The sequence below is a fragment of the Mesorhizobium sp. P170090 genome, assembly GCF_057786115.1.
The window spans coordinates 1,232,092-1,345,518 of the sequence record NZ_JBYNWH010000001.1 but is presented as its reverse complement, the minus strand read 5'-3'; the positions used below and the strand labels follow the sequence as shown (position 1 = coordinate 1,345,518).

Here is a 113,427-nt window from a genome sequence, read left to right as displayed (position 1 = left end):
CTTCCGTATCGCGCGGGCTGGGCGATCCCGGCTGCTGGAGCCGGTAATGGAGATCGACGGTGGACAATTTCCGACCTTGGCTGCGAACCATGTGCTGCTCGCCCAGAAAGCGCACCCACCAGACGGAGCGGGACTTGCCGGCGACCTCGTAGCCGATCGAGCGCAGCGCATCGCGAGCCCTAAAGAAGCCGGCCGGCGACACCAATATGTCAACATCTCCGGACGGCTTCATGAAATGGTCGCCATAGAGCAGTTGCTGCTGGAGGGGCCCCTTCAGGAACACGAAATCGATGCCGCTGCCGCGCAGCGCCTTGTCGATGGCCATCGAATCCATGATGCCGGACGAGTTCATCGCAATCGTGCGCCGGCGATAAGTGTCGAGCCACTCGAGCAATCCCGGCGGCGTCTCGCCCGCCGGTGGGCGCGACAGCGCCTTCAGCATGAAGGTGGCGACCTTGTTCAGCCTGGCGATGTCGCAAACATCGGCAACGGAGATGGCCGGTGCAGGCGCGGCGCTGGGGCTCGCCCCGGAGGCGAAGAACAGCCGCAGGCACGCCTGCACATAGGCCACTTCGTCGGCGCAGCCAGCGGCGCGCAACCTTTGGAAGGTCCCTTCCTGCAAGGCCATCTGCTGCAGCATCTCCGCAAAAAATTCGCCAGGCGCGTTATATTGCAAGTGCGAAGCAAAGCATCGCCAAATTCATGCGCCGCGTCCAGTTTTTCCTTTGGCGCCAATTTCCTGCAACCTGAACGTTTCGCAACACAGTCCTAGATGCAAGGCGCCGCCTGATCGGGGCTTGTGACGGGTACGTCAGCAACAATTTTGTGGGAATGCGCCAGCGCCCAAGTGAAGAGCATTCGAAGGAAAATTTAACGTAATTAAATCAGATACTTAGTTGATGGCCTCGGACACTCTGCTGAATTCTCCTGGGATGTGAAAATGCAAAGCGCTTTGATCACCATTGAAGGGAGTCGCAACCGAGAATTGATTAACGGCTGGTAAATCAGGCTTGACTCATAAATGCTGCCATGCAGCTATTGCGGTGCAGCAATAGCTCGCTGCCGGCAATCGACAGGCCGCTTCCAGTCCACAAGTGGAGAGTAAATTGGAACAGAATGTTGAAAAGCATGAGTACGAAACCCCTAGCCTGACGGTCCACGGCTCGATCGAGACCATCACGCAAGGCGGTAGCGGTACTACGGCACTCGACGCCTCGTTTCCGGCACATACGCCGGTCGGCGAACTCACCTTCTCCTGAGTATTCTCTCGTTGGGGTGACAAAGTCCGGACTCTGCAAACAGAGCGCACTAAGGAGAGTCGGGGGTCAAACCCCGGCTCTCGCGTCTTTGTCCGGAATTGCCGAAGCGTTGGTTGTGAGCGAGGTTTAGGAATGGACTGGAACCCCACGGACCATGATCGGATGAGCGCGAGCAAGGATGCCGTGGCCTGCGAATTCGGCAACGGCCTGGCGCTGCTCGATATGAGGTCCAACATCTATTACAGCCTGAACAGCGTCGGCGCCTATATCTGGGAGCTGATCCAGGAGCCGCGGCCGATTTCCGAAATCCGCAGCGCCGTGCTGGATCGCTACAATGTCGATCCGGAACGCTGCAAGGCCGATGTCGATGGATTGTTGAAGGGCTTGGCGGACGCCGGGCTTGCGAGGCTCCATGATGAGGAACTTGTCTAGAGCTTTCTCACTTAGCGGGCCGGAGATGCTCTTTCTCGCCCACTGCCTTGCGGTGGTCGTGGCGGTGCGGCTGGGGCTGACGCTGCTTTCCTACAACAAAGTGCGCCGCATGGTGACCCGGCTCGACGCGCGCGAACCAGCCGACATCGGCGATCTCAGGCGTGTCGCCTGGGGCGTGGCTGCGGCTGCCCGCCTGGTGCCTGGCGCAAGCTGTCTGACCCAAGCGCTTTCCGGCCAATATTTGCTTGCCCGCCAGGGCAACGCCTCAAAAATCCGCATCGGCATCGAGCGCGATACCGGCACCGAGTTGAAGGCGCATGCCTGGCTGGTCAGCGGCGACCATATCGTGCTCGGCGGCTCGCTTGGCGGGTTTAACCATCTCGTCGACCACGGCCAGTGAGCGATGAGCGGCGTCGCCGGAATTCTGCTGAGGCAGGAAGGCAGGCAGGCCGCCGCGGCCGACATCCAGCGCATGCTTGCCCGCATGCAGCATCGCGCGCCTGACGGCAGTTCGTGGTGGATCGACGAGGGCGTCGTTCTTGGCCACGCCTGGCTCAACACCACCGATGAAGCCGGCCCCGGCCCGCTGACCATGGCCGGCGGCAAGCTCGCAATCACCGCGGATTGCCGGCTGGACAACCGCGACGAACTCTTGGCCAGGCTCGGCATCCGGGACAATTCGGTTGCCGACGCCGTGCTTGTGATGCGCGCCTATCTGCGCTGGGGCGAAGCCTGTCCCGAATATCTGCAGGGCGACTTCGCCTTTGCCATCTGGGACGCCGAGCGCCAGAAGCTGTTTTGCGTGCGCGATCATTTCGGCGTCAAACCCTTCTACTACCATTCGAGCGACCGGCGTTTCGTCTTTGCTTCCGAGATCGGGCCGATCCTCGATGTCGGCGGCGTCGACATGCGCATCAGCGAACACCAGATTTCCGGCTTCCTCGCCGGGCTGCCCGACGATCCGCAATCGACTGCCTATGCCGATATCTTCCGCCTGCCGGCGCGCCATAGCCTGACGGTGACCGGGAACCAGGTGGTGTTGCGCCGCTACTGGCAGATCGAACCGTCGCCAAGACCGATGCGGGCGGACACGGCCGAGGAATTCCGCCATCTGTTCTCGCAATCGGTCCGCAACCGCATGCGCGGCACGCCTGCGGTCGGGGCGATGCTGAGCGGAGGCCTCGATTCCTCCTCGATCGCCTGCGTGGCGGGCCTGCAGAATGCCGCCCAGCAAAGACCGAGGCTGCCGACCTTCTCGCTGGTGTTCGAAAAGGGCTCGCCGATGGATGAGCGTCCGTTCATCGAGGCGGTGCTGGGCCAGCAGAAGGTCGACGGCACTTTGATTTCCGTCGGCGACTACGCGCCCTTCGCGGAATTCGAACGCATTCTGGAGGAGCAGGAAGAAACGTTCCTGGCCCCCGGCCTGTCGCTGACCCGCGACATCTACAGGACGGCCGGCGCCAAGGGCATGAAGGTGCTGCTGGACGGCCATGGTGGCGACGAGGTGGTTTCGCAAGGCCACGGCCATCTGCACGAACTCGCCGATGCCGGCAAATGGATGGAGCTGTGGCGTGAGCTGCGCAGCGCTTCCAACACTTATGGCGACGGCATGCTCGGCCTTTACTACAAGTTCCTGACCCTCTACGGGCCTGCCTGGCGCGTCGCGAGAATCAAGCGGTTCGCGAACCGCGTGCTTGGCAAATTGCGGCGCCATCCCACTGGGCGGCCGGCGACGAGCTGGCGCGGCCTGATCAATCCGGACCTGGCGATGCGCACCGACCTCGTCGAACGGTTCCGCAGGGCCGGCTATATGCCGCCCGCGGTCAGCGCCAGCGAGACCTTGACCCATCGCTGGCTGCTGTCGAACGGCATGGTGCCGCACGCCTTCGAGGTACTCGACAAGGCGGCGGCGAATTTCGGCGTCGAGCCGCGCTACCCCTTCTGGGACAAGCCTCTGGTCGAGTTCTGCCTGACACTGCCCGGCGCGGAAAAGCTGAACCAGGGCTTTGGCCGCTCGGTGCTGCGCCGCGCCATGGAAGGAATTTTGCCGCCGGCAGTGCAGTGGCGGCGCGACAAGATCGATTTCACCTCGAACCTGGTCAAAGGCATGCTCGGCAATCACCGCGATCTCCTGGACAAGGTGCTGGTGAAAGATGCGGCGCGGATCGCCCCTTACGTCAACCTGCCTGAGGTGACCGCCGCCTATGGCCGCATTTCCAGCCAACCCGAGGCCGCCACCTTGCCCGATGTCCAGTATGTATGGCGTTCGATTTCGCTATCGTTGTGGCTGCGGCAGGTGCAACAGCGCGGGAGCCCCTGATGATGCCGGCCAACATGCCCCTTGCCGCTGATGAGCGCCATGCAATTGCTGCTCGCGCACAGCACTTCTACAAAGCCTATGGGCTGACGATCGCTTCGCAGATCGAACTGCCTGAGCTAGAGCCGAGCGCGCCGGCGGCGGTCGATGTGCTGATCACGGTCGGCCTGATCGACCTGCCAAAACCCTCGCCCGAGACCGGAACTGCTTTCCGTTTCGAGCCGCGGCAGCAATATCTGGCTTGGCGGACGGTCGGCGCCTTCCTGATCACCGATGCCTGCCGCATCGAGGTGGAGCCGGCGCCTAATGTCGACGACGCGCTGCTGGCGTTTCCGCTGCTCGGTCCGGTCATGGCACTGCTCCTGCACCAGCGCGGCCTGCTCATCCTGCACGCCAGCGCCATTGCCGTCGGCGGCAAGAGCGCTGTTTTCATGGGCGACAAGGGCGCCGGGAAATCGACGACCGCGAGCGCGATGATCCGCGCCGGCCATCGCTTGCTGACCGACGATGTCGTGGCGCTCGATCTCACGGACCGGCCGATGATCGTTCCGGGTTTTCCGCAGCTGAAACTCGCCGCCGATGCGGTCGCCGCGTTTCCCATCCGCCAGGCAGAAATACGCCCGCAGGTGCATGCGGCGATCGACAAGATGCAGCATCGCCTGCACGCCGGATTTGCGGCAGACGCGGTGCCGGCGACCCGGATCTATATCCTCGAGCGCAGCGACAAAGCAGCGATCACGCCGCTGCCAGGCATCGGCGCCCTGCCGGCCATCATCAAATTTTCCTATGTGACGCGTTTCGGCCGTCCAGCCCTGGTCGGCGATTTTGCCACGACACATCTTCGCCAATGCGCGGCCCTGGCCAGCCAGATCGGCGTCTGTCGCCTCGAAGTGCCCACCGGGCTCGACCGTATCGGCGAAGCCGTCGCCCTGATCGAAAACGATCTGGCGGCCGACAAAGGGCCGCGGTGACTGACATGTCCGCATCGCAGATCCTGCGCTTTTCGTTTTACCGCGATGTCGCCGGTTTCGGCGCCGCCATGGCCCGGATCGGCGGGCGCAGGACCTTCACGGCATTGCTGTTCCTGATCCTGGGAAGCCTGACCGAAGGCATCTCGATCCTGCTTCTGGTGCCGCTGCTGCATCTGGTCGGGCGACCCGAGCAGAATTTCGCGGTCAGGTTGCCTGACCGCGACTGGGTGCGCTGGCTGGCTCCGGACGGAACGCTGCAATTGACCACGGTGCTTTGCCTGCTGGTCGGGCTTGTCGCGCTGCAGGCAGCGTTCAACCGCTATAAATCCGTCTACATGGCGCGACTGCTGCTCGACTTCATCAATCGCCTGCGCATGAACCTGTTCGAGAGCATCGGCAAGGCGCGGTGGGGGATATTCGCGCGCATGCGCAGCTCCGATCTCGACCATGCGCTGACCGGCGATATCGACCGCGTGCAGTCGGCGGCGTTCTCGCTACTGATGCTGGTGCAGATCGCCGTGCTTCTGGCGGGTTATCTCGTTGTCTCGCTGTTCATTTCGCCAGTGATGACGGCGTTTGCCATTGTCGTCGGCATCGTCACCTTCCTGGCACTGCAGCCGTTTCGGGCACGAGCCAGCGCCTTCGGCCGGGTCTTGACCAGCAATCGCCAGGAGCAGTACCGAACGGTCTCGGAGTTCCTCGGCGGCATCAAGGTGGCCAAGAGCCTGAATGTCGAGGCGACCTATTACGCGCAGCTTCGCGCGACGCTGGAGAAGATGAAGGCCGACAACATCAACTATGTGCGCAACAGCACCATCGGCACCGCGCTGTTCCAGGTCGCCAGCGTCATTGGTCTGAGCCTGTTCATCTATGTCGCCCTGGTCCGCTTCAACCTCTCACTGGCCGAGATCGTAGTCTTGCTTCTGGTGTTCATGCGCATCGCGCCGCGTTTCATGGACATGCAGATGCAGGCGCAGCAGGTGCTGATCAATCTGCCGGCCTATGCCTCGATGCGCGACATGCAGGCGCGTTTCGATGCCGAGCGCGAGCCGGCAAACCTCGAATCGGATGCCAAGCTGTCGCTCGATGTCGGGCTCAACATCCGCAATGTCTCCTTTGCCTATGAGGCCGGCGGCAAGCCGGTGGTGAGCGATGTGACCTTTGGCCTTCCCGCCGGCAAGGTAACGGCGCTGATCGGTCCGTCAGGATCGGGCAAGAGCACGCTTGCCGACATGCTGCTTGGCCTGCTCGAACCGAGCGAGGGCAAGATCCTGGCCGATGGCGTCGAGATCGGCGCCGCCAACCGCCGGCGCTGGCGCGACCAGGTGGCGTATGTGCCGCAAGACGTGTTCCTGCTGCACGATACGATCGCCGCCAATCTGCGCCTTGCCGCGCCGCAAGCCACTGACGCGGAGCTGTGGACTGCACTGCGCGCTGCGCATGGCGCCGACTTCGTCGAGCGGCTGGAGTTGCGGCTCGACACGGTGGTCGGCGACCGCGGCGTCCGGCTCTCGGGCGGCGAACGCCAGCGCATCGCGCTGGCGCGCGCGCTGCTGCGCAAACCTTCGCTGCTCATTCTCGACGAGGCGACCAGCGCGCTCGACTGGCAGAACCAATCCCTGATCGCCAAGTCGATCGACGGCTTGCGCGGATCGATGACGATCCTGACCATTGCGCACAGGCCATCGATGATCGCCTTCGCCGACTGGGTGGTTGCAGTCGAAAACGGACGAATCGTCGAAGTCGGGCAATATCAGAGGTTGAAAGCGAAGGCCGGCAGCCGCCTGTCGAAAATGCTTTCAGGCGAGCAATCGGAACCCGAGCCGGCCGAAGCAGACTGAGTCCGGCTGCAAGATGATCCGAGGCCGACCTTGCGGCTTCAGACTGCTCAATGCACGCTGCGCCTCGCCGAGAGCTTCTCGCCTTCAACCGCCTTGTCGGCGCCGAGGCTTCTTTCGGCGTCGCGAGCCCTGTCGGCCGATGTCGGCGCGCTCCTGGCGATCATAACATACACCAGCAGGAAATAACCGACTTGGATGAGGACAGCGCAGCCGATGACGCGAAGCACCGTTGTGGTGACCGTCGCGCCGTCGACATAGGACCACACGACCACGATCGCGAGGGCGAAAACCATTCCAATGACGAATTTTGGTAATGACATGTTCGGCGGCCCGTCAACCGGCCCGAGCATGCAAAAGCGATGACTTACCCACCCGAGTATCTCCCCATTCGCCATGCGAGCTTATTTAGCTGCTCTTTTTCGGCCGGTTGCTTCCGGCCTTCCCAACCCATCCAGACTCTATCAGGAATAATTTGCGACTCTATTAAGGCGCGAAACTGACGGCAAGGGCAACCTGCAATAATTTTCGGCTTGGCGGCGGCTTGGACTCCGCCATGCTGCGATGCACACGCAGGGGTGGTGACCTAACTCGTCATGCGCTTTATACTACAGTAGAATCTACAACGTTGAATTAGTATTTTACTTGATTAATTTAGCAAAGCCAGTGATTCGAAAATCAGTTAAAGCCGTTCCCTCTGCGGCAAAGGACGATTTGCCCAAAACCCGCCGAAAAAATGCATTACTTTCCCTACGGTTGCTAATTATTCGTCACAAACCCGCCATAAAGGGCAAAATTTGGGCAAGGAGGGTTTATTATTTAGTCAATTCCTGACGTGACTATTTCAGCCATATGGGAAATTGTGTGTTGCGCTGCAGCATTTTTTTGGTATCGTGGCATAAACCATCCGTTCAACGTATGGAGCTTTTGCATGAGGGACGTTGCCAAGTCGGCCAATGCGGCATTTTCGCATGTCGGCGTAGATTTTCCGCCACCCATCGGCGGGCTGCTGAAGCGCAGTTTCGATATTTTCGGTTCACTTGTCGGCCTGGTGGCGCTTAGCCCGCTGTTCCTGATGGTGGCCCTTCTGGTCAAGCTTTCCGACGGCGGCTCGATCTTCTACGGCCACAAGCGCATCGGACGCGGTGGGCGGATTTTCCCCTGCCTCAAGTTCCGCACCATGGTCGAAGACGGCGAACGTGTGCTGGCCGCCTATCTCGCGGCCAATCCGGAAGCCAACGCCGAATGGATCGCGACCCGCAAGCTGAAGAACGATCCGCGCGTCACCCGCGTCGGCGCCGTTCTGCGCAAGCTCAGCCTCGACGAGCTGCCGCAGATCATCAACATCCTGCAGGGCGACATGAGCCTTGTCGGGCCTCGCCCGGTGGTGCGCGACGAGCTTGAGATCTACGGCAGCGCCGCGGTCTATTATTTGAAGTCGCGGCCGGGCCTGACCGGGCTCTGGCAGGTCAGCGGACGCAACGATGTCTCCTATGACAGTCGCGTCGCGTTCGACCGTCACTATGTCGAGAACTGGTCGCTGTTCGAAGACGTTCGCATCATCCTCAAGACCGTGCCTGCGGTGTGGATGTCGCGCGGTTCCTACTGACCGACCGCAACTGGTCAGCAATCGGGCCGGTACGGCCCGAAGCCAATCCGGTCCAAAGCTATTCGGCGATGGGCCGGTCTCGCATTGCAGCCATAGTATTCTGCCAGGTTCCGAAGGAGGCACTCGGCAGCAGGCCTATCGGGCGGATGGGGCCAAAACGGATCGGAAACGTTCAGTTGAAAACAGACATATCAGCGTATTTTCGCCTTGCCGGCCCGATGCGGCCGGCACGGCTCGTCGCCACGTGCCTCGCTCTGTCGCTCGCGGTTCCGGCCATGGCCGACGAGTACCGGCTCGGCTCGCAGGACAAGCTCAACATCCGCGTCGCCGAGTGGCAGACGGTGGAAGGCACGTTCCGTGACTGGTCGGCGGTAAACGGCGAATATTCGGTCGGTCCAGCCGGCAATTTGTCGGTGCCGTTCGTCGGCGAACTGCCGGCCGCCGGCAAGACCACGTCGGAGGTTGCGACCGCGATCAGCGTCGCCCTGCAGCGCAAGCTTGCCTTGTCGGACAAGCCGGAAGCCTCGGTGGATATGGTGCAGTTCCGGCCGTTCTACATCTCGGGCGAGATCCAGACGCCTGGCCAGTTTCCCTATGTGCCGGAGCTGACCGTGCTCAAGGCGATCAGCATCGCCGGCGGCATCCGGCGCAACGCCGATTTCGGCACCCAGCTCGGCAAGGATCTGATCACCGCCAAGGGCAATTTCGACATTTATGACGACCAGCGCGTGCGGTTGATCGTCAAGCGTGCCCGCATCGATGCCGATCTCGCCGGCAAGGAGAGTTTCGAGGCGCCTAAGGAAGTCGAGGGCGACCCGCGCCTGGCGACAATCGTCGCCGACGAAATGCAGATCCTGATCTCCGACCAGAAAGCGTTGAAGCTGAAGCTGCAGGCGCTTGACGATCTGAAAGGGGTCCTGCAGTCCGAAATCGAGGCGCTGCAGAAAAAGATCGTCAACCAGCAAAAGCAGGTCGACCTGGCGCAGCAGCAGGCGGACAGTATCGGTCCGCTGGCGCAAAAGGGCTTGGTCGCCAACGCACGCCTGCTTTCCTCGCAACAGTCGGTCACCGATCTGCAGGGCAAGATCCTGGACTATGAGACGGCGATCCTCACCGCCAAGCAGTCGGTCAGCAAGGCGACGCAGGATGCCATCGATGCCCAGAACACGTTGAACTCGAGACTTGCCGCCGACCGGCAGCAGGTCGAAGCAGACCTCAACGAAGCCGCACTCAGGGTCAACATGCAACAGGGCCTGATGGCCCAGGCATCGGACCCGGCCACGACCGCCGCCATCACAAACCACAATGAAGAGCCGGCGCTCATCTATTCGCTGGTGCGCGTGACGGACGGCAAGACCAGCGAGATCGACGCCAAGGAAGATACGCCGGTGCTGCCGGGCGACGTCATCAAGGTGAAGCTGGCGCCGACGGCCAGCCAGTAGGCTGTGGGACTACGTCGCGATCCAGCGCTTTCTATCCATCCAGAGCAAAGAATTCCAATCTCCGTCAGGCCCGCCTGGCGGAGATTTTGCTATGTGCGATTTTAGGCCGCGAACCGATACGGCGCGCTGCTTTGAAGGAATTCACGCGGATGTCGCTGCTCCAAAGCCGCTATGCAGTTTTGGGTGACACGCATGGGCTTGCTTGATCGGCGGCCGGACGGCCGGCATGCCCGGGCCAGGCTGGTTCGCCCCTTGCCGCCTCCGCCGGCTCGAAGGCCGGCGACCAGCGCGTGCGGGTGACCGGCAGCCGCGCCAGCTTGAAGTAGCTGAAATACATCAGGAACGAGCCCATGATGTAAGGGTTGAGGATCTCGACCTCGACGAAGGAGCGGATGAGCAGCAGCACCATCACGCCGAAGAGCACCACCGATTCGGCCTGCCATGCCTTGAAGATCACCGTCGAAACGTGACCATAAAGCGTGCGCAGCAAGATCAGCGACACCATTATCGCGCCGGTGAAGCCGAGCTCGACAAGCGCCTCGACATAGGTGTTGTGGAAATGGAAGCCGGTGCGAGTGGTGATGTAGAATTCGTTCCACAGCCGCTCGGCTTCGGCAAAGCCCTGCACCCAATAGGCGGCATAACCGACGCCGAGGATCGGCGAGCGCTGCGCAGCGTTCCAGCCCTGCTCCCAAAGATATGTCCGCCCGGTGAGTGTCGAATCCTTACCAAAGAGGCCAAGCACGAAGTCCATGAGCCCGAGATTGAGCGCAACAACGGCCACCACGACGACCAGACCAGCGCCGACCACGAAGATCACCCGGCGATAGCGCCGCGACAAAAGCTTGGTCATAGCAAGAAGCGCAATCAGCGCCAGGACCGCCGGTATCGAGGCCATCGAGGTGGCGGAATGCGAGACCACCAGCACAAAGGCCGACAACAGCACCACAGGCACCGTTAGTATGAAGCTCAGCCGCCCACGCCGCAGGAAAGTAAGAAAAACGACGGAGAAATAGATGCCAAGCGAGCCGACGAAGCCGACCTGGTTCTTGGAGGCGAAGGCGCCGACGAAGTTGTAGGTGCCGTCAAGCACGTCCTCGGAATAAGCCCCGACCTTGAGCGAATAGAGCAGGACGAAGAATATCCCGATCAGGGCGCCGAGCGTCAGGGTGCGTACGCTGACGGTGCGCGCCGCGACATAGGCGCAGGCAATGTGGGAAAAGTACTGGACCGCGGTTCTGGCGGTGATGCCGGGCGCCTGCGACCAGAAGACGGAGAAGCAGACATAGGCCGCGAACAGCAACGGCAGCCAGGCGCTAGACAACTGCCGCAGGAAGCGCCGGTAGTCGACGAGGATAAGCGGAAGCCAGACGGCGTAGTAGGCCAGGATCAGCACCTGGCCGAAAATGACGGAATAGGAGAACGCCCAGACCGATACGGCCACTGCAAAGGCGCCATAGACCGAGTTCTTCTCGGGGTCGACCAGCAGGGCCTTTGGAATTTTCATCTCAGAGTCCCGGCGACGCGGCCCAAGGTCGGCAAGCCAGACCGGCCGCAAGCCAGCCGGCATGTCCGCAAACAGGGGCGTGCAATAAACGGCATCTCCATTGTGCAGTGCAATATAACCTATCGCACGCCATGCTCAATGGCAAATCCGGTCACCTTGTCTTACATCGGAGCCGTTCACCGTTTTGCGGGAACGACGAACTGCTCTAACCCTTTGTTTTGATGCAATTCCTGTTGGAACCCGTTCACACTTTTCGTGGAATTGCTCCAGCGAACAGGGAGAGGTCAGCCGGTAGCCCACCCAGCACGGCAGCTCTGATCAGGCGAGGAGAACACACTACCACAGCGCCCCGCCGGTGATCTGGATGTTTTCCATGGTGATGCCCTTGGCCAGATCCGAACACAGGAACACGGCTAGAGCCGCGATTTCCTGCGGCTGCAGCATGCGCTGCTGGGGATTGCCCTTGGCGATCTCGGCCATCGCTTCCTCGGCGGTTCTGCCCTTGCCCTCACGCTCGACGACCTGCGCCACGTTGCGGCGCATCAGTTCGGTCTCGACCCAGGTCGGGCTGATCATGACGCAGGTGACACCGTGCGCGGCGCCTTCCAGCGCCACGCAGCGGGTAAGGCCGAGCAGCCCGGCCTTCGAGGCGCAGTAGGCCGGGTTGTCCTTCCAGCCGACGGAAGCCGCCGTCGAGCCGATGTTGACGATACGGCCCCAGCCGCGCTCGATCATGCCGGGCAGCACAGCTCGGGTGACGCGGAACGCTCCGCTGAGATTGGTGTCGACGATCTTGTCCCACAGCGCGTCGGAATGGCCGCAGACCGGCTGTTCTGCGGTGGTGCCCGCGGCATTGACCAGTATGTCGGCCGGGCCGATGGCGGCCTGCGCGTCGGCTGCAAACCGGTTGGTCACCTCGCTGTCGCGGACATCGAGATGGGCGGCACAAACCCTGGTGCCGTGTGCCGACAGGGCCAACCGCACGCGCTCGAGTTCATCGGCGCCGGGATAGTAGGCGGCGTCGGATCTGTCGGCGCCGGCGGGCGCGATGTAGGAGCCGACGGCGACATTGGCGCCGGCTTGCGCCAGGGCCGTAGCAATGGCGAAACCCATGCCGGAAAACCCGCCGGTGACGATGGCGCTGCGGCCGGAAAGGTCTGTCATGGTGGGCAGTCTCCGATGCGACGTACGATGCGTTTATTCATAGTCCGTCGCCGGCTAGGAGCGCTACCTTGCCGGCAACGCGGCCGTAACATCGAGTTTCGCTAAAGCGGTTTGCCCAGCCACTCGCGGTAGAAGCCTTCGAGATCGGGTTCGAAATCATGCACGATCGGATAGCCGGGTGCTGCCGCCTCGACCTCGTGCATGGTGCCGCATTGCGGGCAGATGAATTCGCGGATTTCCATCCATTGCGGATCGGGGATATCGCTGTTGGGATAGATCTCGCGCAGCGCTGCCTCGGTGTTGCGCACGTTGATCGCGGCCTTGAGCTTCCAGTTCTTGCGGTAGTCGCCGAAGGAGTGGCCGCATTCGCAACGGGTGATGCGCTCGTCGCCGCTCTGGCAGATGAACAGGTGATCCGAGACCGGCAGCAGGATCGGGTCCTTCCAGGTGACACGGTCCTGATAGACGGCGAGCATCTTGAAGAAGCGGTCGTCGTCCTTGTAGGCGCTCATGATGCGCTTTGTCTGAGGCCAGGGGAGCTTGCCGGCTGAGAGATCGCCGAGGACTTCCTTGCTGTACGAGGTCATGGCTTTGCTCCCGGCATGAAGATCGATCTGGCGTCGACGGTCCAGAAATCGCTGAAATCCCTGGTGAAGCGCGACGACAGCTTGATCGCGCTGGCATACATTTTCTTCACCTCGGGCGCGAAGTCGGCCTTCTCGACACGGCCGTGTTCGGCAGCGATCCAGTCGGAAACCGGGATCGCCTTGGCCAGACGCTCTCTGCGCATGGCGGCACGACGTTCGACGGTGGCGTCGATATCGGCAACCGGATAACCCTCGGCGTCGTCCTTCAGCACGATGCCGAAAATCTGGATCGCCGCCTGGCGGGTGAGAAAACCGTTCTCGACATCCCAGGCGGTCTTGACCGGATCGCGCTCCAGCACGTCGCCGTAACCGCCGCCACCATTGTAGGAATGGCTGAAGATGTCCCCCGACTTGTGCGGCGAGGTGATGTAGGGGCCTTCGACCACGGCATGGTCGCCGCCGATGTTCTTCTCGTAGTCGGAGACATGCGGATCGATACCTGGGGCATGCGCGAGCGGTTCGCCTTTTGCCGCCAGTTCATGGATGTTGGAATTGCGTACCGCGCGATGCTTCTGGCAGGTCGGCGCGGGATAGCCGCCACACATGCCGCCATTGTCGAATACCCGCGAGGAGTGTTCCGAGGTGTGCAGTCGCAGGTGCGAGGTCTTGTTGATCAGCCAGGTCGAGACGAAGGAACAGCCGCCGCGATATTTGCCGGCGCCCCCTGAATTGGGGACGATCGAGCGGCCGATATAGACCATCGGCATCGATTGTTCCCAGACCTCGATGTTGCCCATGTCGGATTCCGGATTCCAGCCGACATAGGCGGTGTCGAGGCCATCGGCGATGGCCAGCGCGCCGGAGCCGGCGGCGGCGCATTCGAAATGCGCCATGCCGAACGGCGTACCGTACTGGCTTTCGCCGCCCATCTCGATCATCGGGCTGTTGACCTGGCCAACGAAGGCTTCCTCGACGAAGCCGCGCGCGACGAAGCCGCGCGACAAAAGGCGCTGGAACACGCCATAGGCCGGCAGCAGCAGCGCCCAGGATGTGGCGGTCGCCACCATCTCATTGTCGGGGTTGGTCCAGGTGCCGGGCGGCAGCTTCAGCTCGGTCGCCATCCAGGCGCCGTCATTGACCAGGCCCTCGAAATTCATGTGCTGGGTCAAGGTGACGAACATGCCTCCATCCATGCCGGCCGGCGTGCAGTTCATCGAATGGTAGCCCCAGGGCTGCGTGCCCTCGAAGTCCATGGTGATCTTGCCGTCGGTGGTGATCTCCATCTCGATCGGGATGTTGTAGAGCCAGTCGGGATCGCCAAGCAGCTGGAAGCCGGGCTTGCCCGTCGTGACATGGCCGTAGAAGGTGTGGCCACGATAAATGCCGGGCACGGTGAGCTGGCGGGTGCGGGCGAGCTGGGCGCGACGGCCCTCCTCGATGAACTCCTTCGACACCTTCATCCAGTAGTCGAGGCCGATCTCGGAGATCAGCTGCTTGACGCTTTCGCGCATGTCGATGCAGGAGGCGACCTTGGCCTTCTCGTCGAGCACCCAGTAGATCGGCATGCGTAGATTGCGCTCGCAGCGGATGACGTAGTCGCGGCGGATCTCGTCATTCTCGCCGATCTTCTCGGCGCAGACGAACAGGCCTTCGGTGAAGCGCTCCTGCGCCAGGCAGACGTCGCCGCCGGGCGTGATGCCGCCGGCTTCGAGCTCGTGGCAGACCGCACCGGCCCAGCCGACCAGCGTGCCTTCATGGAAGATCGGCACCACGTCCATGACGTCGGGCACCTGCACGGTGCCGATGAAGGCATCGTTGTTGGCAAAGATGTCGCCTTCGCGGATCTTCGGGTTTTCCTCGTAATTGTTCTTGATCATCCATTTGATGAAGCGGCTCATCGTGTGGACGTGGACCATGATGCCGTTGGACAGCGCGATCGCATCGCCCTCGGGCGTATAGATCGCCACCACCATTTCGCCGACTTCGCGCACGCCGGGCGAGGCCGAGATGCGGCGGGCCATTTCGCGGGCCGAGACGCAATAGGCGCGCAGCTTGGTGTGCAGCGTCTCGAATTTCAGCGGGTCCTGGTTGCGTAGCGTGAGCTCGGTGATGCCGTCATAGCAGCCGGTCTCTTCCATCAGCCGTTCTGAATCGAGCAGCCGTTCGCGAAGGCGCAGGGCCGAGGCAGGTCTGTCCAACATGGCGGTGCCCTTTCAAGAATGGGTGTAATGCAGCAGCGTCCACTCATCGACGTGGACACGGTCCTGCGGATGAACAACGAGCGTGGTGGCGGGATGTTCGATGATGGCCGGACCAATCACCTCATGGCCGGGCTGCAGTAGGTCCATCTCGTAGAGATTGGCCTTGTGCCAGCGTCCCCCGATATAGGCCTCGCGCACGCCCTTGTGCGCTGCTGCCGGGGCCGACTTGCCGAGCGGGCGCTTCAAGAGCACCGGCTTGACCTTGTCGGCGGTGGCGATCAATCCGAGCTCGGTGATGGTGAAGCCGGCTTCGCCATAGCGCGAAACGCGATGGTTGACCTTGGCGTAGACCGCCTCGAACTCGTCGATGACCCTGCGCATGTCGTCAGCCGAATTGACCTCGGCAAGCGGTGCCATGACCTCGACATCCTCGAGCTGGCCGGTGTAGCGCATCATCAGGAACGGCACGGTCTTGATCTTGTCTCTGATATGGCCGTCGCTGATCATCTCGTCGACCGCCGCCTTGGTGAGATCATTCCAGACGTCGGTGACCTTCTTGCCGAAAGCGAGCAGCTCGTCATCGCTTGCGCGGGCGCCGATGTCGTGCTGCGTCGAGACCGAATGCCGACGCATGAAATCGGCGGTGGTGCAGCCGAAGGCCGAGAAGGCGGCGGCAAACTGGAAGGTGATGATGTCCTTGAAGCCGATGCCCCTGGAGCAGCCGGCCAGATGCAGCGGACCCGAGCCGCCATAGGACAGCAGCGTGAATTCCGAGGGATGGATGCCCTGGCCGGAAATGACCCGGCGCAGCGCGTTGTTGGCATCGGCTTCCAGCATGTCGATCATGCCTTCGGCAGCCTCCTCGACCCCGACGCCAAGGATGCTGGAGCATTTTTCCTCAAACGCTTTGCGCGCCTTCTCGACGTGCAAGACGACCTTGCCGCCGAGGAAATAATAGGGGTTGAGGCGCCCGAGGATGGCGTCGCAATCGGCGATGGTGGGTTCGGTGCCGCCCTTGGCAAAGCAGATGGGGCCGGGATCGGATCCGGCACTTTCCGGCCCGAGCGAGACCTTCTTGGTCAGCGGGTCGACCTTGAGGATCATGCCGGCGCCGGCGCCGATCGTGTCGAGATGCAGCGTCGGCACGTTGAGCTTGAAACGGTCCATCAGCGGCTCGTTCTCGATCCGCGTCTGGCCGCGCGAGATGACGCCCATGTCGAAGGAGGTGCCGCCCATGTCCGAGCAGATCAGGGAGTCGTTGCCGATGAGCTTGCCGACATAGGCCGCGCCGAGAATACCGCCGATCGGGCCCGAAATCATGGTTTCGTGCAGGCGCGGATGGTTGATTGAGGTCAGGCCGCCAAAGGACAGCAGCGTCTGCACGCCGTATTTGAAGCCGTATTTTTTCGAAACGTCCTCGATACCCCTAAGCTGCTTGCGGCCGCGCGACGTCGCGTAGGCTTCGATCAGCACCGAGTTCAGCCGCGACTGTTCGCGGATGACCGGGCGGACCTCGTGGCTGGTGTAGATGAGGATGTCGGCGCCGGCTTTCAGCACCTCCTCGCGGCATATCTCGGCGATGCGCTTTTCGTGCACGGGATTGACGTGCGAGAAGATGGTCATGATGCAGACCGCCTCGACCTTGTCGGCAATCAGCTTCCTGGCCGCAATCGCGACTTCATGCTCGTAGAGCGGCAGCACGATGTCGCCGAACTGGTCGATGCGCTCGGTGACGCCATGGGTGCGACGGCGCGGCACCAGCGGATCGGGATGATGGTGGGTCACCGCATGCAGCCGGTCGGCATAGGAATAGTCGGCCCAGGCCTGCAGGCCGCGACCCATCAGGATCATGTCTTCCAGACCCTTGGTGGTGATCAGGCCAAGCCGGCGCCCGGTGCGCGACAACAGTGTGTTGAGCATGCCGGTGCCGGAATAGAGCACGACGTTGACGCCGGAGAACAGCTGCTCCAGCGAGATGCCCCAGGCGTCGGCCGCGTCTTCGGCCGATGCGAGGAAGCCTTCGGCCTCGTTCTTCGGCGTGGTTGCCGACTTGCCGATCTTGAAGTGGCCGTCCTGGTCGACAAGGATCGTGTCGGTCATGGTGCCGCCGGCGTCGATGCCGATGACGATTGGATTGCCGACGATGGGGCTGGTGAGGTTGGGTTGGGTCACGGTCGCCTCAGGATTGCTGTAGGATGGCTCAAGCTAGATTCCTTGGGCGGCCTTGCGCCATATGCCAAAAGACACAATGTCCGCCGGACCGGGATAGCCGAGAAAAGGGCATGCGCATGGGCAATATCTGGGGGCCGCTCGCCAGGGCGATTGCCGCCACCGGTACGGACAGGCATGTCGACTGCCTGATCGACCTGATCGGCGCCGATATCGAGCACGATCTCGTCACCGTGACCCGATATTCGGCGACGCAGACGCCGGAATTCATCAAGCACCGGCGCTTCTCCGACGAGATGGTCCGGCGCTATCTCGACAATTACTACGTCTTCGACCCGTTCTATGCCTCGTGGCGGCGTGAACGCCGGCTGGGCATCCTGCCGCTGAAGCGGCTTGCCGACGACGAAGCCAAACGCGGCCAGTACATAGCCGGCTTCCTGGCGCAGTCGGAGATCTGCGACGAGGTCGGCATCATGCTGGCCGATGGCGGCGACTGGTGCCTCGGCATCTTCCTCGACCGCTCGACCTCCACCTTCAAGGAGAGCGAAATCGCCGTGCTGGACGAGCGGCTGCCGGTGTTCGAGGCCTTGCATGCGCTCGACATCAAGGCGCGCGGCACCGAGTTCTCCCGCACATCGGCGCCGACCGGCCCCGGCGCCTCGCCCCGGCAAGAGCCGACCATTCCTGCGAGCCTGTGGCCGGAACTGTCGCTGCGCGAGCGGGAATTGGTTCAGTTGATCCTGGCGGGACATCCGACCGCCAACATCGCGGAACGGCTCGGCATCGCCGTCGGCACGGTGAAGAACCACCGCCGCCGCATCTACGAGAAGCTCGACATAACCACCGAACGGGAGCTGTTTTTGCAGTTCTTCCAGCATCGGGCAGACGGTTAGTCCGCCATCGATATGGCCGTCAGTCGTGCAATTGCCTGGAAATCGGCGGGCCGACAGTAAAGCCGGAGAATGTTACCTCAAACCCTTCGCGCTGCGGCGAGCAGCACATCATGCCGACATCGACGGATTTGGAGATCGGGAAATAAGCCAGCCGCACCGGCTTCCACTTGCCATCGGTGGTATCAAGATATTGGATGCGGATCGCCTCGGCATGGCGGGTCAGCCGGATGCGCACGCCGTCGGGGCCGGTGGGAATGCTGAGCAGCGACCAGTCCGAGGTGTCGTTGGTGACCACCACCGAAAAGTAAGCCAGCCCGTCGGTGTATTCGATGCCGGCCTTGATCCAGTGCGTTTCACTCAGCCGCAGCATCAGCCCGGCCTGGTCGTAGAGCACCTTGTAGTCGCCCTTGACCGTGACTTCGGCGCTGAAGTCACCCTCGACCGGCCGATACAGGAAATGGCCATTGTCACGCCAGAAACCGTAGAAGGTTTCGCGCCAGAAGTCGGTTTCCCCGGCGGTGCGCACATGCACGATGCCATCGCCGAAGGCATGGTGCGGCGGCGGGTTGAGCCAGGTCAGGTCCTCTTTCGCCGCTGCCATCGGGTCACCCGTCGATCAGCCGGCGAATGTATAGGCTGTCTTCACCGTGGTGTAGAACTCCGCGGCATAGCGGCCCTGCTCGCGCGGGCCGTAGCTCGATCCCTTTCGGCCACCGAACGGGACGTGGAAATCGACGCCGGCGGTCGGCAGATTGACCATCACCATGCCGGCCTCGGAATTGCGCCGGAAATGCGTGGCATGCTTGAGGCTAGAGGTGCATATCCCGGAGGTCAGGCCGAAGGGCGTGTCGTTGGCAACCGCAAGCGCCTCGTCATAGTCCTTGACGCGAATGACGTTGGCTACCGGGCCGAAGATTTCTTCCCGCGAAATGCGCATGGCGTTGGTGCTCTCGGTAAACAGCGCCGGCCGGAGATAGAAGCCGGGCGTTTCGCGATCGAGTCGCTCGCCGCCGAAAGCGAGGTTGGCGCCTTCCTGGCTGCCGATGGCGATATAGTCCTCGTCCTGCTTCAGCTGGCTCGCATCGACGACCGGCCCGATCTGCGTCTTTGCATCGAGCGCATCGCCGATGACGAGCTTTTCCAGTCGCTCCTTGAGCGCGGCGACGAAGCGGTCGTGAATGCCTTCGGTCACCACCAGCCGGGAAGAGGCCGTGCAACGCTGGCCGGTCGAGAAATAGGCGCCGTTGATGGCGCACTCGACAGCCGTGGCGAGGTCGGCGTCGTCGAGCACGACCATCGGGTTCTTGCCGCCCATTTCGAGCTGGAACTTGCGCATGTGCTCGACGCTTGCCGCAGCCACACGTTTGCCGGTGCCGACCGAGCCGGTGAAGGTGATGGCGTTGAGGTCGGGGCTGTCAAGCATGGCTTGGCCGACCACCGAGCCCTTGCCCATGACCAGGTTAAGCACGCCTTTCGGCAAGCCGGCGCGGTGCAGGATGTCGACGATGGTCCAGGCGCTTTCAGGGACGAGTTCGGCCGGCTTGAAGACGATGGTGTTGCCGTGCGCGAGCGCCGGCGCGATCTTCCAGGTGGGAATGGCGATCGGGAAATTCCATGGCGTGATGATGCCGACGACACCGACAGCTTCACGGGTGATCTCGACGCCGACGCCGGGCCGAACGCTGGGTACCAGTTCGCCCGACAGGCGCAGCGTCTCGCCGGCGAAGAAATCGAAGATCTGGGCGGCGCGGATGGTCTCGCCAATGCCTTCGGCCAGCGTCTTGCCCTCTTCGCGCGACAGCGCGCGGCCGATCTCTTCCTTGCGCGCCATGATCTCGTCCGACGCCTTTTTCAGCACGGCATGGCGAACCAGCGGCGCCGAACGCGACCAGGCCGGGAAAGCAGCCTTGGCCGCCGCGATGGCCTGCTTGGCCTGTTCGGCACCGGCCGAGGCATATTCGCCAACGACATCGCCGGTATCGGACGGGTTGATGTTGCGCGAGCCGGCTTCGCCCACCCACTCGCCATCGATCAGATTTTTACGAAACAGGGTCATGTCGCGGTTTCCTTGTATTGGTTCGCTGGGGGTGCCGTATGCCTGAATCATTTATCAGACAAATGACGACACTGTGAGGCCTGACGTCTAGCTGCGGACTGGATAGCCGATGGCGCGCTGCTGTGAAAGCCGCGACCTCAAAACGGACGATATGAAGCAGGCCGCTGTCAGCTCGGAAAAGTCCAGAACAGGCAAGCCAGCGTTGCCGCGGCGAAGATGACGAAGAACAGGCTTCTGAGCAGGATGTTACGGCGCAGCTCGTTCATGGTGAAATGACAGCCGACGATTGCCGCGGCAAACAGAAAGCGCCAGTTGAGCAGCGCCCATAACACACTGCTCTGGCCGAAGGCCCAGCGGGCGACGAGGCAGCCGACAATGGTCGCGAACAAGGCGATCACCGCCCAGAACAGCGCGTCCGCCGCATGGGTGAGCACGATGCCGGCGGCGCGGATCGGCAGGATCATCATCAGCATGGCGCTGAAGAAATAGACGGCGGCGAGCGGCAGGAACGAGCCAGCATCGGCGATGCCGTCCAGCCGCCGGACCCCGATCGCGCCATAGGGATAGCCGTGCCGGGCAACCGCCAGGCTGAGCGCCATGAGCAATGCGGTGAACACCGCGACCAGTGCGAATGTGGAGAGAGCCTTGCTCATGCCGTTCCTTGTTCTGATGCCCGATCCGGGCCGAATCACAAGGAGCGATTTTAGCGCACGGTCCTGAATTGCGCGTCAGCTTTGGTGAGCGCCGATCTTCACCGGTCGCTGTTTTCGAAGGCGCCCATGCCTTGCGCGATCAGATTAGTGGCCATGACCAGCGAGACGATGGCCGCCGAGTTGAAGATCACCACCCACCATTTGCCGCCGGTCAGGAAGCCGTAGCCGTCGGCCACGGCCAGCCCCCAATCGGCTGAAGGCGGCTGGATGCCGAGGCCGAGAAAGCTCAGCGTGGCGATTGAAAAGAAGGCGTAGCCGAGCCGTGTGACCAGTTCGATGAGGATGGTCTCCCTGACATTGGGCAGGATCTCGAGGAACATGATGGCAAGAGCGCTCTCGCCGCCGAGACGGGCGGCGCTGACATAGTCGCGCTCGCGCTGTTCGCGCACGGCGGCGCGCACCGTTCGCGCCACCAGCGGCGCATAGGCGATGCCGATCACCAGGATGACGGTGAGGTTGGACGGCCCGAGCGCGACCAGCGTCATGGTGACGAGCACGATGAAGGGAAAAGCCATCAGCGTGTCGAGCAGCCTGGCGCCGATGGCGTCAATCAGCCCGTCGAAATAGCCGAGCACGAGGCCAAGCACACTGCCGGCGGCTACGCCGAGCAGGGTTGCTGCCGGCGCGACCAGCAGGATGTCACGCGAGCCGACGACGATGCGCGACAGCACGTCACGACCGAGCTGGTCGGTGCCGAACCAGTGCGCGGCATCAGGCGGCGCCAGCATGACGAGGAAATCCTCGGCATAGGGATCGTAGGGCACAAACAGGCTGCCGAACACGGCACAGCCGACCCAGAACAGCAGGATCAGCGAGCCGATGATGACCGAGGGCGGCAGCTGCGAAACAGTCTCGCGGATGCGACTTGCTGCCCGCCACCGCAGCGTACGGCGCTCCGGCAATTCCATCAGTTCCATCATGGCGAGACACGGCGGCGCTGCCGCGGATCGAGCAAGGCATTCACGAGATCGCCTGCCGCGGCCGACAGCACGAAGATGGTCGCCATGACCAGCACGCCGGCTTCGAGCATCGGGAAGTCACGCGACTTGGCGGCGTTGAGCACCAGATTGCCGAGACCCTGTATGCCGAACAGCGCTTCGATCACCACCAGCCCGCCAAGCATGTAACCGGTCTGCGTCGCCAGCACGGCGATGGTCGGCGTCAGCGCATTACGCAGCACGTGCCGGATGAGGATTTCGCGACGCTCAAGGCCTTTCAGGACGGCGGTGCGCGTATAGTCGGCGGCCAGCGCCTCGATCACACCGGCCCGCGTCATGCGGGTGATGTAGCCGGCAAGGTTCAGCACCAGCGGCAGCGCCGGCAGGATCAGATAATAGCCACTGACCCACAGCCCGGCGCCATCGGGAGCAGCGCCGGTGATCGGGAACCAGTTCAGCCACAGGCCGAAGACGATGAGCAACAGCAGGCCGGAGACGAAGTCCGGGACGATGCCGAAGGACACGCCGGCGAGTACGATCAGGCGGTCGATAAAGCGGCCCTGGTTGAGACCGGCGACGATGCCGGCGCCGATGCCCAGCGGCAACAGAAAGACGAGGATAATTCCGGCAAGGGCCGCCGAGCGCTTGAGGCTTTCCAGAACGAAGGGCGCCACCGGCAAACGCAGCGACAGGGAGGTGCCGAAGTCGCCTGACAGCACGCTGCTGAACCAGTGCCAGTATTGCACGAGCACCGGCTGGTCGGCGCCGAGCTGCCTGTTCAGCGCCGCGACGGCCTCGGCATCGGCGAACGGCCCGAGCATGAGGCGGCCGACATCGCCGGGCAGGACCTGCCCGGCGAAGAACACCAGCATGCTGACCAGCCACAGCGTGAGCAGAAGCGAGGCTGCCCGCACCGACACAGTGCGGCCGGTCAGCATCGGATTGTGGTGCCCGGAGTGGCTGGACGTCTCGCAATCATGCCTGGGCGAACGTCACGCGGTCGAGCAGCAGATGCGAGATTGCCGTGAAGCGGACGCCCTCGACCTTCGATGAGACGATCCGGCTGTATTGCGAGAAGTAGCTGATGATCAGCGGCGTCTCGTCGAGCAGCAAGGTCTGGATCTTGCCCGCCGCAAGGCGTTGCGCCTGAAGGTCGCGGGCCTTGCCGTATTCGAGCAGCAACCCGTCATAGGCCGGGTTGTTGAAATGCGCCGCGTTCCAGGCGCCCGAGCTCTTCAGCGTGGCATTGAGGAAGATGTCGGGCGTGCCGCGATGGCCGAAATCGGTGATGCCGAGATTGGAATCGAGCCATGGCGACGAGCCGAACTTCGCCGAGCCATAATAGGCGTCCTGCGGCAGCACGTTGAGTTTGATGTCGATGCCGGCCTTCTTGGCAAAATTCTGGATCAGCACGGCATAATCGGGAATGTCATAGGCGCGCTCGGTGGTCAGCGTCACCGGGAAGCCGTTCGGCACGCCGGCTTCGCCAAGCAGGCGCTTGGCCTCGGCGATGTCCTGCTTGCGCTGCGGCACCGACGGATCGGCCGAGGGGAAGATCGGCGCGAACGGGGTGTCGTTGCCGACAATGGCGCGGCCCTTGAGCAAGCCCTTGACCACCGCCTCGCGGTCGATGGTGAGCGCCAAGGCGCGGCGAATGCGCTTGTCGGTGAACGGCGCCTGGTCGGTCCGCAGATGCACCTCGTCATGCGAACTTGCCTGCACGCTGAGCAGCTTGAAGTTGGGATTGCCCTCGATCGCCAATTCCAGCCGGGTCGTGCTCGGGATGACGTCGAGCTGGCCGGCCTGCAGCGCCAGCACCTGCGCCTGCTCGTCGTCGAAGAACTTGATCTCGACGCGGTCGGGCAGCGCCTTGTCGCCCCAATAGTCTGGGTTGCGCACGAAGCTGGCGCCCTGCTTGGGGCGGAAGGATTCGAGCTTGAACGGGCCGGTGCCGTTGAAATTCTTCTCGAAATCGCCGGCATAGTCGGCCGGCAGTATTACGGCGTTGTAGACGTCGGAGGAGACATAGAAGGGGAAGTTGCTGTTGGGCCCGTCGAGATCGAAGGCGACTGTCTGGTCGTCGACGACCTTGGCGCCGCCCTTGGACAGGATGCCCTTATAGGCAGACAAAGCGGACGAACCGCTGGCCGGATCGACCAGCCGCTCGAAGCTCGCCACCACATCCTTGGCGGTGACGGTGCGGCCGTCGTGGAATTTCACGCCCGGCCGCAATTTGAAGGTCCAGCGGCTGGCGGTCTCGTCGGCCTCCCACGACAGAGCGAGCTTGGGCTGCAGACCGTCCTTGGGATCGTCGAGGATGAGATATTCGCCGACCTGGCTGATGACGCCGATGCTGGCCGGATCGGTGATGGAGACGGGATCGATCGCCTTGGTCGGCTGTCCGAGCCCAACGCGGACCGTGCCGCCGGCGCCGGCAGCGCGCGCCGTGCCGAAACCAGCAGGTCCCTGCGAGGCGGCAAAGCCGGTGAGGCCGATCAAGGCTGCGTATTTCAGCAGATCGCGGCGCTTGAGGAAGCCGGCCTGGTGCTCATCGACGGCGACGTTCCAGATGTCGCCGGACAGATTGCGAAGCGTATCGATGTGGTTGCGTTTGGTCATTCTGAAACCCCTGTCTGAAATGACTGTTGAATGGCTTAAGCGACTGGTTCGCCGTCGAGATGGATGCGGTCGACGGCTTGCGGGTAAAAGGCGATGAGGCCCCTGATCTTGGGCATTTCGGCAATGGGATCGCGGTAGCTCCAGGCGACATCGGGGCTCACCGAGCCGTCGGCGCGCCGGCCCGACCAGTAGGAGGCGATGCCCTTGTAGGGACAGCGCGTCGTGCTGTCCGAGTCGACCAGACGGTCGAGCCTGACATCGTCCGGATGCAAATAGAAACGCGTCGGCAGATGCGTTTCGAACAGCAGCACCGGGCGATGGCTGTCGGCGATCAGTTCGCCGTCGAACCAGATCTGGACATGGCTTGAACTCTGCAGAGCGTCGATGCGGGCGTATGGGTCGCGGGCGTGGACGAAGACTTCTTCCTCCTCCTCGAACCATTGGTCGACCGCTTTCCAGGTGAAGGCGATGCGGCCGGCCAGTGGCGACAGGCTTTCATCCTGCGGCGCGACAAACGACCAGGCCGCATTGGGAGAAGCTTTCGATCCCGTCTCCAGGTCCCAATAGGTGGTTTCGCCGCCGACTGGATGCGGCTGGCGACGCTCGGACGGCTTCAAGAGCGAGCGGTCCACCGAGGAGGCCGGGAAGAAATAGATCGGCAGAAAATGGTTGGAGCGCAGCACCAGGACGTTGCGGCTGTCGGCGATGGTGCGGCCGGCGAATTTGACCCGAATGCGCTTGGGGCTGTGCAGAACATTGATGAGCTGCGGAGCCGTGGCTTCGCGGGGCTGAAGTTTTGGCGCTGCGGTCATATCAGTTGCCCCAAGTCAGGATACGGCGCGCACATTGTCGCGCTGTTCGGCGAAGCGGTTGGCCGGCCGAGCCAGGCCGAAACGATCACGCAGCGTCCCCGGCGCATATTCGGTGGGGAATACGCCGCGGCGCTGCAGTTCCGGCACGACCTGCTCGGCAAAATTCACCCAATCCTCCGGGAGCAGCGGGAACATCAGGTTGAAGCCGTCGGCGGCACCTGCCTCGAACCAGTCCTGCAGCTGATCGGCGATCTGGTTCGGTGTGCCGACGACGGTCGGCACCGAACCGCTGTTGGCGAGCTTGCGAGCGATCTCGCGCAGAGTGAGGTTCTGCTTCGACCATTCCTTGACGCGATTGAGCGAGGTGCGGCCGCCATTGAAGGTGCTCTCGTCCGGCAGCGGCGGCAGCGGGCCGTCCGGCGGATATACGGAGAGATCGACGCCGCTCCAGCTCGAGAGAAGGTCGATGCCGACCCGATCGGGAAGCAAGCTCTGCAGATACTCCTGCCGCTCGCGTCCCTCCGCTTCGGAAGCTGCGACGATCGGCAGGATGCCCGGCAGGATCTTGAAGCTCTCGGGCTTGCGGCCGTAACGGGCGAGGCGCTCGTTGATGTCCTGCCTATATTTGATGCCGTCTTCCTTGGTGCTGTAGATGGCAAAGTGCGCATCGGCATGCGCGGTAGCGAAATTCTTGCCGTCTTCGGACGAGCCGGCCTGGACGATCAGCGGATGGCCCTGCGGCGGGCGCGAGACATTGAGCGGTCCGCGCACCTTGAAGTGCGGGCCCTTGTGGTTGATCGCATGGACCTTGTCGGGATCGGCGAAATAGCCCGATGCCTTGTCGATAAGCAGGGCTTCGTCTTCCCAGCTGTCCCACAGTGCCTTGACGATATCGAGGAATTCGGTGGCGCGCTCATAGCGAAAGGCGTGCTCGATATTGCCGTCGCGGCCGAAATTGCGGGCCTCCTCGTCCATGGCCGACGTCACCACATTCCAAGACGCCCTGCCCTTGCTGATATGGTCGAGCGAGGCAAACATGCGGGCGACATTGTAGGGCTCGCTGTAGGAGCTCGAGGCGGTGGTGATGAGGCCGATATGCCTGGTCACGCCGGCAAGCGCCGACAACAGCGTCAGCGGTTCCAGGCGGGCATTGGCGTAATGGGCTACGCCGCTCTGTACGGAATCCCAGATCGCGACATGGTCGGCGACGAAGATCGTATCGATCCTGGCGCGCTCGGCAGACTGGACGAGATCGCGGTAGAAGTCGAAGTCGAGCACTTCGCGGCCCGGCGCGCGCGGATGGCGCCACGACATGCGATGATCGCCCTGCGGATTGAAGAAAAACGCGCTGAGGATCATGTGGTCGCGTGCCATGCCGGTCTCCTTGCAGAACTGCTTCAGGCGACCGTCGCGATGCCTCGACCGGCTGCGACAATCTCTCCTGAGCGGTGAAAGGTAGATTGCGCTCCAGCTTAATTCGAGTAATTTTATAGAGATTGTGCGGCGCGAAAGCGGAAGCGATTGCCCTCGAAGACCGCGCCGAAAGAAAGTGGTTTCAGCAAGACATGTCGTCATCGGTTCTGAACGTCGAGCAGCTCACCGTCGCCTATGATGAACGCCGGGGATCGCATCCGGCCGTCAACGGCGTGTCGCTCACCATCGGCGAAGGCGAAGCGCTCGGCCTTGTCGGCGAGTCCGGCTCGGGCAAAAGCTCGGTGGCACTCGCTATTCTGCGCTATCTGCCGAGTAACGCCCGGATCGCCGCGTCGGCGCTCGAGTTCCAGGGCCGCGAGATCCGCAATCTCTCCGGCGAGCAGCTTCGCCGGCTAAGGGGCGATCGCATCGCGGCCGTCTACCAGCATCCGGGTGCGGCGCTCAATCCGGCCATGACGATTGGCCGGCAGATCACCGAGACGATCATGCGGCATCGCCCGGTTCGGCAGGACGAAGCACGCACCCGCGCCGCCGAGCTGCTCGGCCGCGTCAGGGTGAGCAATCCGGAGCGGGTGCTCGATCTCTATCCGCACGAATTGTCGGGCGGCATGCAGCAGCGCGCCAACATCGCGATTGCCATTGCGCTCGACCCGTCGCTGCTGGTGCTGGACGAGCCGACGACGGCGCTTGACGCCAGCGTCCAGTCCGAGATCGTCGCCATCCTGCAGGACTTGCGCCGCGATCACCAAACCAGCGTTCTGCTGATCAGCCATGACATCAACATGGTCCGCCGGGCCTGCGATCGGGTGGCCGTGATGCAGTCGGGGACGGTGGTCGAAAGCGGCATCGCCAACGATGTCTTCGAGAACCCTGTTCACGCCTACACCAAGGCGCTGATCGCCTCGATCCCGGCGCTCAACTTCACCAAGCGCGACGGCAGGCTGGCCGAGATGCACACAACCGGCCCGTCGAATCCTGTCCGCAGCGATCAACCGGAAGCCGCACGTCCGATCGCCGTCGCCTGCAAAGGCATCAGCCACGCCTTCGGCTCCCAGGCCGTCCTGCACGATATCGATCTGGAGATAGCCCAGGGCGAGACGTTCGGGCTGATCGGCGAATCCGGCTCCGGCAAGTCGACATTGGCAAGGATCGTGACTGGCCTCCAGACGCCGGACGCTGGGTCGGTCGAGCTGTTCGGCAGCACTGTCGCGCCGCGCGTCGAGAAAAGAAGCCTGAGCGAACGGCGCGACGTGCAGATGGTGTTCCAGTCACCCGACCGCACGCTCAATCCGCGCCAGCGGATCGGCAGGATCCTCGGCCGTCCGCTGCGGCGGCTCGCCGGCTCTGGCCGCAGCGAGGTGAAGCAGCGTGTCGCCGATCTCCTGGCCTCGGTTCGTCTTGCCGCTACGACGGTCGACCAGAAGCCGAGATCGCTGTCTGGTGGCCAGCGCCAACGTGCGGCGATTGCGCGCGCCTTTGCCGGCGTGCCGAAGCTCGTGGTGCTGGACGAGCCAACCTCTGCGCTCGACGTTTCCGTGCAGGCGACCGTGCTCAATTTGCTCAACGACCTGCAGCGCGACAAGGACACCACCTATCTGTTCATCAGCCACGACCTCAGGGTGGTGCGCTATATGGCCGACCGGATCGGCGTGCTTTATCGCGGCCGGCTGGTCGAGACCGGCTCATCCGAGCAGATTTTCCGTGGCCCCAACCACCCCTACACGAAGCTGCTTCTGGCCGCCTCCTCGGATGATACGGCGCCGAAGGCTCCGGCTCAGCTCGACGTCGCGGCACACGATGCCGAGACCTCCGGATGCTCCTTTGCCGCCCGCTGTCCTGTCGCGCTGCCCGATTGCCGAAAGGCGCAACCACCCGTCAGGCAGGCCGGCGACGGTCATCTGATCGCCTGCTGGAGGGACACAGGCAGTCTCTGATTGCGAAGCGGGCCGGCCCAACTGCAAGCCTGCCTTCGAAGAGATGTCCCCCGGCCGATGCGCCGGAGGACAGGCTTGGGAGGTGCCGGACGTCGGCTGAAAATTTCCGGCGCTGGTTTTGGCCAGCGTCGATTTGCCGGCGCCATTGTCGCCCATCAGGCCGAGAACCTGGCCCTCGTTATGTCGAGCGAGACGTTGTACAGCGCGCGGACGGCACCGAAATCCTTCACGATATGTTCGAGACGCGCTAGAACCGGCATCCCATCCTCCCATGCCAATTTGTAAGTTTCTGATACAAATCATCGTTGAAACTTGGGTCAATGGGCATGGGGATGTTGAATGTTTTGTTGCAACGCACCCAACCTTGGGTCTTTCAAACCGCCTAGAAATTCTATTAGTATGACAATCAAACAAATTGTGGAGAACGACGTGCTGGTGTCGACCGATCTTCGGCCGAACGAAACGCGGGCACTTGCGGCGCTGTTTCGTGCCGGCGCGTTGAGCCGAGCGGCGCTCGCACGCGATCTCGGCCTGACCCGGTCGACCACCGGCGCCCTGGTGCTGGGGCTGACGGAAGCCGGTCTGGCGCGCGAGCGGTCGGATGGAGCGGATGACGAGCAGGATAGCGAGGGTCGGGTCGGCCGTCCCGGTATCCTGGTCGAGATCGACGGCAATGGCGGCTTCTTCCTTGGCGCTTATATCGGCGTCAACTGGATCGCAGCCGTGGCTGTCGACCTTGCCGTCGCGCGGCGTGCGAGCGCCTCTAGGGCATTTGCCGGCCCCGGTAGCACGCCCGAAGCCGCGGTCGACATCATCGGGGAACTCGTCGCCGAGATCCGCTCGCAATTGCCTGCGGGCACGCGCCCCTACGGGCTCAATGTCGCCGTGCCCGGCTTCCCCGCCGCCGACGGGATTTCATACCATGCCACCATCCTTGGCTGGCACGGGGTCAATCTGGCGGAGATTTTGCGCACTGCCTTTGGCGCGGACTTTCCAATCCTCTTGGAAAACGATGCCAATGCCGTGGCGGTGGCCGAGACATACCGGTCGCGGCCAGGAAAGGACGACGAGGATGCTCTGGTCATCCTGATCGAGAACGGCGTTGGCGGCGGCATCATCAATGCCGGCAGGCTGCATCGCGGCCGGCTCGGCGGCGCCGGCGAAATCGGTCATCTTCGCATTGGCGACGAAGGTTTTGTCTTCGACGCGAAGCGCCCGGGGCGGCTGGAATCCTATGTCGGCAAGGATGCGTTGCTGGCTCGCTATTTGCACATAAGCGGACTGCGCGCCGGCCTGCATGAGTTTGTGGCGGCATTGGCCGACGGCGATCCGCCAGCCGTTGCCACGGCGCGCGACTGGGCGCTCTGGTTCGGTCGCGGGCTGGCGACACTTGCCTGCACCCTGCAGCCGGAGCGCATCATCCTCTCCGGCTCGGTCAATGCGGTCTATCCCTTTGTCGCCAGACAGGTGGAAGCTTTCCTCTCGGACTTCCTGGCTGAAGGTTATCCGGTTCCCACAGTCGGACTGTCGCGCGTCGGCGCCGACGGTCCGGCATTGGGCGCTGCCTGCCTGCTGCATCAGGCAGCTTTGTCGGGCGATCCGCAATTTCAACTTCGCGGCCTCGCCGCGCGCTAATCAGGAGAAAGATTCCATGCCTCGCAAAGATGAAAAGCGGCTGCGTGTCGGCGTGCTCGGCTGCGGTCCGATTGCGCAGGCGGCGCATTTCGAATCCTGCACCAAGGCGCGCAATGCCGATCTCTATGCCATCTGCGATGTCGCCGACGATTTGCGCGACAGGATGGCGGCGACCTACGCGCCCGAAAAATCCTATGCCGACTATGGCCAGATGCTGGCCGATCCCGACCTCGATGCCGTCATCATCGCGACATCGGACACGTTCCACGTCAAGGCCACGGAACTGGCGCTGGATGCCGGCAAGCACGTGCTGTGCGAGAAGCCGCTGGGCGTTTCGGTCGAGGAAGTCGAAGGCTTGCGGGCGGCGGTCGACAGGAGCGGCAAGGTGCTCCAGGTCGGTCATATGAAGCGCTTCGATCCCGGCATCCAGGCGGCAAAGGCTTTCGTCGACGACGAAATGGGCGAGCGGCTGGCGTTCAAAGGCTGGTACTGCGACAGCACCCACCGCTACCCGATGACCGATGCGGTGCAACCGCTGATCATCACCAGCGCCAAGGCGCGCAAGCCTGCCGTCAATCCCAAGGCGGATCTGCGCCAATACTACATGCTGGCGCATGGCAGCCATCTCCTTGATACGGCGCGCCATCTGCACAGGCCGATCGAGGCGGTGGAGGCCCGGCTCACCGAGCGCTATGGCGCCTATTGCTGGTTCATCACCACCATCTTTGCCGACGGCACGATCGGCCATCTCGACCTGACGGTCGCCGTGCGCATGGACTGGCACGAAGGGTTCCAGATCTACGGCGAGAACGGCAGCGTTCTCGCGAAGACCTATAACCCCTGGTACTACAAGAGCAGCGAGGTCGACATTTTCCGCGAGGCCGATGGCAGTTGGCACCGGACGCTTGGCGCGGATGGCCACTTCTATCGCCGGCAGCTCGAAGGCTTTGCCGATGTCGTGCTAAATGGCGCGCCGATGATCGGCGCCGGCATCGAGGACGGCATCGCCTCGGTCAGGGGCATGGCGGCCATCGCCCGCTCGGCCGCTGCCGGCGGCCGCGCCGTCCGTCTGGCCGATGTCGACGGGGTCGTGTGATGCAGCTTGGGATTTTCGCCAAGACCTTCGCCACCACCGGCGCCTTGCCTGTGCTACGCGCGGTCGCGGACGGCGGCTACACGGCGGCGCAGTTCAACATGGCGTGCCTTGGACTGCCGTCGATGCCGGACAGCATTGAGCTCGGCGCGGCCCGGTCCGTCGCTGAGGCGAGCGGCGAGGCCGGCGTTTCGATCGCGGCGGTTTCGGGAACCTACAACATGATCCACCCGGATCGCACGGTTCGCATCCAGGGACTCGCCCGGCTTGAGGTACTGGCCGCGTCATGCGCTGACATGGGCACGCGCCTGATCACGCTGTGCACCGGCACAAGGGATGCACAGGATCCGTGGCGCTGGCATCCCGACAATGCAAGCGAGGCGGCATGGAGCGATCTGCGGACGGAGATGGAAGCGGCGATCGCGATTGCCGAGCGCTTCGACATCGAGCTCGGCATCGAACCGGAACTGGCCAATGTCGTCTCCAGCGCGCGGGCCGCTCGCCGGCTGCTCGACGAGATGAACAGCGCGCGGCTGCGCATTGTGCTCGACCCGGCCAATCTATTCGAAGTGGCGGACAGCGCGGAGCGTCACCGCCTGATCGACGAGGCCGTCGATCTGCTGGCTGCGGAGATCGGCATGGCCCATGCCAAGGACCGCAATGCCGATGGCAGTTTTGCCGCCGCCGGACAGGGCGTCGTCGATTTCCCGCATTTCATCGGCTGCCTAAGAGCCGCCGGGTTCGACGGCCCCCTGATCACGCATGGCCTGACAGAGGCCGAGGCGCCCGGCGTCGGCGCGTTCCTGCGCAATGTCCTGGAAGCGAGCGACGACACGTGAAAAAGACCTTCAGCCGAGATGGCGTCGACCTTGCCTACCGGGAGGTCGGCACGGGCCTTCCCGTCATCTTCCAGCATGGGCTGGGCGGCGATGAGGCGCAGGTGGCCGACGTGTTTCCCGATCTGCCGGTGACCCGGCGCGTGACGCTCGAATGCCGGGGCCAGGGCGGATCCAGCTACGGGCCGGTCGAGCGGCTTTCGATTGCGACTTTTGCTGAAGACGTCGAAGCGCTGGCCGACGATCTCGGCCTCGGCCCGGCCGTCGTCGGCGGCATCTCGATGGGCGCGGCGCTGGCGCTCCGCCTGGCGGTGCACAGGCCGGCGCGGGTGCGGGCGCTGGTGCTCGCCCGGCCTGCGTGGGTATCCCAGGCTGCACCGGCCAATATGAGGCCCTATGCCGTGGTCGGCGATCTCCTGATGCGCCATTCGCCTGACGCCAGGCGTCTGTTCGATGACAGCGCAGTTGCCGCAGAGCTAGCGAGGCTGGCGCCGGACAATCTCGCCAGCCTGCAAGGCTTCTTCAATCGCCCGGACCCGGTTCTGTTCGGTAGGTTGCTGGTGGCGATCGCGGGCGATGGTCCGGGCGTGAGCGAGGCGGACATCCGCGCTATCGCGGTGCCGACCCTTGTCATCGGCCATGACCATGACCTCGTCCATCGACTGGACGACGCACAGACGCTGGCCGGGCTCATCCCGTCGGCCCGGCTTTGCACCATCACAGCCAAATCGCAGGATCGCGCCGCCTACCGGCGGGAATTCCGCGCCTGTCTTTCGGAATTCCTGGAAGCGCTGGCATGACGCATCAAACGATGGAAGACACGATCGCCGTGGTCGAGATCGGCGGCACGTCGGTCAAGGTTGGCTTTGCCGACCACGGCATCCCGGTGGATTTTGCCCGCACCTACCCGACCGCGCAACTGCGCCAGGGCGCGCCTGTGGCGGGGTTGGCCGATGCGGTCACCGCAGCCTGCCGCGATGCCGGGCTCAAACCTGCACGGGTCGTTGCGACGGTGCCTGGGTTCATCGACCGCGACTTCGACACGGTGCTGCACACGGCCAACATTCCCGAACTGAACGGTATCCGGCTGGGTACGGAACTGGCATCGCGGCTCCGCGTTCCCGTGCGGCTCGAACGCGACGTCGTACTGCAATTGCTGGGCGAAAGCGTTGCCGGCGCGGTGAAGCGGCAGAAGGAGGTGCTGGCGGTCTATCTCGGCACCGGCATCGGTGCGGCCTATCTCGGCAAGGACGGCATTTTCAGGGGTGGCGGCTGGGCGCTCGAGATCGGCCATATGCCGATCTACCGGCCCGACGAAAGCGGTCCGCCAAACCGGGTCGAGACCTATGCCTCAGGGGCAACGCTCGTCGACCTCGCGACAGACTACGATATCCCGGTGGCCGATCTGTTTTCGGCGGCCGGGCAGCCGCCATCGCTGCGCGAATGGCTCGACGAAATCGTCTGGCAGCAGGCGGTGGCCGTCGCAACGGCAGCCGCCCTGTTTTCCCCGCAGACGATCCTGATCGGCGGCGGTATCGTCGACATGAAGTCCTATCCCCGCCAGACGCTCAAGCAGCGCATCGCGGACAGCCTACCGCATTCGCTTGTTGTAGAGCCTCTGGACATACGCTGGGCGGCCCTGGGCTGGCAGGCGGCGATCCATGGCGCGGTGCTGCTCGGCGCGGTGTGATCGCCGTGGTTGCTGTCGGCGAAGGATTACTTGATCGTCTTGCCGTCCGCCCCAAACCGGTATGTCTTACCCGGCTCGGGCGTTGCATACAGCGTCGCACCGGGCTCGGCGTCGTAGACACCGAAAATGCGCACCGTGATCAGCCCGGCCTTTTCGCAGTCGAGATAGAGGTTGGTGTCGGCGCCGAGATGTTCGGCGTGCACCACCGTTCCCTTCCAGGCACCGGACCTTGGATCCACGGTCAGATGCTCCGGCCGCACGCCGATCGTCTTGGCCGTCTCGCCCAATCTGGCGCCGTCGATGAAATTCATCTTCGGCGAGCCGATAAAGCCGGCGACGAACTCGTTTGCCGGCGAATTGTAAAGCTCCATCGGGCCGCCGATCTGCTCGATCTGGCCAGCGTTGAGCACGACGATCTTGTCGGCCAGCGTCATCGCCTCGACCTGATCATGGGTGACGTAGATCATCGTTGCCTTCAGCCGGCGATGCAGCTGAGCGATCTCCAGTCGCGTGTTGACGCGAAGCGCTGCATCGAGGTTCGACAAGGGCTCGTCGAAGAGAAACAGTTTTGGCTCACGCACCACGGCGCGGCCGATGGCGACGCGCTGGCGCTGGCCGCCCGACAGTTCCGCCGGCCGCCGCTCGAGATACGGTTCCAGCGACAGCATCGACGAGGCGACGCCGATGCGGCGTTCGATCTCCGGGGCGGGCGTGCCGGCCTGCTTGAGGCCGAGGCCCATATTGTTCTTCACCGTCAGATGCGGGTAGAGCGCGTACGTCTGGAACACCATGGCAATGCCGCGTTTTGCCGGGGGCGTGGCCGAGACATCGACGCCGTCGATCACCACCCTGCCGGAGGTCGAATCCTCCAGCCCGGCGATGACCCTGAGCAAGGTTGACTTGCCGCAGCCAGATGGGCCGACGAAGACGACGAATTCGCCGTCGGTCACTTCGAGGTTGATGCCTTTCAGCACCTCGACCGGCCCGAAGGCCTTCTTCACATTCTCGATTACCAGCGAGCCCACGGCTTCGTCCTTGTTCTAGAGTTTGCCCTACTAGAGCTTAACTGGGGCGCCGCTGCGCACGCTCTCATCGGCGGCAAGGCAGACGGCGAGCGATTTCACCGCGTCGTCCATGTGGCGGGTCAGGTCAATGTCTTCCCGGATCGCCTTCAGCACGAAAGCCTGTTCGAGGTCGCAGAGATCCTGGTGGCCGGGTTCGCCGTCCATCGACAGCATCTCGTCCGGCCTGGCGAACTTGCCGTCCGCACCCGTCGCAGCGCTGTGCAGGCGGATGGTCGAGGTCTTGGTGTGGGTGTCGATGTCGTCCGACCTCACACCTTCCTTCATGACGATCGACACGCAGCCATTGGGCGACATCACGTCCTTCACGAAGAACGCCGTTTCCGAAATCATCGGTCCCCAGGCCGCTTCGTACCAGCCGACCGAGCCGTCGTCGAACAGCACCTGCAGATGGCCGTAATTGTACATGGTCGGCGCGATTTCCTCGGTCAGCCGCAGCCCCATGCCGCGCACCTCGACCGGCCTGGCGTCGGTGATCTGCAGCATGACGTCAAGATAGTGCACGCCGCAATCGACGATCGGCGAGGTCGTCTGCATCAACTGCTTATGCGTCTGCCAGGTCGGGCCTGACGATTGCTGGTTGAGGTTCATGCGAAACACGTAAGGGCCGCCGAGCTTGCGCGCCTCGGCGATCAGCCTGACCCAGGAGGGGTGGTGGCGCAGGATGTAGCCGATCACCAATTTTCGGCCGTTGGCCTTGGCCGCCGCGACGACGCGCTTGGCGTCGGCGACCGTCGTTGCCAGCGGCTTTTCGACAAAGACATGGCAGCCCGCCTCGAATGCCTTCACCGCATAGTCGGCATGGCTGTCGGAATAGGTGGCGATGCAGGCGACATCCGGCTTTTCATCGCGCAACGCGTCGTCGAAGGAGCGCCTGATGCCATAGCCCGACAGCCCGTCCGGTAACGGCACGTCGGAGCGGTTGATCAGGGCCGCGATCTCGAAGCCCGGATTAGTGTGGTAGGCCAGCGCATGGCTACGGCCCATATTGCCGAGCCCGGCGACGACGACACGAAGGGGCGATTTAGAGGTCACCTAACTACTCCAGATGTTCCAGTTGTTCCTGCTGAGAGGGTGTCACCCCACCCGGCGCTTCGCGCCGACCTCCCCATCGAGGGGAGGTAGGACGCTGGCGCGAACACCCTCGCTGCCAAAGAAGCTTCTCCGAAAGTCGCCCCCTGGCGGTCGTGAATGAAGCCACGACCTTTTACCTCCCCTTGATGGGGAGGTCGGCGCGCAGCGCCGGGTGGGGTGAAGGCTCCAGCAGAGATTTGTAGGGCTCCGCTCACTTGACGGCTCCGGATGTGATGCCGCGGATCAGCTGCCGCGAGAAGATGACGTAGAGGGTCAGCACAGGCATGATCGCCAGCGAGAGTGCCGCCAGGATGGCGTTCCAGTTGGTGACGAACTGGCCGAGGAAAAGCTGCGCGCCGAGCGTCACCGTCTTGGTCTCTTCCGACGGCGCCAGGATCAGCGGGAACCACAGATCGTTCCAGATCGGGATCATGGTGAAGACGGCGACCGTCGCCATCGAGGGCCGCACCAGCGGCAGCACCAGCCGGAAGAAGATGGTGTATTCCGACAGGCCGTCGATGCGGCCGGCATTCTTCAGATCGTCGGACACCTGCTTCATGAATTCCGACAGGATGAAGACGGCCAGCGGCAGCCCCTGCGCGGTGTAGACCAGGATCAGCGCCGTCAGCGTGTTGACCAGCCCGCTCGCCACCATCAATTGCAGGATGGCGACGGTGCCGAGCCGGATCGGGATCATGATGCCGAGCGCGAGGTAAAGCCCCATCAGCGTGTTGCCGCGAAAGCGGTATTCCGATAGCGCGAACGCCGCCATCGCGCCGAACAGAAGCACGAAGAACAGCGAGGCGACGGTGACGACGAGGCTGTTCTGAAAATAGTGGATGAAGTCGCCCTGCCCGATCACGGTGGTATAGCCGATCAGGTCGAAGGTTTTTGGCGTCGGCGGCGTCAGCGGTTCGCTGAAGATGCCGGCGCGGGACTTGAACGAATTCATGATCACCAGGATCACCGGAAACAGTGCGATCGCCGTATAGGTCAGCAGGATCGTGTGGGCGCCGATGGTGCGGGGCAGCGAACGGGTGGCGGTGCTCATTGGAAGGTCTCCTGACGAGCGATGACTGTTGAGGTCGGCACCAAGGCACCCCCCTCTGTCCTGCCGGACATCTCCCCCGCAAGGGGGGAGATCAGATGCCGCGACTGCTTTCGCCAATCGCCAACGTTGCAAGACGAGCGGCAAGGCCAGAGCTGCCAATCTCCCCCCTTGCGGGGGAGATGGCCGGCAGGCCAGAGGGGGGTGTTCAAGCTCGACATCTCGCCCCTCAGAACTGGTAGCGACGCAGGCGCGTCTGGACGAGGAACAGGTAGACGCAGACGCCGCCGAGGATGATCAGGAACATCATCGTGGCGATCGCCGCGCCCATATTGGGATCGCCGGTCTGCAGCTGAAAGCCGAAGAAGGCGCGGTAGAGGAAAGTGCCCAGAATATCGGTCGAATAGTTCGGGCCGGCGAGCGCCCCTTGCGCGGTGTAGATCAGGTCGAAGGCGTTGAAATTGCCGACGAAGGTCAGGATCGAGATGATGCCGATCGACGGCAGGATCAGCGGCAGCTTGATCTTCCAGAACTGCGACATGCCGGTGATGCCGTCACATTCGGCCGCCTCGATCACCTCTTCGGGGATCGACAAAAGGGCTGCATAGATCAGCATCATCGGGATGCCGACGAACTGCCACACCGAGATCAGGCTGAGCGCGGTCAGCGCATATCGTTCCTTGCCCAGCCACGGCGTGAACAGGCTTTTCAAGCCGACCAGGTCCATCAGATGCGGCGCCACTCCCCATAACGGCGACAGGATCAGTTTCCAGGCGAAGCCGACGATGACGAAGGACAGGATGGTCGGCACGAAGATCGCGGTGCGGTAGAAGGCGGCGAACCTCAGCCTCGGGCTGGAAAGAAGTGCGGCCAGAAGCACGCCGATCGGGTTCTGCACCACCATGTGGATGATGAAGAACCAGGTGTTGTTCCTCAGCGCGTTCCAGAAACCCACCGACCAGTTGGGGTCGCCGAACAACGTACGGAAGTTGGTGAAGCCAACGAACACCTGATGCTGCTCGACGTTGCGGAACAGCGACAGCTGCAAGGTGCCGGCCAGCGGCAGGATCATGATCGCCGTATAGACCAGCAGCGCCGGCGCCAGGAAGACGCCGATATGCCAGCGGAACGGTCGTTTCGGTCGTGTTTGTGCGGCCATGAGTGCGGTCCCCGCCGATCAGGTTTAGCAATGCCTTCGACGGCAGCGCTGCCCCTCACCCTCACGCTCTCCCCGTGAAGGACGGGGAGAGGGGGCGCCTGCGTTTCGGCTGATCCTTCTCCCCGTCACTATACGGGGAGAAGGTGCCGGCAGGCGGATGAGGGGCGGCGCCGTCGTTCGCAGTCGATGATGCTTTCGAAAAACGCAGGGCCGTCCACTTGGGGCCCTGTCTGTCTCTGAGCTTACTTGCCCGGCTTGTACCAGCTGTCGAGGCCGTCCTGCAGCTTCTTGGCGGCAGCTTCCGGCGTGTCGGTGCCGTTGATGACGTTGGCCGATTCAACCCAGGTTTCGTTCTCGAGGTTCGGCGTGCCGCGCGACAGGATCTGGTAGGTCGAGCGGATCGTCGACTTGCACTTGTCGCGCCAGGAGACGAATTCCTGCGCCAGCGGGTCTTCCATCTTCACCGGGGTGGAATTTAGGCTGAAGAAGCCCGGCAGTGCGTTGGCGTAGATGGTGGCGAAGTCCGGCGAGGCGACCCAGGACAGAAAGGTCTTGGCCGCGTCGGCATTCTTCGACGCCGCATTCAGGCCCATGCCGATATCGGTATGGTCGGAGATGTAGCAGGTGTCGCCGGCCTTCTCGACCGGCGGCGGGAAGGCGCCCATCTTGAACTGCGCCTGGGTGTTGAACAGGCCGATCTCCCACGATCCCGCCGGGTAGATGGCGGCGCGGCCAAGCGTGAACAGGTTCTGGCTGTCCGGATAGGTCTGGGCCTCGAAGCCGTCGCCGAGATAAGGCTTCCACTTGGCCAGTTCCTCATAGGGAGCAACCCAGTCCTTGTCGGTCAGCTTCTGGTCGCCCTTGATCAGCGCTGCGCGGCCCTCTTCGCCCTTCCAGTAGTTCGGACCGATGTTCTGATAGCCCATGGTCGCGGCTTCCCAGAGGTCCTTGGTGCCCATGGCCATCGGGATGTAGGTGCCGTCGGCCTTGATCTTGTCGAGCGCGGCGAAGAACTCGTCACGCGTCGTCGGCACCTTGAGGCCGAGCTTGTCGAAGGCGTCCTTGTTGTAGATGAAGCCGTGAATGACCGAGGCCATCGGCACGCAGAAGCTCGCCTTGCCGTCGTCGGTCTGCCAGGCGGCCTTGGCAACGGGCGAAAAGTTTTCCATGCCGGGCAGCGCCGACAGGTCGGCAAGGTTGCCCTTCTTGAACAGTTCGAGCGACTTGTCGAACGGGCGGCAGGTGATCAGGTCGCCAGCCGAGCCGGCGGCGAGCTTGGCGCCGAGTGCGGCGTCATACTCGGTCGGCGCCGACGGTGCGAACACCACTTTGATGCCCGGGTTCTTGGCCTCAAAAGCCGGGATCAGCTTGTCCTTCCAGATGGCAAGGTCGTCGCCGCGCCAGCTTTCGATATTGAGCGTTACGTCATCGGCGTGAGCCAACCCGGCGGTGCCGAGAATGCTGGTGCCGAGAAGCAGTGCCGTCAGTAATTTCGTTGTCATGCTAGTCTCCCTGTTGACCTTTTTCAGGTTCGGTTTTGAGAACAGGGGCCTTCGCGCCCTTGTTCCCCTCGATCGCGGAAAGGGCCGGCCGCAGCTTCTGGCCGGTCCCTTCCAGTATCTTCTCGGCCGCAACGGCGTTGGCAGCGCCGGCGGCGAGCAGAATGGCTGTCTTGACGACGCCGCCGCTCGCTTCGAGCAGCCGCACGGCGTCTTGCCGGTCGCGACCGCTGATAGCGGCGACGATGCGAGCCGCGCGGTCGCGCAGCTTGATGTTGTCGGCGGTGAGATTGACCATGTAGCCGTCATGGACATGGCCGAGATGAATGGCGGTAAGCGTCGACAGCATGTTGAGCGCGATCTTCTGGGCAGTGCCGGCGCCCATGCGCGTCGAGCCGGCAATCACCTCCGGTGGCGTCTCGAGCAGGATGGCGACGTCGGCCAGCCTGAGCAGGGGCGTGTCCTTGTTGTTGGCAATGGCGATGGTTGCCGCGCCCCGGCTGCGCGCATCCTTCAGCGCCTGCACCGCATAGGGCGTCGAGCCGCTGGCCGAAATCGCGATCAGGCAGTCGCCCTTGCCGATGCCGGCGCCGGCAATTGCCGTCGAGGCTTCGTCGGTGTCGTCTTCCGGTCCGCCGGCCAGGGTCTTGAAAGCGTCGTCGCCACCGGCGATGAGGATGGCGATGCGTTCGCGCTTGATGCCGAAGGTGCCGGGCAACTCCAGCGCGTCGGCCAGCGCCATCAGGCCGGAGCTGCCGGCCGCAGCATAGGCGAGCTTGCCGCCGCCGTTCAGCCGCCCGGCGATGATTTCGGCTGCGGCGGCGATGGCGGGAATGGCGTCGCGCACAGCCTTGGCGGCCTCGATCTGCGCATTGACCAAAGAAGAAAGGATGGCGTCCGGGGCCTGGATGTCCAGTCCCTCGGCATTGCTGTGAAGCGCTTCGGTGCGCGGTTCGGCCATCCCTGTCCCTCCGATGGAAGAACAATACCAAAAAAATACCACTTGTCCACACGCATTAACGAAATTGCGAACTGGAAATCGTTGAGCCGGCGAATTCCCGGGTTTTTCAACCTGATACGCCTTAATCTTTTTGAAACGAAATTAATCCCTTGGCTATTGGTATTTTATTGGTATTATCCGCCCGGAGGAGACATCGCGTGAAATTCGTGCTCGGTATCGACGGCGGCGGCACCAGCTGCAGGGCAGCCCTTGCGACAGGCGATGGCGTTGTCATTGGCCGTGCCAAAAGCGGCGCCGCCAACATCCGCACCGATCTCACCGGCGCTCGCACCCACATCGTCGAGGCTGCTCGTCAGGCCTTCATCGCCGCCGGGCAAGATCCGGACCTGATCCCGCAGACACCAGCCATTCTCGGCCTTGCCGGCGCCAATGTCGGCACCTACCGCCAGCAGCTTGAAGCAATCCTGCCGTTCAGCATCAGCCGCGTCGAGACGGACGCCGAGATCGCGCTCGAAGGGGCAGTCGGCTCTGGTGACGGCGCCATGGCCATCCTCGGCACCGGCACCGCCTATATGGCGCGCAAGGGCGGCACGTCGCGCGCCATCGGCGGCTGGGGCTTTCAGGTCGGTGATCAAGGCAGCGGCGCCCGGATCGGCCGCGACCTGCTGGAGCAGACGCTGCTCGCCCATGACGGCGTCCGGCCGCGCTCAGCCCTGACCGACAGCATGATGGCCATTTTCCGCAACAATCCCGAAGACGTGGTCGAGTTCACCACCAATGCCAAGCCCGGCGATTTCGGCGGCTTCGCGCCCAAGGTTTTCGAGCATGCCGAGAAGGGCGACAGCGTCGCCAACTGGATCGTGGACAAGTCGGTTGCCGATGTCGAGGCGTCGCTCCACGCGCTCGACCTCTCTGATGACGCCCCGCTCTGCCTGCTCGGCGGGCTGGCGCCGCTCTATGGGCCGCGCCTTTCCCAGCGCTACCAGGCGCTGCTGAAAGCGCCGCTCGACGATGCGCTGGGCGGCGCCGTGCAGATGGCGGCCCGCATCTTCGTCAAAGCGGAGGCGACGCGATGAGCGATGCCGCCGACCAGATCTTCGCCACGCTGAGGCAGTCGTCGCAGAGCGGCGCCCCGCTCTACCTGCAGCTCAGGAAAAGCATCGAGGACGCCGTCAATCGCGGCCTGATCGGGCCGGGCGATGCGCTGCCTTCCGAGCGCGACATCGCCACCAAGGCCGACATTTCGCGCGTCACCGTCCGCAAGGCGGTGCAGGACCTAGTCAAGGGCGGCATCCTCGTGCAGCGCCACGGCTCCGGCACCTTCGTGGCGCCGCGCATGGAGCGCGTCGAGCAGTCGCTGTCCAGGCTCACTTCATTCACCGAGGACATGGCAAGGCGCGGCATGGCGGTGCGTTCAGCCTGGCTCGACCGCGACCTCTACCCGCCCTCGCCCGACGAGATGATGGTGCTCGGCCTGTCCTCGAACGAGCTGGTGGCGCGCGTGGCGCGCCTGCGCATCGCAAACGACACGCCGCTGGCCATCGAGCGCGCCTCGTTGTCGGCCAGCGTGCTGCCGGATCCGGCCGGGATAGGCTCGTCACTCTATGCGGCGCTGCAACTGACCGGCAACCGGCCGGTGCGGGCGGTGCAGCGCATTTCCGCCGCCAATCTCGGCGACGCCGATGCGCGTCTGCTCGAAGTGCCATCCGGCATTGCCGGCCTGCACATCGAACGCATTTCCTATCTCGCGAGCGGCAAGGTGATCGAGTTCACCCGCTCCATCTACCGCGGCGACGCCTATGATTTCGTCGCCGAACTGCGCCTGACAGGGCCGAGCGAAGAGGGCCGACCATGATCCCCAAGACCACCCATATGCGGCGCGAGATCGACGAAATTCCGCAAGCCGTCGCGCGTCTGCTCGATGGCTCGGCGGCGGTGCTGACCGAGGCCGGACGCGGCATTCGCGAGCGCGATCCGAGCTTCGTCGTTACCGTCGCGCGCGGTTCGTCCGACCATGCCGCCACCTTCATGAAATATGCCGTCGAACTGACCGCCGGCCTGGCCGTCGCTTCGGTCGGTCCATCGGTCGCCTCGATCTACGGCGCCAAGCTCAAGCTCGCCGGTTCGGCTTGCCTCGCCATCTCGCAATCCGGCAAAAGCCCTGATATCGTCGCCATGGCCGAGACGGCACGAGCCGGCGGTGCGCTCACCGTCGCCATCACCAACACCGCCGATTCGCCGCTGGCGCGGGCTTCGGATTTTGCCATCGACATTCTGGCCGGCCCCGAGCGCAGCGTCGCGGCGACCAAGACATTCGTCAATTCGGCGGTCGCCGGCCTGGCGCTGATGGCGCATTGCACCGGCGACGACAGACTGCTGGCCGCCCTTGCCCGCCTGCCCGAGCATTTCAGCAAGGCGATCGCCTGCGACTGGATGGCGCTGGCCGGCGCATTGGAGACGCCGCAATCGCTGTTCATCCTGGGACGTGGCCCGTCGGCGGCGATGGCCAACGAGGCGGCGCTGAAATTCAAGGAGACCTGCGGCATGCATGCAGAGGCCTATAGCGCCGCCGAAGTCATGCACGGCCCGCTGGCCCTGGTCGGGCCAGGCTTCCCGGTGCTGGCGCTCGCCGCCCGCGATGCCTCCGAGCCGTCCGTGGCAGAGGCTGCCGACAACCTTGCCGGCAAGGGTGCAGCAGTTTTTGTAACCTCGGACAAAGCCAAGAGCGCGGCGCGGCTGCCGCATGTCGCCACCGGTCATCCCTTGACTGACCCGCTGACGCTGATCGTCTCCTTCTACGGCTTCGTCGAAGCCTTCGCCCGCCATCGCGGCCTCGATCCGGATGTACCGCGCAATCTGCGCAAGGTGACGGAAACCGTATGAGCGACCGTTTTGCCCTGACTGGCGCCCGAATTTTCGATGGCGACGACTGGCATGACAACGCCGCCCTTGTCGTGCACGGCGATGTGGTCGAAGGCATTCATCCCGTCGGCGCCATTCCGTCGGGCGTTGCCCGCATCGACGCCGGGGGCGGCATGCTGGTGCCGGGTTTTGTCGACCTGCAGGTCAATGGCGGCGGCGGCGTCATGCTCAACGACCATCCCGATGTCGCCTCGCTGGCAACAATCTGCCGGGCGCATGCGCCGTTCGGCACGACCGCACTGCTGCCGACGCTGATCACAGATACGCCTGACATCACCGCCGCGGCCATTGCCGCCGGCACCGGGGCGGCACGGCAAAAACTGCCGGGATTTCTCGGCCTGCATCTCGAAGGGCCGCATCTCTCCGTCGCTCGCAAGGGCGCGCATGAACCGGCGCTGATCCGGCCGATGACGGATGCGGATGAAGCGGCGCTGGTCGCGGCACGCAAAAACCTGCCGGTGCTGCTGACGACGATAGCGCCTGAATCCGTCGAGCCTGCCCGCGTTGCGGCCTTGGCCAAGGCCGGTGTGATTGTCAGCCTCGGCCATTCCGACACCGGCTACGCCACGGCCAGAGCCTTTGCCGATGCCGGCGCCAGCGTGGTCACACATCTGTTCAACGCCATGAGCCAGATCGGCAACCGTGAGCCGGGGCTGGCGGGTGCGGCCATCGACATAGGCAGTCTGTCGGCCGGGATCATCGCCGACGGCATCCATGTCGATCCCGCCACCATGGCAATCGCGCTGCGCGCCAAGCAGGGGCCGGGCAGGATCGTGCTGGTCACCGACGCCATGGCGACGATCGGCACCGACATGACGTCGTTCACCCTTAACGGCCGCATCATCTATCGCAAGGATGGCAGCCTGAGGCTGGCCGACGGCACGCTGGCCGGCGCCGATCTCGATATGATCTCGGCCGTCCGCTACATGCACAGGATCGTCGGGCTGGACCTGTCGGAAGCGTTGCGCATGGCCTCGCTCTATCCGGCGCAGGCGGTCGGCCAGGCCCACCGGCTCGGCCGCTTCGCCAATGGCACGGCTGCCGATATCGTCGCTCTGTCGGACGCCCTCGACGTCAACGGCGTCTGGATCGGCGGCGACAAGGTTTTTGCAGGCGCGGACAGTCCGCGCTAAAGTCCACCCATGCATGATGTCGACTGCGTTGTCGCCGGAGCCGGTGTTGTCGGCCTCGCCATTGCCCGCGCGCTGGCGCTGCCGGGCCGCGAGGTGCTGGTGGTCGAGAAGGCCGCAGCCATCGGCACGGGCACCAGTTCGCGCAATTCGGAAGTCATCCATGCCGGGCTTCATTATACGCCGGGAGCGTCTCTATGCCTATTGCCGCGAGCACGACGTCGCCCATCATCGCACCGGCAAACTGATCGTTGCCGTCGAACCCGACCAGTTGGACAAACTGCAGGCGATCCAGATCAACGCGGCGCAATGCGGAGTCGGTGACCTCAAGCTTTTGACGCGCGCAGAGGCCGAAAGCCTGGAACCGGCGCTGAGCTGCGCCGGCGCGCTGCTGTCGCCGTCGACCGGCATCGTCGACAGCCAGGCGCTGATGCTGTCATTGCGTGGAGACGCGGAAGCGGCCGGCGCATCTTTCGCCTTGCTCACCGTTGTCTCAGGCGCGAGCATCGAAGCCGACGGCATCCGGATCGACACGCGCGACGCCGATGGCGAGGGTTTCACCTTGAAGACCGGCGCCTTCATCAACGCCGCCGGCCTCGACGCGCAGGCGCTCGCCGGCCGCATCGAAGGCCTCCCGCAAGACCGTGTTCCGCCGCTGTGGCTGGCGCGCGGCAATTATTTCGCGCTTTCCGGTCGCTCGCCCTTTTCGCGGCTGATCTATCCGGTGCCAGTCCATGGCGGCCTCGGCGTGCATCTGACCCTCGACATGTCGGGGAGCGCGCGCTTTGGCCCGGATGTCGAATGGATCGATCGCGTCGACTATACCGTCGATCCCGCACGAGGCGATGCCTTCTACGACGAAATCAGGCGCTACTGGTCCGGCCTGGCGGACGGCGCCCTGCAACCGGCATATGCCGGCGTCAGGCCGAAACTGTCCGGTCCAGGCCAGCCGGCCGCCGACTTCGTCATCCGGGGACCGGCTGACCACGGGGGCGGTCAGATCGTGAATCTGTTCGGCATCGAGAGCCCTGGCCTTACCGCCAGCCTCGCCATCGCAGAACATGTCGTTGGGCTTTTATATCAGCAATGACGGGCGTTTCCTGAAACGTCGGGCAGGCGCATACCATGAAACCTTTTGATATGAAGGTCGTTGTCGGGGCATATGTCCGAGGCAAAACCCAAATCGAAACCGGCCGACGGCATCGAAGCGCGCGATGCCACGAAGTCGCGTCGGGAAAAGCCGTCACGGCAAACGCGCGGAGATGGACCGCGCGAGGGCACGCCGCGCGAGAAAAAAGCATCGGCCGCCGAAGCCGCGTCCGAGCCCGTTGGCGAGGCTGCGCCGCCGCCGGATGCCGTCGAACCCGATCCCAAGCTGACGCCGGAGCAGGCCGAGCAGGCGCGCAAGAAATATCTGCTGCGGCGTTTCTGGATCAGCGGGCGCGGCTATTGGGGGAGGCATGGCGACAAGCTCGCCTGGCCTTTGACGATCGGAGTGCTGCTGCTGATCTGCATCAACATCGGTTTCCAGTATGGCATCAACGTCTGGAACCGCTCGATGTTCGATGCCCTCGAGCAGCGCAACGCCCGCACGGTCTATCTCCTCAGCGCCGTATTCGTGCCGCTGGTGATCTGCAGCGGCAGCCTTGTCGTCGCGCAGGTCTACCTGCGCATGACGATCCAGCGCCGCTGGCGTTCCTGGCTGACCACCGGGGTCGTCGCGCGCTGGCTGGCAAACGGCCGCTACTACCAGCTGAACCTCGTGGGCGGCGACCACCAGAACCCCGAGGCCCGCATGACCGAGGATCTGCGCATCGCCACCGAGTCGCCGGTCGATTTCACCGCCGGCGTCCTCAACGCGTTCCTGTCGGCCTCGACCTTTATCGTCGTGCTGTGGACCATCGGCGGCGCGCTCACCCTGCCGATCGGCCGTGAGAGCATCACCATTCCCGGCTTTCTGGTCATCACCGCGATCATCTATGCCGCCATCACCTCGACCTCGATGGTGGTCATCGGCCGCGATTTCGTCCAGCTCTCCGAGCGGAAGAACCAGGCGGAGGCCGAACTGCGCTACACGCTGACGCGCGTGCGCGAAAACGGCGAGAGCATCGCCTTGCTGGGAGGCGAGGACGAGGAGCGCAGCGGCATCGACAGAAATTTCGGCCACGTGCTGAGGCAATGGGCTCTGCTGACCGGACAGCACATGCGCACGGCGGCGGTGTCGCAGGGATCGAGCCTGTTTGCGCCGGTCGTGCCGATCCTTTTGTGCGCGCCAAAATTCCTCGAAGGCTCGATGACGCTTGGCGAGGTGATGCAGGCGGCGTCTGCCTTTGGCATCGTGCAAGGCGCGTTCGGCTGGCTGGTCGACAACTATCCGCGCCTTGCCGACTGGAACGCCTCCGCGCGGCGCATTGCCTCGCTGATGATGTCGCTAGACGGGCTCGAGCGCGCCGAGCAGAGCGATGCGCTCGGACGCATCAACCGAGGCGAAGCCGAAGACGGCGCCATCCTCAGCCTCGACAATCTTTCCGTGACACTCGACGACGGCACCTCCGTGGTCAAGGAAACCGAGGTCGTGATCGAGCCGGGCGAGCGGGTGCTGGTTTCAGGCGAATCCGGTTCAGGCAAGTCGACGCTGGTGCGGGCCGTCGCGGGCCTGTGGCCATGGGGCGGCGGCAGCGTCAATTTCCACACCGACAGGCGCCTGTTCATGCTGCCGCAACGCCCCTACATCCCTTCCGGAACGCTTCGCCGCGCGGTCGCCTATCCCGCGGCGGCGGACAAGTGGACCATCAAGCAAATCAAGGCTGCCCTCGACAAGGTGGGGCTTGGCTATCTCACCGGCAGGATCAAGGAAGAGGCGCCATGGGACCAGACGCTGTCGGGCGGCGAAAAGCAACGCCTCGCCTTCGCGCGCCTGCTGCTGCATCGCCCCGATATCGTGGTGCTGGATGAAGCGACTTCGGCGCTCGACGAGAAGAGCCAGGACACGATGATGTTGACGGTGATCCGCGAACTGCCTGACGTCACCATCATCAGCGTGGCGCATCGTGCGGAGCTCGAAGCCTTCCACAGCCGCAAGATCACCCTGGAGCGGCGCGAGGGCGGCGCCAAGCTCGTCAGCGACGTCGACCTCATCCCGCGCAAGCGCAAACGCAGCCTGCTGAACCGCGCTTTGTGGGGTTCCAGCACTCGGGTGAAAAAGCCGCGCAGGTAAAAGGCGCCACTGCCGAACCGCGAACAGATGTCCAGGCGAAGCGCTTGGGCAAAGACATTAGCCGGCTATGGATTAGCCGTAGAGACCCTTGTAGGTCTCGCGCAGCAGGTTCTTCTGCACCTTGCCCATCGTGTTGCGCGGCAGCTCATCGACGAAGATCACCTGCTTCGGGTGCTTGTATTTGGCCAGCTGGCCGGCAATGGCGCCAACGATCTCGGCCCCGGTGATCTGCGATGCCGGCGCCCGCACCACGACAGCGGTGACGCCTTCGCCGAAATCGGGATGGGCAATTCCGATGACGGCACTTTCCAAGACGCCGGCAACGGCGTCGATCTCGCTCTCGATCTCCTTGGGATAGATGTTGTAGCCGCCGGAGATAATGAGATCCTTGCCGCGGCCGACGATGTGGACGTAGCCGTCCGCGTCGATGATGCCGAGGTCGCCGGTGATGAAGAAGCCGTCCTTGCGAAACTCCGCCTTGGTTTTTTCCGGCATGCGCCAATAGCCGGAAAAGACATTCGGACCTTTGACCTCGATCATGCCGACTTCACCCTGGCCAAGCGCATCGCCGCTGTCAGGGTCGGCGATGCGCAGCGAAACGCCGGGCAGCGGGAAGCCGACCGTGCCGGCCCGACGCTCGCCCTCATAGGGGTTCGACGTGTTCATGTTGGTCTCGGTCATGCCGTAGCGCTCGAGAATGGCGTGGCCGGTGCGCTCGCGCCAGGCGTTGTGCGTTTCGGCGAGCAGCGGCGCCGAGCCGGAAACGAACAGGCGGATGTTCTTCGCCGCCTGGGCATCCAGCCCGTCCTGCTGCAGGAGCCTGGTATAGAAGGTCGGCACCCCCATCAGCACTGTCGCGCGGGGCAAGAGCGAGACGATGCGGCCGGCGTCGAATTTCTGCTCGAACAGCATCGAGGCGCCGGCCATCAGGGTGACGTTGGTGGCGACGAACAGGCCGTGCGTGTGGAAGATCGGCAGGGCATGGATCAGCACGTCATCCCCGGTGAAACGCCATTGCTCGACCAGCACGCGCGCATTGGAGGCCAGGTTTTCGTGGCTGAGCATGGCGCCCTTGGAGCGTCCGGTGGTGCCCGATGTGTAAAGGATTGCGGCCAGATCGTTCGGCCCGCGCGCCACGGCGTCGAAATCCGTGGGCTGTTGTGCCGCCAGTTCGGTCAGCGAGCCCTCACCATTGCTGCCAAGCGTGAAGGTGGCAGCACCCGACGCGTGCGCCAACGGCGCGATAGCGCCGGCGCGGGCCGGGTCGCAGACGACCAGCCGCGGCTCGGCATCACCGAAGAAATAGCCGAGTTCGGCCAGCGTGTAGGCGGTGTTGAGCGGCAGGAAGACCGCGCCGGCGCGCAGGCAGGCGAGGTAAAGGAAAATGCATTCAGGGCTTTTTTCGACCTGCACGGCAACGCGGTCGCCCGGCTCGACGCCGAAATGCCTCAGCGCATGTGCCAGCTGTGCCGATTGCGCCAGCATGTCGCCATAGGCGATCGCGCGTCCGTCATCGGTCGCCATCAGGATGCGCTCGGAGGCTGAAATCCGGCTGCGGAACGCGTCGAACAGGTGATTGGTCATGCGCATTCCCTAGAGATGATGCCGAAAAGTGTGAAGCGGTTTTCGGAGGACATCATGCTCTATCCCTTTGATTTAGAGCCGGATGGCCTTGGAACAAAGGAAACGATTTCGCCTCCGTCCGGCAAAAACGTGAAATCGGGTTTGCCGCCGATCAGATGAAGGCAAGCGGACTTGGATAACGGGCGATTTTGGATAGCGGGCGGATTTTGGATAGCGGACCGGAAGCGCTTCTATCTGCGGCTGCGCAGCGCCTTGGTGGCGCTCACGCGTGGATCGCCGCTGTCGTTGAAGCGCTCCATGCACATGGCTGCCGTCAGACGGTAGTGGTTGAGGAGGGCTTCAACGGCGCCGTCGGCATCGCCATCCACCGTGCGCTCCGCAATCAGCCGATGTTCACTGATTTCGTCGCGCTCGCTGCCGTCCTGGGAGATCAGCCGGTAACGGGAGGCCTGATCCGAAAGCTGGTCGCAAAAGCCGGTCAGCCAATGCGAGCGGCAGCCTGCGATCAGTGCCCGATGGAAGGCGCGGTGCAGCTTTTCCCATTCCGGATTGTTCGAGGACGGATCCTCCGGCAAGCGGCGCGGGGCACGCGCCAGGCGATGCAAGGCCAGCACGAGCTGCTCTTCCCATTCGCCGGTGCGGTTGGCAATGGATTCACGCAGCGCCCGCTCTTCCAGCCAGCAGCGGGTGCGCGTCAATTCCTCGAGTTCCGGGGCACTGACCGGCATGATGAAGAAACCGCGCTGGTCGTGGCGGCCGAGCAGGCCTTCCGAAGCAAGTCGGTTGAGGGCCTCGCGAACCGGTGAGGCGCCGGCGCCGTAACGGGAAACCACCCATTCGACACGAAGCTTGCTTTCACTTTCAAACACGCCGCGCAGGAGATCGTCGCGAAGCTGTTGATAGACCGTACTAGCGAGTGTGCTCTTGGGTCCCGCGCCTTCGCTCACATCGGCAGATCCGTAGGTCAATATGACTCCTGTAGCTCTCCCATGCTCCGCTAGCCCGTTCGCGAAGCAAACGATTTCCCCTGTAAATTTACTGTAACTCCTAAGGCATCCGCCCCTCAAGCGAAAGATCACGATATTCGACTTAAAGAGGAAGGTTGACCGCATCTTATCCGCCGGAAGTAACTAAAATCGTGAAAAACTTGTTCTTCTGAAGAAAGTTTGTCTGCCAGCATGGCAGGTGCCCTCGAGAAACAGCTTCGAGATCCCGAATACGGATAATTTTTTCTTAACGCGCGTCATGCCGCCGGATTGACCTCTCCCCGCATGCAGATCCCTTCGGCAGTTATCCACTAGATTTATGGGCCAAAACTAGTGCCGGATGCCGCGATCCTGTCGCTTGCCGCGATGCCCTTGCGGCTGCCACCCGTTGACGGCTTTTTGGGAGATCGAAGGATCAGGCAGGGAGATCAGGCCGAGGAGAACCGACCAGCCGGGAACTTGCCCTGGAACTGATGTCAGCCGGCAGCCCGGTCGGCCGCGGTTCGGATGGCTTCTATATTGGCCCGGTAGGCTTCGACGCTGCCGCCCTTGAAGATGGCGGCGCCTGCCACCAGCACATCGGCGCCGGCTGATGTGACCAGGGGGGCGGTTTCCGGCGACACGCCGCCGTCGATCTCAATGCGAATCGGCCGGTTGCCGATCAGCGCTTTCACCCGCTTGACCTTGTCGACCATGGCCGGGATGAAGGCCTGGCCGCCAAAGCCCGGATTGACGGTCATGATCAGGATCAGGTCAAGCCGGTCGAGCACATATTCGATCGCACTTTCCGGCGTCGCCGGATTGAGCGATACGCCAGCCTTCTTGCCGAGATCCTTGATGGTCTGAAGCGAGCGGTCGAGATGCGGTCCGGCCTCGGCATGCACGGTCATGCCGTCGCAGCCGGCATCGGCAAAGGCGGCCAGATAAGGATCGGCCGGCGCAATCATCAAATGGCAGTCGAAAAAGGCCTTGGTGCGGTTGCGGATGGCCTTGATCACCGGCGGGCCGAAGGTGATGTTGGGCACGAAATGCCCGTCCATCACGTCGAGATGAATCCAGTCGGCGCCGGCCGCCGCCACCGCCTCGACCTCGTCGCCGAGCTTCGAGAAATCCGACGCCAGCACCGATGGCGCGATCAGGGTCTTCCTGCTCATGATGCGGCCCCTTTGGGCGCCCTGTTTGCGGGCGCGGCCTTGACGACTGCTAGAGCAATTCCAGGAAAAGTGGGAACGGCTTTCCGTCCGGAATTGCGTGAAAACAAAGAGATAGAGCGGTTCGGCGTTTCCACGAAACGATGAACTGCTCTAGACCATGATCCCGAAAAGGGAAAGTCGGTATTTGCTGCGCCCGGCAGCGGGTTCGGCGAATACCTGGCCGCCCGATCGCCGCAGCGCGCCCAAGGAAAACCCCGCCGGATCGCTCCGACGGGGCTCTGAATTTTGACTCGTATCCAGATCCTATGGCTTGAAGTTGGCCGCCGGATCCCTTTGCGGCTGTACCTGCGTCTGCGGCGTGCGCTTCGGTATGAACTGCTGAAGGACACCTGGATTGAGCAACAGGGTCGGATCGAGCGACGGCTGCTGCCGGATGGCTCTGCAGTTCGGGAACCGACCAACGGTGCCTTCGGGGCAGCGCCGCCTGATGATCGGCACGCACTGGCCGCCGACCATCTGCGAGCCCGGGGCGCAGTCTCCCACCTGCGGCCTCGGCTTGCGGCATGCGCCGTCGATCACCTGGGTGCCGCGCGGGCAAACACACTCGCCGCGCTTGTTGTGCACCTGGCCGCGTATGTCGCACTGTTCCAGCACAGGCTTCTTCTGCCGGCAGGCATTGCCTTGCACCTCGGTACCCCGCGGGCAGACACAATTGCCGTTGGCGTCGTGGACCTGGCCGCGGATCGAGCACTGCTCGGGCTTCGGCCGGATCGGCCGGCAGACCTTGCCCCTGACTTCTGTGCCGTCCGGGCAGACGCAATCGCCATTGGCGTTTTGGATCTGACCACGGATCGAGCATTGTTCAGGCTTTGGCCGGATCGGCCGGCAGGCTCCATTGCGCACCTCTGTCCCACGCGGGCAGACACAATCGCCATCGGCGTCATGAACCTGGCCGCGTATGCCGCACTCCTGAGGCTTCTGCTTGTCGCGCACGCAGGCATTTGCCTGTCGGTCGAGATGCGTACCTTCCGGGCAGTAGCAGCCATTGCCGTCCGACGTCGGGACCGAACCGGGGATGGTGCAGCCAGGCTTGTCGGTCTTGACGCAAGCGCCGTTCTCAAGCTCGGTTCCGCGCGGGCAGACACAGCGTCCATCCTCGGTGCGGATCTGGCCCTTGAGCAGCACGCAGGGCCTCGGATCCTTCGGCTGGATGATGACGCCGCCGTCGGGCGAGCACTGGCCGTTGCGGAACGTCGTGCCTTCCGGACACACGCACCGGCCGGCATCGTTCATGACGAAGCCTGGCGAGCATTCCTTCTTCACCTCGCGCTTGATGGTGAACGGATGGCAGGCATAGGCCTTGCCGCGATCGCCCTGGACGTTGGTCAGGTCGCCGGGCAGTACGTCGCCGCCGCCTTGCACCCTGGTGTCGGGAGACAAGACGCCGACGCAGTTCTGGCCGCTGACGTTGCCCCGCAGATTGACCAGGGGAGCGTCGGGAAGGACCACGGTGACCTTGTGCACATGGCTTTCCCCGGCGCCGAGCGTCAGGTTGGCAATGCAGGTCAACGGCAAGGTCGTCGGTTCGGGCGAGCAGCCAAAGGGCGGTTCGATCGAGGTGATCGCGACGCCTTGCAGCCGCCCCAGGCCGTCCACCCCGATCGCATCGCCGATGCGGACCGGACCGGAGAAGGCGGTCTGGCCATCATTGGTGATGGTGATCTCGAACGAGCAGGGTTGCCCCGGCTGGCACTCGGCATCGCCGGTCTTCTTGACGCTAATGGTGGACGTGCCGCCGCCCTTGGCGCAGGCCTGGCCGATCGGGTAGACGACGTCGTCTCCAGGGGCCGGGCCGTATGAGCCGCGTGCGCAGTTCTCGAACGCGCCATTGGCCGAGACCGTCACATCGAAGTGCCTCGATGTTCCGGGAGTCATCGCGGCGCCGGGTATCTGGCACGACAGCGCGTTGGCCGGAACCGCTCCGCAGGCCCATTCCGCGCCGTCGGGTGTGACGGTCTGGATCTGGACCGGCGCGCCACCCGATATCAGCGTGGCAGCATCGTTGACCCGCACCGGACCGGTGGGGGCAGCGGTGCCAAGGCTGATGACGGTGATGCGGCAGGAAACCACCGCTGCACCGGCGAGCGAGCCGTTGCACACCTTGGTTATGCGCAGGGTCGGCTTGCCGCCATTGGGACGACGGAAGCGTTCCTTGGCGCAGGCCTTGTTGTTGGTGAGGTCGACCTCACCGGGGACGGGCTTCAGCGCCGCGCAGTTCTCGACCGCATCCGACTGGTAGCCGGCCGGCATGATCGCCTTGACGACGATCGGCGTCGATGCGCCCGGCATCAGCACGATGCCGGCATTGTCGCAGCGGAACTGGCCGGGACCGTTCGGTCCGCATGTCCAGGGCGGAGACGGGCCGAAGGTCGAAGAGGCCGGCGCGCCGCCCGGGTAATTGTCGACAACCGTCAACGGCCCATTATAGGGGACGCTGCCATTGTTGATGATGTCGATCACGAAGTAGCAGATGCCGTCGGGCGTGCAGACCGGGATGCGGGCACGCTTCTTCAGGATCAAGTCGACCTTCTTGTCGACTGGGGGCCGGCAATCGCGGTCGCGGTCGCCACGCCGGCAGATCGGGATCGAGGCACAGCCGCGATCGTTCTGCTGGCTGCCGAACAGCGGCTTGCCGCTGGCGCCGTAATTATAGGTGGCGCAGTTGCGCAACGCGCTGCCTTGCCAACCACCCGCCGGCTTGAAGCCGAGCTTGAGGTTGATGGAGGCCCCCGGATTGAGCGTGGTCACCGGATAGGTGCACGTCATCGGGGTCACGCCGGGCATGCATACCCAGGGCGGGTTGGGCCCTGAATCCAGAGTCGAGCCGGCCGGCAGCGTCACCTCGTCGAGCACGATCTTGCCGTGATACGGCCCGTCGCCGACATTGGTGACCTTGATGGTGAAGTCGCAGCCGCCGCCCATCGTGCAACGCGTCACGTCGGCGCGTTTCTCGACCTTGAGGTCCGGTTCCTTGTCCTTGGGGGGACATCTCAAGTCACGCGGGATGACGATGTCGATGGTCTGCGTGCAGCATAGTCCCCAACCCTCCTTCGGGCCGGCATAGGTCTCGATGCCGGTGACGATGAGGTGGATGACGTCGCCGGGCGATGCACCGACGATCTTCCAGTTCAGCACACCGCCGCCCGCCGGCACCAATTGCGTGTCGGGGATGATGGTGATGCCTGGGGTCGTCGTCGATACCTGCACCCATTTGCCGCCCATCTCCGGGCCGACAGGCATGTGGTAGATGAACGCGCCGCCGCCTTGCACGCAATCGACCGTGCCGCGCTCCACCTTGAAACATTCCCGGTCGGGAGGCGGAGGCCGCTTGTCACAGTTGGTGAGGTCGATCTTGATCGAGGTCTTGGCCCCGGTCTTGTAGTCGCCGTCGTCGGGCTTGCCCGGATCCTGCGACGGGATGATGGCCCCCGTGCCGACGCCCGGCGTCACCTTGATCATGCCCTGGTTGTCGACGATGGTCGGCGAAGGAAACGCCGCATGGTCGATCTTGGCGGTGATCTTGAAATTGATGACGCGTTCATTGCCAGCCCCAGCGCCGTCGAGATCGGTGGTGGAAATCCGGAAATCGGAAACCCTTGCCGTATCGTTCGGATTAGCCGAGGTGCTGATTGTCGCACCCGGCAGCGGTCCGCCAGACGCATCCGTGCCGTCGCCGGACACGTTGACGTTGACGATCGCAAGACCGTGCGGAAGCTGATCCTTGAAGTCGAGTTGGAGTTTCTTCAGCCTGGCCGAAAAGCTTGGGTCGGCAAAGCCTTGCGAGTTGCCGCGCAGGCCAAAGCTCAGGGAGTAGACGACGTAGTCGCAGCTCCTCTGTGTGCCTGTTTTGGTGAAGAACGGCACGATCCGTTCCGGCCTCGGATTGACGATTTTTGAATTGTCGAGGTCGAGCCGCAGTTCCGGAGTGATCGGGACTGCATCTTCGGCGTGGCTTGCCACAGGGGTGAACATGGCGACCGCGATACCGGCCGCCATCAGCCAGCGCGCGCCGCGCCTGGCATATGACAGGGGTTTCATGATGGTCTCCATGACGTTGGATTGACTGCTGTTCGCCGTCGGGGAAAGTGCGAGATTTTTCATCTTCCCCTCCTCAACGTTCGCAGCTGACGGCTGGGGTTCTGAGCGGCAAAGTCATCTTGCAGCAAGGGTAGTAGCCACCCTTGTCCTTGTCGGACTGCCTGTAGAAGCAAAGTCCAACATCGACTCTGTCGCCCGGAGAATGGCCGGTGATGTCGACCGTGTAAGGCTTACCGGGAGCATGCGACTGGGGTGATGTCACCCCGACGCCTGGTGTCATGGACTGGACCTTGATCGAATTGCCGCCAAAGCCGGCATGGTCATGGAGATAGAGGTCGGCCTGGAGGCCGCGAGGCGTGCAGTAGAACTGAACATCCTCGACATCGATGCACGGAGGCAGATCGCCGGGCGGTGGGAAGCCCGGCGGATAGAACGGCGGCAGATAACCGCCTGGGATCTCTTCATAATAGCCGGCACGGCCGTCGCAGGGGTGCCAGACCTCGACGTCGCCGACATGGCCTTCCACTTCCGGGTCTTCGAAATAGCCGTCGAAGTCGACGAACCACGAGCCGAAAGGCGGCACGTTGGCCGGCTTGACCAACGGCGTCGGCGTGATCTGCACGCCGTGCACGGCAAGCGGCCCGCCGGCGGCGAGCTGGTCGGCAAGTGTCGGGTTGTCGCGCAGCTTGTCGCCGGTGTTGACCAGCGTGTCGGTGCACACGCCGGTGTCGAGATTGCCGTCGGCGTCATAGCCATATTGCAGGTCGAGCCCACCGGCCGACTGCCGGTTGCCTTGCGGGAAGCCGACTGCATATTCCTGCGGCTCTTCCACCCAGACCGATTCCGTCGCCGGATCGTCCGGGTTTTCGCGCCAGTAGCGGATGACCTCGCCCTTGCCGGAATCGGCGAACTGGCTGTAATCGTAGCGATTCTCGACCGGGCCGCGCTGCGCCAGATACATGAAGCCCTGTTTGTCGAAGGCGATGTCGGTGACGGCGTAGTCCTTGTCGGCCTTGACCGTCAGCTCCCAGCGCGGATCACCGGCAAAGCTGCCATCGCGGGCAATGCCAACCGACCAGATCTCGGCCTTTTCGCCGACCGAATAATAGAGCCGGCCGCCATGATAGGCGACGGACCAGACGCGGCGTTCGTCCTGCGTGTAGCCCCATGTGTCGGGGTCTTCCGAGTCGAAGGCAGCACCCTGTATGTCCATCACCGCACCGTCATCGGCGACGGGAGCCAGCCCATGCGCCGGCCGCCCGGCAACGCCATGATCGAATGTGTCGATCAGCGTGCCGTTGGCGTCGAGGCGGTGGATGAAGCCCGTGTCGAGGTCGCTGGCGAAGAACTCGCGGTGATTGCTGTCGAAGCTGATGTCGCCGATGCCGGAACCGCTGTTGGTGTCAATGTCGGCGAATTTGGAGACCGCGCCGGTGATGCCGTCGATCTTCCAGATCGTGCCCGGACCGCCACCGCTTTCCGTGCCGAACTGGCCGTCCATGAAGACGGCGCCTGCGGTTCCGCGGCGCTGTCGCTCGGGCCGACCGTCGGCATCTTCGTCCGGGGTGACGATACGGATGCCGTGCAGCGAGGTCGCGCCAGCATAGAGGTTGGGGACGCCCGTGGGAACGCCGTCGCGCACACCGTCATCATAGGTAATGGCGAACACCTGGCCGATCTGTTCGGCCGTCACCTCGAAAGGCGGCGGCGTGTAGACGAGCTGGCCGGAAGCCGGTCCGCCGAGCGCCGAAACGTCGAAGACGCGCAAGGTGGCGCGCGTCGTGTCGATGAAGGTTTCGTCGACCGGGTCGACGCCGGGCGGCAGCCCCCCCCTTTCGGAATCGGCAGAGTCGAAATTGGGAATGACGGTGCCGGAAAATCCGGTGACCGCCATCGAGCCGGGATAGACGATCTGGGTTTCCTGCGCTTGGGCGGCTGTGCCCAACCAGAGCGTGGCGCTCAGCGCCAGGGCAAGCAAACCGCCGCCCAGATGGAGCGAACGGCGGAAACCGCTTGGAAACGACATGGACGCGCCGCGATCGCAGGACATAAAACTCCCCCCGAAGTTTTCGGGAGGAACATCCGGTCCGGCCGCGCGAAACAGGGCAAGGCGCGGCGTTCCGGCACGTTCGTCCCTGATCGAATTGTCTGCTTTCCTCATCTTCACGATACGCCTGCTCCTGCGCAGGGTCAACGGAATCAGCCGAAAGCCCAGCGCATCGACTCCATCCCGAAGGCGGTGGTCGCGCTGAGCTTGCGTTGGTCCCGGAGACCGTGGAGCCTCTGGGGTCCTGGTCATGGGGCATCCTTTCCGGCCCGCACCATGCGGCGCCTGGTCGTCAGTCGCCGGCTGGAGCAGAAAGGTTCATGCAAAACGGCGGCCGGGTCTGTCCGCCATTTCACAGAGGCGCGGCTAATTCCTTGTGTCAACTCAGGTGGAAAACAGTCTTGGCGCGCGAAAGACCGGCCGGCTTACTTACCGTCAGTGCCGGCTTCTGCTAGCGTCTTCCCAACCCTGGGGGGATCATGACACGCAGGCACTTCGTTCTCTTGCTGGCGGCGCTTTTTCCATGTGCGTTGCCGGTCCATCAATCCGTAGCCAAGACCTTGGTCTACTGCACCGAGGTTAGCCCCGATACGTTCGATCCCGCACTCGCCTCCGGATCCCGCGACGCCTCGGCCACCGCTCTCTACAACCGCATGGTCGAGTTCGAGCCCGGCACCACCAAGGTGCGCCCCGAGCGCATGGCCGAGACGCTGATCGCCTTTGTCCGCGGCTGAGCCGTTCACCAGATCCAGTCGCCTTTGCCCAGCACGGAAACCGCCTCGACAATGCGGCTGAAGGAGGCGCGGGCCCGGCCAACCGTGTGCCTGGCCCGGAGATAGCCGTGCACCAGTCCCGGCTCCTCGAACCAGGTGGCATGGCCGCCGGCAGCGAGGACGCGGTCGCGATAGGCCTCGCCGTCCGACGACAGTGGGTCACACTCAGCGGTGATCAGCACTGTCGGTGGCAGGCCGGTAAAATCTGCGTCGGCCATTGGATACAAAGTGATGTCGCCGGTCCCATCGACGCCGCCGGTGCGGATATCCCTGTAGAAGTCGAGATCGCGCACCGTCAGCATCGGCGCTTCCGCATGCGTCAAATAGGAGCCTTGCGAACGGTCGCCGCCGAGGCCGGGATAGATCAGCACCTGGCCGATCGGCTTTTTGGCATGGCTGCGCGTTGCGTGGGCGACAGCCGCGCAGAGATTGCCGCCGGCGCTGTCGCCGCAGAGCAAAATAGGGCAGTCGTAGTTCGAGGCCGCCCATTCGAAGGCATGCAGCGCATCGTCGAAGGCGGCAGGGTGCAGATGCTCTGGCGCCAGCCGGTAGCCGATGGAGACCACTTCGAAGCCGGTCCGGGCGCACAGCTCGGCGCAGACATCGTCATGGCTGTCCAGCCCACCGAGGATGAAGCCGCCGCCATGGATGTAAAGCACCATCGCGTCCCGGTTGGGTGAGGCAGAGCGATAGATGCGGATCGGGATGTCGTGGGCGGCAATGAAAGTCGTTTCCGCCGTCACACCATTGGGATAGCCGGCAAAGAACTCGCGGCACATCCGGTCATAAATCGCACGCTGCTGGGCGATGGTGTAGTCGATCGTATCGGGCGGGTAATAGGAATTGGTCCGCTCGATGAAGGCCCAGGTCTCGGCATCGATGAGGGTTTTGTAGTCGGTCATGCAGCTCCTTTACCTCCCCCTTGATGGGGGAGGTCGCCGCGAAGCGGCGGGTGGGGGTGGTGGCGCATCACCCCACCCCGGACCTTCGGTCCGACCCTCCCCATCGAGGGGAGGGTAAAGAGGCTACTTCCCCTTCCACACCGGGTCGCGCTTCTCCGCAAACGCCCGGAACCCTTCCATACCGTCCTCGGAGCCATAAAGCGCATCGACCGTCGCCAGTTGCCGGCGCGTGACGCGGTTCATGGCATCCTGGAAGGTCAGCGCCTCGGCCACCCGCGCCGTCTCCTTGATCGCGGCAAACACCAGCGGCGGGCCGCTGGCCAGTAGCCTTGCGACCTCCCAGACGCGGTCTTCAAGCTTTTCCTTGGGCAACACTTCGTTGACCAGGCCCCAGCGATGCGCTTCCGCTACATCCATCCAGCGGCCGGTGAGCAAGAGGTCCATGGCGACGTGATAGGGAATGCGCTTCGGCAACTTGATCGTCGCGGCATCCGCCAGCGTGCCGGCGCGGATTTCGGGCAGCGCGAAGGAGGAATGATCCGAGGCGAAAATGAGGTCGCAGGACAGCGCTAGCTCGAAGCCGCCGCCCACCGCCATGCCGTTGACGCAGGCAATGACCGGCTTGTTCATGTCGCGCAGCTCCTGCAGGCCGGCAAAACCGCCGATGCCATAGTCGCCGTCGACCGCGTCGCCACCGGCGGCTGCCTTCAAATCCCAGCCGGCGCAGAAGAACTTGTCGCCGGCGGTCTTGACGATGGCGACGCGCAATCCGGGATCGTCGCGGAACGCCTTGAAGGTCTCGCCCATCAGCCGCGAGGTCCTGAGGTCGATGGCGTTGGCCTTGGGCCGGTCGAGCGTGACCTCGAGGATGGTGCCCTCGCGGCGGGTCGAAATGACGTCAGACATTCTTCTTCTCTCCCAGCACCAGCAGCGCGTCGGCGATCCAGGCGCCCTTGCCCTCGGCGCAGACGATCAGCGGATTGATGTCGAGTTCCTCGATCTCTCCGGCATTCGTCTGCACGAAGCCGGCAATGCCCGCGATGGCGTCGATGGCAGCGCCGATATCGGCCTTGGGCCGGCCACGATAGCCGTCGAGCAGCGGAAACAGTTTGAGGCCACGCAGGGCGGCCTCGATGTCGTCGCGCGTCGCCGGCAGCATCAGCGTGACGCTGTCGCGCAACAGCTCGACCAGCACGCCTCCGGTGCCCAGCGTCATGACCGCGCCGAACATCGGATCGCGGGTGAAGCCGACGATCAACTCGGCAACGCCGTCGCGCACCATGCGCTCGACATAGAGGCCGGTGCCGAGCGGCAGCAGATCATGCGCCGCCGTGCTGACCGATTCGGCGTCTTTCAGATTGAGCCGCACCGCGCCGACTTCCGACTTATGGGTGACGCCGAGCGCCTTCAGCGCCACCGGGAAGCCGAGCGCCATCGACGAAATCACCGCCTCTACGGCGTTAGCGGCACGTTCTGCCTTCGGCACCGGCAAGCCGGCCTTGATCAGCCGCGCCTTGGCTTCGGCCTCGTCAGGGGTGACATGATCGCCGCCGGCAGCACCTGCAGCCGACGTGTCGATCGGCTGCGCCTGCGGCTCGGCCCAGGCCCAGCCGATGAAGGCCGCCGCGCCTGCGGCATCCATGGCCTCGGAAATACCGAACAACGGCACCATGCCGCGCGCCATCAGCTCGGCGGTGTATTCCTCCGGCAGGTTCTCCGGCAGCGACGAGACAATCGCGCCATGCGCCTTGTTGGTCTTCAGCGCCGATTCGAAGGCGCGCAGCGTCGCCCACCAGTCGGTGACCGAGCAGCGGTCGGGGCGCGGGAAATCGAGCACCAGCATGTTGAGGTCGAAGCCGCCCGACACCATGGCGGTGAAGGTGGCGGTCATCGCCGGTTCGTTGTTCCAGATGAAGGTGTGATAGTCCAACGGGTTGGCGACCGCGACCAGCGGCCCGAGCGTCGATTTGACATGGGCGCGGTGCTTGCTGGTGAGCTCCGGGAAATTGACCCAGCGGCCTTCGGCGCTGTCGGCCATGACCGAGGCTTCGCCGCCGGAGCAGCTCATCGACGACAGACGATAGCCGGGCAGCGGCCCGGTGACATGCAGCAGCTTCAGCGCCTCGATGAAAGCGGGGATGGAATCGACGCGGGCAATTCCGAGCCGCCGCAGGAATGCGCCCGAGGCAGCGTCCGAGCCGGCCAGCGATGCCGTGTGCGAGACCGTCGCCTGCCGCGCCTGTTCGGAGCGACCGACCTTCATGGCGATGATCGGCTTCTTCAGTTCGCGCGCGCGCGCGGCCAGCTTCTCGAAGCCGGCTACCGAATCGAAGGCTTCGATGTGCAGGCCGAGCGAGGTGACGCGCTCATCCTCGATCAGGCCAAGCGCCATTTCGGAGAGGCCGGTCTGCGCCTGGTTGCCGGCGGTCATCAGGAAGGCGATCGGCAGGCCGCGCTTCTGCATCGTCATGTTGATGGCGATGTTGGAGGACTGGGTGATGATGGCGACGCCTTTGGCGCCTTCGGGCAGCCGGATGCCGCCATGCTGGTCGGGCCACAACAGCGCGCCATCGGCATAGTTGATCAGGCCGTAGCAGTTCGGCCCGATGATCGGCATCTGGCCGGCCGCGGCCACCAGTTCGGCCTGCAGCCGCTCGCCGTCGTCGTCATAGGCCTCGGTCTCGAGAAAGCCCGCGGCAAAACAGACGGCGCCGCCGGCGCCGCGCTCAGCCAGCGCCTTGATTACCTCGATGGTGAGATGCCGGTTGACGCCGACAAAGGCGGCGTCGGGCGCCCCGGGCAATTCGGCGACCGAGCGATAGGCCTTGCGGCCGGCGACCTCGTCCTTGTTCGGATGCACCGGCCAGATTTCGCCGACAAAGCCCATCTTGATCGATTGGGCGACGACGGCGGCGGCCTGGGCCCCGCCGAACACCGCGATGGATTTTGGGCGCAACAGACGCTCAAGCTTGTGCATGGGTTATGCCCCGAACGGGCGCAGCAGCGCCCGCGAAATGATGTGGCGCTGGATTTCCGACGTCCCTTCCCAGATGCGCTCGACGCGGGCGTCGCGCCAGATGCGTTCCAACGGCAGGTCGTCCATCAGCCCCATGCCACCATGGATCTGGATGGCTTCGTCGGCAACGAAGGCGAGCATTTCGGTAGCCTTCAGCTTCGCCATGGCCATGTCCTGATCGGTGACGGTGCCCTGATCGTACTTCCAGCCGGCTTCGAACACCATCAGGTCCGCCGCCTTCAATTCGGTCGCCATGTCGGCGAGTTTGAACGACACGCCCTGGAACTTGCCGATCTGCTGGCCGAACTGCTGGCGCTGCGCGGAATATTCGATGGCATGACCGAGCGCCCGCTCGGCGCGGCCGAGACAGGTGGCGCCGACCTGCAGGCGCGTGGCGCCGAGCCAGGAATTGGCGACGTCGAAGCCCTTGTGGACCTCACCCAGCACCTGGCTTGCCGGCAGGCGGCAATCGTCGAATTCGAGGATGGCGTTGGTGTAGCCGCGATGCGAGACGTTGCGGTAGCCGTCGCGCACGGTGAACCCCTTGGTGCCCTTGTCGACGAAGAAGGCGGTGATCTTCTTGCGCTTGCCGCGCGGCGTTTCTTCCTCCCCCGAAGCCATGAAACAAATCGCGAAATCGGCAAGATCGGCATGGGAGATGAAATGCTTGGTGCCGTTAAGGACCCAGTCGTGGCCGTCCTGCACCGCGGTCGCCTTCATGCCTCGCAGGTCGGAGCCGGCGCCGGGCTCGGTCATCGCCAGGCAGTCCCACTTCTCGCCGCGGATGCACGGGAACAGGTACTTTTCGCGCTGCTCGGGCGTGCCGGCGAGCAGGATGTTGGAGGGGCGCGCGACGCAGGTCCAGTGCAGCGCATAGTTGGCGCGGCCGAGTTCCTTCTCGTAGAGCAGCCAAGTCACCGTATCGAGGCCGGCGCCACCGACATCGGCCGGCATGTTGGCCGCATAGAGCCCGGCTTCGATTGCCTTGACCTTGATCTCCTCGATCAACTCGCGGCGCAGCACGCCGGTACGCTCGACCTCGCGTTCATGCGGGTAAAGCTCATTCTCGACGAACGCGCGCGTCGTCTCGACGATGAGCTTCTGTTCCTCCGAAAGACCGAAATCCATGGCCTCAGCCTTTCTTCTTTTTCTTCGGCTTTTCCGCCTTCTTCACCGGCTTCGATGCCTTGGCCTTCTCTGCGGCCTTGGAAGCGGCCGGCTTCTTCGCCGCCAGCTTGGCCAGCTGCTTGGTATAGTCCTTGTGCAAGGTGCCGGCGCCCCAGCCCTTGCCTTTGTTCTGTTTCGACAGAGCATCCATGATCGCGACCAGATTGTCGTCGCGGATCCTTTCCAGCTCACGGATCGACAGGCCGTGCGCCTGGTCGTCCGACTGGGTGGCGATCAGATCGACCAGCTCGTCGTTGAACTCCGGCACGTCCATCAGCTTGGTCCACGGCCATTTCAGGCACGGCCCGAACTGCGCCATGAAGTGGCGCATGCCGGCCTCGCCGCCGGCGACGCGGTAGACCTGGAACATGCCCATCTGCGCCCAGCGCAGGCCGAAGCCATAGCGCATGATGTCGTCGAGTTCCTCGACCGTGCAGATGCCGTCCTTGATCAGCCACAGCGCCTCGCGCCAGGCCGCTTCGAGCAGGCGGTCGCCGACAAAGGCCTCGATCTCCTTGCGGATCACCACCGGCTTCATGCCGATCGAGGCATAGATTTCCTTGGCAACCTCGATCGCTTCGGGGAACGTCTGCTCGCCGCCGACGATCTCGACCAGCGGCAGCAGGTAGACCGGGTTGAAGGGATGTCCGACAACCAGCCGCTCCGGATGCTTCTTCATCGCCACCTGCATGTCGGTCGGCTTGATGCCGGAGGTAGACGAGCCGACGATGGCGTTGGCCGGCGCGTAGAGATCGATCTCGGCCAGCACGCGGTGTTTCAGGTCGAGCCGCTCCGGCACGCTCTCCTGGATGAAATCGGCGTCCGCCACCGCCTCGGCGATGGTCTTGGCAAAGGTCAGTCTGCCTTCCCTGGGCAGGCCGCCGGGAACCATCTGCTTGTAGGCGCGGCGCGCGCCCTTCATCACTTCCGAGACCTTGCGCGACGCTTCCGGGTCCGGATCGAAGATCGACACATCGATGCCGTTGAGCAGCAACCGCGCCACCCAACCGGCGCCGATGACACCGCCGCCAATGGCGGCTGCCTTGTTGATGATGCTCATGGTCAGGCTCCGGTTCTTGTCTTGGCGGTTTCGGGGTCGATGAGAGGCACGCGCTCGCCGACGCGGATCACGGAGGGGTCGTAGGCCTTGCGGGCGAAGACTTCGAGCACGAACTGGCGGAAGAATGCGATCGGCAGCGTGTCGTAGTCCGGGTCGAAGCTCGACTGGTCCCAGCGTTCGCAAAACTGGTCGCAATCGTCGAAATAGGCATGGCCGGCGAAGCGGTCGCGAGCATGGCGGTTGCCGCCGAGATGATGCGCGTAATAGAGCCGCTGGAAGTCGCCATGCTTTCCCACCACCCAGGTGCATTGCTCGCGCACGAAAGGTTTCAGGATCGAGGCGGCGTATTCGTCGTGATTGTAGGGAGCGTAGATGTCGCCGATGTCGTGCAGCAGCGCGCAGGCGATCCAGTCGGTGTCGGCGCCGTCACGCCAGGCCCGCGTCGCCGCCTGCAGCGAATGGCCGAGCCTGGTGATCTTGTAGCCCGACAGGCCTTCGTCGAGTTGCACCAGTGCGTCGAGCAGCCGCTCGCCGGTCCTGGCGGCATAGTCGATCTCATGGGCGGTCAGGAACTCGTAGTCTTGCCTGTCGCCATCCTTCATCGCAGTGAATTTGACGGTAGCCATGATCCGCTCCCGTCTTAAGCAGCCGCTGCGATCGGCGCCCGCTTGGTGAGGTTGAGCTTCCTGCGCACTTCCTCCGGCCCCAAAATCCTGGCGCCGAGATTGGTGACGATGCTGGCGGCGCGCTCGACCAGCTGCGCATTGGTGGCCAGCACGCCCTTGTCGAGCCAGAGATTGTCTTCGAGACCGACGCGGACATTGCCGCCGGCGAGCACTGCAGCGGCTGCATAGGCCATCTGGTTGCGGCCGATGGCGAAGGCCGACCAGTTCCAGGTCGACGGCACGTTGTTAACCATGGCCATGAAGGTGTTGAGGTCGTCCGGCGCCCCCCACGGCACACCCATGCAGAGCTGCACCAGCGCGTCGGGATTCAAGACCTTTTCTTCGACCAGCTGCTTGGCGAACCAGAGGTGGCCGGTATCGAAGGCTTCGATCTCCGGCTTGACGCCGAGCGCCGTCATCATGCCGCCCATTGCGCGCAGCATGCCGGGCGTGTTGGTCATGACATAATCGGCCTCGGCGAAGTTCATGGTGCCGCAATCCAGCGTGCAGATTTCCGGCAGGCACTGGCGCACATGTTCCATGCGGTTGGTGGCGCCGCCCATGTCGGTGCCTTTTTCATTGAGCGGCAGCGGCGCTTCCGGTGAGCCGAACACCATGTCGCCGCCCATCCCGGCGGTCAGGTTCAGGATCACATCGACTTCTGCCGCGCGGATGCGGTCCGTCACTTCGCGGTAGAGATGGACATCGCGGCGCGGCTTGCCGGTCTCGGGGTCGCGGACATGGCAGTGGACGATGGCGGCACCGGCCTTGGCCGCATCGATCGCCGAATCGGCGATCTGCTTGGGCGAGCGTGGCACATGCGGGGAGCGGTCCTGCGAGCCGCCGGACCCGGTCACGGCACAGGTAATGAAAACCTCACGGTTCATCGCGAGCGGCATGGACATCTCCTCCCCATAGAAACAGACCCTAACAATGACCGACTTGCCGGAAACTGTTTTGCAATTTACGAAGCTCTCGTGATCAAAAGCGAAAAACCGACCATCTTTCGCGCTGAGCGATCGCCGCTCAAGGTGACGCTGCTGGTGTTTTCAGGCTCGTCCATCATGTGCGTGGCGTCGACCGTCGACCCGCTGCGCGCCGCCAACCGCATCTCAGGCGAGACGCTGTTCGATTTCAAACTGGTCTCGGTCACCGGCGAGGCGCCGGTCACCACATGCGGCCTGCCGGTGGCGGTCAGGGGCCGCTTCGATGCGGCCGAGCCGACCGACGTGCTTGTCGTCGTCGCCGGCTTCGGCACCCAGAATTACGCGACATCGGCTCTGCTTTCCGGATTACGGCGAGCGGCCCGCGCGGCTCGCGCCTGCGGCGGCGTCGAGGCCGGCACATGGCTGGTGGCGCGCGCCGGCCTCCTCGAAGGCCGCAGCGCCACCACCCATTGGGAAGACATGGAGGATTTTTCCTCCGCCTTTCCCGGCGTCGACGTGCGTCCGGACCGCTACGTCATCGACGGACCGGTGTTCACCTCGGGCGGGGCGTCGCCGACCTTCGACCTGATGCTGCATCTGATCCGCACCCGGCTCGGCATGGCCGTCGCGCTCGATGTCGCCAGCGTCTTCATCTACGACCAGGCGCGCGCCGCGACCGACGCGCAGCCGCTGGTCTCGCTCGGCCGGCTCGACGGCTACGACCCGCGTCTGGCGCAGGCTATCCGGCTGATGGAATCGCATGTCGACCAGCCGCTGACCATCGACGCGGTGGCAAAACGCGCCGGGGTGACGGCGCGGACATTGGAGAGCATTTTTCGCAAGTCGATCGGCGAGACGCCGGGCGCATATTATCTCAGGCTGCGGCTGGGCGCGGCGCGGCGGCTGGTGGTCGACACGCGGATCGCCATGGCGGATATTGCCGGGCGGACGGGGTTCTCGTCCGCCGCGGCATTTTCCAGAGCGTTTTCAAGAGCGTTCGGCGAAGCCCCGGTCAGGCTGCGCCGAGGTTGATGCATGTCGCCCAAAAGTGTGTCGCGGTTTTGGGATTACGACATGCACGGACAAAGGGAGATCAGGCTGCGTTCTGTCGATCGCTGCCGGCGTCCATCTGCGAGCGCATCTGCCTCGCCAGACGGACTTCAAATCGGCTGCTGACAGCACGATCCCATTCGTTTTTCACGCTGTCGGTCGGCCGCGGCAGCGCCATCAGCCGGTCGATGATCGATCCGGTCTCGCCGGATGAGAGCAGGGCGTCGATTTCGCGTTCATGCTGCATATCGGTTCGCCTCCTTCCTTTTCACCCGCCACAACCGCATCCTTATACGAGATACGTGACGGCAGTTTGAAGGCAAGAGCGAGGTCATTGAGGGGCGCCAAAGGGCAAACCCTTGTCGTCGGATAGGGTCTTGCGCAAACCCCATTCCGGGGCGGCCGGAATGTTATCCAGCCACCCTTGAGCACAACGAATTGGCTTTCCGCCCTCAGACGTAGCGGTTGACGATGTTTTCCAGCAACTCCTGGCGGCCGGAGCGTGGCTGCGGCTCGATCTTCTTCTTCACCACGCGCTCGGCGATGTCTTCCAGCGAGCGCTTGCCCGACAGCATCGCCTTGCCCTCGGCCGTGTTCCAACCGGCATAGCGCTCGGCCAGCGGACCCGACAGCGCCTTGTCCTCGACCATCTTGGCGGCTGCCTTGAGACCTCGTGCGCAGGAATCCATGCCGCCGATATGGCCGATCAGCAGGTCCTGCGGGTCGAGCGACTGGCGGCGCAGCTTGGCGTCGAAATTGGTGCCGCCGGTCTTGAAGCCGCCGGCCTGCAACACCTGGTAATAGGCCAGCGCCATCTCCGGCACATTGTTGGGGAACTGGTCGGTGTCCCAGCCCGACTGGTAGTCGTTGCGGTTCATGTCGATCGAGCCGAAGACGCCGAGCGCATTGGCCAGCGCCAGCTCGTGCTCAAAGGAATGGCCGGCAAGAATCGCGTGGCCCTGCTCGATGTTCAGCTTCACTTCCTTCTCCAGCCCGAAGCGCTTGAGGAAACCGTAGACCGTGGCAACGTCGTAGTCGTACTGATGCTTGGTCGGCTCCTGCGGCTTCGGCTCGATCAGGATCGTGCCTTTGAAGCCGATCTTGTGCTTGTAGTCGACGACGAGACTGAGGAAGCGCCCGGCCTGCTCCTGCTCGCGAGCAAGATCAGTGTTGAGCAGCGTTTCATAGCCCTCGCGCCCGCCCCACAGTACATAATTCTCGCCCTTCAGCCGCTTCGTGACGTCGATGCAGCTTTTCACCGTCGCCGCCGCATAGGCGAAGACATCCGGATCGGGATTGGTGGCGGCGCCCGACATGAAGCGGCGGTTGGAGAACAGGTTGGCCGTGCCCCAGAGCAGTTTGACGCCGGTCTTCTTCATCTTGGCGGCAAAATAGTCGGCGATCTCGTCGAGCCGCGCGGCACTTTCGGAGAAATCCTTGCCTTCCGGCCGCACGTCGGCGTCGTGGAAGCAGAAATAGGGCGCGCCGAGCAGCGAGAACATCTCGAAGGCGACGTCGGCTTTCAGCTTGGCCATTTCCATCGTGTCGACGCCGCCAGCCTTGGGAAACCAGGGCCGGTCGAAGGTCTGGCCGCCAAAGGGATCGCCGCCCGGCCAGGCGAAAGAATGCCAGTAGGCGACGGCGAAGCGCAGATGGTCTTCCAGCCGTTTGCCGGCCACCACCTCGTCGGGATTGTAGAAGCGGTAGGCCAGCGGATTGGTCGAATCCGGCCCCTCATACTTGATCGCTTTGATGTCGCCGAAAAATCCGCTGCTCATGATTTCTGTCCTCTCTCGAATAGTTCGCCCTGATTACCTCAGGCGTAATTGGTTTCGCTCTCGCTCGGGGTGAAAAGGCTCGTGTCAAAGCCACTCAACGAAGGAGACAGACCATGACCGACCTCAACACGATCGCCCAGAACTACATCACCGCCTGGAACGAGGCCGATGCGGATCGCCGCGCCGAACTGCTCAAGGCCACCTTCACGGAAGACGTCAGCTACCGCGATCCGCTGATGCAAGGCGACGGCCATGCCGGCGTAGCCAAGCTGATCGACGGTGTACAGCAGCGCTTCGCCGGCTTCCGGTTCTCGCTGAAGGGTACGCCGGACGGGTTTGGCGACCGCATCCGCTTCTCGTGGAATCTTGGGCCGGAAGGCGTGCCGTCGGTTATCGAAGGCACCGATATCGGTGTTATCGAAAATGGGCGCCTGAAGAGCGTCACCGGGTTTCTGGACAAGGTGCCGGCGCAGTGATCGATTAAGGGTGGCGCGAGACACCCCCCTCTGCCCTGCCGGGCATCTCCCCCGCAAGGGGGGAGATTGGCTGGCATCCACGCCTTCGCTAATCACCCACCTTACAAGACTGGCATACCCGCCGACGCTGCCGATCTCCCCCCTTGCGGGGGAGATGCCCGGCAGGGCAGAGGGGGGTGCCTCGCGCTCACTCACGCCATGGCGCCCTTGATCGCCGGATACAGCGCCCGGTAGCGCTGATAGGCATCGGCATACGCCCCGCCAAGCGGGACATCCGGTTCGATCGTCGCATCCGTCCTCGGCGCCGTACACACCGCCAGCGGATCGGCTCCGATTGCAGCGATCAGACCAAGCCTCGCCGCGCCAAAGGCAGCACCGAAATCGCCGTCGGCCGGAATGTCCACGGGCACCTGCAGCGCCGTAGCGATCGCCTTCAGCCAGTAGCGCGAGCGCGAGCCGCCGCCGATCGCGGTTACCCGGGTCAAATCCGTGCCGGCGGTCTTCAGGGCTTCGAGACTGTCCCGGAATGCGAAGGCAACGCCCTCGAGCACGGCTTGCGTCAGCACCGCGCGGCTCGACTCATGCGCCAGTCCGGTGAAGGACCCACGAACGGCGGAATCATTATGCGGCGTGCGCTCGCCCGAGAGATAGGGCAGGAACGACACCCCGCTCGGCGCTTTCAGCACATCGCCAAGTTCGGCGGTCAATTCGCCGGCCTTCTTGCCTGAAATCTCCGACAGCCAGTTCAGCGAATTGGTCGCAGACAGGATGACCCCCATCTGGTGCCAGGTGTTGGGCAGGGCATGGCAGAAGGTGTGCACCGCGCTGGCCGGATTGGGCAGATAGGACGCGTTGGCGGCAAACAGCACGCCAGATGTGCCCAGCGACACAAAAGCGTGGCCGGCGCCGACCGTGCCCATGCCGCAGGCCGAAGCAGCATTGTCGCCGGCGCCGCCGGCAACCGGGGTGCCCGATGCTATGCCCCAGCTGGCGGCCAGTTCGGCGCGCAAGGCTCCGGCCTTCTCCGTGCCTTCGACCAGCGACGGCATCTGCCTTTCGTCGAGCGATGTCGCCGCAAGCAACTCGGGGGACCAGCGCCGTTTGCCGACATCGAGCCAGGAGGTGCCGGCCGAGTCGGACATTTCTGAGATATGCTCGCCGGTCAGCCACAGCCGCAGGAAATCCTTCGGCAAAAGCACCTTCGCCACTTTGGCGAAGACGGAGGGCTCATTGTTCTTCACCCAGGCGAGTTTCGGCGCCGTGAAGCCGGGGAAGACGATATTCCCGGTGAGTTGGCGAAAGCGCGGGTCGGCATCGAGCGCCGCGGCCTCAGCGTGGCTGCGCGTATCATTCCACAGAATGCAGGGGCGCAGCACCTGGTCGCCGGCATCGAGCAAGGTGGCGCCATGCATATGGCCGGAAAGGCCGATGCCCTTGACCGCGGCAAGCTCTTTCGGGTGCGAGGCTTTCAGCTCGGCAATGGCCGTCTCGCAGGCGCGGATCCAGTCCGTGGGGTTTTGTTCGGACCAGCCGGGATGCGGCCGCGATACGTCAAGCGAAGCATGGCCGGAGCCGATGATCTTCTGCCCGGCATCGATCAACAGCGCCTTGACGCCCGACGTGCCGAGATCGAGGCCGAGATACATGCATTCCTCCCATTGCCATTAATTTTTTCGGGTCTCGAAAAAATCTGGCTTGCCAGTTTTTAAAACAAGATCCGCCGCGGGTCAATTCTCTGACAAATTGGCGGCGCGTTGCGAAAACAGCGCCGACAGCGGACTGTCCGGCCGGGCCAGTGCGCGCTCGGCCGTCAACGCCCGGGCAAGCGCTGTGTCGCCGGCGCGCAACGCCGCCTCGATCAACGAGAGATCAATCACATCGCGCTGGGCGTGGCTGCCGCCAAAGCGATGGGCAATGGCGCGGATCGGTCGAATCAGGCGCACCGCTTCGCTGTAATTGCCCTCGCCGAATGCCTTGATGCCTTCCGTCAGTGGCTGGCCGACATCCCGGGTGAAGGCGGCGTTGTCGTCGCTGGCGCGCATCGCCTCATGCTGGGCTTCGAGCAAGATCTTGACCGGCGCTTCGAGACCGGCGCCGACGAATGCCATCATCGCATGCGCATCGTTGAAGGCGTAATTGCCGGCTCCAGCCTTGGGCGCCCAGTTGGCAGCGAGCGCTGCCCAGCGGTCGCCGACATCGACACCGCCGAGATAAAGCCGCCACAGGATCGCAGAGGCGTCGACCATGTTCAGCGCCAGCGTCGAACGCTCGCCATAGATCGGCCCGTCATAGAGCTTGAGCACCTCGTCGATCTCGCCGAGATCGTAGTGGAACAGCGCCAGATGCCACCAATTATGCACCTGCAGGAAGCTTTCTTTGGTCCACGCCTCGGGGTTGGCGCGCATCCAGGCGATGCCGTCGCGTTGCCGGCTCTGCATCTCCATGACATGGGCGACCGCATGCTGCGCCCAGCCGTCTCGCGGCTCGATCTCGATCGCCTGTCGGCCGAAACTTTCGGCTCTGATATAGTCGCCCATCTCCTCGAGACCGAAGGCCTGCATACCGAGAATGGCGTGGTAACCTGGCATGCCGCTCTGCCAGGACGGCAGCGCGCGGCTGATACGGTCGCGCAGCATGCGGGCATTGCCGGTGAAGAAGTCGATCTGGTGGCCGACCTGCAACGCCACCGCGTCGAGCGGGTTGTCGATGGCGATATCTTCGAGCAGGCGCGCGGCGTCATGCCAGCGTCCCTCGGCAAGGTGGCCAAGGGCCGCCACATGCGCCTGTTCGCGCGGCGTCGCGGCAAGCGGCAGTGCCGCAGCATGGCATGCCTGGGTGACCGCCATTGCCTCGCGTTCGGTGGCGAGGCCGAACAAATACCCCTTGAAGACATGCGCCATAACGAAACCGGGATCTGCCGATATGGCGCGGTCAACGGAGCCGACCGGGTCGCCGACGAAGCATTGCAATTCATGAACGGCCTGGTTGTAGGGTGAAAACCCGGCCTCGGTCGCGCCCGAAAACATTAGGCCGAATGGATCTCTTACTGCCATATCGGCCCTGATGCTCCGCAGTTCCTAATGGCCCGAGCGCATCGCCACCGTGGCGATCCCGGCGCCGACCAGCAGCGTGCCGCCGGTGCGGTTGAAGATGCGGATCGCCTTGGGGTTGCGTACGACGTTGCGGGCGCGCGCCGCAATCAGCGCGTAGCCGAAGGCATTGGCGAAGGCGAGCGCCAGGAAGGTCGTTTCGAAGATCAGCATCTGTGTCCAGAAATCGGCTTCCCGATTGAGGAACTGCGGCAGGAAGGCGACAAAGAAGGTGATGCTCTTCGGGTTGAGTGCGGTGACCAGCCAGGCGTGCGCCATCATCTTGGCGGCCGAGACGGCATCTGTGCGTGGTTCGGCTTTGAGCGCGCCGCCGGCGCGAAACAGTTTTACCCCGAGATAGATCAGATAGCAGGCGCCGATCAGCTTCAGAATGGTGAACACGGTCGCCGACGCGGCCAGCAGCGCGCCGATGCCCAGCATCGACAGGGTCATGGCGGTGAAGTCGCCCAGCGCCACGCCGACGGCCATCGGCAAGGCGGTGCGCCAGCCCTGGCCCAGCGCATAGGACACGACCAGAAGAATGGTCGGGCCGGGAATGATGAGCAGGACGGTGGAGGCGGCGGCGAAGGCGGCCCAGTTTTCGAACGACATCTTTGTCTCCTTGAGCGCAAAGAAAAGGATAAATCCTCGTGTGCGGAGGAATGTAAAGAGCCCTCTCCCAAAAATGCACGGCGGACCATTTCGCCAGATCGCTGCGGCTATTGGCGGCACAGGCTTAAGACCGGTCGTTGGGCCTTCACCCTTTTTCAACCATGTTTGGCGAAACTGCCTGCCATCCGGCCGGACCGTGTTTCCCGCCGACAGCGTAGGGTTTGGGTGCATGCGTGAGTTGCCGCAGAATGTGACGCCGCCAGCAAATGGCGACGCAAACGAGACCGAACATCTCTATTCCCGCCGCTTCGTCCTGTCAGGGGCCGGCGCCATGACGCTGCTCGGCATGGCCGGCTGCAGCACTTCGACGCTCGAGCTGCCGCAATTCCAGCTGGATGACACGGTCACCGGCTCGGTGCGGCCGATCCGTCCGGCGATCAGCGTCGACAAGAACGTCACCGGCCCCGATGTCATGTACGCCTCGCTCAACGATGGCGGCTTCGAAGTGCCGGCGGTGCCCTATCAGAAGGTCAAGCCGGAGTTCCGCCGCCAGATCGTCGTCAACGAGACCGGCGAGGCGCCCGGCACCATTGTCGTGCATCTGCAGGAGCGAAAGCTCTATCTGGTGCAGGAGGGCGGCGACGCCATCCGCTACGGCGTCGGCATCGGCAAGGACGGCTTCCGCTGGTCCGGCCGCGCCAACATCCAGTACGGCAAGGAATGGCCGACCTGGACGCCGCCGCCGGAGATGATCCAGCGCAAGCCGGAACTGGTGAAATGGCAAAACGGCCAGCCCGGTGGCCTCACCAACCCGCTCGGCGCACGCGCCCTCTACATCTACCAGGACGGCAAGGACACCGGCTACCGCATACACGGTTCGCCGGAATGGGCGAGCATTGGCCAGGCGATGTCGTCGGGCTGCGTGCGCCTGATCAACCAGGATATCATCGACCTCTACAGCCGCGTTTCCAAGAAGAACCCGGTCGTGGTCGTCTGATCCTGTGCGGCGGTTTGGCGCCGCTGGAAACTCCCGTTGCGCGATGCGGCAAGCTAGGCCAAGGTGCCTTGAAAACCACAGCGCCGGGAGAGATCGAGCATGGCTGGAACGTTTGTCATCGCACAGGGCGGCGGCCCGACCGCCGTCATCAACCAGACGGTTGTCGGGGCCACGCTGGAAGTCCGCAAGCGCCATCCCGGCGCCAAGGTGCTGGGCTCGCTCCACGGCGTGCGCGGCATTCGTGACGGCAACTATGTCGACCTCTCCGCCATCCCAGAGGACCGGCTGCGGCTGATCGCCGGCACGCCGAGTGCCGCGCTCGGCTCGACACGCGACAAGCCCGACGCTGCCTATTGCGAAGTCATCCTCAACGGGTTGAAGAAGGCCGGCGCCGACGCTTTCATCTACATCGGTGGCAACGACACGTCGGGCACGCAGCGGATTCTGACCGACGCCGCCGGCGGCAGCATTGCTTTCGTCCATGCGCCAAAAACCATCGACAACGACCTCGAGGAAAACGACCACACGCCGGGCTTCATCTCGGCGGCCGAATTCGTCGCCGGCGCCTTCCTGTCCGTCGATCTCGATTTCCGCGCATTGCCCGGCATCTATGTCGGCATCGTAATGGGTCGGCATGCCGGCTTCCTCACCGCGGCGGCTGCAGCCTGGCAGCTCGATCCCGACAGCGGCCCGCATCTGGTCTACGTGCCGGAACGGCCGTTCTCCGCCGCCGGTTTCATCGACGACGTGCGCGCCACGCTCGACCGCCACAAGCGTTGCATCGTCGCCGTCTCCGAAGGAGTCAGCACCGCCGACGGCAAGGCGCTGGTCGAAAGCCTGGTGCCGCCGGACAAGCTCGAGCGCGACGCGCATGGCAACGTCAAACTGTCGGGCAGCGACCTGCCGTCAGCTCTGGAACGTGCGCTCGCCGAAGGCCTGCCGGGCAAGCGCGCCCGCGTCGATGCGCTTGGCTACATGCCGCGCGGCTATGTCGGCGCGATCAGCGCCGTCGACGCGCGGGAGGCTTTCGACGCCGGCGCCTTCGCGGTTGCCGTTGCCGGCGAAGGCGGTGGCTCGGTGGCGCTGCAATATGACGGCACGAAAACCGTGCTGAAGAAGGTGCCGCTGAAGAACGTCGCCGGCAAGACGCGCCATATGCCCGACGATTTCATGAAGCCCGATGTCAACCAGCTGTCGGAAGCGGGCATGGCTTACCTGAAGCGGCTGGTGCCGGAAAAATACAAGGTGGGAAAGCCCTTCGTCTGATGGGCGGCCGTTTTGGCGGCACCCGTTTTGGTGGCGAGCGCGTTGTCGGCGACTGGTTCGGCAAGACGATCATCGACGACCGCACGACGATGCTGACCGAGCCGTTCGTGCATGATTTCGTGCGCGCCAACATCTGGCATTTCAGGGGACGCGACGCCGACCTGCTGGTCGACACCGGCATGGGCATCTGCCCGCTGGCGCCTGAAATCGACACGCCCGAGGGCAAGCCGCTCATCGTTGTCGCCACCCACATCCATCTCGACCATGTCGGCTCGCTGCACGAGTTTCCGCTGCGCGCCGGGCCGCGGCACAGTGCCGAGCATTTCGAGACCATGAACGAGGCAGTGACCTACGCCTACATGTTTTGTAATCTCGACGGCGCCGTTTCGAAATTGCCGACGCCGGGCTGGACGGCGGCCGACTACAAGATCCCGCCGGCGCCGCTGACGCGCACGCTGGACGAGGGCGACGTCGTCGACCTCGGCGACCGGCAGTTCCGCGTCCTGCATCTGCCCGGACATTCGCCGGATTCGATCGCTTTGTTCGAAGAGACGGACGGGTTGTTCTTTGCCGGCGACGCCATCTACGATTCCATGCTGATCGACGACCTGCCGGATTCCTCCCGGCCTGATTATCGCCGTACCATGCAGCGGCTCCTCGATCTGCCTGTCCGTCTCGGCCATGGCGGCCATGGGCCGAGCTTCGACGGCAACCGGATGCGCGAGATCGCCACAACCTATCTCAGGCGCACCGAAGGCCGCTGACGACATTGTGATCGGAACCAGCGTGGCGCCGTGGTCGAGCGCGTCAATCCGGACAAGGCAGCCGCCAATGCGGGCCTGCAGCCGGGCGGCGTCATCGTCGCCGTCGACCAGTCGCCGGTGCGGAATGCGCGGCAAGCCAACCAGGCGATCGCCGAGGCCGGCAGATCGGGCCGGAAGTCGGTGCTGCTTTTGATCGATCGCGGCGACGCGCAAATCTTCGTCGCCGTATCCTTCGCCGCCGGTTGAGACATCATGGCAGGCTCGCCGGACCACCGACAGGCCTGCCGCACGGCCGCCGAAATTCCTATTGCCCGCCGCGACATCTTCGAGAACATTACGGCAGGCCGGCAATGGCCTGCTAAAAACGGACAGTCAAATGGTCACTCGCGGTTTTTCCTCCGGTCGAAAGCCTCCGACGGAGACCGATGCGCGCATTCCGCCCGGTCAGTATCTCGAACAGGGCTTTCCGGTGCTGTCGGCGGGGCCGACGCCGCGCGTGCGCACCGAGGACTGGTCGTTCACGCTCAAGCACGGGCCACGCCCGATCAAGAAGTGGAACTGGGCCGAGTTCAACGCGCTGCCCTTGACCAAGATGACGCGCGACATCCATTGCGTTACCGCCTGGACCAAGTTCGATACCGCCTGGCAAGGCGTGCTGGTCGACGATATCCTTGCCGATGCCGGCATCGAAGCGCCGACCGGCTTCCTGCTGGCGCATGGCTATGACGGCTATACCGCCAACGTGCCGGCCAAGGATCTCACCGAGGGGAAGGCGATGGTGGCGCTGCTTTATGAAGGCAAGCCGATCACGGCCGACCATGGCGGCCCGGCGCGGCTCCTGGTGCCGCATCTCTACTTCTGGAAATCGGCCAAATGGCTGAACGGGCTGCAGTTCACCGAGCGCGACGAGCCGGGCTTCTGGGAATTGCGCGGCTATCACATTTATGGCGACCCGTGGCGCGAGCAGCGCTATAGCGGCGATCCATGAGCGAAGCGCCGCAATCTCCCTGGCAGACGGCGAAAATCACCCGGATCGAAAAGCGGACGCCACGCGTTGCTAGTTTCTTCTTCGCGCTGTCACGGCCATTCGCCTATCGCGCCGGACAGCATGTCGATGTCAGGCTGACTGCGCCTGACGGCTACCAGGCGCGCCGCTCCTATTCCATCGCCTCGGCGCCGGAGAGCGGCGCCACGATCGAGCTGGTGATCGAGAAGCTCGACGATGGTGAAGTCTCGCCCTTCTTCCACGACATCGCCGCTGTCGGTGACGAGATCGAACTGCGCGGGCCGCTCGGCGGCCATTTCGTCTGGTCCGATGGGGATGGCGGGCCGCTGCTTCTGGTCGGCGGCGGCTCCGGCGTGGTGCCGCTGATGGCGATGGTGCGGCATAGAACCTTGCGCAAATCGGCGGTGCCGGTGGCGCTGATGTTTTCGGTGCGGGTCTGGGACGAGGTGATCTTCCGCGACGAGCTGATCGGCCTCGGCGACGGCCGCGACGGGTTCGAGCTGGTGCTGACGCTGACACGCGAGGCGGCACGGCGCCCGTCCGACTATTCGAGGCGCATCGACACGGCAATGGTCATGCAGGCGCTCACGCGGCTGCCGCGGCCGCCGGCGCTCGCCTTCGTCTGCGGGTCGAACACCTTCGTCTCGGCGGCTGCCCGGGCGCTGATCGACGCCGGCATACCAGCGGAAATCATCCGCACCGAGCGCTATGGCGTCTGAGAGGGCCACAGTGGTTCACCGTTTCATGGAGACAGCGACCCGCTCTCAGGCGGGTGAAAACCTTGCCGACAGCAATTGGAACGGCAGCGCGCCATAGGCGGCGACTTCGGCCTCATTGTCCCAGTTGCGGAACTGGCGCGATGGCCGTGCCTCGATCACCAGAGGCCGGCCGGTGTCGTCCACCGTTACCTTGCCGCGAAAGCGCAGCACACGTCCGCCGCCGGCGCGGCTGATCACCATGGAACGCAAGCGGGCGACGTGACCGCTGCCGGCATTGATTTCCATCTCGATGCGGCGGCGGACTGGCGGAACGACGATCCTGACGGTGACGTCCAGCATCATCTCTCCAGTCCTGTCCGGACGCGGCAGGGCCTGAGAAAGCGCGGACGGTTCCGGCGTCGCTCTTGCCTTGCGCAATGTCGGCCTGCCGCGCCAGACGGCAGCAGGCGTCGGATGCTGCAGTCGGCCCTTCTTGCGTTTCAGGCGCAACTGCTTGGCAAAGCCGCGCGACAGCCAGACGAGACCGCCGAAATCGGTGCGCGGCTTGGCCTGCAGCACCGAGGACCAGCGCGACAGGCCGGCGTGATCGGCGTTCGCAACCGTCCGTGCCAGTTCAGCCGGCGGCACTGCAATGCCGATTTCCAGGCTGAGGTAGGACAGCGCCACCGCCGCGGCTACGGCCAGGTGGCGCCTGGCGACGATATCGGCGAACACGTCCCAGTCGACCTCGTCGCCCTCGATGGCGACGGCGCAGTCGACCAGCCAGTCGCTGTGGGTGTGGGCATCGAGGCCGCCATGTGCGATGGCGAGCGCCATGCGGTCGGCCGGAGAGGGAACAAGCACGCGGACGCCATTGAAATCGGCTGACAGCGCCCGCTGCCAGATCGCCAGATCATCTTCCGCGCTTTGCTGCGACCCGTCATAAGCGAGCTGGTGCAGGTCGATGTCGCCGAAACTGCCCTTGAAAAAATTCATCGAACGCAAGGACGCCAGCCTGGTGCGCAGATATTGCGGACTGACGCCGGTGGCGATCTGCCAGTCGCGTTCGCTAAGCACATCGAAGGCGGCAATCATGGCCTGCGGGCGCACCAGTATGTCGATGTCATGCGCCACCCGGCCGCGCTGCGCCGACGCGTTGACGGCGATGCGGCTGGCGCCTTTGATAAGCATCACCGCGCAGCCGGCGTCGATCATGGCCTGTAGCGCCGGCTCGGCCTCGCGCGCAGCCAGTCGCGATTTGGTCCACAGCATCTTTTGCAGGCCGACAAGACGTGGATAGGCCGGATGCCCAGCGAGCTTGCGGCCGAACCTGTCGGAGATCGCGGCCAGCAGCCGATGCTCGCGGAAAGCAGCATGGTCGATATCGTTCTCGTCGAGCCAGCGCGCCGCATAGGCCCCGGCCGCCTCTTCATCGGGGAGCAATGCGGCCTTCAGCAACTGGTCGAGGCCGCCAGTGGGCCATGACCAACCATAGTCCGGAAACCGACGGCCGATACGGCGCATGGCATTGGCCATCAGTCGGCGCTCGCCTTTTTCGCTGCTCGCCTTTGCATGGCCAGCCTTACGACTTCGACATAACCGCGGTCGCGCACGGGGTCGCGTCCATAGGACATGCTGTCGGGCCGGATGCGGCGCAAGGTTAGGACATCGTCGAGCATGGCAAGCGCAAAGCCCGCCTCGCGGACACGGGCGATCCAGTCGACCATGTCGCCGCGACCGCCTTGCGGGTCGATGATCGGACCGACGGCCTCGGCTACCTCCCGGCGGATCATCATCGTCGTGCGCGACCAGCCCGCCACGGCCACGTCCTGTTGCACATCGGGCTTGTCATCGCGAAACGTCCGCCAGTGGGCAAAGACTCCTGCCGTCGCGGGAAACCGCTCGAAATGCTCCAGCTGCCTTTCGATCTTGGTCGGCAGCCACAGATCGTCCGCATCGAGCGTGGCGACGAAGGGCGTCGCCAGCGCGGCGATGCCCCTGGTGGTGGCGCTGCCTGGTCCGGCATTGTCCTGGCGCAACACCTGCACCGGCATGCCCAGCGAATTGACCACCGCGACCGTATCGTCGGTCGAGCCGTCATCGACGACGATTATGGCGTCGGGCTGGACCGTCTGGGCCGCGACCGATCGCAGCGTCTCGGCGATGGTGGCGGTCGCGTTGAAGGCCGGAATGACGACGCCGTAGCTGGCCATCACAGGAAACGCCAATTCGCAAGTTCCTTGAAATCGAAGATGCCGTCGACAGGGTGCAAGGAGCGGTCGGCCTCGCGCCGTTTCATCGACTTGTAGACGGCGCGCATGAATTCGCGAAAAGGAACATCGGCCTGCCTGGTCATGTTGCCGGGATGGCGCCGGTAATAGAGCGCAACAGTGTCGGGCATCGTGAATTTCGGACCGCTTTCGAAAGTGCGCAGCAGATAGTCGGTGTCCTCGGCCTGGTGGAAATCCTCGTCGAAGCTGCCGATGCGTTCGACCAACCGCCGGACGAAGATAGCGGGAGACAGGTGAATGCCGCGAACCGTCATCGAGTGGCTGTCGGCTGTCGGCTCCAGCGTATCGTCATCTATGTCGTCGACCAGCGTCATGCGCGAATAGGTGAGCTCGAGGGTGGGGTCTGCGTCGAAACAGGTCAGATCCGCCTTGAAGCGGCCCGGCGGGGAAATGTCGTCGGAATCGAGAAACGATACCAGCCCGGTCTGCGGCAGCAATTGCCGCAAGCCCGCGTTGCGTGCCCGCGTCACCCCGGCATTCTGCTGCTGGAAAAGGCGAATGCACGGCGCCTCCGCGATCAGCGAGCGCACGACCGCCACCGAACTGTCGGTCGAACCGTCATCGATAACGATGATGTCGAGATCGGCGGCATCGCGCTGCCTCAGCAGCGAGCGCAGCGCCGAGCCGACATGGCGTTCGCGGTTGTAGACCGGCATGATCACGCTCAGCTTCACGCACGCATTCCAGGCTGTGATCTATTCATTCTTTCACCACTCTGCCGGGCGCTTGATCTCGAAAAGCCCCTCGACCGGGCGCCGCGACGGATCGGCCTTGCGCCGCCGCAAGGATTTCTGAATCACACGCAGATATTCGCGCACCGCCACATCCCTTTGCTTGGTCAAATTGCCGGGGTGGCGCCGGTAGTATACCGCGACGGTGTCAGGAAAAATGTGCTTCGGGCTGGTTTCGAAAATGCGCAGCAGATAGTCGGCGTCTTCGCCCTGCCGGAACTCCTCGTCGAAAGCACCGGTACGGTCGATGAGTGCCCTGCGGAATATCCCGGCGCTAAGGCTGACGCCGCGCACGGTGGGACCTGCGCCGCCCGGTGCCGGCTGCAGGGTTTCGTCGTCCATGAGATCGACGCGCGTCATCAGCGAGTAGGTCAGCTCGAGCGCAGGGTCGGCCGCGAACAGGGGTAGGCCAGCCTTGAATCGTCCAGCCGGCGAGACGTCGTCCGAATCCAGGAACGACACCAGTTCGGTTTGCGGCAGCAACTGCCTCAGCCCTGTGTTGCGCGCGTTGGCCACGCCCTGGTTTGCCTGCTGGAACAGGCGGATGCACGACGCTTCCCGCATGATGGCGCGGACTGCTTCAACGGAGCTGTCCGTCGAGCCATCGTCGACAACGATGATATCGAGATCGGCATCGTCGCGTTGCCTGAGCAGGGACCGCAACGTCGAAACGACATAGATCTCCCGATTGCAGACCGGCACGATGACGCTCAACTTCATGCGGAGCCCCGAAGGACGAAATCCGCAATCGTGCCGGCGATCTCGCGCGGCTCGGTCCCCAGCGACAGCCGGTAGCATGGCAGATCGCGGGTAAGCTCGCTGAAAAAGCGAAAGCCCGCTTCCCGCTCGCCCGGCATCTGCACGATTCCTGACGGCGCCAGGGCGATCATGGCATCCTTGCGCGATATGGGCATGACCGAGCTTCTCGCACCTCCCCTGATATGGGGCACTATCAAAGCAATAATGTCCAGACTTGGAGGAGTTGGTCGAGGCGCGATCTCGTTGATGTGAAAGGCATGCTTGCCTTGCCAGTTCAGCGGTTGGTACGACTTTAGCCGCTCCTCCAGCTTCAGCCGCTTGAAGCCCTCCGGATCCTGCTTGAGCGTGGCAAACAGCGGATAGGCCGTCACCCCCCCGGTCCGGTCGATCAGCACATAGTCGTCGCCGACGCTATCGAGCCCATTGAGCAGGCCGGCGACGACCGTTCCCGATTTGCCGGCTCCGCCAGAGCCCGCCAGCAGCACGCCCTTGCCATCGATGCCCAGCGTGCCGGCATGGGTAAGCCGCATGCCGCGCGCCGCATATTCCCAATGCAGGAAGGCGCGCAGCGGCGCCGCCTGTTCCCATGGCGGAAAGGCCTCGGCCGCCATCATCAGCTGCGCCCCGACATGGCGTTGCGGATCATGGAACTGCCAGAAATCGAGGTCATGATAGTAGCTGCCGCGCAATCCGGCCTCTTCCAGCCGGTTGGCAAAGGCATGATGGTTATAATCGCCTCGGCCCCAGGTGCCCGGGGCGGGGACGCCATCGATGCCCGGGTGGGCGACGAAAATGCGGCAGCCGTCAGATGCAGACGGATTTTCCGGGGCCGGTATGAAGGCATGGCTCATGGCTTCCGCCAGCGTGCCATGGTCGAGGTGGACACTCAGCTCCAGTCCCGGCAACCGCACGCCGGCGGTAACGGGATAGAAGGCGGCGGCGCTTTCCGCGGCCGCCAGCACATGGCGGGCATAATCCGGCAGGGTTTGCAGCGTGATCAAAGGCATGTGTTGGTTGTTCAGCGTCCAGAATTGCGCCGGGTCGCCTGATGCATGTCGCTCGGGGTGGCCCCGGTTTTGAGACGACGACATGCATGAAATCAAAGATCTAAACCGCGTCGCCTGAGTCCGTTCAAACGCGACGCGCTTTAGGGAAACGATTATGCCTGTTTCACCGCCGGCCAGCCGAGAGGTTCCTCGACCTCATGGATCGGGTCGACAATGATGAGATCGGCAAGGTCGTCATGGACATCGACCTTGAGCGGCTCATTGCTGGCAGCAAGCGCAGACGACAGCTCGCCCGAAAGCGGTTGTGCCGGTGTTTCGGCTGGCGCAAGCAACCCGAAATCGAGCAGTCGGGCAACGAAGCTTTCGAGGTCGGCCAGGCTTATTTTTGCGGCGCCCGCGGCAGCTCCGACCAGCGCTTCAGTGGCGACGCCGGACGACAAAGCCTGCCAGACCCGGCTGCCGGAATCGGAAAAGCCGAAATACTTGCCGTTCGAAAGATCGAGAACGACGGCTTCGCCATCGAATGATTCGAAAACGATGTCCTTGCTTGCGACCGCGTAGACCCGCTGTTGCATCGCTGTGTCCCCCGTCCCATGCGCCCTGAAGGGATGCGCCAGCTTCACGGTCTGCCAAGCCCTTCCTAAGTGCGTCTAAATCACTTGGCCGTTGGTTGGCAAGACAAAGACCCGCGAATACAACGCCTGCGTCGGCGACCGTTGCGGCGAAGTCGACCGGCTCAAGCCTCGATTTCGAGCGCCGACAATGGTTTCGAGCAGCAGGCAAGGATAAAACCGTCATCGATCTCGTGGTCGAGGATGCCGCCATTGTGGCTCATCTCGACTTCGCCGGAGACCTTCTTCACCTTGCAGGTGCCGCACAGGCCGAACTCGCAGGCGGCGGGAATCCGCACGCCCGAGCTGCGCGCGGTCTGCAGCACGGTCTGGCCGGCGACGCAGCCGGCGTCGACCTCCGAAAGCGAGAAGCGGATCGGCGTCACGGCTTCGACAGGTGCAGCGATGCCGTCCTCGACCGGGGAGGCAAACGGCGCCGGAATTTCCTCCACCACAGGCGCGGCAAAGCTCTCCTGATGGTATTTCGTCATGTCGAAGCCGGCGGCATCCAGCATGCCGCGCACGGCGCGCATGAACGGATCGGGGCCGCAGCAGAAGATTTCGCGCTCGCGGAAGTCCGGAGCCAGCAAGGGCAGCCGGATCGCATCGATGCGGCCCATATGGCCGTACCAGCCTTCGCGGCTGGAACGTTCCTCGATCATGAAGCCGAGCGACAGGCCGGGCATATGGCCGCCGAGCAGTTCGAGTTCCTTGCGGAAGATGATCTCTTCGGCACGCCGCGCGCAGTTGACGAAACCGACATCGGTCCATGGCGCGCAGTCGTTCAGCCAGCGCAGCATCGAGATCATCGGCGTCACGCCGGAGCCGGCGGAAATGAACAGGTATTTGGCCGCCGGGTGGCTGTGCAACGAGAAGTCGCCGGCCGGTCCGTAGGCCTTGACATGCGAACCGGGCACCAGATGGTCGAACATCCAGCGCGTGCCGATGCTGCCGGCCTGCGCCTTGACCGTCACCGCGATCGAAAACGGCCGCGATGGCGACGACGACAGCGTATAGGTGCGCATCAGCGGCCCGTCCGGTGTCGGCAGTTCCAGCGTCAGGAACTGGCCCGGCTTGTAGCGGAACCAGGTCTGGTTGTCGGAGCGGAAGGTGAAGGTCTTGACGTCGGGCGCCTCGTCGCTGACGCCGATCACTTCCAGCACCTGCAGCCTATCGTTCCACGGCGCCATCTGGTCGAGATGGCGATAGAGCCCAAGATCCGTCATCGCATTCATCCTCTGGTCCCTCTTCGCCTGCTCCAGTTCACGCGACGCTGCGCAGCGCCGGCCGGCCGCCTTCGGCAAGGCGCGGGCCGATGAAGGCCGCGTACCATTCGACGAACTGGATCACGCCGCCCTCATGCAGCTCCGAATAGGGGCCGGGCTCATAGGCCGGCGACAGGATGCCGAAGGCGTTTTCCTCGACGATGCGGCGGTCCTGGTCGTTGGTCTCGGTCCAGACATGGGTGAGCTCCTCAAGGTTGTAGTCGACGCCCTCGACCGCATCCTTGTGCACCAGCCACTTGGTCGTCACCGCGGTTTGCGTGGCGCTGATCGGCAGCACCCGGAAGGTGACCGCATGGTCGATCAGTATGTGGTTCCAGGTCGTCGGATAGTGGTAGTGCATCAAGGTGCCGATGCGGTCGGCGGCAACAGTGTCGGACAGGTTCTTCGTCACCGCGCGCTTTCCCGACATCGTGTAGCTGACGGCATCGCGCAGCAGCGGCGCGCGGGTGGCGCGGTATTGCCCGGCCGGATCGATGCGGAACTTGCTCGGCAGGCCCGCCGCCTCGCATTTCGCCCAGTGCGCCAGCATCTCCGGATCGCTGTCGGCGCCCTGCACGCCGGTCACCGTCGGCGCTTCGGGGAATGTCTTGCACAGCTCTGGATGATTGCCGGCGCAGTGATAGCATTCGCGGTTGTTTTCCCAGACCAGCTTCCAGTTGCCCTTCTCGATGATGGTGCTCTCGAAGGCGACCTTGGCTTCATTCAGCCGGTGCGGCTTGAGGTAGGGCTCTATCATGGCGCGCATCGGGGCAAAGTCGGCAGGTTCTTTCGCCAGGCAGATGAAGATGTAGCCGCCGACGCTCTCGCAGGCGACGGGCTTCAGGCCGAACTGGCTCTTGTCGAAACCGTCGGCCATCTGGCGGGCAAACAGCAGCCGGCCGTCAAGCTCGTAGGTCCACTGGTGATAAGGGCAGACAAGCTTTGCCGCCATGCCCTTCTCAGTGTTGCAGACACGGCTGCCGCGATGGCGGCAGGAATTGTGAAAGGCGTTGATGTTGCCCTTCTGGTCGCGGACCAGCACCACCGGATAATCGCCGATCTGCACGGTGATATAGCTGCCGGGCTTCGGCAGTTCGCAATCATGGCCGATGAACAGCCAGTCCCGATACCAGATGAGCTCCATGTCGAGCTTGAAATAGTCCGGGTCGGTGTAGAAGGGCTGTTCCAGCGAAAAGCCTTGCTTGCGGCCGTTCAGGAGCCTCAGCATGTCGTTGCGCGTATCCATAGTTCTGTCCTCGTGGTTTAAGGACTGAACTTGGTGGTGATGGAGGAAGGATCGGACGCAGGCCGGCGCGGCTCCGGACATGCACTATCCACCTCTTGACCGCCCACCGCGATCAGTCGAGTCTAGGCATCTCGGGCTGGTTTCCGGGCTCTGGAGTTGTCCTTGCGGACCATCGCGACACCTTCCCAGGCTCTTGCCCAGTGGTCTCCCGTTGCGACTTCAACTCCACCACCGTTGCGGGGGCAGCGCCGGATTCTGACCGGCTTCCCAATTCTCCGCTGCGTCGTCACGAAGCGGCACCTGAGATGCGATCATCTAATCACGGCAGCGATCGCGACGTCGGCATGAAAGCGACATCATATCCATGCGGCGCGACACGCGCGGCATACGCCCCGCCGACCACCGAAGGGCTGAGATCCTGTCTTGCGGCGCCATCATCGCCGTTTCGAATTGCTGCGGATCCAGTTCCGATCGGGGGCAAAAAGGGCTCAACGGTATCGAAAAGTTACTATTAGCAATCTCTAATCGAACCGAACGGTTCGTTTCTGTTGACAATGCGTGCAGGACGGTGTGAACGACGGCCCGGAAACCGACACCGGAGCGAACCACTCGGTTCGACATAAGCAACTGAAAACAATACAGTAAACAGCCATGAAGGAACTTCCTGGCACAATTTCAAGGTGCAGGACCGTGGTCCACACGGAACAACTTCGTGATTGGAAACCAGCCTATGGCTTTCCCACATCGGGGCTGTCCGAACGACGCGAATTCCTCCCAAGACACGCCGCTAGACGGACAGACAAACTGGAGTACTAAAAATGAAAAAGATCATCCTCACTGCCGCAGCCGTTTTGGCGATCACCGGCAGCGCCTTCGCCGGTAGCGACAATTACGGTTCCAATGGTGCGAACCAGCCAGCCGTCTCGGTCGACAGCTCGTATACGGCTTCCATTCAGAAGCCGGCGCACGCTGACAAGCAGCCTGTCGTTCAGGGCGCCGACCGCGACCTCTACGGCAATCGCTGATCCCGACCAAAGGAGAGCGGCTAACCCGTCGCTCTCGGATCCCAAAAAATTCAGGAGTGTTTGAAAATGAAAAAGCTCATCCTTGCTGCCGCCGCCGTTTTGGCCATCTCCGGCAGCGCTTTCGCCGGCAGCGACAACTACGGTTCCAACGGCGCCAACCAGCCAGCGGTTACGTGGACCGACAGCGGCCACACCGCTTCGGTTGAGAAGTCGGTTTCGACCGAGCAGACGCCTGCCCACGGTGCCGACCGTAACCTTTTCGGCCGTTAAAAGCCGGTTTCCCAGCACGCGGCGGGCTTATCCGCTGCAGCTGGCGACATCAGAAAAATTCAGGAGACTAAAATGAAGAAGATCGTTCTTGCCACCGCAGCCCTTCTGGCTATTTCGAGCGCTGCCTTTGCCGGCAGCGACAATTATGGCTCCAATGGCGCCAACCAGCCGGCCGCTGCCGTCGACACCACCCGCACCTCATCGACCGGCACCAACTCGGCGGTCTACAAGCTGCTGAACTCGTCGGACGACCAACAGAAGTTCGTTCCTCAGAGCAGCGACAGGGATCGGTTCGGCAACAACTAACAGCCGAAGCTTGAAAAAAGAGCGGCGGGCCTGGCCCGCCGCTCTTTTTTCATGCCTGTACGACGCAGCTATCTCAAGCCGCCTTCACTTCCACCGGCTTGAGCGAGAAGGAGTGCCCATCGGCGTCGAAGATGTGCAGGTCCCCGGCATCCGCGGTCAGCCGCAGCTTTGCCCCGCGCTTGACCTCGACATTGCCGGGCAGCTTGGTCACCAATGGCAGGTCGGCGCGACCGATATCGATATAGACCAGCTGCACCTCGCCGAGCTGCTCGACATAGTCCACCACGCCCTCGAAAAGATATTCCGTGCCGGTGGCGACCGACAAATCCTCCGGCCGCACGCCGAAGCTGACCGCCGCACCCTTGGCTGACGCCGGCGTTGCAATCGGCACCGTGGCCTTGCGGCCGCCGACATGGCTGACGATTGTCGGGTTGCCCGTCCTGTCGATTGTCGCCGGCAGGATGTTCATGGCCGGCGAGCCGATGAACTGGGCAACGAACAGATTGCCGGGCTTCTTGTAGAGGTCCATCGGCGTGCCGACCTGCTCGATATGGCCATCCTTCAGCACGACGATGCGGTCGGCGAGCGTCATCGCTTCGACCTGATCGTGGGTGACGTAGATCATGGTCGTGGCAGGCATCGATTCCTTGAGCTTGGCGATCTCGATGCGGGTGGCGACGCGCAGCGCCGCGTCGAGATTCGACAGCGGCTCGTCGAACAGGAACACTTTCGGATTGCGCACGATGGCGCGACCGATGGCGACACGCTGGCGCTGGCCGCCCGACATCGCCTTGGGCAGGCGGTCGAGATATTTGGTCAGCTGCAGGATTTCGGCGGCCTGCCGCACCCGCTTGTCGATCTCGGCCTTGCTTTCCTTGCCGATCTTCATCGAGAAGGCCATGTTGTCGTAGACGGTCATGTGCGGATAGAGCGCATAGGACTGGAACACCATGGCAATGCCGCGCTTGGAAGGCGGCACGTCGTTCACCACCTCGCCGGCGATCTTCAGCTCGCCGGAGGTGATCTCCTCAAGCCCGGCGATGGACCGCAGCAAGGTCGACTTGCCGCAACCCGACGGGCCGACGAAGACGATGAACTCGCCCGACTTTATGTCGAGGTCGATGCCGTGGAGAATGTGCAGATTGCCGTATGATTTCTTCACCTGTCTCAGCGTGACATCGGCCATAATTTCCTCCCAGTGATTTCCCTAGAGAACCTGGATTTCCTCAAAAAATCCAGTTTCGTCAAAAACTCAGTCGATGCGCCCGAACCAGGCGCCGTAGCCGCCGAGGCGGATGGAACCTGTGCCGGATTGTCCCGAAAAACCGTGCCCGGCCAATGGCAGCAGCGCCTGACCACCGAGATCGACCTCGGCCGGCTTGCTGGCCAGATTGAAGACGCAGACGATCTGCTCATTGCCCTCACGGCGGGTGAAGGCGACGGTGTCGCCCTCGCTTTCGATGAACTCGATGTCGCCTTTGGCCAGGGCCGGATGCTGGCGGCGGAAACCGAGAAAGCGCCGGTAGTGCTCGAGCAGCGAGGCCGCGTCGCCCTGCTGAACATTGACCGCTTGCGACAAGTGCTTGCCCGGCACCGGCAGCCAGGGCTTGGCCGTCGAAAAGCCGCCATTGCTGGCGGTTGCATCCCACACCATCGGCGTGCGGCAGCCGTCGCGGCCCTTGAATTCGGGCCAGAAGCGAATGCCGTAGGGGTCCTGCAGATCCTCGAACTGCAACTCGGCTTCGCCCAGCCCAAGCTCCTCTCCCTGATAGAGGCAGACCGAACCGCGCAGCGACATCAGCAGCGCCGAGATAACCTTCAGATAGGCGGCCGGGTCGGCCTCGTCGGCGGCCCAGCGCGAGGCCGGACGCATCACGTCGTGGTTGGAAAAGGCCCAGCACGACCAGCCGTCGCTGGCGACCTTGCCGAAGGCTTCCAGCACCTGGCGCACCTTGGCGGCGCTGATCTTTTCCGGCGCCAGGAAATCGAAGGAATAGCACATGTGGACGCGTTTGCCGCCGGCGGTGTAGGCGGCGACCACTTCCAGCCCACGCTGCGAATCGCCGACTTCGCCGACCGCGGCGGCCGCCGGATATTCGTCGAGCAGCGCCCGGAACCGTTCGAGGAAGGCAAGGTTTTCCGGCCGGCTCTTGTCGTAGATATGGTCCTGGTAGTTGTAGGGATTGACCGCAGGTGCTGTCTGGTCGTTGCGCTCTTCGGGCGGCAGCGGCGGATTGTTCTCCAGCCCCTGGCTGTGGAAGTAGAAATTGATGGTGTCGAGGCGGAAGCCGTCGACGCCGCGCTCCAGCCAGAAGCGGGTGACGTCGAGCAGCGCGTCCTGGACTTCCAGATTGTGGAAGTTGAGGTCCGGCTGCTCGGACAGGAAATTATGCAGATAATATTGCTGGCGGCTGGTGTCCCACTGCCAGGCCGAGCCGCCGAAGATCGACAGCCAGTTGTTGGGCGGCGTGCCGTCCGGCCTGGCGTCGGCCCAGACATACCAGTCGGCCTTGGGATTGCTACGGCTGGCGCGGCTCTCCTTGAACCATGGATGGTTGTCGGCGGTGTGCGACAGCACCTCGTCGATCATCACCTTGAGGCCGAGGTGATGGGCTTCCGCAACCAGCGCGTCGAAATCGGCGAGCGTCCCGAACATCGGGTCGACGTCGCAATAGTCCGAGACGTCGTAGCCGAAATCCTTCATCGGCGACTTGAAGAAGGGCGAAATCCAGATGGCGTCGACGCCGAGCGAGGCGATGTAGGGCAGCCTGCGGATGATGCCCTTGAGGTCGCCGATGCCGTCGCCATTGGAGTCCTGATAGGAGCGCGGATAGATCTGGTAGATCACCGCGCCCCGCCACCAGTCGCGATCGACGGCGAGATCGGGCTTCGAGGTCGCCTTCAAAGCGGCTTGCATAAGTCTCAACCTCCTTTGACCGAGCCGGCCAGCAGCCCGCGGACGAAATAGCGCTGCAGCGAGAAGAACACGATCAGCGGCACGATAATGGTGACGAAGGCCGATGTCGTCAGGATTTCCCAGTCGCCGCCGCGCGAGCCGAGCAGCGCGTTGAGCTTCGCGGTCAGCACGATCTGGTCCCCTTCGGTACCGAGGAAAACCATTGCCACCAACAAATCGTTCCACACCCACAGGAACTGGAAGATTGCAAAGGACGCCAGCACCGGGAAGGACAGCGGCAGCACGATCTTGACGAAGATTTCGAAATCGCTGGCGCCATCTATGCGCGCCGATTCCATGATCTCGCGCGGCAGGCCGGCAATATAGCTGCGCAGGAGATAGATGGCGAAGGGCAGGCCGAAGCCGGTATGCGCCAGCCAGATGCCGAGATAGGTTTTCGACGGCACACCGAAGAAGATGCCGACGCCGTTGTAGATCTTCAAAAGCGGGATCAAGGACATCTGCAGCGGCACGACCAGCAGGCCGATGATTGTGGCGATCAGCAAGGCGCGGCCGGGAAAACGCATCCACGCCAATGCATAGGCGGCGAAGGCGGCGATCAGGATCGGGATGACCGTCGCCGGGATGGTGACGGTCAGCGAGTTTATGAACGAGCGGCCGATGCCCTCCGAAAACAGCACGGTCTTGTAATTGTCGGTGGTGAATTTCGGTGGCGCCGACGAGGCGTAATAGACGCGCTGGCCACGGTCGCCTTCGAAAGCCTTGGGCGAACTCATGACGAACGTTCCGTCGGCATTGAGCTGCAAGGTCACGCCGTCGCCGAGATCGGCAGTGGTGCCGGCCGGATATTGCGTCGGTGCCGCCGACTTCACGCCGAAGGCGCTGATGTTGCGCGCAGCACCGTCGCCGAAGATATTGCCGGCAAGCACGAACTTGCCGTCCTTCTCGACCTGCGCCGAGGCCGGCGGCAGGCGGCCGGCTTCGGTCTGGCTGGAGCTGGAGAACGAGTTCCACCAGCCCGAGGCGATGATCTGGTCCTTGTCGCGCAGCGACGAGACCAGGATGCCGAGCGTCGGCACGGTCCAGATGGCGACGAAGACGAGCACGGCGATGTGGACGCCGAAGCGGCTGGCAAAGGACTTTCCGGTCGCGACGGCCATCTCAATGTCCTCCCGTCTCTTTGTTCGCCTGGCGGATGTTCCAGACCATGATCGGGATGACCGCGATCATGATGATGATGGCGATGGTGGCGCCGCGGCCGAAATCGCCGCCGCCGCGGAACATCCAGTCGAACATCAGATTGGCCAGCACCTGGCTGTTCCATTGGCCATTGGTCATGGTCAGCACGATGTCAAACACTTTCAGCACCAGGATGGTGATCGTCGTCCAGACCACGGCGATAGTGCCCCAGATCTGCGGCACCATGATCTTCCAGAAGATCTGGAACGGATTGGCGCCGTCGATGACCGCGGCTTCAAGCGTCTCTTCGGGGATGCCGCGCAATGCCGAAGACAGGATGACCATGGCAAAGCCGGTCTGGATCCAGATCAGGATGATCATCAGGAAGAAATTGTTCCAGAACGGCAGCGATATCCAGACCTGCGGCTGGCCGCCGAAATACTGGATGATGGCGTTGAGCAGGCCGATCTGCGTCTGGCCCTCGCCGCGATATTCGTAGATGAATTTCCAGATCACGCTGGCGCCGACGAAGGAGATCGCCAGCGGCAGGAAGATCAGGCTCTTGGCGATTGTGCCCCACCAGATCTTGTCCGTGAGCACGGCGATTATCAACCCTAGAAAGGTGCAGGCGGCGGGCACCACCGCCAGCCAGATGATGTTATTCAGGATCGAGTTGCGGAACTCGCGGTCGCCGAACGCCCATTCATAGTTGGCGAAGCCGACAAAATGCTGGCCGCCGCGGTCGAGGAAGGACAGCCAGAGCGTCGCCACCACCGGATAGATCAGGTAGACGGTGAGGATGATCATCGCCGGGCCGACGAACAGCCACGGACGGACCAGTCCTTGCCGGCGCAGATTGTCGATGGCCGCAGCCCCGGCCACGCCGCGCGACGGGAATATCAGGTCGACCAGCTTGTTGGCGCCCCAGAAATAGGCGACGCAGCCGCCGACGCCGATGATGATGACAAAAATGGCCGATAAGATCTGAGCAGCCATGGGTCCCTCTTCCCTGCGCATGATCGGCCGGGCCTTGAACAGCCCTGGCGATGTGGCTCTGCGCCGATTTAAGTTATTCTGAAACGAACGAACGCAAATCGGTCCGGCGTAAGGCGCCGGTCGGATCCGGGCCATAGCGGCCCGGATCCAGTCTGTGGAGGAAGTCCTGAATTTGCCGCCAAAGCGGCTGATTACTTGGCAGTGGTTACTTGCCAGCTGACTGCTTGCCAGCTGACTGCTTGCCAGCTGACTACTTGATAGCGTCCCAGCTCTTCTGGATGTCGGTGGCGACATCCTGCGCCGACTTGCCGCCGACCAGATCGATCATGCCGGTCCAGAAGGCGCCGGCGCCGATCTTGCCCGGCATCAGGTCCGAACCGTCGAAGCGGAAGGTCGAGGCATTGGCGAGGATATCGCCCTGCTTCTTCAGCGCGTCGCTGGCATAGGCATCCTTGTTGACCGACTTGAGCGGCGTGACGAAGCCGCCCTGGGCCATCCAGATTTCATGTGCCAGCGGCATTTTCAGGAATTCGATGAACGCGCGTGCACCCTTCGAATCCTTGGTGATCATGGCCAGCGTGCCGGCGCCGAGCACAGGCGTGCCCAGCTCGGGCTTGGATGCATAGGGCGGGAAGTAGAAGAAGTCGGCGTCCTGTCCAACCTTTGTGCCTTCCGGGAAGAAGGTCGGAATGAACGATGCCTGATGGTGCAGGTAGCATTTCGGCGGCACCGAGAAGAGGCCCTTCGGGCTGTCGCGGAAGTCGGTCGCGGCAACCGCCTTGGCCCCACCGTCGACCATCTTGTCGTCGGTCGCGATCTTGCCGAAAATGTCGATGGCGTTGACCACCGCCGGATCGTTGAACGGGATCTCGTTCTTTACCCACTTGTCGTACACGTCGGGCGTCTGGGTGCGCAGCATGATGTCTTCGACCCAGTCGGTCGCCGGCCAGCCGGTAGCGCCGCCTGAGCCGAGGCCGATGCACCACGGCGTGCCGCCGTCGGCGATGATCTTCTTCTCGAGGTCGGCGAGCTCTTCCTGGGTCTTGGGAACCTTGTAGCCGGCTTCCTCGAAATTGTCGGGCGAATACCAGACCAGCGATTTCACGTCGGCCTTGTAGGGGAAGGCGAAGAAGCCCGGCTTGCCGTCCTTGTCCTTGAAGGTGCCGAGATCGACCCATGACTGGCCGGCGCCGTAATTGTCCTTGATCCATTTGGCGGTGTCGTCGCCCAGCGGCGTCAAAAGGCCCTTGGACGCCAGATCCTGGATCAGGCCCGGCTGCGGCAGTACGGCGATGTTGGGCGGGCTGCCGGCCTGGGTATCGATGACGATCTGCTGTTCGTAATTTTCCGACGAGGAGTATTTGATCTCGGCGCCGGTGGCTTCCTGAAAATATTCGAGAACAGTGCGGATGAGGCCTTCGTCCTCGCCGCGCCAGGGCCCGAAGATGGTCAGCGTCTCGCCCTTTAGATCGACCTTCTTCAGCTCTTCGTAATTGGCCCAGTTGAAGCGCTTGTCTTCCCCGGGCTTGAACTTCAGTTCGGCTTGCGCCGGCAGGGACAAGGCGAGTGTGGCAAACGCTGCGCCAAGCAGAAGCATCTTCTTCATCGGTATTCCTCCCAGTGTGGACACATACACCCGGGCGGAACCTCCATTCCGCCCGCCGACGCTGCAGGACTGTGACTCGTTCAGAAAGGAACCGCAACCTTTCGAAGAGTCTTCCAAAGCGCTTTGGTCTTTTTGATCTCGCCATTGAATCGGCTGGAAGTCAAGAGGGCGGTGGGCTAATCGATTTAATTGCGGGCCGCAAGACTTGGTAAAGTGCACTGCAGCACAGTTTTACGGCGGTGCAGCACCGTATTAAGCTTCAAACTGGCCGGACCAGTGCGTATGGTCGACCAGCTCGGCCGCGCCCATTGTGGCGCCGCGTGGCTTCAAAATTAAAAGCGCTTTGAGGCTTGGAGGCCTCCCAGTGAACCTGAAGCAGCTCTCTCATATGCTGGCCCTGTCGCAGACAACGGTAAGCCGTGCGCTGAACGGCTATCCCGAGGTCAACGAGGAAACCCGCCGGCGTGTGGTGGACGCCGCCAAGCGCCACGGCTACCGGCCCAACCCGAGCGCGCGCCGGCTGGCGACCGGCAAGACGGGCATGATCGGGTATGTGCTGCCGACGGGCGCCTCCGTCGACATCGACCCGCATTTCGTCGAGTTCCTGTCGGGTCTCGGCGACTATGCCCGCTCGCACGAGCTCGACCTGGTGCTGTCGCCGGCCGATGCCGACGACCAGGAAACCACCTATCGCCGCATCGTCGCCAACCGCCAGGTCGACGCCGTCTACATCTCCTCGCCGCGCCCGGCCGACCGGCGGGTGGCGCTGGTCAACACGCTCGGCATTCCCTTCATCGTCCATGGCCGCAGCGAAGGCTTCGATTTCGACTACCCCTTCACCGACATCGACAATGAGGGCGGCTTCCACGACGCCGCCCGGCTGCTGGTCCAGCTCGGCCACCGCCGGCTGGCGCTGATCAATGGCGACGACCGCGAGACCTTCGCCATCCACCGCGAGCGCGGCATGCGCAGGGCGCTGGCCGCGAGCGGCCTGACGCTCGGCGAGCGCCATGTCTGCTCGGTGACGATGACCGAGGAGAACGGCTATCGCGCCGCCAGACGCCTGCTCGAACAGAGCGAGCGGCCGACGGCGATCGCCTGCTCCAGCCTGATCATGTCGCTCGGCGTCGTGCGCGCGGTGCGCGACCTTGGCCTGACCATTCCCGGCGACCTGTCGTTGATTGCCCATGACGACGTTTTCCCATGGCTGAAGCCGGAGAATTTTTCCGTGCCGCTGTCGACGACGCGCTCGTCGATCCGCCTGGCCGGCGCCCGCATCGCCGAACGCTTGGCAGCGCGCATTTCCGGCTTGGAAGAAGGGGCGCGAGGCGAGGTCTGGCCAGTCGACCTTGTGGTCAGGGGTTCGGTCGCAGGCGCCCCGGTCTAGGGATTAATCCATCGCTCCGCTGGGCAAGTTCACCCTTGTGGATGTTGCCCGCAGATAGATTGACTTTGTTGGGACAACGGTCTGCCTGGACCTGTCCTTGATTTGGCTTCGAGTGGGTGGCAACCAGTAAGCCAGAGCCATCAACCAGTCCTCAGGGTGCGCCACTTGCCCACATTCCCGTTCTCCGAAACGGATCCAATCCGGCATCCTGGCCCACCGCCGAAAACGTCGGAGGTGGTCATTGTCGGTGGCGGCATCATCGGTGTGACGACGGCGCTTTTCCTGGCACAGCGGAACATCCCGGTGACGCTGCTGGAAAAAGGACGCATTGCGGCCGAACAGTCGTCCCGAAACTGGGGCTGGATTCGAAAGCAGGGACGCGACGCCGACGAGCTGCCCATCGTCATCGAGGCTATTCGCCTGTGGCGGCAACTGGCTGAGGAATGCGGCGAGGACATCGGCCTGACCCAGACAGGTGTGACCTACCTCGCGAACACCGACAAGGACATGGCCGGCTTCGAAGCGTTCATGAAGATCGCTGCGACGCATGCGCTCGACACCCGTCTCCTGGATGCAGACGAAACCGCGGCACTCATCAAAGGCATGTCGCGCAAATTCAAGGGCGCGATGACGACGCCCTCCGACATGCGCGCGGAGCCTTGGCTGGCAGTGCCGGCACTTGCCCGGCTCGCCGCGCGAAAAGGCGTCAAAATCGTCGAGAATTGTGCCGCGCGAACCCTCGAAATCTCAGGCGGCAAGATCAAGGGCGTGTGGACCGAGGCGGGGTATGTCGAGGCCTCCAGCGTGCTGGTCGCGGGCGGCGCCTGGTCATCTTTGTTCTTGCGCAGACACGGCATCTCCATCCCCCAGCTCAGCGTCAGGGTAACCGCAGCCGCAACGGACCCCTTGGCTGAGATCTATGCCGGTGCGGCGGCCGACGAACACATCGCGTTCCGGCGCCGGCAGGATGGCGGCTACACGCTCGCCGCGGGCGGCAGCCATTTGCTTTATTTGGGGCCCGACGCATTCCGGCACGCCACCAAATACCTTCCCGCCCTCAGGGACAATCCGTTCGGGACGCGCTACTTTCCGTTCGCGCCGTCAGGCTACCCTGATGCGTGGTCGACGCCGCGCGATTGGGCACCGGATTCCGTCAGTCCTTTCGAAAAAATGCGGGTGCTGAACCCGCCCCCTGAACGAGCCGGTCTGCGTTCGATAGAACGCAATTTCGGACGTCTTTTTCCACAGTTCGAGACAGTTCGCCTGAAGGCAGGCTGGGGCGGCATGATCGACGCCATGCCGGACGTCGTCCCCATCGTGGATCATGTGGCGGCCGTCGGTGGTCTTTTCGTCGCGACGGGAATGAGCGGTCACGGCTTCGGTATCGGGCCTGGCATAGGCCGTGTCGTTGCCGACCTGATCCAGGGAAACCAGACCGGGCACGACCTCAGCCGCTTCCGGCTGTCGCGCTTCTATGATGGCAGCCCTGTCCGGCTGGGCCCGGCGCTCTGAATTGGTGGCGCGAATTTCGCCCGGTTTACTTGTTCGCCGCCGCCTTCGTATCCAGCAGCCCATAACCGAAATCATTGTCCCGCCCCTTCGGGCCAAGGTCCCTGGCGGTGGCGGCCAGCGCCTTTTCGATGTCGTCGGCGGAGCGCTCGGGTGAAGCGTGGATCAAATTGGCGATAGCGCCGGACACGATCGCGGCGGCAAACGAGGTGCCGGTGACGACGTCAGAGCCGGCGCCGCTCGGCGCCACCATCTCGACGCCGGGCGCCGAGATGAAGACATAGGCGCCGCGATTGGCCTGCTGCATAAGCCCGTCCTTGGCGTCGGTGGCGGTGACCGCGATGACACCTTCATAGGCGGCGGGGTAACCATAGGGCGCTTTCGGCCCGTTGTTGCCGGCAGCAGCGACCAGGATGATGCCGAGCCCGCGCGCATTGCGGCAGGCGGTGGCGAGCAGATCGTTCTTGGGGCCGACGAAACTCATATTGATGATGCTGACATTCTGGTCCGCCGCCCAGTCGAGCGCCGACAGGATGACGTCCATGGTCGACTTGCCGTCCTCGAAGGCGCGGGCGTGATAGATCCTGGCGCCGGGCGCCATGCCTTCGAGCGCGCCGACGCCTGCGATCAGCCCGTCAACCGAGGTACCATGGTCACGTTTTTCGACCGGCACGTTGGGCATGGCGTCGAACTGATCGGCAATGACGCCGGACAGCGCCGGATTGGTGTCGTCTATGCCGGTGTCGATGACGGCGATGCGCACGTTTTCGCCGCTGGCTTGCTTGTTGTCGAGCTGAATGCGCTCGAAGGCATAGTTGACGATGCCGGCCGCCTGCTGCAGCGAGTAGATATGGTTTGGCTCGCGCCGCAGGGTGCGGCCATCGGCGGCCAGTTGCGCCAGCACGGCGCCGACCGGGCGGCCGTCGGGAATGCCGAAGCGCACCAGTGTGGTGCCGAGCAGCCGCGACTGGCGCTGCGAGCGCACTTCAAGGCCGAAGGAGGCGGCGATCTGCTGGACGGCGCCGGCATCGCCGTCGACGGTCACCAGCACCTCGTCGGGCACGAACTCGCCGGCGATGGCACGGCGCGGCGCGGTCGCGACAAGATCGGTCGGCGAAACGATCGCCCCGCCGGCGGGTGGCCCGGCCTGCGTGTCGGCAGGCGGCGCTGACGGCCGCGGCGTCGGCACGGGCGCTACGGGAGCCGGTGGGTTGGGAAACAGGTCGACGATCAGGGCCGGAAGGGTAACTGCGCCTAATTCGCCGCCGACGTTGGCCTCATTGCCGTCTTTCGGGCAGTCGGCAGCCGCCGCTCCGGCCGCGTCGGTGCAGTCGGCCCGGCCGGCATTGGGATCATTGGTCTGCGCCGACGCCGGCACGGCGACGATTGTCGTCGCCGCCACCAGGATCGCCGCAAATCGAATGACCGCCCTAGCTGCCATCAACCGGTTTCCTTCCCTCGATCACAGTCTCCGCGAACGGCTGGGCGGCAATAAGGCCGACGAGCCTGGTGTAGTCTGCTCCGGTCTTGACCGGGATGGCAATGCGGAAGACGCCCGAGGCGGCCGGCCCGCCGGCGATCTTCAGCGCGTTCTGGTCGAGGAAGACAGCGATGTCGGACATCTTCGCATCCGGCTTGAACTTGACCAGCGCGAACGGCAGTTTCGCCAGATCATCCTCGGCGCCGGCAATCTCGAAATCATGGCTCTTGCCGCCGGTCTGCACGTAGGACTGCACCACGACCAACGCCAGTAGCACCGCCGCTGCCGCCCAGCCGACCGTGGCCGGCATCGCCGTGAACCGGCCGAGTGCCTGCGCCAGCCAGGAACGGCCCGCGGGAGCGCGGACCGGTCCGGCTTCGGCGTCGAGCGCCCTGGCAAAGCGGCTGAGCGCATCGGCCGGTGGCCGGATCGCCTCGTTGGCGGCGGTGGCGCCGGAGAATTCCGCCTCAGCCTCGCCAAGCGCCGCCATCGCCGCCGGATCGCTCGCCAGCCATTCCTCGACGGCTTCGAGGTCCGAGCCTTCCAGCGAGCCGTTCAGGTAGAATGGCAGCAGCGTTTCCATTTCGTCACGGCGTGACATCTTTTCAGCGGCGCTCATATCTTCAGGATTGCTCATGGCCACCCCCTGTCGTAACCGGCGGCCTTGAGGGCTTCGCCGAGTTTCTTGCGGGCGTAGAACATTCGGGTCTTGACGGTGGCGACCGGGATGCCGAGCACCTCGCCAATCTCCGTCACCGACTGTCCATGGTAATAGGCAAGGTCGATCACCGAGCGGTGTTCCTCCGGCAAGGCATCGACGAAGCGCCGCAAAGCGGCGCCCTTGTCTTCCTTCATGGTGGCGACTTCCGGCGTGTCGGCGCCGTCGGGAACCTGCGCCGCATCGTCGTCATCGATCCAGTCTTCTTTTTTCTTGCGAAGCATCGACAGCGCCTTGAACCGGGCGATGCCGAGCAGCCATGTCGAGACTTCCGAGCGCCCTTCGAAACCGGGCGCCTGGCGCCACAGCTCGAGAAAGACCTCGTTTGCGATATCGTCGGCCATCATTTCCGATCCCGTCTGGCGCACCACGAAGCGGTAGACCCGCGCGTGGTGACGCATGAACAGCAGCCGAACAGCGGCACGGTCGCCCTTCGCGACCCGGTCGACAAGCGCGCGATCAGTCTCGGTCGCTGCCGTCATGGCCGGTCGAGCCGCCTGGCTCCTGTCTGCTCTGTCGCCGATAGGTTCAAAAAGGTTCATCCTTCCGCCAAGGAATTTTGGCGAAGCTAACCGAAGAAGGTGAGTGTTGCCAGAGTGTCTCCCTTCTCCCCGTCACTATACGGGGAGAAGGTGGCGGCAGCCGGATGAGGGGCGGCACCGGCGTTGGGGTATTTATGTTTGATGTTGCGCTGCCCCTCACCCTTACCTCTCCCCGTATAGTGACGGGGAGAGGGGGTAGCGAACGGCGGCTCAGCGACGACCTCCGTCACCCCAAAAACGGCTTAGCCTTCATGGTCTCCGGCACCGGCACACCCAGCCGCTTCAGCACCGTCGGCGCCAGTTGCAGCTGATCAAGCAGCGTGTCCGGATCCGGCCCTTTGCCGGCTCCGAAATAATACAGCGCGAAATCCTGCATTTCATCGTCGCGGCCGCCATGATGGCCGCGGTCTGTCTGGCCGTGGTCGGCGGTTACGATCACCTCGTAACCGGCTTGCCGCCAGCCCGGCAGGAAGGCTGCCAGCATGCCGTCCATCGCATAGCAGGCATGGTCCATTTCGTGGCAGTCATGGCCGAAGCGATGGCCCATCGAATCCAGCGTGCAGGTGTGCAGGATCCCGTAGTCGATATCATGGCGCCGGGTCAGCATGGTCAGCGTCGCAAACAGGTCGACATCGCTCGGCGTCATCTGGTTGCGGGCATTATAGCCGGTCATGGTGTGGAAGCGGCCATGCGCGATCGGTCCGTTGGGCTCGTCATACTCCATGTCCTCGACCAGATCGAACGGATAGGAACGAAAGAATTCCGACCAGTAGGAATGCGTCACCGCGCCGGTCTTGCCGCCGGCCTTGCTGACCTCGGAGAAAATATCCGGCTTGTTGACGAGAAAACGGTTCTCGTTGGATAGGATGCCGTGCTCCTGCGGCGAAACCCCGGTGTGGATCGAGGCATAGCAGCAGGCCGAGGTCGACGGCAGCACCGAGCGCATCTTCCACACCTGCGCCTCGCCCGACTGCACCCAGCCCTCGAGATTGCCCATCAGCCGGCGCCAGTTCCGGTAGGGCACGCCGTCGAGAATGATGAGCAGCAGTTTGGTCTTGAGCGCCATGGGCGGCTCCGGAAAGCTTTTGCCGTTGAAGGAAGTTTTCGCGACAAAGGCCGCGAATTCCCTACTAATTCCCCGCGCTCGCCATGCGCCGTCCCTTGATCGCCTTTTCCAGCCAGCCGATCTCCATCTCGGGAACGGACGACAGCAGCAGGTCGGTATAGGCGTCGAAGGGCGGCGTCAGCACCTTGCTCTTGGCGCCATAGCGCACCACCTCGCCGCGGTACATCACCGCGATCGAATCGGCGATCGACTTCACCGTCGCCAGATCGTGAGTGATAAAGAGGTAGGCGACCTTCTCGTGCTGCTGCAGGTTGAGCAGCAGCTTGAGAATGCCGTTGGCCACCAGCGGGTCGAGCGCCGATGTCACCTCGTCGCAGATGATCAGCTTGGGCTTGGCGGCGAGCGAGCGGGCGATACAGACGCGCTGTTTCTGGCCTCCGGAGAGTTCGGCCGGATAACGATCGAGAAAGCCCTTGCCCATCTCGATCTCGTCGAGCAGTTCGGCGACGCGCTTGTCGCGCTCGCGGCCGCGTATGCCGAAGTAGAATTCCAGCGGCCGGCCGATGATGGTGCCGACGGTCTGGCGCGGGTTCATCGCCACGTCGGCCATCTGATAGATCATCTGCAACTGGCGCAGATCCTCCTTCGGCCGGTCGGCAAGCCGGTTGGCGAGCGGCCTGCCATCGAAGGTGACGGTGCCTTCCTCGGGCGGCAACAGCCCGGTGATAGCGCGCGCCAGCGTCGACTTGCCAGAGCCGGATTCACCGACGACCGCCAGCGTCTGTCCCGGATAGATCTCGACCGAGACGTTCTTCAGCACCTTGACGTGGCTGCCGCCGTAAGCGGCGGTGACGTTCTTGACCGACAGGAACGGCGCGGCGCCGGGCTTCTGCTCGGCATGCTCGATCTCATGCACCGAGACCAGCGCATTGGTGTATTCCTGGCGCGGCTCCTTGATGATCTGGCGAGTGCCGCCCCATTCGACCAGCCTGCCATGGCGCAGCACCATGATCTCGTCCGAGACCTGGGCGACGACGGCAAGATCGTGGGTAATGTAGAGCGCCGCGACATGGGTGTCGCGGATGGCGTCCTTGATCGCCGCCAGCACGTCGATCTGCGTCGTCACGTCGAGCGCCGTGGTCGGCTCGTCGAAGACGATCAGGTCAGGTTCCGAACACAGCGCCATCGCCGTCATCACGCGCTGCAACTGGCCGCCTGAGACCTGGTGCGGGAAGCGTTCGCCGATGAGTTCGGGGTTTGGCAGGCTGAGCTTCTTGAACAACGCCACGGCACGTTTCTCGGCCTCGGCGCGTGTCGCCGTGCCGTGCAGCAGCGTTGCTTCCACCACCTGGTCCATCAGCTTGTGCGCCGGGTTGAAGGCGGCGGCCGCCGACTGCGCGACATAGCAGACCTCGCGGCCGCGCAATTTGCGGAAACCTTCCTTGCCGCCCTTGAGGATATCGCGACCGTTGAGCAGCACCTCTCCGCCGGTGATGCGCACACCGCCACGGCCATAGCCCATCGACGACAGGCCGATGGTCGACTTGCCGGCGCCGGACTCGCCGATCAGGCCGAGCACCTTGCCCTTTTCCAGCGTCAGCGAGACATCGTGGACCAAAACGATGTTCTTCGGCGCTTCGCCGGGCGGAAACACTGTCGCTTCGATGCGCAGATTGCGGATATCGAGCAGCAGGCCGGGCTTTGCTTTGGTGTCAGCCATCACCCGCGTCCTCCCTTCAGGCTTGTCGTGCGGTTGAGCACCCAATCGGCGACCAGATTGACCGAAATCGCCAGTGCCGCGATCGCCGCGGCGGGGATGAGTGCCGCCCCGATACCAAAGACGATGCCGTCCTTGTTCTCCTTGACCATGCCGCCCCAGTCGGCATCCGGCGGTTGCACGCCAAGGCCGAGAAAGGACAGCGTCGACAAGAACAGCACCGCGTAGATGAAGCGCAGGCCAAGTTCCGAAACCAGCGGCGACAGCGCGTTGGGCAGGATCTCGCGGAAGATGATCCAGCCGCTGCCTTCGCCCCGCAGCTTGGCGGCCTCGACATAATCCATGACGTTGATGTCGACGGCCACCGCGCGCGACAGCCGGTAGACGCGGGTCGAGTCGAGGACGCCCATCACCAGGATCAGCGTCACCAGATTGGTCGGCAGCACCGAAAGCACGACGAGCGCCATGATCAGGGTCGGGATCGACATCAGCAGATCGACAAGGCGCGACAGCAGCGTGTCGAACCAGCCGCCGAACACCGCCGCCGAAAAGCCGAGGATGGCGCCGAGCGAGAATGACAGCGCGGTGGCCAGCACCGCAATGAACAGCGTGATGCGAGCGCCGTAGATCATGCGCGACAGAAGATCGCGACCGAGATTGTCGGTGCCCAGCAAATGTGCCGCCGTCATCGGTTCCCAGACATCGCCGACGATTTCGGCATTGCCGTACGGTGCGATCAACGGTGCGAAAACTGCCGCCAGCACGAACATAGCTGTCAGCACGATGCCGATCAGTGCGGGGATGGGGATGCGTTTGATGTCGAGCATGCCCGCCGCCTATTTCGGATGTCTGAGGCGCGGATTGGCGACAATCGCCCCGATGTCCGCAATGATGTTGAGGCTGATATAGACGGCGGCGAAGACCAGGCCGACCGCCTGCACCACCGGCACGTCGCGCTTGGTGACGTGGTCGACCAGATATTGTCCCATGCCGGGATAGACGAAGATCACCTCGACCACGACGACGCCGACGATGAGGTAGGCGAGGTTGAGCATGACCACGTTGATGATCGGCGCTATGGCATTGGGGAAAGCATGCTTGCGGATGACGTTGAAGGCCGACAGGCCTTTCAGTTCTGCCGTCTCGACATAGGCCGACTGCATGACGTTGAGGATGGCCGCGCGGGTCATGCGCATCATATGCGCCAGCACAACCAGCGTCAGCGCGGTGGCTGGCAACGCGATCGCCTGCATGCGCTCACCGAACGGCATGCCGTCATAGACCGTGGAAATGGCCGGGAACCATTGATACTTCACGGCAAAGAAATAGACGAGCACATAGCCGATGAAGAATTCCGGGAAAGATGTCGAGGCGAGCGCCAGGCCGGAGATCAGCTTGTCGACCCAGCCATTGCGGTAACGCACGGCGATCAGGCCGAGGATGATGGCCAGCGGCACGGCCACGATCGCAGCCCAGAAGGCGAGGAACAGCGTGTTCCACAGCCGCCCCTTGATCGACGTGGCAATATCCTGGCCGCTCGACATCGCCGTGCCAAGATCGCCGGTGAGCACACCGCCTAGCCAATGGAAATACCTGATGTAAGCCGGCTGATTCAGGCCGAGTTGCTCGCGCAGATTGGCGAGCGATTCCGGCGTCGCCGACTGTCCGAGAATGGCTTGCGCGACGTCGCCGGGCAGGATCTGGGTGCCGGCGAAGATCAGGACCGAAACGGCCAGCAAGAGGACGATGCCCAGCGCAACGCGCTGGGCCACAAGTTTCACGACGGGTGAGGACATATCCGCAAAGCCGGGCTCAGGCTTCGAGCCAGCACTTCGCCAGCGCGTAGCCGTTCATCAGCTCCTGATGCGGATCGTCTACCCAGCCGCCGACCTTGGCGCCTGTCGCATCGATGAACTGATTGAACATCGGCAGGATCAGGCCGCCCTCGTCGCGCACCAGCACGGCCATGTCGTGGTACATCTGCTTGCGCTTGGTCTCGTCGAGTTCGGCGCGTGCGGCCAGCACCAGCTTGTCGAAGTCCGGACGCTTGAAACGGGTGTCGTTCCAGTCGGCGGTCGACAGATAGGCGGTCGAGTACATCTGGTCCTGGGTCGAGCGGCCGCCCCAATAGGAGGCGCAGAAGGGCTGCTTGTTCCAGACCTCGTTCCAGTAGCCGTCGCCGGGCTCGCGCTTGAGCTCGATCTTGATGCCGGCTTTGGCCGCGCTCTGCTGGAAGAGCTGCGAGGCGTCGACCGCGCCCGGGAAGGCGACGTCGGAGGTGCGCAGCAGCACGGTGCCGTCATGGCCCGACTTCTTGTAGTGGAACTTGGCCTTGTCGGGATCATATTTGCGCTGCTCGATCTCGGAAAACAGCGGATAGGACGAATTGATCGGGAAGTCGTTGCCGAGCGAGCCGTAGCCGCGCAGCACCTTGTTCAGCATCTCTTCGCGGTCGATCGCGAGCTTCAGCGCCATGCGCAGGTCGCTGTTGTCGAAGGGCGCGGTGTTGCAATGCATGATGAAGACGTAGTGGCCGGGGCCGGCATGGTTGCGGATGGTGACGCCCGGTACGCGCTTGATGAGGTCGACGATCTTCGGCTCGACGCGGTTGATCATGTTGACCTGGCCGCCCTGCAGGGCCGCCGTGCGCGCGGTCGCGTCGTTGATGACGATGATCTCGATCTGGTCGGCATGGCCCATCTTGTCGGCCTGCCAGTAATTGGCGAAGCGCTCGCCGCCATGGCGCACGCCGGGCTCGTTGGTGGTGACCTTGTAGGGTCCTGCCGAGATGCCGGCATCCGCCTTGTCCTTGCCGCCGTTGGGCTGGACGATGAGGTGGTAGTCGCTGAGGAGATAGGGAAGGTCGGCGTTGGCCTCCTTCAGCGTCAGGACGACTTCCTTGCCACTGGCTTTGATGCTGTCGATGCCTTTCATGTAGCCCAGCGCGCCGGACTTCGATTTTTCATCGGAATGGCGCTCGAGCGTTGCCGCCACATCCTCAGCGGTCACCGTCTTGCCGTTGTGGAATTCGACGCCGTCTCGGATTTTCAGCGTCCACACCTTGGCGTCGTCCGACGAGCCGATCTCTTCGGCGATGCGGTTCTCGAGCTTGCCTTCCGGAGACAGCTCGACGATCAGTTCGCCCCACATCTTGCCAAAGGCGAACGGCACTTGCGTCATGAACAAAGCCGGGTCCAGGCTGTTCGTGGATTCGCCGCCGACGAGGCCGGCCTTCAGCGTGCCGCCCTTGACCGGGCCTTCCGCGCGAGCCGCACTGGAAAGCAGCATATTGGCGAAGGGCGCTGTGACACCGAGTGCTGCGGCGCGGCCGAGGAAATCACGACGGCTCAGCTTGCCGGACGCAACGCGCCGGCTCAGATATTCGAGTTCGTTGGACATTTGAGTTCCTCACTCTGTTGGTTCGACCTTATGGTCGTTTTTTGCTTGTTGTTACCAAAGGGATATTGACCGGAAGGCAAAGCCGTAAGCAAGACGGAATGCGACATGCCGTGGCGTAAATCGTGCGTCGCAACTGGACCAGTCGGGTGGACGCTCAGAGCAGGTCGCGCGGGATCTTCTCTCCGAAATCGCGTTCGAAAACCAGCGTTTCGCCCTCATAGGCTTCGATTCTGGCGCTGACGACGAAGTTTTGCGCGTCGCTGCGCATTTCAGCCGATGTCTCGGTGCGCACCGACCATCCGTTTCGCGACAAGGTCTGCGTCCAGTGCGTGCGACCCGAGGCAGACAGCGGCTCGTCGGGGTGGATCGTCCAGCTCTCGCGGGCAATGCTGCCATTGGCCAGTCCATGCGCGAGATCGCGCACTTCTCCGAAATCATCCGTGATCGACAGCGTGACGATGCCGGTCTTCTCATCGCGATCGACGTGACGCTCGGAATTCGCTGCACGAACTGTCGCGGTTGCCCAGGGTGTTGCGCCTTCGGGAGACTGGAACGAGGTCTCGTCGGCTTTTGCGAGCGGGCGCAGCGGCAGCCTCAGCGTCGCCGCTGAAAGGTCGAGCCGCACCGGCTCCGGCGACGGCCAGATCATCGGCCAGTAAGCATTGGAAACCGCGATGCGCAGGCGGTGTCCGGCCGGCACGCGGTAGGCGCACTGGTCGAGAATAACGCGCGCCGAAACCGTTTCGCCCGGCACCAGCGCTTGCGGCTGTTCGTGCGAAGAACGATGCGTCAGGTTAAGCACGCCGTAGGAGATCAGTTCCGAGGCGCCGTCGGGGTGCACGTCGCACAGTCGAACCGCGATGTTCGCCTGCGGGCGATCGGACGACACCCGGATGAGAAGCTCCGGCGCGCCGACGATGTCGAGTGTCTCGGCAAGCACAGGCTGATCGAAGCAGACGGACAGCGCATCGTCGGGGCGCTGGTCGCCCGGCAGTTCCGGGCCAAAGGTGAAGGGAAAATATTCGCCGCCGGCGAGCCCGCAGCTTTGCGGGGTCGCCACGATCGCCGGCCTGACGCCGTCAGCAATGAGTTCGATCGCCCCGACCTTGATGTTGGGAGACGGCCATTCCTGTTCGGCCACCCAACGGCCCGGCCGCTCCGGGTGCCAGCGCGCCGGCCGCACACTGTCCATGACATAGGCGCGGTAGTCCGGGTCGGCCTCGACGCCGGTGTCGACGCCCTTCAACCAGCTGTCCCACCAGCGCAACGCCTCCTGCAGGAAGCCGATGGCGGGTTTGGGTTCGGCATAATGCGGGTATTTGTGGATCCATGGCCCGACAATGCCCTTCACCGGCGCCTGGATGTTGGTGACCAGATGCGAAATCGTGTTGCGGTAGCCGTCATGCCAGCCGCCGATCGACAGCACGGCGGCTTTGACCGCGGAGAAATCCTCGCAGATCGAACCGCGTTTCCAATAGGCGTCGCGATGCTGATGGCTGAGCCAGAGCGGCAGAAGGAAAGACTGGTTCTCCAGCCGCGTCAGCCAGAGGTCGCGCCAGCGGTTGTCGCCCGCAATCAGCGGATCCGGCGGTCGCGACGAATAGGACAACATGGTCGAGGCCCAGCCGAAATTTTCCGTCAAAAGGCAGCCGCCCTTGTAGTGGATGTCGTCGGCGTAGCGGTCGACGGTCGAGCACAGGCTGATCACCGCCTTCAGCGCCGGCGGCTGCTTGGCCGCCACCTGCAGGCAGTTGAAGCCGCCCCAGGAAATGCCCATCATGCCGACACTGCCATTGCACCAGGGCTGTGCTGCCGCCCAGGCAATCACATCGCAGGCGTCCTGCAATTCCTGCTCGGAATATTCGTCGTCCATCAGCCCTTCGGAATCGCCATTGCCGCGCATGTCGACGCGGATCGAGGCGTAGCCGTGGCCGGCAAAATAGGGATGCGTCAGTTGATCGCGAAAGATGGTGCCGTCGCGCTTGCGGTAGGGCAGGTGCTCGAGGATCGCCGGCACCGGATCGCTGCTGGCGTCCTCCGGCATCCAAACCCGCGCCGACAGCCGGCAACCATCCGGCATGACGATGCCCATATCGGGGAATTCGACGACCTTGCGGGGAAATTCGGTGATGGTTTTCATGCGATGCTCCAGGATGTCAGTGACGCATGGAGCGGGCATGTCATGAAGTCAAACGGGCGACGGCCGGTGTCGCCGCGACGACGCCACGATATGTAGCCCGATTGTTTTGCCCTGATGTTGCAGGATTATAATTAATGTATTACATTTATTAACTGAACCCAACGTGATGAGGATGGTTTCGCCTGAAATCGTTTGGGATGAGCCAAAGCGCGTGGCGAACCTGGACAGCCGGGGTCTCGATTTTGCCGAACTCGATATTGAGTTTTTTGCGACTTCAACCGTCCTTCCAGCCAAGGCCGACCGGTTCAAGGCGATTGGCGAATTCGGAGAGATCATCCTGGCCGTGATTTTCAAGCCGCTTGGTTCGGAGGCGATTCGGTGATCTCGATGCGCCGTGCCAGCCGAAAGGAAAGGTCAGTATATGAACAATCCTAAATCGCGTGTTCGACCGCTTACCGATGCGGAGGAAGTGGAAATTCAAAGACAAATTGTTGATGATCCCGACGATGCGGAGACGACAGACGAACAGTTGGCGCAAGCCAGGCCTTTCGCGGAAGTGTTTCCAGAACTTTTCGAGAGCATAAGGCGTGCTCGTGGCCGGCCAGCCGTGGAGAAGCCTAAGCAAGTCGTGTCCATCCGTCTGGATCAGGATGTCATCAGTAAATTCAAGGCGACCGGCAAGGGCTGGCAGGCCAGGATCAACGAGGTGCTGAAAAACGCGAAGGTAGGCTAGGCAATCCGCGTCAGTTCAGCGGAATGTCGTTTTCGGACTTGCGCGCCTGATAAGCGCCGGACAGTTCGTCGTAGCGGGTGGAAATATTGCCGATCCTTGCCTCAAGCCGGCCGCGCTCGGCCTCGGGCAGCGCCCGCACCAGCCTGCGAATGGAAAAACTCTTCCAATAAGCGTTCTCGGCATTGTAGCCGCCGGGATCAAGAGTGAAGACCTCTTTCAGGATTTTCAGATCGTGCGGGATCGCAAAGCTGTCGCGTAAATCCTCGTGGCTGAAGAGGTAGTAGAAATTGTCGAAGCCGGTCCAGGTGATCGCCGACAGGCAGAGCGAGCAGGGCTCATGCGTGGCGATGAAGATGGCGTCCTTGGTGTCGACGCGTTCGGCCCTGGGCATTTCGTAAAAGCGCTTCAGGCAGTGCACCTCGCCATGCCAGAGCGGGTTTTCGATCTCGTTGTTGGTTTCGGCCAGCACCAGCGAGCGGTCGCCCTTCCGCAGGATGGCGGCGCCGAACAGCTTGTTCCCATGGGCCACGCCCTCTGCCGTTTTCGGCACGATGTCGTGCTCGATGACATCGAGCAGGCGGTCGATCAGCGACAAGTCGGTCATTTCTCAGGTCTCGTGGGGGAGATGGATTTCGTAGGGGTGCGAGAAATGGAACTCTTCGAGGTTGGAGCCGTTGCCGCCGCGGTCGACGATGACGAAATCCTGGGCTTCGCCGAGTGGTGTCAGCACGCCGTGCCAGAGATTGCGCGGATAGTTGACGCCTTGCCCCGGTGCGGTGATGAAGGCATGCGGCTCGCCCGGACCGTCCTTGCCGTCATGGCAGACGACGACCAGGAAAGGCCGCGGCGACAGCGGGATGAACGCCTGGCTGCCCAAGGGATGGCGCTCGACCATGGTCAGCTTCAGCGGCAGGTCGTAAGGCGTGCCGCGCGCCATCGAGATCAGCACGCGGGCATTCGGTCCCGCGGCTTCAGCGGTGGCGAGATTGTGGTAGCGCTCGGTCTTGCCGCCATTGATCGGGTAGTGATTGCCGCCGCCCATGTCGATGACATCGCCGAAGCCGGCAAAGCTTTCGCGGGTCAGCGGCCGCGCTGTGATGCGGGTCACCGCGCGCGACCGCCAATGCCCGCCCCGCCGAGCTTGGCGTGCCGGTTGACGTCCTTGTAAAGGAGATAGCGGAATTTGCCTGGGCCGCCCGCGTAGCAGGCCTGCGGGCAGAAGGCGCGCAGCCACATGAAGTCGCCGGCCTCGACCTCGACCCAGTCCTGGTTGAGGCGGTAGACCGCCTTGCCTTCCAAGACATAGAGCCCGTGCTCCATGACATGCGTCTCGGCAAATGGGATGACGGCGCCAGGCTCGAGCGTAACGATGGTGACGTGCATGTCGTGGCGCATGTCGGCTGGATCGACGAAACGGGTCGTCGCCCAGCGACCCTCGGTGCCGGGCATCGGCGTCGGCGCCATTTGCTGGTCACTGCTGAACAGGACTTCCGGCGCGTCGATGCCGTCGACGGCCTCATAGGCCTTCCTGATCCAGTGGAAGCGCACGGCGTCGCGACCTTCGTTGCGCACCGTCCAGCCGCTGTCCGGCGGCAGGAAGGCAAAACCGCCGGCTTGCAGCACGTGCTTCTTGCCGGCCAGCGAAACGGTCAACTCGCCCTCAACCACGAACAGCACGCCCTCGGCGCCGGCGTCCGGCTCGGGCCGGTCGCTGCCGCCGCCGGGCAGGACCTCGACGATGTACTGCGAAAATGTCTCGGCGAAACCCGAAAGCGGCCTGGCGATGATCCAGGCCCTGGTCTCGTCCCAGAACGGCAGTGGGCTGGTGACGATGTCCTGCATCACTCCCTTCGGTATGACGGCATAGGCCTCGGTGAAGACGGCGCGGCCGGTCAAAAGCTCATTTTGGCCGGGATGGCCGCCATGCGGTGAATAATAGGTTTTCTGGTCAGTCTTGATCATATCCATTGGGTCCTGACCCCTCAGTCATTTCATTAGAGCGGGAGCATGTCTTTCAGGCGGAGCAGCGCGATGCGCTCGACCTGTTTGCAGGCGGTATCGAGTTCGATGCCGCGGCTGTTGCCGATGCGCGCCTCGAACTCGGCGAGGATCTCCTCCTTGGTCTTGCCCCGCACCGCGATGATGAAGGGGAAGCCGAAGGTGGTGACGTAAGCGGCGTTGAGCTTGGAAAACAGCTCGCGCTCCTTGTCGGTCAGCGCGTCGAGTCCGGCGGAGGCCTGCTCGCGGGTCGATTCCGCCGTCAGCCGCCGCGCCTTGGCCAGTTTTCCGGCGAGATCGGGATGCGCGTTGAGGACGCCGATCCGCTCGGTTTCGCTGGCGGCGCGGAAGACGCGGCAGAGCGCATTGTGCAGGCCGCCGGCGCTGTCATGCGCCGGCCCAAGCTCCAGCTCATAGGCACGTTCGGCGATCCAGGGCGAATGTTCGAACACGCCGCCGAAAGTGTCGACGAAGGTCTCGAACGCCATCTTCGACGGCTTGAGCGCCGCCGGCTGGTAAGGGTGGTTCTCCTGCCAGTGCCTGGCGATATCGATGCGCCGTGCCAGCCAGACCTTGTCGTGCGATCTGACATAGTCGACGAAGCGCTTCAGCGCCGCCACCCGCCCGGGACGTCCGACGAGGCGGCAATGCAGGCCGATATTCATCATCCGCGGCCGGCCCGCTTTGCCCTCGGCATAGAGCGTGTCGAAACTGTCCTTCAAATAGGCGAAGAACTGGTCGCCGGAATTGAATCCCTGCGGCGTGGCGAAACGCATGTCGTTGGCATCGAGCGTGTAGGGGATGACGAGTTGCGCGCCGCCGCCGTGCTCGAACCAGTAGGGCAGTTCGTCGTCATAAGTGTCCGACACATAGTCGAAGCCGCCCTCTTCGGCCACCAACCGCACCGTATTGACCGAGGTGCGGCCGGTGTACCAGCCGGTCGGCCGTTGGCCTGTCACCTCGTAGTGCAGCTTGATCGCCGCTTCGAGGTCGCGGCGCTCGTCCTCGGCGCTGTGGTCGCGGTAGTCGATCCATTTCAGCCCGTGCGAGGCCATTTCCCAGCCGGCCTCCTGCATCGCCGCCACCTGGTCGGGCGACCGGGCTAATGCTGAGGCGACCCCGTAGCAGGTCACCGGCACTTGCGCCTCGCTGAACAGGCGCAGCAGCCGCCAGAAGCCTGCCCGCGCGCCATATTCGTAGATCGATTCCATGTTCCAGTGGCGCTGGCCGACCCAGGGCGCGGCGCCGACGATTTCCGACAGAAAGGCTTCCGAGGCCTTGTCGCCGTGCAGCACGCAGTTCTCGCCGCCTTCCTCGTAGTTGACGACGAATTGGACGGCCACATGCGCACCGCCCGGCCATTTCGGATCCGGCGGATTGGCTCCGTAGCCGCGCATGTCTCTAGAGTAACGCATTGCCCCTCCCCGCCGGACGCTGCCGGAAGTTATGATCAGGATAGTCGAAAGGGTTGCTCGCGCATTCCCCCGAAATTTTTGAAAGTGTTTTTGTGCCACTCCGCTCGACCGGGACTTATGCATCGCCTTTAATTGGCGCACAATTCACTGCTTTGTTCGGCTGTATCGGAAATGGGAGGCGCCAGTGGCAGAAACGTCGAAAGCCGATGGCGGACGTCTGACGACGCATGTGCTCGACACCGCGACCGGCAAGCCGGCGGCGGGCCTGTCGATCGCGCTTTATCATCTTGAGAGCGACGCGCGGATACATTTGAAGACCGTCGTCACAAATGCCGACGGCCGCTGCGATGCGCCGCTGCTGGCAGGAGCGGAATTCCGCCTTGGAGAATACGAACTGGTGTTCGCCGCCGGTGACTATCTACGCGGCCAGGGCACCAAACTGCCGGAACCGGCCTTCCTCGACAGTGTGCCGATCCGCTTCGGCATGGCGGAATCCGTGCATTATCACGTGCCGTTGCTTATCTCTCCTTATGGCTACTCGACCTACAGGGGGAGCTGACGCATGGCCAAGATCACCATACGCAACGAGATCCGCTTCATCCTCAATGGCAGGGATGTCGCGCTGTCGTCGGTGGCGCCCGACGCGACCTTGCTCGACTGGCTGCGGCTCGACCGCTCGCTGCGCGGCACCAAGGAAGGCTGCGCCGAGGGCGATTGCGGCGCCTGCACGGTCCTGGTCGGAAAATTGTCCGCCGGCAA

General features: G+C 63.5%; 100 protein-coding genes, 4 pseudogenes and 1 riboswitch (2 of these 105 cut by a window edge). Of the genes and pseudogenes, 39 read left to right on the top strand and 65 right to left on the bottom strand.

Annotated features, from left to right (window positions below; all coding sequences use genetic code 11):
- A protein-coding gene (locus AC3EML_RS06650; RefSeq protein ID WP_352521762.1) for a nucleotidyltransferase family protein crosses the window boundary here: on the bottom strand, positions 1-628 show its 5' portion. Its footprint begins 497 nt before the window's first position; 628 of the gene's 1,125 nt are visible here — the first part of the coding sequence; the start codon lies at positions 626-628; the stop codon falls past the left edge of the window.
- A 478-nt stretch (positions 629-1,106) separates the two neighbouring features.
- Between AC3EML_RS06650 and AC3EML_RS06645 the strand changes: the two genes are divergently transcribed.
- The 6 genes from AC3EML_RS06645 (at position 1,107) to AC3EML_RS06620 (ending at position 6,820) form a co-directional block, all read left to right on the top strand.
- The gene (locus AC3EML_RS06645) at positions 1,107-1,259 is read left to right on the top strand and encodes a lasso RiPP family leader peptide-containing protein (protein WP_023684233.1); all 153 of its coding nucleotides are present in this window, start codon (positions 1,107-1,109) and stop codon (positions 1,257-1,259) included.
- A 162-nt stretch (positions 1,260-1,421) separates the two neighbouring features.
- Entirely contained in the window at positions 1,422-1,691 is a 270-nt protein-coding gene (locus tag AC3EML_RS06640; protein ID WP_245259933.1) for a PqqD family protein, read from the top strand.
- Between the two features lie 25 nt (positions 1,692-1,716).
- Complete coding sequence (locus tag AC3EML_RS06635) at positions 1,717-2,091, top strand: lasso peptide biosynthesis B2 protein (protein ID WP_023702339.1); 375 nt, start codon at positions 1,717-1,719, stop codon at positions 2,089-2,091.
- Positions 2,092-2,094: 3 nt separating this feature from the next.
- The gene (locus AC3EML_RS06630; protein WP_352521721.1) at positions 2,095-4,011 is read left to right on the top strand and encodes a lasso peptide isopeptide bond-forming cyclase; all 1,917 of its coding nucleotides are present in this window, start codon (positions 2,095-2,097) and stop codon (positions 4,009-4,011) included.
- Complete coding sequence (locus AC3EML_RS06625; protein WP_352521722.1) at positions 4,011-4,979, top strand: phosphoenolpyruvate carboxykinase (ATP); 969 nt, start codon at positions 4,011-4,013, stop codon at positions 4,977-4,979. The genes AC3EML_RS06630 and AC3EML_RS06625 overlap by 1 nt, the downstream gene beginning before the upstream one ends.
- A gap of 5 nt (positions 4,980-4,984) precedes the next feature.
- Complete coding sequence (locus tag AC3EML_RS06620; RefSeq protein WP_352521723.1) at positions 4,985-6,820, top strand: ABC transporter ATP-binding protein; 1,836 nt, start codon at positions 4,985-4,987, stop codon at positions 6,818-6,820.
- A 47-nt stretch (positions 6,821-6,867) separates the two neighbouring features.
- On the opposite strand, the gene AC3EML_RS06615 is transcribed toward AC3EML_RS06620, so the two are convergent.
- Positions 6,868-7,113 (bottom strand): exopolysaccharide production repressor protein, encoded by a 246-nt coding sequence (locus tag AC3EML_RS06615; RefSeq protein WP_352521724.1) that lies wholly within the window; start codon positions 7,111-7,113, stop codon positions 6,868-6,870.
- A 635-nt stretch (positions 7,114-7,748) separates the two neighbouring features.
- On the opposite strand from AC3EML_RS06615, the gene AC3EML_RS06610 reads away from it, so the two are divergent.
- Entirely contained in the window at positions 7,749-8,426 is a 678-nt protein-coding gene (locus tag AC3EML_RS06610) for a sugar transferase (RefSeq protein ID WP_023668816.1), read from the top strand.
- Between the two features lie 218 nt (positions 8,427-8,644).
- Positions 8,645-9,868 carry a polysaccharide biosynthesis/export family protein gene (locus tag AC3EML_RS06605; RefSeq protein ID WP_352521763.1) on the top strand — a complete coding sequence of 408 codons (1,224 nt, stop codon included), beginning with the start codon at positions 8,645-8,647 and terminating at the stop codon, positions 9,866-9,868.
- Between the two features lie 169 nt (positions 9,869-10,037).
- Here AC3EML_RS06605 and AC3EML_RS06600 read toward each other — a convergent pair whose 3' ends face one another.
- From AC3EML_RS06600 to AC3EML_RS06580, 5 genes are all read right to left on the bottom strand, one after another.
- Positions 10,038-11,375: an O-antigen ligase family protein gene (locus AC3EML_RS06600; RefSeq protein WP_023684240.1), complete on the bottom strand. Its 1,338-nt coding sequence runs from the start codon at positions 11,373-11,375 to the stop codon at positions 10,038-10,040.
- Between the two features lie 336 nt (positions 11,376-11,711).
- The gene (locus tag AC3EML_RS06595; protein ID WP_023684241.1) at positions 11,712-12,539 is read right to left on the bottom strand and encodes an SDR family NAD(P)-dependent oxidoreductase; all 828 of its coding nucleotides are present in this window, start codon (positions 12,537-12,539) and stop codon (positions 11,712-11,714) included.
- A gap of 101 nt (positions 12,540-12,640) precedes the next feature.
- Positions 12,641-13,126, bottom strand: a complete 486-nt coding sequence (locus tag AC3EML_RS06590) for an acetone carboxylase subunit gamma (RefSeq protein WP_023729650.1) — start codon at positions 13,124-13,126, stop codon at positions 12,641-12,643.
- Positions 13,123-15,327, bottom strand: coding sequence for a hydantoinase B/oxoprolinase family protein (locus AC3EML_RS06585; RefSeq protein WP_352521726.1), 2,205 nt, complete (start codon positions 15,325-15,327; stop codon positions 13,123-13,125). The genes AC3EML_RS06590 and AC3EML_RS06585 overlap by 4 nt, the downstream gene beginning before the upstream one ends.
- A 12-nt stretch (positions 15,328-15,339) precedes the next feature.
- Positions 15,340-17,499, bottom strand: a complete 2,160-nt coding sequence (locus AC3EML_RS06580; RefSeq protein WP_352521727.1) for a hydantoinase/oxoprolinase family protein — start codon at positions 17,497-17,499, stop codon at positions 15,340-15,342.
- Positions 17,500-17,609: 110 nt separating this feature from the next.
- Here AC3EML_RS06580 and AC3EML_RS06575 point away from each other — a divergent pair, with 110 nt between their 5' ends.
- Complete coding sequence (locus tag AC3EML_RS06575) at positions 17,610-18,389, top strand: helix-turn-helix transcriptional regulator (protein ID WP_352521728.1); 780 nt, start codon at positions 17,610-17,612, stop codon at positions 18,387-18,389.
- 19 nt (positions 18,390-18,408) lie between these two features.
- Here the strand turns inward: AC3EML_RS06575 and AC3EML_RS06570 are convergent, their stop codons facing one another.
- The 8 genes from AC3EML_RS06570 to AC3EML_RS06535 all read right to left on the bottom strand — a co-directional run bounded on the left by AC3EML_RS06570 (position 18,409) and on the right by AC3EML_RS06535 (position 26,901).
- Entirely contained in the window at positions 18,409-18,990 is a 582-nt protein-coding gene (locus tag AC3EML_RS06570; RefSeq protein ID WP_023738080.1) for a DUF1349 domain-containing protein, read from the bottom strand.
- A 15-nt stretch (positions 18,991-19,005) separates the two neighbouring features.
- The gene (locus AC3EML_RS06565; protein WP_023826483.1) at positions 19,006-20,445 is read right to left on the bottom strand and encodes an aldehyde dehydrogenase family protein; all 1,440 of its coding nucleotides are present in this window, start codon (positions 20,443-20,445) and stop codon (positions 19,006-19,008) included.
- A 167-nt stretch (positions 20,446-20,612) separates the two neighbouring features.
- The gene (locus tag AC3EML_RS06560) at positions 20,613-21,098 is read right to left on the bottom strand and encodes a hypothetical protein (protein ID WP_023668827.1); all 486 of its coding nucleotides are present in this window, start codon (positions 21,096-21,098) and stop codon (positions 20,613-20,615) included.
- 98 nt (positions 21,099-21,196) lie between these two features.
- The gene (locus tag AC3EML_RS06555) at positions 21,197-22,078 is read right to left on the bottom strand and encodes an ABC transporter permease (protein WP_023826481.1); all 882 of its coding nucleotides are present in this window, start codon (positions 22,076-22,078) and stop codon (positions 21,197-21,199) included.
- The gene (locus AC3EML_RS06550) at positions 22,075-23,034 is read right to left on the bottom strand and encodes an ABC transporter permease (RefSeq protein ID WP_352521729.1); all 960 of its coding nucleotides are present in this window, start codon (positions 23,032-23,034) and stop codon (positions 22,075-22,077) included. The genes AC3EML_RS06555 and AC3EML_RS06550 overlap by 4 nt, the downstream gene beginning before the upstream one ends.
- Before the next feature lie 37 nt (positions 23,035-23,071).
- Positions 23,072-24,715 carry an ABC transporter substrate-binding protein gene (locus AC3EML_RS06545; RefSeq protein ID WP_352521731.1) on the bottom strand — a complete coding sequence of 548 codons (1,644 nt, stop codon included), beginning with the start codon at positions 24,713-24,715 and terminating at the stop codon, positions 23,072-23,074.
- Between the two features lie 35 nt (positions 24,716-24,750).
- Entirely contained in the window at positions 24,751-25,527 is a 777-nt protein-coding gene (locus tag AC3EML_RS06540; protein ID WP_352521733.1) for a DUF427 domain-containing protein, read from the bottom strand.
- Between the two features lie 15 nt (positions 25,528-25,542).
- Positions 25,543-26,901, bottom strand: coding sequence for an LLM class flavin-dependent oxidoreductase (locus tag AC3EML_RS06535; protein WP_023668832.1), 1,359 nt, complete (start codon positions 26,899-26,901; stop codon positions 25,543-25,545).
- Positions 26,902-27,092: 191 nt separating this feature from the next.
- Between AC3EML_RS06535 and AC3EML_RS06530 the strand changes: the two genes are divergently transcribed.
- Positions 27,093-28,895 (top strand): dipeptide ABC transporter ATP-binding protein, encoded by a 1,803-nt coding sequence (locus tag AC3EML_RS06530; RefSeq protein ID WP_352521736.1) that lies wholly within the window; start codon positions 27,093-27,095, stop codon positions 28,893-28,895.
- An 81-nt stretch (positions 28,896-28,976) separates the two neighbouring features.
- On the opposite strand, the pseudogene AC3EML_RS06525 reads toward AC3EML_RS06530, so the two are convergent.
- Positions 28,977-29,155 (bottom strand): annotated as a pseudogene (locus AC3EML_RS06525) (ATP-binding cassette domain-containing protein); the annotation flags it as partial.
- Between the two features lie 139 nt (positions 29,156-29,294).
- On the opposite strand from AC3EML_RS06525, the gene AC3EML_RS06520 reads away from it, so the two are divergent.
- From AC3EML_RS06520 to AC3EML_RS06500, 5 genes are read left to right on the top strand one after another with little or no spacing between them, the layout of a single operon-like run.
- Positions 29,295-30,530, top strand: a complete 1,236-nt coding sequence (locus tag AC3EML_RS06520; protein ID WP_352521737.1) for an ROK family transcriptional regulator — start codon at positions 29,295-29,297, stop codon at positions 30,528-30,530.
- A 16-nt stretch (positions 30,531-30,546) separates the two neighbouring features.
- Entirely contained in the window at positions 30,547-31,626 is a 1,080-nt protein-coding gene (locus AC3EML_RS06515; protein ID WP_352521739.1) for a Gfo/Idh/MocA family protein, read from the top strand.
- Positions 31,626-32,462: a sugar phosphate isomerase/epimerase family protein gene (locus AC3EML_RS06510; protein WP_352521740.1), complete on the top strand. Its 837-nt coding sequence runs from the start codon at positions 31,626-31,628 to the stop codon at positions 32,460-32,462. Before AC3EML_RS06515 ends, AC3EML_RS06510 begins: the two co-directional genes overlap by 1 nt.
- Entirely contained in the window at positions 32,459-33,259 is an 801-nt protein-coding gene (locus AC3EML_RS06505; protein WP_023745186.1) for an alpha/beta fold hydrolase, read from the top strand. The genes AC3EML_RS06510 and AC3EML_RS06505 overlap by 4 nt, the downstream gene beginning before the upstream one ends.
- Positions 33,256-34,149 (top strand): ROK family protein, encoded by an 894-nt coding sequence (locus AC3EML_RS06500; RefSeq protein ID WP_023745185.1) that lies wholly within the window; start codon positions 33,256-33,258, stop codon positions 34,147-34,149. Before AC3EML_RS06505 ends, AC3EML_RS06500 begins: the two co-directional genes overlap by 4 nt.
- A gap of 26 nt (positions 34,150-34,175) precedes the next feature.
- Here AC3EML_RS06500 and AC3EML_RS06495 read toward each other — a convergent pair whose 3' ends face one another.
- The 6 genes from AC3EML_RS06495 to AC3EML_RS06470 form a co-directional block, all read right to left on the bottom strand.
- The gene (locus AC3EML_RS06495; protein ID WP_023745184.1) at positions 34,176-35,174 is read right to left on the bottom strand and encodes an ABC transporter ATP-binding protein; all 999 of its coding nucleotides are present in this window, start codon (positions 35,172-35,174) and stop codon (positions 34,176-34,178) included.
- 30 nt (positions 35,175-35,204) lie between these two features.
- Positions 35,205-36,266 carry a Gfo/Idh/MocA family protein gene (locus AC3EML_RS06490; protein WP_023745183.1) on the bottom strand — a complete coding sequence of 354 codons (1,062 nt, stop codon included), beginning with the start codon at positions 36,264-36,266 and terminating at the stop codon, positions 35,205-35,207.
- Between the two features lie 250 nt (positions 36,267-36,516).
- Positions 36,517-37,356, bottom strand: coding sequence for a carbohydrate ABC transporter permease (locus AC3EML_RS06485; RefSeq protein WP_023745182.1), 840 nt, complete (start codon positions 37,354-37,356; stop codon positions 36,517-36,519).
- Positions 37,357-37,582: 226 nt separating this feature from the next.
- Positions 37,583-38,512: a carbohydrate ABC transporter permease gene (locus tag AC3EML_RS06480; RefSeq protein WP_023707791.1), complete on the bottom strand. Its 930-nt coding sequence runs from the start codon at positions 38,510-38,512 to the stop codon at positions 37,583-37,585.
- A 242-nt stretch (positions 38,513-38,754) separates the two neighbouring features.
- Positions 38,755-40,014 (bottom strand): ABC transporter substrate-binding protein, encoded by a 1,260-nt coding sequence (locus AC3EML_RS06475; RefSeq protein WP_023668844.1) that lies wholly within the window; start codon positions 40,012-40,014, stop codon positions 38,755-38,757.
- Between the two features lies 1 nt (position 40,015).
- Positions 40,016-40,972 carry an N-acetylmuramic acid 6-phosphate etherase gene (locus tag AC3EML_RS06470; RefSeq protein ID WP_023696935.1) on the bottom strand — a complete coding sequence of 319 codons (957 nt, stop codon included), beginning with the start codon at positions 40,970-40,972 and terminating at the stop codon, positions 40,016-40,018.
- A gap of 197 nt (positions 40,973-41,169) precedes the next feature.
- Between AC3EML_RS06470 and AC3EML_RS06465 the strand changes: the two genes are divergently transcribed.
- The 6 genes and pseudogenes from AC3EML_RS06465 to AC3EML_RS06440 all read left to right on the top strand — a co-directional run bounded on the left by AC3EML_RS06465 (position 41,170) and on the right by AC3EML_RS06440 (position 48,241).
- Complete coding sequence (locus AC3EML_RS06465) at positions 41,170-42,048, top strand: glucosamine kinase nucleotide-binding domain-containing protein (RefSeq protein ID WP_023668846.1); 879 nt, start codon at positions 41,170-41,172, stop codon at positions 42,046-42,048.
- Positions 42,045-42,827 (top strand): GntR family transcriptional regulator, encoded by a 783-nt coding sequence (locus AC3EML_RS06460; protein WP_023668847.1) that lies wholly within the window; start codon positions 42,045-42,047, stop codon positions 42,825-42,827. Before AC3EML_RS06465 ends, AC3EML_RS06460 begins: the two co-directional genes overlap by 4 nt.
- Entirely contained in the window at positions 42,824-43,855 is a 1,032-nt protein-coding gene (locus AC3EML_RS06455; protein ID WP_023684262.1) for an SIS domain-containing protein, read from the top strand. The genes AC3EML_RS06460 and AC3EML_RS06455 overlap by 4 nt, the downstream gene beginning before the upstream one ends.
- Positions 43,852-45,027, top strand: a complete 1,176-nt coding sequence (gene nagA, locus AC3EML_RS06450; protein ID WP_023806186.1) for an N-acetylglucosamine-6-phosphate deacetylase — start codon at positions 43,852-43,854, stop codon at positions 45,025-45,027. Before AC3EML_RS06455 ends, nagA begins: the two co-directional genes overlap by 4 nt.
- Before the next feature lie 72 nt (positions 45,028-45,099).
- Positions 45,100-46,114 (top strand): annotated as a pseudogene (locus AC3EML_RS06445) (NAD(P)/FAD-dependent oxidoreductase).
- A gap of 72 nt (positions 46,115-46,186) precedes the next feature.
- Positions 46,187-48,241, top strand: a complete 2,055-nt coding sequence (locus AC3EML_RS06440) for an ABC transporter ATP-binding protein/permease (RefSeq protein ID WP_023816378.1) — start codon at positions 46,187-46,189, stop codon at positions 48,239-48,241.
- 72 nt (positions 48,242-48,313) lie between these two features.
- Here AC3EML_RS06440 and AC3EML_RS06435 read toward each other — a convergent pair whose 3' ends face one another.
- The 5 genes from AC3EML_RS06435 to AC3EML_RS06415 form a co-directional block, all read right to left on the bottom strand.
- Entirely contained in the window at positions 48,314-49,825 is a 1,512-nt protein-coding gene (locus AC3EML_RS06435) for a malonate--CoA ligase (RefSeq protein ID WP_031196999.1), read from the bottom strand.
- 230 nt (positions 49,826-50,055) lie between these two features.
- Complete coding sequence (locus AC3EML_RS06430) at positions 50,056-50,793, bottom strand: GntR family transcriptional regulator (RefSeq protein ID WP_023694237.1); 738 nt, start codon at positions 50,791-50,793, stop codon at positions 50,056-50,058.
- A gap of 494 nt (positions 50,794-51,287) precedes the next feature.
- The gene (gene rpe, locus AC3EML_RS06425) at positions 51,288-51,965 is read right to left on the bottom strand and encodes a ribulose-phosphate 3-epimerase (RefSeq protein ID WP_023746599.1); all 678 of its coding nucleotides are present in this window, start codon (positions 51,963-51,965) and stop codon (positions 51,288-51,290) included.
- 303 nt (positions 51,966-52,268) lie between these two features.
- On the bottom strand, positions 52,269-56,126 hold the full coding sequence (locus AC3EML_RS06420) for a DUF7929 domain-containing protein (RefSeq protein WP_488505176.1): 3,858 nt from the start codon (positions 56,124-56,126) through the stop codon (positions 52,269-52,271).
- A gap of 10 nt (positions 56,127-56,136) precedes the next feature.
- The gene (locus tag AC3EML_RS06415; protein WP_488505175.1) at positions 56,137-58,089 is read right to left on the bottom strand and encodes an NHL repeat-containing protein; all 1,953 of its coding nucleotides are present in this window, start codon (positions 58,087-58,089) and stop codon (positions 56,137-56,139) included.
- 500 nt (positions 58,090-58,589) lie between these two features.
- On the opposite strand from AC3EML_RS06415, the gene AC3EML_RS06410 reads away from it, so the two are divergent.
- Positions 58,590-58,844 carry a hypothetical protein gene (locus tag AC3EML_RS06410; protein WP_352496951.1) on the top strand — a complete coding sequence of 85 codons (255 nt, stop codon included), beginning with the start codon at positions 58,590-58,592 and terminating at the stop codon, positions 58,842-58,844.
- A 5-nt stretch (positions 58,845-58,849) separates the two neighbouring features.
- Here the strand turns inward: AC3EML_RS06410 and AC3EML_RS06405 are convergent, their stop codons facing one another.
- The 7 genes from AC3EML_RS06405 to bcoG all read right to left on the bottom strand — a co-directional run bounded on the left by AC3EML_RS06405 (position 58,850) and on the right by bcoG (position 66,592).
- Complete coding sequence (locus AC3EML_RS06405) at positions 58,850-59,785, bottom strand: alpha/beta hydrolase (protein ID WP_352496952.1); 936 nt, start codon at positions 59,783-59,785, stop codon at positions 58,850-58,852.
- 123 nt (positions 59,786-59,908) lie between these two features.
- Entirely contained in the window at positions 59,909-60,691 is a 783-nt protein-coding gene (locus AC3EML_RS06400) for a carnitinyl-CoA dehydratase (protein WP_352496953.1), read from the bottom strand.
- Entirely contained in the window at positions 60,684-62,762 is a 2,079-nt protein-coding gene (locus tag AC3EML_RS06395) for an acetate--CoA ligase family protein (RefSeq protein ID WP_352521742.1), read from the bottom strand. Before AC3EML_RS06395 ends, AC3EML_RS06400 begins: the two co-directional genes overlap by 8 nt.
- Positions 62,763-62,765: 3 nt before the next feature.
- On the bottom strand, positions 62,766-63,929 hold the full coding sequence (locus AC3EML_RS06390) for an acyl-CoA dehydrogenase family protein (RefSeq protein WP_023694246.1): 1,164 nt from the start codon (positions 63,927-63,929) through the stop codon (positions 62,766-62,768).
- A gap of 4 nt (positions 63,930-63,933) precedes the next feature.
- The gene (locus AC3EML_RS06385; protein WP_352521743.1) at positions 63,934-65,028 is read right to left on the bottom strand and encodes a carnitine 3-dehydrogenase; all 1,095 of its coding nucleotides are present in this window, start codon (positions 65,026-65,028) and stop codon (positions 63,934-63,936) included.
- Positions 65,029-65,030: 2 nt separating this feature from the next.
- A complete protein-coding gene (locus AC3EML_RS06380) occupies positions 65,031-65,654 on the bottom strand; it encodes an HD domain-containing protein (RefSeq protein ID WP_023694248.1) in 624 nt (207 codons plus the stop codon).
- Positions 65,655-65,668: 14 nt separating this feature from the next.
- Complete coding sequence (gene bcoG / locus AC3EML_RS06375; RefSeq protein WP_023668863.1) at positions 65,669-66,592, bottom strand: 3-dehydrocarnitine:acetyl-CoA trimethylamine transferase BcoG; 924 nt, start codon at positions 66,590-66,592, stop codon at positions 65,669-65,671.
- A 78-nt stretch (positions 66,593-66,670) separates the two neighbouring features.
- Between bcoG and AC3EML_RS06370 the strand changes: the two genes are divergently transcribed.
- Positions 66,671-67,651: a GlxA family transcriptional regulator gene (locus AC3EML_RS06370; protein ID WP_023668864.1), complete on the top strand. Its 981-nt coding sequence runs from the start codon at positions 66,671-66,673 to the stop codon at positions 67,649-67,651.
- A gap of 61 nt (positions 67,652-67,712) precedes the next feature.
- On the opposite strand, the gene AC3EML_RS06365 is transcribed toward AC3EML_RS06370, so the two are convergent.
- The gene (locus AC3EML_RS06365; protein ID WP_023668865.1) at positions 67,713-67,916 is read right to left on the bottom strand and encodes a hypothetical protein; all 204 of its coding nucleotides are present in this window, start codon (positions 67,914-67,916) and stop codon (positions 67,713-67,715) included.
- Positions 67,917-68,121: 205 nt separating this feature from the next.
- Positions 68,122-69,447, bottom strand: a complete 1,326-nt coding sequence (gene xylA / locus AC3EML_RS06360; protein WP_023816371.1) for a xylose isomerase — start codon at positions 69,445-69,447, stop codon at positions 68,122-68,124.
- A 113-nt stretch (positions 69,448-69,560) separates the two neighbouring features.
- Here xylA and AC3EML_RS06355 point away from each other — a divergent pair, with 113 nt between their 5' ends.
- Entirely contained in the window at positions 69,561-69,923 is a 363-nt protein-coding gene (locus AC3EML_RS06355) for a nuclear transport factor 2 family protein (protein WP_352521744.1), read from the top strand.
- Between the two features lie 191 nt (positions 69,924-70,114).
- Here the strand turns inward: AC3EML_RS06355 and xylB are convergent, their stop codons facing one another.
- The 3 genes from xylB to AC3EML_RS06340 form a co-directional block, all read right to left on the bottom strand.
- Positions 70,115-71,569, bottom strand: coding sequence for a xylulokinase (gene xylB / locus AC3EML_RS06350; RefSeq protein WP_488505173.1), 1,455 nt, complete (start codon positions 71,567-71,569; stop codon positions 70,115-70,117).
- Between the two features lie 81 nt (positions 71,570-71,650).
- Positions 71,651-72,976 (bottom strand): tetratricopeptide repeat protein, encoded by a 1,326-nt coding sequence (locus AC3EML_RS06345; RefSeq protein WP_023732595.1) that lies wholly within the window; start codon positions 72,974-72,976, stop codon positions 71,651-71,653.
- Positions 72,977-73,000: 24 nt separating this feature from the next.
- Complete coding sequence (locus tag AC3EML_RS06340) at positions 73,001-73,624, bottom strand: LysE family translocator (RefSeq protein ID WP_023732596.1); 624 nt, start codon at positions 73,622-73,624, stop codon at positions 73,001-73,003.
- A 229-nt stretch (positions 73,625-73,853) separates the two neighbouring features.
- Here AC3EML_RS06340 and AC3EML_RS06335 point away from each other — a divergent pair, with 229 nt between their 5' ends.
- The 6 genes and pseudogenes from AC3EML_RS06335 (at position 73,854) to AC3EML_RS06310 (ending at position 78,376) form a co-directional block, all read left to right on the top strand.
- Positions 73,854-74,621 carry a L,D-transpeptidase gene (locus tag AC3EML_RS06335; protein WP_023668871.1) on the top strand — a complete coding sequence of 256 codons (768 nt, stop codon included), beginning with the start codon at positions 73,854-73,856 and terminating at the stop codon, positions 74,619-74,621.
- A 99-nt stretch (positions 74,622-74,720) separates the two neighbouring features.
- Entirely contained in the window at positions 74,721-75,887 is a 1,167-nt protein-coding gene (locus tag AC3EML_RS06330) for a diphosphate--fructose-6-phosphate 1-phosphotransferase (RefSeq protein ID WP_352521745.1), read from the top strand.
- Complete coding sequence (locus AC3EML_RS06325; RefSeq protein WP_050587501.1) at positions 75,887-76,651, top strand: MBL fold metallo-hydrolase; 765 nt, start codon at positions 75,887-75,889, stop codon at positions 76,649-76,651. Before AC3EML_RS06330 ends, AC3EML_RS06325 begins: the two co-directional genes overlap by 1 nt.
- 27 nt (positions 76,652-76,678) lie before the next feature.
- Positions 76,679-76,897, top strand: a pseudogene (locus AC3EML_RS06320) (PDZ domain-containing protein); the annotation flags it as partial.
- A 130-nt stretch (positions 76,898-77,027) separates the two neighbouring features.
- Positions 77,028-77,639: a molybdopterin-dependent oxidoreductase gene (locus AC3EML_RS06315; RefSeq protein ID WP_023690266.1), complete on the top strand. Its 612-nt coding sequence runs from the start codon at positions 77,028-77,030 to the stop codon at positions 77,637-77,639.
- Positions 77,636-78,376 (top strand): FAD-binding oxidoreductase, encoded by a 741-nt coding sequence (locus tag AC3EML_RS06310; protein ID WP_023690265.1) that lies wholly within the window; start codon positions 77,636-77,638, stop codon positions 78,374-78,376. The genes AC3EML_RS06315 and AC3EML_RS06310 overlap by 4 nt, the downstream gene beginning before the upstream one ends.
- A gap of 45 nt (positions 78,377-78,421) precedes the next feature.
- On the opposite strand, the gene AC3EML_RS06305 is transcribed toward AC3EML_RS06310, so the two are convergent.
- The 8 genes from AC3EML_RS06305 to AC3EML_RS06270 form a co-directional block, all read right to left on the bottom strand.
- On the bottom strand, positions 78,422-79,891 hold the full coding sequence (locus AC3EML_RS06305; RefSeq protein ID WP_352521746.1) for a nucleotidyltransferase family protein: 1,470 nt from the start codon (positions 79,889-79,891) through the stop codon (positions 78,422-78,424).
- Positions 79,891-80,583, bottom strand: a complete 693-nt coding sequence (locus tag AC3EML_RS06300) for a glycosyltransferase family 2 protein (RefSeq protein WP_245260271.1) — start codon at positions 80,581-80,583, stop codon at positions 79,891-79,893. The genes AC3EML_RS06305 and AC3EML_RS06300 overlap by 1 nt, the downstream gene beginning before the upstream one ends.
- On the bottom strand, positions 80,568-81,320 hold the full coding sequence (locus AC3EML_RS06295) for a glycosyltransferase family 2 protein (protein WP_023668879.1): 753 nt from the start codon (positions 81,318-81,320) through the stop codon (positions 80,568-80,570). Before AC3EML_RS06295 ends, AC3EML_RS06300 begins: the two co-directional genes overlap by 16 nt.
- Positions 81,321-81,353: 33 nt before the next feature.
- A complete protein-coding gene (locus AC3EML_RS06290; protein ID WP_352521747.1) occupies positions 81,354-82,097 on the bottom strand; it encodes a glycosyltransferase family 2 protein in 744 nt (247 codons plus the stop codon).
- Positions 82,094-83,143, bottom strand: a complete 1,050-nt coding sequence (locus tag AC3EML_RS06285) for a serine kinase (RefSeq protein ID WP_352521748.1) — start codon at positions 83,141-83,143, stop codon at positions 82,094-82,096. The genes AC3EML_RS06290 and AC3EML_RS06285 overlap by 4 nt, the downstream gene beginning before the upstream one ends.
- A 152-nt stretch (positions 83,144-83,295) precedes the next feature.
- Positions 83,296-83,718 (bottom strand): PqqD family protein, encoded by a 423-nt coding sequence (locus AC3EML_RS06280; protein WP_023696905.1) that lies wholly within the window; start codon positions 83,716-83,718, stop codon positions 83,296-83,298.
- A gap of 161 nt (positions 83,719-83,879) precedes the next feature.
- The gene (locus AC3EML_RS06275) at positions 83,880-84,980 is read right to left on the bottom strand and encodes an FAD-binding oxidoreductase (RefSeq protein WP_352521749.1); all 1,101 of its coding nucleotides are present in this window, start codon (positions 84,978-84,980) and stop codon (positions 83,880-83,882) included.
- A gap of 37 nt (positions 84,981-85,017) precedes the next feature.
- Complete coding sequence (locus tag AC3EML_RS06270) at positions 85,018-86,265, bottom strand: aromatic ring-hydroxylating oxygenase subunit alpha (RefSeq protein ID WP_023715520.1); 1,248 nt, start codon at positions 86,263-86,265, stop codon at positions 85,018-85,020.
- 117 nt (positions 86,266-86,382) lie between these two features.
- A riboswitch (cobalamin riboswitch) is annotated at positions 86,383-86,584 on the bottom strand.
- Positions 86,585-87,083: 499 nt separating this feature from the next.
- On the opposite strand from AC3EML_RS06270, the gene AC3EML_RS06265 reads away from it, so the two are divergent.
- The 3 genes from AC3EML_RS06265 to AC3EML_RS06255 all read left to right on the top strand — a co-directional run bounded on the left by AC3EML_RS06265 (position 87,084) and on the right by AC3EML_RS06255 (position 87,866).
- Entirely contained in the window at positions 87,084-87,290 is a 207-nt protein-coding gene (locus AC3EML_RS06265; RefSeq protein ID WP_023668885.1) for a DUF680 domain-containing protein, read from the top strand.
- A gap of 66 nt (positions 87,291-87,356) precedes the next feature.
- Positions 87,357-87,560, top strand: coding sequence for a DUF680 domain-containing protein (locus AC3EML_RS06260; protein ID WP_352521750.1), 204 nt, complete (start codon positions 87,357-87,359; stop codon positions 87,558-87,560).
- Positions 87,561-87,632: 72 nt separating this feature from the next.
- Positions 87,633-87,866 (top strand): DUF680 domain-containing protein, encoded by a 234-nt coding sequence (locus tag AC3EML_RS06255; RefSeq protein WP_023690257.1) that lies wholly within the window; start codon positions 87,633-87,635, stop codon positions 87,864-87,866.
- Positions 87,867-87,939: 73 nt separating this feature from the next.
- On the opposite strand, the gene AC3EML_RS06250 is transcribed toward AC3EML_RS06255, so the two are convergent.
- From AC3EML_RS06250 to AC3EML_RS06230, 5 genes are all read right to left on the bottom strand, one after another.
- Positions 87,940-89,052, bottom strand: a complete 1,113-nt coding sequence (locus tag AC3EML_RS06250) for an ABC transporter ATP-binding protein (protein ID WP_352511116.1) — start codon at positions 89,050-89,052, stop codon at positions 87,940-87,942.
- Positions 89,053-89,118: 66 nt separating this feature from the next.
- Entirely contained in the window at positions 89,119-90,783 is a 1,665-nt protein-coding gene (bglA, locus tag AC3EML_RS06245) for a beta-galactosidase BglA (RefSeq protein ID WP_352521751.1), read from the bottom strand.
- 5 nt (positions 90,784-90,788) lie between these two features.
- Positions 90,789-91,943 (bottom strand): carbohydrate ABC transporter permease, encoded by a 1,155-nt coding sequence (locus tag AC3EML_RS06240; protein WP_023715517.1) that lies wholly within the window; start codon positions 91,941-91,943, stop codon positions 90,789-90,791.
- Between the two features lies 1 nt (position 91,944).
- Positions 91,945-92,958, bottom strand: a complete 1,014-nt coding sequence (locus AC3EML_RS06235) for a carbohydrate ABC transporter permease (protein WP_023668891.1) — start codon at positions 92,956-92,958, stop codon at positions 91,945-91,947.
- A gap of 250 nt (positions 92,959-93,208) precedes the next feature.
- Positions 93,209-94,564 (bottom strand): ABC transporter substrate-binding protein, encoded by a 1,356-nt coding sequence (locus tag AC3EML_RS06230; protein WP_023690253.1) that lies wholly within the window; start codon positions 94,562-94,564, stop codon positions 93,209-93,211.
- Positions 94,565-94,928: 364 nt separating this feature from the next.
- Here AC3EML_RS06230 and AC3EML_RS06225 point away from each other — a divergent pair, with 364 nt between their 5' ends.
- Positions 94,929-95,951, top strand: a complete 1,023-nt coding sequence (locus tag AC3EML_RS06225; RefSeq protein WP_023732606.1) for a substrate-binding domain-containing protein — start codon at positions 94,929-94,931, stop codon at positions 95,949-95,951.
- A gap of 165 nt (positions 95,952-96,116) precedes the next feature.
- Positions 96,117-97,463, top strand: a complete 1,347-nt coding sequence (locus tag AC3EML_RS06220) for an NAD(P)/FAD-dependent oxidoreductase (protein ID WP_352521752.1) — start codon at positions 96,117-96,119, stop codon at positions 97,461-97,463.
- Between the two features lie 25 nt (positions 97,464-97,488).
- Here the strand turns inward: AC3EML_RS06220 and AC3EML_RS06215 are convergent, their stop codons facing one another.
- The 9 genes from AC3EML_RS06215 to AC3EML_RS06175 form a co-directional block, all read right to left on the bottom strand.
- A complete protein-coding gene (locus AC3EML_RS06215) occupies positions 97,489-98,901 on the bottom strand; it encodes a S8 family serine peptidase (protein ID WP_488505172.1) in 1,413 nt (470 codons plus the stop codon).
- The gene (locus AC3EML_RS06210) at positions 98,891-99,559 is read right to left on the bottom strand and encodes an anti-sigma factor (RefSeq protein WP_352521765.1); all 669 of its coding nucleotides are present in this window, start codon (positions 99,557-99,559) and stop codon (positions 98,891-98,893) included. The genes AC3EML_RS06215 and AC3EML_RS06210 overlap by 11 nt, the downstream gene beginning before the upstream one ends.
- A 14-nt stretch (positions 99,560-99,573) precedes the next feature.
- A complete protein-coding gene (locus AC3EML_RS06205; protein ID WP_023683483.1) occupies positions 99,574-100,140 on the bottom strand; it encodes a sigma-70 family RNA polymerase sigma factor in 567 nt (188 codons plus the stop codon).
- A 286-nt stretch (positions 100,141-100,426) separates the two neighbouring features.
- Entirely contained in the window at positions 100,427-101,266 is an 840-nt protein-coding gene (locus AC3EML_RS06200; RefSeq protein ID WP_352521754.1) for an alkaline phosphatase family protein, read from the bottom strand.
- A 64-nt stretch (positions 101,267-101,330) separates the two neighbouring features.
- Positions 101,331-102,986 carry an ABC transporter ATP-binding protein gene (locus AC3EML_RS06195; protein WP_352521755.1) on the bottom strand — a complete coding sequence of 552 codons (1,656 nt, stop codon included), beginning with the start codon at positions 102,984-102,986 and terminating at the stop codon, positions 101,331-101,333.
- Complete coding sequence (locus tag AC3EML_RS06190) at positions 102,986-103,810, bottom strand: ABC transporter permease (RefSeq protein WP_023671389.1); 825 nt, start codon at positions 103,808-103,810, stop codon at positions 102,986-102,988. Before AC3EML_RS06190 ends, AC3EML_RS06195 begins: the two co-directional genes overlap by 1 nt.
- Positions 103,811-103,819: 9 nt before the next feature.
- Complete coding sequence (locus AC3EML_RS06185) at positions 103,820-104,779, bottom strand: ABC transporter permease (RefSeq protein ID WP_023671388.1); 960 nt, start codon at positions 104,777-104,779, stop codon at positions 103,820-103,822.
- A gap of 16 nt (positions 104,780-104,795) precedes the next feature.
- Entirely contained in the window at positions 104,796-106,382 is a 1,587-nt protein-coding gene (locus tag AC3EML_RS06180) for an ABC transporter substrate-binding protein (RefSeq protein WP_023671387.1), read from the bottom strand.
- 154 nt (positions 106,383-106,536) lie between these two features.
- Positions 106,537-108,522, bottom strand: coding sequence for a CocE/NonD family hydrolase (locus AC3EML_RS06175; protein ID WP_352521756.1), 1,986 nt, complete (start codon positions 108,520-108,522; stop codon positions 106,537-106,539).
- A 172-nt stretch (positions 108,523-108,694) separates the two neighbouring features.
- Here AC3EML_RS06175 and AC3EML_RS06170 point away from each other — a divergent pair.
- Together AC3EML_RS06170 and AC3EML_RS06165 are read left to right on the top strand one after the other, a co-directional pair.
- Positions 108,695-108,957, top strand: a pseudogene (locus tag AC3EML_RS06170) (BrnT family toxin).
- Positions 108,944-109,255: a BrnA antitoxin family protein gene (locus AC3EML_RS06165; RefSeq protein ID WP_023671384.1), complete on the top strand. Its 312-nt coding sequence runs from the start codon at positions 108,944-108,946 to the stop codon at positions 109,253-109,255. The pseudogene AC3EML_RS06170 and the gene AC3EML_RS06165 overlap by 14 nt, the downstream one beginning before the upstream one ends.
- A 10-nt stretch (positions 109,256-109,265) precedes the next feature.
- Here AC3EML_RS06165 and AC3EML_RS06160 read toward each other — a convergent pair whose 3' ends face one another.
- The 4 genes from AC3EML_RS06160 to puuE are packed head-to-tail and all read right to left on the bottom strand — an operon-like array spanning position 109,266 to position 112,668.
- Positions 109,266-109,859 (bottom strand): nucleoside deaminase, encoded by a 594-nt coding sequence (locus AC3EML_RS06160; protein WP_488505171.1) that lies wholly within the window; start codon positions 109,857-109,859, stop codon positions 109,266-109,268.
- Positions 109,860-109,862: 3 nt separating this feature from the next.
- Entirely contained in the window at positions 109,863-110,363 is a 501-nt protein-coding gene (locus AC3EML_RS06155) for an ureidoglycolate lyase (protein WP_352521758.1), read from the bottom strand.
- Positions 110,360-111,217, bottom strand: coding sequence for a bifunctional allantoicase/(S)-ureidoglycine aminohydrolase (locus AC3EML_RS06150; protein WP_488505170.1), 858 nt, complete (start codon positions 111,215-111,217; stop codon positions 110,360-110,362). The genes AC3EML_RS06155 and AC3EML_RS06150 overlap by 4 nt, the downstream gene beginning before the upstream one ends.
- A 32-nt stretch (positions 111,218-111,249) precedes the next feature.
- Positions 111,250-112,668 (bottom strand): allantoinase PuuE, encoded by a 1,419-nt coding sequence (gene puuE / locus AC3EML_RS06145; RefSeq protein WP_023831265.1) that lies wholly within the window; start codon positions 112,666-112,668, stop codon positions 111,250-111,252.
- Between the two features lie 184 nt (positions 112,669-112,852).
- Between puuE and uraH the strand changes: the two genes are divergently transcribed.
- Together uraH and xdhA are read left to right on the top strand one after the other, a co-directional pair.
- Positions 112,853-113,227: a hydroxyisourate hydrolase gene (gene uraH / locus AC3EML_RS06140; protein WP_023694734.1), complete on the top strand. Its 375-nt coding sequence runs from the start codon at positions 112,853-112,855 to the stop codon at positions 113,225-113,227.
- 3 nt (positions 113,228-113,230) lie between these two features.
- Positions 113,231-113,427 carry the 5' portion of a xanthine dehydrogenase small subunit gene (gene xdhA / locus AC3EML_RS06135; RefSeq protein ID WP_352521760.1) on the top strand. It continues 1,285 nt past the right edge of the window, so the window shows 197 of its 1,482 coding nt (coding positions 1-197); its start codon is at positions 113,231-113,233; its stop codon lies beyond the right edge, outside the window.

What these genes read in the sequence shown, in the direction of transcription:
- AC3EML_RS06640 (WP_245259933.1), top strand. Translation starts at nt 1,422, where the DNA reads ATGAGCGCGAGCAAGGATGCCGTGGCCTGCGAATTCGGCAACGGCCTG.
- AC3EML_RS06635 (WP_023702339.1), top strand. Translation starts at nt 1,717, where the DNA reads ATGCTCTTTCTCGCCCACTGCCTTGCGGTGGTCGTGGCGGTGCGGCTG.
- AC3EML_RS06630 (WP_352521721.1), top strand. Translation starts at nt 2,095, where the DNA reads ATGAGCGGCGTCGCCGGAATTCTGCTGAGGCAGGAAGGCAGGCAGGCC.
- AC3EML_RS06625 (WP_352521722.1), top strand. Translation starts at nt 4,011, where the DNA reads ATGATGCCGGCCAACATGCCCCTTGCCGCTGATGAGCGCCATGCAATT.
- AC3EML_RS06620 (WP_352521723.1), top strand. Translation starts at nt 4,985, where the DNA reads ATGTCCGCATCGCAGATCCTGCGCTTTTCGTTTTACCGCGATGTCGCC.
- AC3EML_RS06615 (WP_352521724.1), bottom strand. Translation starts at nt 7,113, where the DNA reads ATGGTTTTCGCCCTCGCGATCGTGGTCGTGTGGTCCTATGTCGACGGC.
- AC3EML_RS06610 (WP_023668816.1), top strand. Translation starts at nt 7,749, where the DNA reads ATGAGGGACGTTGCCAAGTCGGCCAATGCGGCATTTTCGCATGTCGGC.
- AC3EML_RS06605 (WP_352521763.1), top strand. Translation starts at nt 8,645, where the DNA reads ATGCGGCCGGCACGGCTCGTCGCCACGTGCCTCGCTCTGTCGCTCGCG.
- AC3EML_RS06600 (WP_023684240.1), bottom strand. Translation starts at nt 11,375, where the DNA reads ATGAAAATTCCAAAGGCCCTGCTGGTCGACCCCGAGAAGAACTCGGTC.
- AC3EML_RS06595 (WP_023684241.1), bottom strand. Translation starts at nt 12,539, where the DNA reads ATGACAGACCTTTCCGGCCGCAGCGCCATCGTCACCGGCGGGTTTTCC.
- AC3EML_RS06590 (WP_023729650.1), bottom strand. Translation starts at nt 13,126, where the DNA reads ATGACCTCGTACAGCAAGGAAGTCCTCGGCGATCTCTCAGCCGGCAAG.
- AC3EML_RS06585 (WP_352521726.1), bottom strand. Translation starts at nt 15,327, where the DNA reads ATGTTGGACAGACCTGCCTCGGCCCTGCGCCTTCGCGAACGGCTGCTC.
- AC3EML_RS06575 (WP_352521728.1), top strand. Translation starts at nt 17,610, where the DNA reads ATGCGCATGGGCAATATCTGGGGGCCGCTCGCCAGGGCGATTGCCGCC.
- AC3EML_RS06570 (WP_023738080.1), bottom strand. Translation starts at nt 18,990, where the DNA reads ATGGCAGCGGCGAAAGAGGACCTGACCTGGCTCAACCCGCCGCCGCAC.
- AC3EML_RS06565 (WP_023826483.1), bottom strand. Translation starts at nt 20,445, where the DNA reads ATGACCCTGTTTCGTAAAAATCTGATCGATGGCGAGTGGGTGGGCGAA.
- AC3EML_RS06560 (WP_023668827.1), bottom strand. Translation starts at nt 21,098, where the DNA reads ATGAGCAAGGCTCTCTCCACATTCGCACTGGTCGCGGTGTTCACCGCA.
- AC3EML_RS06555 (WP_023826481.1), bottom strand. Translation starts at nt 22,078, where the DNA reads ATGATGGAACTGATGGAATTGCCGGAGCGCCGTACGCTGCGGTGGCGG.
- AC3EML_RS06550 (WP_352521729.1), bottom strand. Translation starts at nt 23,034, where the DNA reads ATGCTGACCGGCCGCACTGTGTCGGTGCGGGCAGCCTCGCTTCTGCTC.
- AC3EML_RS06545 (WP_352521731.1), bottom strand. Translation starts at nt 24,715, where the DNA reads ATGACCAAACGCAACCACATCGATACGCTTCGCAATCTGTCCGGCGAC.
- AC3EML_RS06540 (WP_352521733.1), bottom strand. Translation starts at nt 25,527, where the DNA reads ATGACCGCAGCGCCAAAACTTCAGCCCCGCGAAGCCACGGCTCCGCAG.
- AC3EML_RS06535 (WP_023668832.1), bottom strand. Translation starts at nt 26,901, where the DNA reads ATGGCACGCGACCACATGATCCTCAGCGCGTTTTTCTTCAATCCGCAG.
- AC3EML_RS06530 (WP_352521736.1), top strand. Translation starts at nt 27,093, where the DNA reads ATGTCGTCATCGGTTCTGAACGTCGAGCAGCTCACCGTCGCCTATGAT.
- AC3EML_RS06520 (WP_352521737.1), top strand. Translation starts at nt 29,295, where the DNA reads ATGACAATCAAACAAATTGTGGAGAACGACGTGCTGGTGTCGACCGAT.
- AC3EML_RS06515 (WP_352521739.1), top strand. Translation starts at nt 30,547, where the DNA reads ATGCCTCGCAAAGATGAAAAGCGGCTGCGTGTCGGCGTGCTCGGCTGC.
- AC3EML_RS06510 (WP_352521740.1), top strand. Translation starts at nt 31,626, where the DNA reads ATGCAGCTTGGGATTTTCGCCAAGACCTTCGCCACCACCGGCGCCTTG.
- AC3EML_RS06500 (WP_023745185.1), top strand. Translation starts at nt 33,256, where the DNA reads ATGACGCATCAAACGATGGAAGACACGATCGCCGTGGTCGAGATCGGC.
- AC3EML_RS06485 (WP_023745182.1), bottom strand. Translation starts at nt 37,356, where the DNA reads ATGAGCACCGCCACCCGTTCGCTGCCCCGCACCATCGGCGCCCACACG.
- AC3EML_RS06480 (WP_023707791.1), bottom strand. Translation starts at nt 38,512, where the DNA reads ATGGCCGCACAAACACGACCGAAACGACCGTTCCGCTGGCATATCGGC.
- AC3EML_RS06475 (WP_023668844.1), bottom strand. Translation starts at nt 40,014, where the DNA reads ATGACAACGAAATTACTGACGGCACTGCTTCTCGGCACCAGCATTCTC.
- AC3EML_RS06470 (WP_023696935.1), bottom strand. Translation starts at nt 40,972, where the DNA reads ATGGCCGAACCGCGCACCGAAGCGCTTCACAGCAATGCCGAGGGACTG.
- AC3EML_RS06460 (WP_023668847.1), top strand. Translation starts at nt 42,045, where the DNA reads ATGAGCGATGCCGCCGACCAGATCTTCGCCACGCTGAGGCAGTCGTCG.
- AC3EML_RS06455 (WP_023684262.1), top strand. Translation starts at nt 42,824, where the DNA reads ATGATCCCCAAGACCACCCATATGCGGCGCGAGATCGACGAAATTCCG.
- nagA (WP_023806186.1), top strand. Translation starts at nt 43,852, where the DNA reads ATGAGCGACCGTTTTGCCCTGACTGGCGCCCGAATTTTCGATGGCGAC.
- AC3EML_RS06440 (WP_023816378.1), top strand. Translation starts at nt 46,187, where the DNA reads ATGTCCGAGGCAAAACCCAAATCGAAACCGGCCGACGGCATCGAAGCG.
- AC3EML_RS06435 (WP_031196999.1), bottom strand. Translation starts at nt 49,825, where the DNA reads ATGACCAATCACCTGTTCGACGCGTTCCGCAGCCGGATTTCAGCCTCC.
- rpe (WP_023746599.1), bottom strand. Translation starts at nt 51,965, where the DNA reads ATGAGCAGGAAGACCCTGATCGCGCCATCGGTGCTGGCGTCGGATTTC.
- AC3EML_RS06420 (WP_488505176.1), bottom strand. Translation starts at nt 56,126, where the DNA reads ATGAAAAATCTCGCACTTTCCCCGACGGCGAACAGCAGTCAATCCAAC.
- AC3EML_RS06415 (WP_488505175.1), bottom strand. Translation starts at nt 58,089, where the DNA reads ATGTCGTTTCCAAGCGGTTTCCGCCGTTCGCTCCATCTGGGCGGCGGT.
- AC3EML_RS06410 (WP_352496951.1), top strand. Translation starts at nt 58,590, where the DNA reads ATGACACGCAGGCACTTCGTTCTCTTGCTGGCGGCGCTTTTTCCATGT.
- AC3EML_RS06405 (WP_352496952.1), bottom strand. Translation starts at nt 59,785, where the DNA reads ATGACCGACTACAAAACCCTCATCGATGCCGAGACCTGGGCCTTCATC.
- AC3EML_RS06400 (WP_352496953.1), bottom strand. Translation starts at nt 60,691, where the DNA reads ATGTCTGACGTCATTTCGACCCGCCGCGAGGGCACCATCCTCGAGGTC.
- AC3EML_RS06395 (WP_352521742.1), bottom strand. Translation starts at nt 62,762, where the DNA reads ATGCACAAGCTTGAGCGTCTGTTGCGCCCAAAATCCATCGCGGTGTTC.
- AC3EML_RS06390 (WP_023694246.1), bottom strand. Translation starts at nt 63,929, where the DNA reads ATGGATTTCGGTCTTTCGGAGGAACAGAAGCTCATCGTCGAGACGACG.
- AC3EML_RS06385 (WP_352521743.1), bottom strand. Translation starts at nt 65,028, where the DNA reads ATGAGCATCATCAACAAGGCAGCCGCCATTGGCGGCGGTGTCATCGGC.
- AC3EML_RS06380 (WP_023694248.1), bottom strand. Translation starts at nt 65,654, where the DNA reads ATGGCTACCGTCAAATTCACTGCGATGAAGGATGGCGACAGGCAAGAC.
- bcoG (WP_023668863.1), bottom strand. Translation starts at nt 66,592, where the DNA reads ATGCCGCTCGCGATGAACCGTGAGGTTTTCATTACCTGTGCCGTGACC.
- AC3EML_RS06365 (WP_023668865.1), bottom strand. Translation starts at nt 67,916, where the DNA reads ATGCAGCATGAACGCGAAATCGACGCCCTGCTCTCATCCGGCGAGACC.
- xylA (WP_023816371.1), bottom strand. Translation starts at nt 69,447, where the DNA reads ATGAGCAGCGGATTTTTCGGCGACATCAAAGCGATCAAGTATGAGGGG.
- AC3EML_RS06355 (WP_352521744.1), top strand. Translation starts at nt 69,561, where the DNA reads ATGACCGACCTCAACACGATCGCCCAGAACTACATCACCGCCTGGAAC.
- xylB (WP_488505173.1), bottom strand. Translation starts at nt 71,569, where the DNA reads ATGTATCTCGGCCTCGATCTCGGCACGTCGGGCGTCAAGGCGCTGTTG.
- AC3EML_RS06345 (WP_023732595.1), bottom strand. Translation starts at nt 72,976, where the DNA reads ATGGCAGTAAGAGATCCATTCGGCCTAATGTTTTCGGGCGCGACCGAG.
- AC3EML_RS06340 (WP_023732596.1), bottom strand. Translation starts at nt 73,624, where the DNA reads ATGTCGTTCGAAAACTGGGCCGCCTTCGCCGCCGCCTCCACCGTCCTG.
- AC3EML_RS06335 (WP_023668871.1), top strand. Translation starts at nt 73,854, where the DNA reads ATGCGTGAGTTGCCGCAGAATGTGACGCCGCCAGCAAATGGCGACGCA.
- AC3EML_RS06330 (WP_352521745.1), top strand. Translation starts at nt 74,721, where the DNA reads ATGGCTGGAACGTTTGTCATCGCACAGGGCGGCGGCCCGACCGCCGTC.
- AC3EML_RS06325 (WP_050587501.1), top strand. Translation starts at nt 75,887, where the DNA reads ATGGGCGGCCGTTTTGGCGGCACCCGTTTTGGTGGCGAGCGCGTTGTC.
- AC3EML_RS06315 (WP_023690266.1), top strand. Translation starts at nt 77,028, where the DNA reads ATGGTCACTCGCGGTTTTTCCTCCGGTCGAAAGCCTCCGACGGAGACC.
- AC3EML_RS06310 (WP_023690265.1), top strand. Translation starts at nt 77,636, where the DNA reads ATGAGCGAAGCGCCGCAATCTCCCTGGCAGACGGCGAAAATCACCCGG.
- AC3EML_RS06305 (WP_352521746.1), bottom strand. Translation starts at nt 79,891, where the DNA reads ATGGCCAATGCCATGCGCCGTATCGGCCGTCGGTTTCCGGACTATGGT.
- AC3EML_RS06290 (WP_352521747.1), bottom strand. Translation starts at nt 82,097, where the DNA reads ATGAAGTTGAGCGTCATCGTGCCGGTCTGCAATCGGGAGATCTATGTC.
- AC3EML_RS06285 (WP_352521748.1), bottom strand. Translation starts at nt 83,143, where the DNA reads ATGCCTTTGATCACGCTGCAAACCCTGCCGGATTATGCCCGCCATGTG.
- AC3EML_RS06280 (WP_023696905.1), bottom strand. Translation starts at nt 83,718, where the DNA reads ATGCAACAGCGGGTCTACGCGGTCGCAAGCAAGGACATCGTTTTCGAA.
- AC3EML_RS06275 (WP_352521749.1), bottom strand. Translation starts at nt 84,980, where the DNA reads ATGACGGATCTTGGGCTCTATCGCCATCTCGACCAGATGGCGCCGTGG.
- AC3EML_RS06270 (WP_023715520.1), bottom strand. Translation starts at nt 86,265, where the DNA reads ATGGATACGCGCAACGACATGCTGAGGCTCCTGAACGGCCGCAAGCAA.
- AC3EML_RS06265 (WP_023668885.1), top strand. Translation starts at nt 87,084, where the DNA reads ATGAAAAAGATCATCCTCACTGCCGCAGCCGTTTTGGCGATCACCGGC.
- AC3EML_RS06260 (WP_352521750.1), top strand. Translation starts at nt 87,357, where the DNA reads ATGAAAAAGCTCATCCTTGCTGCCGCCGCCGTTTTGGCCATCTCCGGC.
- AC3EML_RS06255 (WP_023690257.1), top strand. Translation starts at nt 87,633, where the DNA reads ATGAAGAAGATCGTTCTTGCCACCGCAGCCCTTCTGGCTATTTCGAGC.
- AC3EML_RS06250 (WP_352511116.1), bottom strand. Translation starts at nt 89,052, where the DNA reads ATGGCCGATGTCACGCTGAGACAGGTGAAGAAATCATACGGCAATCTG.
- bglA (WP_352521751.1), bottom strand. Translation starts at nt 90,783, where the DNA reads ATGCAAGCCGCTTTGAAGGCGACCTCGAAGCCCGATCTCGCCGTCGAT.
- AC3EML_RS06240 (WP_023715517.1), bottom strand. Translation starts at nt 91,943, where the DNA reads ATGGCCGTCGCGACCGGAAAGTCCTTTGCCAGCCGCTTCGGCGTCCAC.
- AC3EML_RS06235 (WP_023668891.1), bottom strand. Translation starts at nt 92,958, where the DNA reads ATGGCTGCTCAGATCTTATCGGCCATTTTTGTCATCATCATCGGCGTC.
- AC3EML_RS06230 (WP_023690253.1), bottom strand. Translation starts at nt 94,564, where the DNA reads ATGAAGAAGATGCTTCTGCTTGGCGCAGCGTTTGCCACACTCGCCTTG.
- AC3EML_RS06215 (WP_488505172.1), bottom strand. Translation starts at nt 98,901, where the DNA reads ATGGCAGCTAGGGCGGTCATTCGATTTGCGGCGATCCTGGTGGCGGCG.
- AC3EML_RS06210 (WP_352521765.1), bottom strand. Translation starts at nt 99,559, where the DNA reads ATGAGCGCCGCTGAAAAGATGTCACGCCGTGACGAAATGGAAACGCTG.
- AC3EML_RS06205 (WP_023683483.1), bottom strand. Translation starts at nt 100,140, where the DNA reads ATGACGGCAGCGACCGAGACTGATCGCGCGCTTGTCGACCGGGTCGCG.
- AC3EML_RS06200 (WP_352521754.1), bottom strand. Translation starts at nt 101,266, where the DNA reads ATGGCGCTCAAGACCAAACTGCTGCTCATCATTCTCGACGGCGTGCCC.
- AC3EML_RS06195 (WP_352521755.1), bottom strand. Translation starts at nt 102,986, where the DNA reads ATGGCTGACACCAAAGCAAAGCCCGGCCTGCTGCTCGATATCCGCAAT.
- AC3EML_RS06190 (WP_023671389.1), bottom strand. Translation starts at nt 103,810, where the DNA reads ATGCTCGACATCAAACGCATCCCCATCCCCGCACTGATCGGCATCGTG.
- AC3EML_RS06185 (WP_023671388.1), bottom strand. Translation starts at nt 104,779, where the DNA reads ATGTCCTCACCCGTCGTGAAACTTGTGGCCCAGCGCGTTGCGCTGGGC.
- AC3EML_RS06180 (WP_023671387.1), bottom strand. Translation starts at nt 106,382, where the DNA reads ATGTCCAACGAACTCGAATATCTGAGCCGGCGCGTTGCGTCCGGCAAG.
- AC3EML_RS06175 (WP_352521756.1), bottom strand. Translation starts at nt 108,522, where the DNA reads ATGAAAACCATCACCGAATTTCCCCGCAAGGTCGTCGAATTCCCCGAT.
- AC3EML_RS06165 (WP_023671384.1), top strand. Translation starts at nt 108,944, where the DNA reads ATGAACAATCCTAAATCGCGTGTTCGACCGCTTACCGATGCGGAGGAA.
- AC3EML_RS06160 (WP_488505171.1), bottom strand. Translation starts at nt 109,859, where the DNA reads ATGACCGACTTGTCGCTGATCGACCGCCTGCTCGATGTCATCGAGCAC.
- AC3EML_RS06150 (WP_488505170.1), bottom strand. Translation starts at nt 111,217, where the DNA reads ATGATCAAGACTGACCAGAAAACCTATTATTCACCGCATGGCGGCCAT.
- puuE (WP_023831265.1), bottom strand. Translation starts at nt 112,668, where the DNA reads ATGCGTTACTCTAGAGACATGCGCGGCTACGGAGCCAATCCGCCGGAT.